Source organism: Chlamydia sp. 04-14, from assembly GCF_036632095.1.
Lineage (GTDB): Bacteria > Chlamydiota > Chlamydiia > Chlamydiales > Chlamydiaceae > Chlamydia.
The window spans coordinates 1-115,343 of record NZ_JAPYKW010000002.1 but is presented as its reverse complement, the minus strand read 5'-3'; the positions used below and the strand labels follow the sequence as shown (position 1 = coordinate 115,343).

Genomic DNA, 115,343 nt, shown 5'->3' with positions numbered 1-115,343 from the left:
CTTGTCTTTTGGGAAAAATATACTACTAATAATAGTCTTTTTACTCTCTCCTTGAACATAAACGACTATATGTTTTGCTTTGTGCACAACAGGTAGAGTAAGAGTCATTCTCTCAGTTTCTAATTGGGGAACTTTATTAAACACAACTAAAAGCTCTTGTTCTTTTAAAGCTTCTGTATTTGGAAACAATGACAGAGTGTGGCCATCTTCACCAAGCCCAAGCATAATCATATCAAAACTTGCTTCAGGAACTACAGATTCTATGAGGTCTTGGTATTTTCTAGCCCCGTTAGGATCTTCAGTTTCCATACGGAAAATCTGCTCCTCAGGAATATACAAATCCCGAAGAATGCTCATAGCCTGTCCGTAGTTGCTTTCATAAGATGTGTGTGGGGCATTTCTTTCATCTCCCCAAAATAGAAAGATCTTTGTAGGATCAGAGATTTTCTCTTTATTTTTTACGATCTCTTTAAAAATTTCTAGGGGAGTCCTTCCTCCGGAAAGAGCGACGTAAAAAGCTCCTCGCTGTTTGATTGATTTATTAGCACTTGCTATCCAATCTTTACTTGCCAGGTCAATAAATAGCTCTGGCTTCTTTGTGAGAAGGAGTTTATTTGTGTCGTTAAAGTTAACTAGTGTCGCCATAATCGTCTCAAAATAAAGTTAAGTTACAAGGGACGCCAACTTCTTCCGTCAGCTTGTAGTAATTCCTCCGCTTCCTTAGGGCCTGAAGATCCAGCAACATAATTAGGGAAATGCACATCAGAAGAATCTTGCTCCCACCGCTTTAAAATCGGTGTAAAGAGCTCCCAAGAGTCCATAACCTCATCGCTACAGGTAAATAGAATCCTATCACCTAGTATGCAATCACAAAGCAACCTCTCATAAGCTTCTGGTGCTGTTGTTTTAAAATAAGTATCGTAGCGAAAATCCATTTTCACAGGACGCACGATATTATTCATTCCAGGAACTTTACAGTTGAATTTCAGTGCAACGCCTTCGTCTGGTTGTATACGGATAATTAAAAGGTCGTTTTCCACAGGACATACAGGACAAGACTCTGACTCAAATAGAGTAGAATAGGACTTTTTAAAAATGATAGAAATATCTGTAGAACGTTTAGAAAGTCGTTTTCCTGCTCGAAGATAAAAAGGGACTCCTAGCCAACGTGGGTTATCAATAAACATCTTTAACGCTACATAGGTCTCCACCATAGAATCTGGAGCCACATTTTCTTCTTCACGATAGCCAAGAACAGACACGCCTTGTACTTCTCCAGGACCATACTGCCCACGGACAACATCTTCTTTAGAAAAAGGACGTATTTTCTTAAGAATATTAATCTTTTCTTTTTTGATTTCTTCAGAATTGAATATCGAAGGGGGTTCCATCGTTAATAGACACAGCAGCTGCATCATATGGTTTTGCACCATATCACGAAGCATCCCTGATTTTTCAAAGAAATTGCCTCGGGTACCTATACCTATGGATTCGCTAACACTAATTTGCACATGATCAATGTATTGGGAGTTCCAACAAGATTCAAATAGGGTATTAGCAAAACGTATCGTAAGGATATTTTGTACAGTTTCCTTCCCTAGATAATGATCTATACGATAGACAGAATCTTCATCTAGATTATCGTCTATGTATTTTTGTAGTTCTTTAGCGCTTTGTAGGTCAACACCAAAGGGTTTTTCTATAATTACTCGAGACCAAGGTTTCCCTTCTCCTTGATCATGATAGAAAAGGTTGTGCTTGTTAATGTTTTCGATAATTTCGGGGAAATAATCTGGGGGTGTTGATAAATAAAATAGACGGTTCCCTTGTGTTCCGTATTTCTTATCAATATCTTCGAGCCTCTCTTTCAATGAGGCATAGCCTTCTGAAGAAGAGAAGTTTGATTCGTGATAAAATATACGAGATTCAAATTCTTCCCAAATACGAATATCAAGCTCTTGAGCACGTGAAAAATTTTGTATTGCCTGCTTCATTTCTTCGCGAAATTGTTCATGGCTCTTCTTTCTTCTAGCAAAACCTACGCAAACAAAATTTTCAGATAGTCTGCCTTCTTTGATCAGATGATACAATGCTGGAAACAACTTCCGTGCTGTAAGATCTCCAGTAGCACCAAAGATTACCATCACACAGGGGGGGCATGGAGGCAATGTTCTCCCGCCATCTTTATTTTCATTACTTGTCATTTCCATCGTGCTTAGGGCCTCGTGACATAGCTAAAAATGCATAGAATAACAAAAAAAGAATAAAAATAACCATGAAGAAACTTACTTATTCCGTATGGAAATTCAAATTCGGATGAAATCGGGTATCTAGATTTAAACTACAGCGGGGTTTTCCTAAGAATAAGTTCCCTACTTGCATTAGGAAAATGACTAATATTGGAAACGTTTAGATTTTTGCCTATTTTAGGGGGATTAGGGTGCTTTAACGTAGCGGAAATCCACGACTCCTGTAGGAGAAAAATTGAAATTCGATAATTTTTTATTTAATGCAAAATGAAAAGCATCGTGATAAATCGGCTCGATAATATGGAAAGTTTCTAGATACAGAGACGCTTGTGAAATTAGTTCATTACGTTTATTTAGATCCCTTTCTTCTTGAATAGTTGTTAGAAGTGTCATGAAATCTTTTTGGTTCAACACATAGGGAGGCACTCCCGAAGGATGAGCAAAGATTGTTAAAAATGCCATAGGATCTGAAAAATCTGCGAACCATCCTCCTGTAGCTAATGAGAAATGCCCTGAGGCTAATTCCGCTTGTAAGAGAGAAAATTCTTTTCCCGCTATAGCAATAGAAAAGCCTAAGATATCTTTCCATTGCTCACGAATCATCTGAACAAGTAAAGCACTTGCTGAAGAACCTGCAGGGAAGACTAGGGAGTGGCTTTCTAAATCTTTTGCTGAGATCTTTAGCTCTTCTAAAGACTCTTGAAAGAGTTTTTTAGCTAGATACTTACGTTGTTCTTTAGAAGGAAGTTCTAGACTTGGGTAGGTATGTAAACTATTTGGCAGTAAATGTTGCGCAGGCTTAGCTCTATCTAAAAATATTGTAGAAACCAATGATTCCTTATCTAAAGCTAAGGAAAGAGCTTTTCTTAACTTAGTATGGTTAAGAGGAAACTTGTTTATATTAAAAGTTAACCAAGAGGTTCCTGCAACATCAAAAGAATGGAGACTTCCCTTGGATTGTAGACGCGATAAGGTTTCTGTCGGAATGCGCTCTCCCCAAGGAGGTCCTTGCCAATGCAGCTTACCTTGATTAAATAATAAGGCAGCAGTATTCGCATCGGGAATAAAGTGCACAGTGATTGTTTGAGTTTGAACTTGCTCTTGATTGTAGTAGTAAGTGTTTTTCTCAAGACGCAGCCACTGCTTTTGTTTGATTTTTTTAGGATAAAAGGCGCTGCTGGCAATCGGCAAGGCCAATTGTGACTGTCGTTGATCTTTATGAACCGGGAAAAAAATAGGTAAAGCTAAAAGTTTTAGAAAATGTGAAGTTGGGGATTCTAGTTCAATAACCAACGTTTTATCATCTTCAGCATGAAAACCTATAGCCTCCTGAGAGAGTGTTCCCTGCTGGATTTTCTTAATATTTTTAATAGGATCGAAAGCAAAGCTATAGACTCCTGAAACTTCTTGATTTACAACTTGTCTCCAAGAAGCAATAAAATCTTCAGAAGTCAGGGGATCACCATTACTCCAATATGCTTCCCTTAGATGAAACGTGTAGGTCTTTCCATCATCAGATAGAGAATAGCTTTCTGCGAGTGCTGGTTCTAGATTTCCAGTATAAGTATTTTCCTGAACCAACCCCTCATAAATATGCTTAATTAAATTAATATCAGAAAGCAGACGAACTTCGCGAGGATCTAAAGATCTCGGATCGTCTTTCATATTTATAGAGAGATGATCTTGCGGTTTGTGAAAGTTTTTACATCCATGAAGCATTAGAGAAGAGGCGATAAGGAAGCTGAGACAGATTCCCAATGATATCTTGCGCATGGAGTAATTCCTAAAGTGGTTTTTTCTGAGATAAATAGGTCTCGTCCTAATCCTGCTATCATTGCAGCATTATCCGTACATAACTTAGAAGAAGGAAAGTATAAAGGCAAATTTAGAGTGTCTTTCAATAAGTTTTGGAAATACTTATTGTTTGCTACTCCCCCTCCGACAAGTATCGATCTGCACGAAAATTTTTTTACAATATTAGGAAGTTTTTGTGCAATGGTCGTGAAAGCAGCTTTTTGAAAAGATGCTGAAATATTATTCTTTTCGCTTTGAGAAAGCTCTGGGAGAGGTGTACGATTATTACTATTATTGCCCTTAATTGCGTAAAGAACAGCAGTTTTTAATCCACTAAAAGACAAATCATACCCCGGAACTTTAGAAGGAGAAAAAGGGAAGGACTCCTCACACCCATGAGATGCAATTTCTTCTATTAAAGAGCCTCCGGGATAAGGGAGCCCAAGGAATCTCGCGACCTTATCAAAAGTTTCTCCTATAGCGTCGTCTCGAGTTTTCCCTATTAACTTATAAGTTAAAGGGTCTTCCATCAAAAACATAGCTGTGTGGGCTCCAGAAACCACTAAACCTAAAGCAGGGAATTCCACATTCTTTGCTTCCATATAGGCTGCGTAAAGATGTGCTTCGACATGATTAACGCCGATAACCGGTTTTTGGCATCCGATAGCTAGACCTTTCGCGAAGTTAACGCCTATAGCTAAAGAACCTATCAACCCTGGTGTATTTGTTACTGCAATAAGATCAATATCCTCTAAAGAAACTCCCGACTCTTTTAAAGCAGATTCCACAACAGAGGGGAATACCTTTAGATGAGCTCGAGAGGCTAATTCAGGAACAACTCCCCCATAGGATGCGTGATCTTCTTGTGAAGAAACTACATTAGCAATGATTTGTGCGTTAGCATCTACTAAAGCACATGCCGTCTCATCACAAGAGCTTTCCAACCCAAGGGTAAGCATAAAAACCAAAGAAAAATATAAACCAGTCCTCTATAGTAAAATGGTCTTCTGAATATCAGCAAGGAAAACTTCAAGAGGCGAAATGAAAAAAAATGTAGCAGTTGATGAAGCTTTAAAAGAAATTTTAAATAAAGAAGGGGCTTCAACTCAGGAAGAAATTTGCGAAAAACTCTCTTCTCTAGGGATTGCAATGACACAATCTTCCGTATCTCGTTGGTTAAGAAAGGTCCATGCAATAAAGATCCCCGGAGAAAAAGGAGCTCGCTATTCTCTGCCTCCTTCAATAGACGAGTCTAACATTAAGCATTTGGTTTTTTCTATTCGGCATAATTCTTCTCTAATTGTTATCCGAACAGCCCCGGGTTCTGCTTCATGGATAGCGGGCTTAATTGATAACAAGTTTTCAGAAAACATCTTAGGAACTTTAGCCGGAGATGATACAATTTTTATTACACCTATTGCAGAGTCAATGATTTCCTTGATAGTTAAAGATATAGAAAACTTCTTGCTAGTTTTTTCGGATTAAGCGCATGATTATGCTTTGAGAGTAAATAAATATGCATAGCTGATTTATGGAACATCTGGCTGCTACAGCAAGGGTGCTATTACGTGGTTGTGGATATACGTTATTCGTTAGCGGAATCTCCATACTTTGTGGCTCCTTATTAGGTTTAATTATCGGAACAATCACATCACGTTATTTCCCATGTCGTATTACGCGATGTTTGGGGAATCTCTACGTTACGGTAATTCGAGGTACGCCGCTATTCATTCAAATTCTCATATTTTATTTTGGTCTTCCTTCCATTATTAGATTGGATCCCACACCACTCATGGCGGGGCTAATTGCTTTAAGTATCAATTCCTCAGCCTATCTTGCAGAAAATATTCGTGGAGGAATTAATGCTCTATCTGTAGGGCAATGGGAATCTGCTAAAGTTTTAGGTTATAAAAAGTCGCAGATTTTCATGTACATTATCTATCCGCAGGTTTTTAAAAATATCTTACCCTCTTTAACAAATGAATTTGTTGCTTTGATTAAAGAAAGTAGCATTTTGATGGTTGTGGGGGTTCCTGAACTTACTAAAGTAAGTAAGGATATTGTTTCTAGAGAGCTAAATCCTATGGAAATGTATAGCATCTGTGCTGCTTTATATTTGCTTATGACATCATTGTTTTCTTATGTCGCTAGATTGCTAGAAAAAAGGAGGGGCTATGACTGTTAAGGTAAGAAATCTTGCTTATTCAATAAATGACAAGCACATTTTATCGAAAGTATCCTTCTCTTTAGAAGAGGGGCATATCACACTCTTTGTTGGCAAGAGCGGCTCTGGAAAAACAACCATATTACGTGCTCTTGTAGGCCTGGTAGAGCCTTCAAGTGGTGATATTTCTATAGAAGGGGAGACTCCAGCACTAGTCTTTCAACAACCTGAACTTTTCCCACATATGACAGTTTTAGATAACTGTATGCATCCTCAAATGATCGTAAAGCATAGAAGCAAAGAAGAGGCCAAGGAGAAGGCTTTTGATCTTTTAAAGCTTTTAGATATTGAAGACATTGCCGCAAGCTATCCTCACCATCTTTCTGGAGGACAAAAACAACGTGTGGCTATAGTTCGCTCTCTATGTATGGATAAACGCACCTTACTTTTTGACGAGCCAACATCTGCTCTAGACCCATTTTCAACTTCTGCCTTCAGACGTCTTCTAGAATCCTTAAGAGATCAAAACCTTACATTAGGCGTCTCGACTCACGATATGCACTTTGTTCAGGGATGTCTAGATCGTGTTTATCTTGTAGATCAAGGAGAAATTGTTAGCACGTACGATAAACGTTACGGAGCTTTAGATAACGATCATCCTCTCAATCTCTATTTAAACTCTGCACGATAAATATTTGTAATAAACAGCTGCATTTTTGCAGCTGTTCCCTAAATATTAGTAGCGTCTCCAGCTACAGGAGTAGGCAGCCTGCACAATATAAAGATCTTGAGGAGAAGCTCCCTCTTGATCATTTTCTAAATATACCGACACACCACCACAATTTTCAGGAATAGTAAATACCCGAGAATTTCCAGGAGCCAACTCTACTATATCATAGCTATGCCCTCCTATCATCATAGTTCCTGCATGATGTAGAGATATCTCCACATAGCTTGTATTGCTTTGAAGCTCTTCCTTATTATTCCAAGAAGCGTAACCATAATGGGTTCTCAATTTGATACTAAGATCTTTGCATTCTAAAATTGAGGGGATTAGGGCTTTAAGAGTCAAATCCCAAGTATAGATTCCGGGATATTTTCCATATAAAATATTATCATCTAATACAAAACACCCCTGCTCTTCATGAGATAGGAGATGTTTTAAAGAATTTAGAGGAAATTTCCCTGAGAATGAGGAGCTTCTTGCTCCCCAAGTAAATCCTAATATTCCTTGAGAAAGCAACTCTAGAGGAAGAGGATAGTCCACCTCACGACTCAATCCTGTTGAATAAAGAAGATTGGTTTCTACATGTGTAACTTGAGGTGGTGCTATAGTTTCTACAGTTTCTTCGGGAAGAGATCGTGTTTCTAAATAACGCTCAAGATAATCCAAGGATATGGCATCAGATCGTTCTTTAGGGTTTGCTAATCCTGTAATTCTGTAACCATCCATATCTACAATACCACGAAATTTTCCTCCGGATACTGGCATCATTTGAAAGTTAAAAGTTGTTATCGAATTGTCATGGCTTTTAGTTTTTTCATATGTTTCATTAAGCTTATCGACTATGGGACGCAACTGTCTCCCTACATACCCCACCGATGCCGCATGAGAATCTTTAGGATTGCCAGGAGTTTCTAGTCCTAAAATTGTATGATTATTCATATCAATATTGCCTGTAAGCATCCCTCCAGACAGAGGTAGGAATTTCTGATAGATCTCTATTAAAACTGCTTGGACAAGATAACTGTGGTCATTGAGCGAGTCATCTATTCCTTCTTCTATAAGAGTCTTTAACCCCTTTAATTCTTCTAAAAGACTATGAAGAGAGAGTTTCATAAGACTCATATCCGTTTCTAAATCCTGGACTTTCTCATCTGTTTTTTTTGTATATAAACAATCAATATCCTTAGTATGTTTTGTTAAAATTGTCTTGATCTCTTGAATGTCTGAGTGAATCTTATTGAGATCTACACTCACTGGATCCTGTGAATTTCCCTTTATCTTCTCTACCATGGTTATGGTTTTTTGAATCATAGAAGCTAGAGGTTCGTTCTTATGGTTAGCTGTAGGGTTAAAGAAAGAGTTTCGCTTTCTCATAGTTTTATCCTATGCAAATAATTAATTATAATCTGCACATTAATAAAACAATTTAATTAATAAAATATTATTTATTATTAATATTGATAATTAAAAATTATTTGTTTTTATTAGCGCTGTTATCTTCGGGTGTCTCTTGAGGTTTTTCCCAAGGTAATGGTGATACCGTTTGCGGCGGAGTTGAATCTCCTAAGGAGGAGAAGAGTTTATCCGCTAAGGTACTGAACGGGCTTGCGATTGTATAGCTCTTTAGTAGAGCAATACGCGCATAAGCTGAAGACCAATCGACTTCTGGAGAGGAGATGGATCCTCGAATTTTGATAAGGAAGAAGTTCTTTGTTTTTAGTGAGGTATTATGGAAGTATTTTTTAATGACTTCAGGATCAATTCCCAATGTCATAGAAATCCTATCTTTAATAATATCGGTTTTTCCCCAGAGAGCTAGGCGTATTCTATTATCAATTAGTGCATCGAAGCGCTTACAGATAATCGTGCCTTTTTGCACTGAGAAGAATATGGGTGTGAACCACGATTCCACGAACTGCTTACTCTCTTCAATATCCAAAAATTTAAATAGATCATACATGGTGCCTGTATTTGCTATAGAAATTTTACCAAAGTCTAAACTTGCAGATTGGATTCGAAATTCTTCAAATGAGTAGGGAGAAATCGGGAGATAGAAATTCTCTTTACTTACCTGTAGTAAAACCGGGTGTTGTGAATAGGCATTTCCTGAAATTAATGGGTTAAACTCTTGGAAAAAGGCCTTATTGATTTCTTCATTAATGTGTAGAGTAGCAACAAGGTCGTCTTCTAAAAGAATCGCTTTTTCTTTTAAGATGAGAGGAATATATGCTTGAAGATTCGCAGAATCTACTTTTACTGTTATAGGCCCTTCACCTCTGAGAAAATGGTGACTCATAGCCACATTAATTCTTTGCCCTGCTAACGAAGAAACTTTGATTTTTACATTCGGAGAAATAGGAAATATCCCTGTAATGAATGCAGAGGGAATATGTTTCCATTCTGCAGTTTGTTCAAATTCCCTTTCCGATGGATTTAGCAAATGCTCTACAGAACCTTGAATAAGAAATTCTGCAGAAGTCTTATTATCTTGATTCGGCACTAGACAACTTCCCTGAAGATCATACTGGACCTTAGTATCTAAGTTGCTCGAGTATAGAGACCCCGATAAGTTGCTAATAATGAAAGTTTCTTTAGATACATGATCATAGAAAATCAGAGGGTTTGTTGATAACGATCCTTCAAAGCCTCCTTCTGTAAGTAAAGAAAGACAAGAAAGTCCTGATTTTTGCTGCGCACAAGAGAGTTTATAAATATCTAATCTCGCTGTAGCTGTCCTATGCAATGTACATGACGGGGAGCACGAAGCTTTTTCAAAGAATCCCGCATAACGTTCGGGAGTGATTTCCCATTGTAAAGTCCCTTGTGTTTTTGAAGATAACGTTAGGGAATCATCCATAATTAGCTTCACATCACCTTTGAGGGCTTCTGTTTTAACAGAAGAGTGAAGAATAAGCCTGTCTTCCTCTTTTGGATTATAGAGAACAGAAAATGTCATATCCCCAGTAGGTCCAATATAGGTAGATAAATTAGCTTCTTTTTGTTGGATTCTAAGAATCCTATCGACAGGGAAATCAATAACTTCGCCAGCGCTTTGAATTTTTATATTATTGATATCCACAGGCTTTTGAGGATCTACAACAGAAACTAAAACATCAGGAATAAGAATCCTAGAAGGAGGAAGCATAGGATCTTCAGGATCTTCAATCATAAGTTGTACATTTCCCTTAGTCAAAGATCTTGCACCATCCGTATGAAAAGAAAAGCTCGCTTTGGTAAGCTGTAAGGGAATTAATCTTGAAGAAACCATACTCAAAGGAAGGCTGCAGAGTTTACCATGAACTAAAGTAGAACAGGTATCAGGTCGTATAGGCTCGTTAGGTCTTCCAAATTTTCCATGAATGAAAACTTCATTTTCTCCAGCAGTGATTTTTCCTGAAAACTTGGGGAAATAGATATGTTTTTGTGCTACCTGTACTTTCCCTGAAAATGTAGCTTCAGCATAGGAAAATTGCTGGGAGAATTTTTTCTTTAAATTATCTTCAAGATGGTAGGTAGCACTACCTTGAAATAACATAGCTTGTAAGGTTCCTGAAGAGGTGCAGTTCATCTTCAGTAGAGAGTTATCGAGATCTGCTTCGGCCTTTAATTGTGAATTTTTATATTCACCTCGAATTTCTAAAGAGTAGTAGGGAACTTCTAAAGGTATATTAATCGCAAAAGGTCGTGGAAAGAGCGCACGCAAATACGTATGGGGCAGCATCGATTGTTGTAGGAGAAACTCCGTACGTTGTTTTTTATTATCAATGGTCATAATCCCATTGATATAGGATTGTGCCGCACCTCCAAATACAGCTACTGAAGATCCACGAATATTTGTATAACGCGCGCTCTTCTTAATTCCTATATCAACATTTCTCATCTGGATAGAAAGATTCGGGTCTTTTGGAGATAGGGAAACTGAGGGGAGATGCGCTTGTAGTGTAGTCTCTATTGTTCTCCATTGAGTAAGATCTAAAGGAATCTTCGCATTAGAGATATGTGCACGAATATTCTGACTAGAAATTTTTGTGGGGAAGGAAAACAGCTCTGAGCAAAGTAGAGAAGCTATTTTTGGTTGTAGTTCTATAAATGAAGGACTACCTTCAACAATATAGAATATGGACTGGTGGATGTATCCTTGAAGTTTCGCTTGGATTTGACTTCCTTGAGCTGTAGCTGTCATAAGGATTTTCCCATTACTATGAGCAGCAGAAGCATGGATATCAATAATATCCTCCTCAGAAAGAATACGGTCCGTTACAGGAGATGCTATAAAGAGTTTAAAAAAGGATGCGGGTACGGAGTTTAATTCTGCAGTGATATTGACTTTCGGCGAGAATATACTCTCTATGAATACTCTTCCGGTAATATTATCTTCGGTAACAACACCTTTAACTATTAATTTTTCCGGAGTCTTTTCAACATAAAATCCCGATAGCACCAATGTGGAGCCCTTAACTGTCTTCATACTTATAGATCCGTGTTCGGAAAGTATGGAGCTATGCGCTAAATAAGAAGCAAACACTCCGGGATCGAGATTCCCGACTGAGGGTTTGTCTATAGTTAAAGACTCATCGATTTGCAATGACCATCCCGATAAGGCTATACCCTTAGGGCGTTTATAAAGAAGTAATCTTAATAAAGATCCATCGATTTCTATTTTCTCTGCAGAAAACAGTTCCCCGACTTTGTCTTTTCCAATAACTTTTACTTTTTTAGCGTATTGAGGTCCTAACCAAGACAACTTCAAATCTTCAACGTTACAGGAAAGCCCTGTTTCCTTATGAATCAAAGATAGAAAGAGATATTTCCCTGATCCTTGAGAAAGTAGCGGTGGTAGGAAATAGATAAACGTTAGGAAAATTCCCAAGCCTATACTTATCCCTAAAGTCTTATACCAGGATCTTCGTTTCATTTTATCTTTCCAGCGATATCTGATAGAGTTAGGTTGTAAGGACTTTTCGTTGCTTGATCAAACATATCTCTCAGACTACTTTGTATTAAACTTAACGCTGTATCTGGATGGATTTGATTAAAAGTTTTCAGGTGAAGGAGTTGCTCGACTACATCTTTAATAGTGAGTCCTGAAATATTATGCGTTGGTTTATACGCTTTCTTATAAGAAAGAATTAAACCCTCATTTTCTAAGACATCCAAACATTGGGAGATCTCTCCGATAGGAATCCTAGAATGCTTTGCTATAGTCTTCGCTGTAGGAGGCGTCGAAGCCTTATCAAAATCTCTCGATATCACAGAAAGAATATAGGTACATACCACAAGTTTTATATAGCAATTTGGCAAGTACTTTTCTGTAGGAAGAATGAAGTTACATCCCTGGTTTTGAATAAGAAAAGTAAACGATCCTCCGAAAAGATAGATCATCGCATAAAGATAAAGAAGAAGTAGAAATGAAGGTAGGGCGACTAAAGCTCCGTAGGTAAAACTGTAGTTAAATAAGTAAAATTGTAAGCAAAAGAAAACCTTCTGGAAGATGATCCACAAGGTCCCTGCTGTTAGGGCAGCAATTAATGCTGCTGTCTTTTGCACAGATACCCTAGGCAAGAAGGCATAACAGCAAAATAACACTAAATAAATGAATAAATAGGGAGTTAGCCGTGAAAAAACATATAAAACAGTAATAGAGTGGCTTAAAGAAAAGAGTCTCGCATATTCTACAGGCATGATTTGGGTAATATAAATCCATGACCCACAAACAATAATAAAAATCATTGGGCTAACAAGCGTAATGATTAAATATGCGATCAATCTCTGTACAGATATGGGAGTCCAACCCGTCCTAAAAATCTTATTCAAACCGTCTTCTAAAGATAAAAGCATAAGAATCCCTGCCCAACAAAAGACAAAGAAGCTTCCTACCAATACCAAACCGATATTGCTTGTTGTAGAGCGATATGCAGCCTCTACAATTGCTAGAATTGGTCCTTTATAATCAGGAAATTTAACAAGAAGCCATTCTTTCCAATCGAGATTCACAAAAAGATGCTGGGATAACCTTAAGAAAAAGACGAGTATCGGAATGCAGCTAAACAAACCATAATAACTTAACACACAGGCTTCTTTAGAAACCTCATTTCTTACTAAAACTTGAGGAGCAAGTAAGAACGATCTGATTATTCTGTTATTTCGAAATCCCGATTTCGGATTCTTTTTTTTTTTAGAAAATATCGAGAGCTTTCGAAACATAGTTAAATCAAAAATGCATTTTTTACTTATTTTAATAAAAAATGATTATTTAATACTAAGTTTTATAAATTTTATTTTATTAATTCTTATGAGTTTTAATACATGAGATCATTAAGAATAATGGAAACTCTTCGCGACAAAGGTTTTCCGCTTTTGCGCGTGTTCCTATAGATTTTTTTGGTGATACCCACTCTTCCATATTCTCAATAACAAACCCATATTTTGATAATGCTTGAGTCCAATAACTTAAAGGAAAGTGGAAAGAAATCGATGATTCTGACTGTTTTTTCCCAGGATGGGCAACGATTGGAACTGTTATTTTAGAAAGATAACGATCGATTTTTCTTGAAAGAAGCTTTTTATCTTCATCGTAATGCCACGAGGAGACCCTGGGAATACGAAAACAAGGATGATTTAATACCATAAAAAAGCGTCCTTCTTTGCAAAGAAGCTTCGAGGTATTTTTAATTGCCTGATCCGGAATTTCCATATTTTGTAGCGCTAAAATAGCTACAGCATGAGAAAAAGACTGAGGAGATTCTAATGTTAGTTTTTTTGTAAGATCTTGGATTTTAAATTCATGAGCTCGTGATTTTCTCAATTTTCTTGCTATGGAGATTAAACTTGGAGAGATATCCAATCCTAAATACCCGCATTCCTTAGGAATTGCTCTTTCTAAAATTCCCTGACCGCAGCCAATATCTACCAAAGAATCTTCAAATTTTAGATCAAGTAGGGGAAGCAACTTAGGAAGAATGACTTCTTTATGATAATAATGCCCCTCTCCCTGAACGATCTTATGATAATCTTCAGCTATGGGCTCCCAAGAGGTAGACTTTCTTTCTGTTTTCCTAGAAGAATAATGCTTTTTATTAGACGGGTAACGAGACATTAGAGAGGAAATTTATAGAGAGATAAAAAAAAAGGCAAGAGAAACTCTCTATGCCTTTTTATTAAAAAATTTACTGAAGATTAGAGGTTATTTAGTCTTGTATAGGGAATCCCTGTTCATCATAATTTGTTACATTAGAACTGCCTAACCCTCGCTGACTTGTTCTACCTTGACCGCCTTCTTGATTTCCACCGTCAGTTTGGTCTCCACCTTGGCCTTGTGAGCTGCTTTCTTGTGGGGATGCCGTTGTAGTGGTCGCAGTAGAAGTCTCTACACGTTCGCCATCTTGACCCATAGAGCTGGTAATGCGACTTTCAACTGCTTGTAAGCTAGTTGTAGAGGCACGTAAATCAGAAATTGAAGAAGTTATCGCTGAACACGCAGCCTCTAACTCCATTTTACGTTGCTCTAAGAACCGTATTTGTTCTTCTCTTCGCGCAGCATCAGTTTTTAGCTGTTCTAAAATAACTTTATTCTCTTCTATAAGGCTTTTGAAACTATCTAAACTTGTTCTCAATGCAGTTACAGTAGTAATCATTTGTTGAACAGCTTCTTGAGAGAAAGTGTCTTGTAAAGATTGAGCTAATTTTTCAAATGGAGAGAGCATATCTTCAACTCTACCACCTACAGACTTGAAATCTTCTAAGCTAGTTTTGAAATCCGCAATAAGATCTCTGAAATCACCGGTATGTGTTTCAAGTCTATCACCGAAATCTGACAATCTAGTGTGTAGCTGTCTAAGTTGCTCAATTTGCTCTGTGAGTTCAGCGTTAGTAGCTTGTAAAGTATCTACTTCGGTATGTAAGCGTGCGTTCTCTTGGCCAAATTGCTGGATTTGCTGTTTCATGCGACGGGCCACTTGAGATGGTGTGCTATCTTGGATTGCCATAATGACGATCACAAACGATACGAGCATAATCGCAATCATAAGAATAAGAGAAGGTGTCGACACTACGATACCAAATTGCAAGCAAATTAAAGCTGCAATACCAACAGCAAATAGCGCAACGGCGGAAATAATTTTAATGAAGTGGAAGATTTTTTGAAGTACGGAAACTCTTCCTTCAGGAATAACAAGTTTCCTAGCAGCGGCTACAGCAGCTGTTGAAGGAGTGGGTCCCTCTGTTGGGATAGGTATAATTGTTGTGTCACCTTGATCTTCAAAAGTAGAGGAAGTTCCTGATATTATAGGATTTGCGGTTTCTATTGGTGCTGCCATAAGTTTATTTCCATTTTTAATAATTTAAATTTGGAAAGACTAATTATATGAATGTATAAAATCAAGATATTTGCCAAAAGTTATGTCGTTGATAATCATAGACAAAGAGAAAACACAAACACTAAGTCACTAACGAAAAATTGGATTTTTTTAGATATTTTTTGGTAAGAATACTCCTTCAAATATTCGAGAGATTATTTCAGATAAAAGAAATCCTCTTATATTTTTCATCTAAATCCAACAAGATCTCTAGGAATTTTAATCAAAAGATGTAAGAATCTATGTCTCCGAAGTTTTTCTTGTGGTTATCCTGTTTTAAAGGATATGGTGAGATAAATGATTTGCTAATTACACCTTAAGAGGCTTCTTTAAATTTTGATGTGTTTGCAATAGGCAATAGGTGAATAAGAAACAACGTCAGAAGACATTAATTGCTCCCTCAATTATGGGAGGAGACCTTGCATGCATAGGTGCAGAGGCAAAAAGAATAGAAGAATCCGGAGCCGATCTCATTCATATTGATATTATGGATGGGCATTTCGTTCCCAATCTAACTTTTGGTCCAGGAGTCATTGCAGCAATCAATAGATCTACGGATATTTTCTTAGAAGTCCACGCTATGATCTACACGCCTTTTGAGTTTATAGAAGCCTTTGTAAAATCTGGAGCCGATCGTATTATCGTACACTTTGAAGCTTCCGAAGATCTTAAAGAATTATTATCCTATATTAAAAAATGTGGAATACAAGCAGGATTAGCTTTTTCTCCAGAAACTTCTATAGAATTTATTCCTCCATTCTTACCTTTCTGTGATGTTGTATTGTTAATGTCCGTACATCCTGGATTTTGTGGTCAAGGCTTTATTCCTGATGTTCCTGACAAGATCCGTTTTACAAGACAAGCAATTAAGGCAATGGGTCTGGAAGACTCTTGCTTGATTGAAGTTGATGGGGGAATAAACGAGACTTCTGCAAAAGAGTGTCGCGAAGCGGGTGCGGATATTTTAGTAGCAGCGTCCTATATGTTTGAAAAGGATACGCTGACTATGGAAGAAAAAGTTTTGCTACTTCGAGGAGAAAATCATGGTATTAAGTAGCCAACTCTCAGTGGGGATGTTTATTTCCACAAAAGATGGTCTTTATAAAGTCGTAGCGGTTTCTAAAGTAACAGGGAATAAAGGGGAGTCCTTTATCAAGGCCTCGTTAAAAGCTGCTGATTCCGAAGTCATTGTTGAAAGAAATTTTAAAATTGGCCAAGAAATAAAAGAAGCCCAGTTTGAATCTAGAAATCTTGAATATCTCTATATTGAGGACGAAAACTTTCTTTTCTTAGATTTGGGGAATTACGAAAAAATTTACATTTCTAAAGAGATCATGAAGGATAATTTTTTATTCTTGAAAGCAGGTGTAACTGTTTCAGCTATGGTTTATGATGATGTTGTTTTTTCTATAGAATTACCACACTTTTTAGAGTTGATGGTGTCTAAAACAGATTTCCCTGGGGACTCGCTTTTAATTACCGGCGGTACAAAAAAAGCTTTATTAGAAACAGGTGTCGAAATTACAGTACCTCCTTTCGTGGAGATTGGGGATATTATAAAAATTGACACGCGTACGTGTGAATATATTCAACGCGTCTAACTTCAGTCTGAGAAGATAAGAGAATACAGGTATGGATTTAAAGCAAATAGAAAAGCTCATGATTGCTATGGGACGAAATAGCATGAAGCGTTTTGTGATAAAACGTGAGGGGCTAGAGCTTGAACTGGAAAGAGACACAGGAGATAAACCCAATCAAGAACCTGTATTTTACGATAGTAGGTTGTTTGCCGGTTTCTCTCAAGAACGTCCTATTCCCACCGATCCTAATAAAATGGTTGCGAAGGATGTCGCTTCAGAAAAAGCAGAAGCAGAATCGCAACAGGCTCCAGGAGATTTTATTAGTTCTCCTCTAGTAGGAACATTTTATAGTTCTCCTTCTCCCGATTCTCCATCTTTCGTTAAACCTGGGGATATCGTTTCAGAAGATACAATTGTTTGTATCGTAGAAGCCATGAAAGTTATGAATGAAGTTAAGGCCGGGATGTCTGGTCGTGTTGTAGAAGTCTTAATCACCAACGGTGATGCAGTACAATTTGGGTCTAAGTTATTTCGTATAGTTAAAGCTGAATAATGAAAAAAGTCTTAATAGCTAATCGTGGAGAAATTGCAGTACGTATTATACGTGCTTGTCATGATCTTGGATTGGCCACAGTTGCAGTATATTCCTTAGCAGATCAAGAAGCTTTACATGTGCTATTAGCAGACGAAGCTGTTTGTATAGGGGAACCTCAAGCTAATAAATCCTATTTAAAGATATCCAATATTCTAGCGGCATGCGAGATCACGGGAGCGGATGCTGTCCATCCTGGCTACGGTTTTCTAAGCGAGAATCCGAATTTTGCTTCTATATGCGAAAGCTGTGGGTTAACCTTTATCGGTCCTAGTTCAGAATCCATAGCAACAATGGGAGATAAAATAGCGGCTAAACAACTCGCTAAAAAAATCAAATGTCCTGTGATTCCTGGTTCTGAGGGGATTATCAAAGATGAAGCCGAGGGATTAAAAATTGCTGAAAAGATCGGCTTTCCTATAGTGATTAAAGCTGTTGCCGGTGGCGGTGGCCGCGGTATCCGTATTGTTAGAGAAAAAGATGAGTTTTTCAGAGCTTTTTCAGCAGCAAGAGCGGAAGCAGAAGCAGGATTTAATAATCCCGACGTTTATATTGAAAAGTTCATTGAAAATCCAAGACATTTAGAAGTTCAGGTCCTTGGAGATAAACATGGTAATTATATCCATCTTGGAGAAAGAGATTGCACAGTCCAAAGACGTCGCCAAAAGCTTATTGAGGAAACCCCCAGTCCTATACTTACTCCCGAATTACGTGCAAAAGTAGGGAAAGTCGCTGTAGATTTAGCTAGAAGTGCCAACTATCACTCCGTGGGCACGGTAGAATTTCTATTAGATAAAGATAAAAAGTTCTACTTCATGGAGATGAATACACGTATTCAGGTAGAGCATACAATCACAGAAGAAGTGACAGGAATCGATCTCCTTAAAGAACAGATTTATGTAGCTATGGGCAATAAGCTCACTTGGAAACAAAAAAATATTGTCTTCTCAGGACACGTTATCCAGTGTCGTATTAACGCTGAGGATCCAAGTAATAACTTTTCGCCATCCCCAGGACGTTTAGATTATTATCTTCCTCCTGCGGGGCCTTCAATACGTGTTGATGGTGCTTGCTATAGCGGCTACGCTATTCCTCCTTATTATGATTCTATGATTGCTAAGGTGATTTCTAAAGGTAAGAACCGTGAAGAGGCTATAGCCATTATGAAACGTGCTCTAAAAGAGTTTCATATTGGAGGAGTACACTCTACAATACCTTTCCACCAATTTATGTTGGACAACCCAAAATTTATTAATTCAGACTACGATATCAACTACGTTGATCTTCTTCTCTCTCAGGGTAACTCCCTATTTTAAAGTTCTTTACAATCTTCACGTCTAGAGACTCTTTCTCTAGATGTGTTTTCTTCTAATTAAAAAATCTTAATAAAACTAAATTATATTAAAAATAATTCTAACAATTAGTGTTTTATGTTAGAATATTTTAAGTTTTTTAAACATTTTTTAATATTTATGAGAATATCAGAAAGTTTTTGCTTAAGTTCTTTTAATAAACAACCCAATTACTTTGAAAGGGTTTTATCTAAAGTAGATAGCTATTTCTATTTTGGCGGAAGACAGATAGAAATCGTTGCTAGAAACGAAAAAACCCAAGAACTCATCTGCCTTTCTAGCCCAGGAAGACCCGTACCTCTTGCTGAAAAGATTATAAAGATACTTTCATATCTCATATTCCCAGTTGTGTTGATTGCGCTCCTTGTGCGCTTCTTACTTCATAAAGTAGTACATAGAAATCAAAGTGTTGTCTTAATCGATAGACAAGATCCCTGCACGCCAGCTGCACTCTATTTAAAAGACGCTTTAGCTATTCGTGATAAATTCATGGATCTACGTTTTACACAACCTAATAACGACGCTCTTAGAGCTGCTCTACACCTACAGGGATTAAGGGTGGTGCATTTTTATCAAGATGAAACTACTAATCAGATGTTGTTAACAATGACATCGCAGCGTTTCCCAGATATAGCGTTTACATTTGTCGTTCCCACTAGATCGATCACATTGCCACCACCTGAAGAAATGCAATGGTCTATAATGGAACATCTATGGAGGTGTACGAAAGCAATAAACGTTGCTAAACGACAGAATTTAGATAATTTGATGATCAGTAAACCGGTAGGCATTAGCGTACAAGATGGTGTGCTTATCCATTATCTGCATAATATTTCTCTAACAGAAAAATCCTTAGATAAAGGGGATGTTTCAACAAGTATTGAAGAGCACAATAACTTACAAAACTGTCTAAATGATCTTGTGACTTTTACTGGATACACAGGATATCCAGGAAAGGTGTTTGCAAAATCACAAAGAAAATTTGTCTGTGTTGATAGTGTAGAAAATCTGCACATGGCCATGGTAGTTGACCCAGGACATACGTTTACAACATATCCGGATGAGAATACAGAAATAGAAAATCGTGTTTCTGCACTAATGCCTATATTCAAAAGTGTTCCTCCAGAGTATCTCAAAGGCATGCTAAATCAAATTCCTCATTCTATAAAATCCAAGATGCAGAATTTGAATTCTTTATTATCTAAAGAATTCTTAAACAATACTTTGAATATTCAAGCACCCCTATTTGCATCCGATCCTACACAAAGACAAATAGCCGACCAGGAAAAGAAACAATTAGTGGAGAACTTCCTGAAATTCATCTCACAAAGAGTCATCGGCCCAAATGATAATGGACGCAACATGATTGTCTTCTATAAACATGGACAAAGTTATCGTGGAGGGGGAGATGGGATATTGATTAACCAGCTCAACAACTACGGATCTATGTTCTTCAAACCCGATGATGCTCAGGGAAAATGCCTGGGCGAGAGTATCATGGATCAATTAGTGGATATAGGAATCTTCTCTGATTATGAGAATACTGAAACTATGGTCTGTGCCTACTTTGACTAAATTGATGGGATTAGAGAGTAAAAATTGCCATCTGCAATATGATATGAACTGCTTATTCTTAGTGGCATAAAAATGAGAAACCTTTGAACGGCCAAGAGGATTAAACCATCGGATAATCCGATGAATAAAAAATAAGTAAATTAACTAATAAAATACCTTCAAAAATACTTACAGACAGACTTTTGAGTAAAGTATGAAGATAACCCCAAGAACATTATGTTAAATTCTATAACATTTTCACCAATTTATTCTCCTAATCGGGCAGAGAAGCTTTCTGCTCTTCTAGATTCCTATTTTTATTTAGGAGGAAAGCAAACTAAAGTTATAGATAAATCAACAGAATTAGGACTTAGATTTGCCGTACAACATCAAGGACGGGCAATATCTACCGCTGAAAAAGTCTTAAAAATACTCTCCTGGATTTTTGTTCCTATTGTCATTTTAGCTTGGCTATTACGGCAGGCTTTGCATTTATACTTACATATTGCATATCCGTGTGTATATCTCGATACACCTTTATCTGAATCGCTTCAGAAAGACATTGTTACGACCTGCCAAAAAATATCTAGCTCCCTAAAATCCAAAACTATTTTAACGACAGAAAATGAAGCCTATCAGGAATTATGTGCTGAAGGTATCACCATAGTGAAACCTAAGGAGGAATTTGCAAATACTCTTCCTGAAAGGTTTTACTTAGATTCTCGGAAATCTCATACGTTTTATATTTTAGGAAATCAAGATCAAATTAGCGTTCATTATTCGGATCTTTATAACCTAATCCTTTCAGGAAGAAACCTTATTTCTGAAATCGAATTAACAAACGAGAGTGATAAGAAATCTATAGAAAAATGCTTAAAAGATAGATTGGGAATCACAGCAAAAATTTCGAGACTTCCTAAACAGAAACAGGGGATCTTTGGTGGATTAAAAGCAGAGTTTTCCTTCGATAATTACCCTGATTATGTCTGCTCCCTGAATGATGATTCCATTAGCATTCATGAAATAACAAACTCATCTCAAGTTGAGTTAAAAGAAATGACCGTTGCGAGATTCGTAAGAAATGTTCTTGAATCACGCCATACAGAGGGAAAAGCAAGTGGCTCCTATATATCTTGGCCTAAGTATATCGGCTCTGATATGAGCTCAGGAATTGTTGTTTTAGATGACGAAGAAGAACATAAACAAGTAATCGTTACCAATCCTCAAGGAGAGACCGAGGCTAATCTAAAACTTTTTTCATCTCAATCTTTTATAGAATGCTACCAAAGCATGAAAAATAGACACATGGTTCCCTATATCTTAGGTGAACAAGCCGCTTTTAAACATCATCAAAATAGACATCAACTTATCATGAATGAATCCGGAAGTCGTCTACCGATGGATTCTTATGAAAATAGAAAAAATGTCATATCTGCATTTTTACGACAGGTTCCTAGTGCCTTCTTAGGAGAGGTACTAAATAAAGCAACTTCTGAGGATGTTTCAGCAGCGTTAGAATCGTTGGATCGCACAAAAATTGCACGTTCTTTAAATCTAGGGGCGGTTACAATTCCAAGAGACTACATTCTTCAAAAGAGACCACAGCTAGGGGCTCTTTCTGATAAGCAGATCAAATTACAATTAGCGATCGAATTCATTACAGAAATTTTATCTCCTACAGATCCAAATACCGTAGAAATATTTATTCCCTATAAAGAACAAAACACTACTGAGTCCACGTCTTCGACAACTTTCTGGGGAAATCTTTCTGATTCAATAAGAACCGGTTTCACAAACTCCGTTCTCATACAGTTAGAAAAAATGCACATTATTGATGGGTATACAGAAGTGAATCGGGGAGTGTATGTTCGCTTGAACTCTGTACGAACAGATCCTTAGTTTACAAGTTGTGTTTCACAAACAGGCAGAGACAATCTATAGTCTAGGCTATGAATAAAAAACGCGTCCTAAACATTATAGGGACGCGTGCAATGTCATCTATGTAACAATAAAAGATTAATTTTAAGTTGGAGTAGTTCCCTGATATCCGAAGCTAGGGTCGAGGTCTGCTTTAGAATGTTTAATCAAACGACATTCTCTTTGATCTGCTTCCTCCTCATTACCAAGGTACCAACGTGCCTGCTCGCAGAAGCTATTATATAACGATCTCCACTCACTCTCTACAGTACCTTCTTGATAGAATCTTGATCTTCTAGCCTCAATATCCTCTTGAGAAACACGATGAGAACAATACATATGTAAGCTTCTTTGTAGAGAGTATGCGGTCGACATCATATAAAATGTCCTATAGTAAGCTGAATTCTGTCTTGCTAAAGCCTCTAGGTTGGACTCCACATCATACCTTTCTCTATAACTTTCTAAATCTCTTAGAGAATAAATACCAATCGCAAAAGATAGCTGTAAAAGTTCTGTGACAGCACTTGTGAATTCTGGGTTACTTGCAGCTTCTGGGGTCGGGAATATGATCTTGCTTGAATCACTAGCATCTGTTTGCAAGAAAGCTAAGACTTCTTGATACTTGTCAGATCTTAAATTCATTAAATAAGAAATATCCTCATTCATAGGTGGGCGCAGACCTACCCAGGGAGAGAGCTCTATTCCGTCCCTTTCTGCATCAAGTCGGTTGCTAGCATAAGCAAGAGCCGCTTCTGCTTTAGAATTCAAAACTGGTTGTCTAGGTATTTCTAATGTACTGGTGAATATAGTAGTTAGCTGTTGTTTTTTGACTAATTTCGCTAAAAGAACTCCAAAAACAAAAAAAGAAAGATAGACGGAACCGCAAATTAATAACGCCAAGCTAGCGCCACCTGCAAGATTTAAAGCGCCTAAGACTATAAAAATAATAGAAAGAGCCGCCAAACCGACCAAAACACTGATTTTTATAGTTTTAGAACATGAAATTCGTTGCGTTGATTCCGTAGTTTGTGTTAGATTTAGGAAATCACAGATTTTATTTAAATTGGGCATGTATTTTTACCGATTAAAAATTGACCCTAATATGATGCTCCACCGTCACAATTAAAGTCAATTTGAAAGTTTGCTGTTAAAATATTAATAAAAAACGTCGAATAAATCTCACTCAACCTTTGCGATATTAAGAACCTTAATATGAAGATGTGAGAATGAAGTGATTGCTAGATAGTATGTTCTTTACAAACTAGTTATATCTGAAACGCATAAGGAAAAAGCCCCAGTTTAATAGCCTGGGGAAAATTATCTCATACCTAACAGTATCAACACTTAACTTATCTAGTCTCTAGAACTTTCCCTAGTAAATACTGTAGATTTCCGACCTTAAGATTCGTTTGTTATAAGGCTGTCCTGATAATCTAGACAATATTTTAATATTTTAGAGACTGCCACATAAATTACGAGTGAAAGACACGACATTCCAACAAGAACACTGCCTGTGATCAATAAGGCGTAGCTAGCGCATCCAGCAAGGCCTAAAGCTCCTAAAATAATAAAAATTATAGGAACAACAAGTTCTACACCAACAACTAACCCTGTTAAAACCTTATATTGACAACAAAGCTTTTCAGACCCGCTGTCTTCTAAACCAATATAATTTTGAGGGATATCATTTATTGAATAAACCATTAAAATAACCAAATAAAGAATTGAACCGAAACATTTTAGATCAACCTATAATTAAAGTCAAAAATTTTCATTCAAATACACCCCCTGTAGAATAAATTTATAAAAAGAGGCTTTTAGATCAGCAGAACTAATTTAAAATATTTTTTATCTATCTTTATCTAAGATAAGCAACCAAATTATAATCTAAAAACCTTGGTTGTTACGTATGTTTGGGAACTATCATTTCATGCAGACGTTAGCTTTACATCTTAAATCAACATCCGCAAACATACCTCAATTATACTGAATGATGATGCGCAGTTGAGAAAATCTTAAGCGATTGCAAAACACGCTCTTAGAACATAAATTCCGTTGAAGTAATTATTTAATTTTTTATAATGCTCTTGCAATTTTTTAGGGGAAATAGACCTCGTCTACTTTTGAAATAGCACTATGTGATTAGGATACTGTTAAAAATAAATCTTATATTCTCGGACCATGACTCTTCCTGAAAAAACAACTCCCGCCGCCTCTTCGGCTCAGTCTGAGTCCAACTATACAGTTCCTTCGACTTCCAATTCTTCCTACACCAATCAAAGCGCGATTTCTTCTTCCTCGCTAGATGAGAGACTTTCTCTTTATGATGAAGCTGTAAATCAGAATAATTCCACAGAGGCTGTTGTTGAATTGGGGAAAACGCTACAGCAGGAGTTTTATAATTTAACAAATCCGAATACTACAGTACCCACAGCGTCACCATCTAATCATACGGGAAATTGGAAAACATCTTTCTTATATAATTTAGCCCAACTTGTTGCACATGTCGTCCCCACAAAAATATTACCAGCAAAAATCACCAAACCCACGATTCTTCCACCGCCAGCAAATCATACGGGGACTTCTTCGACAGACGTCTCTAGGCACTCCAACTCTTCTATTTATGAGAATTCCACCTCTTTAGTTCAGCCTTCCATTGGGGGGGGGGGTAGTTCACCCAAAAAGAAAAGTCCTATGGCTAAGCTTGTTAGGGATTTAACTTCTTCTCGAACTACAAAATCCACAAAAACACCTGAGAGATACTCTCCCACGCATATTCCTAATTCCACTTCCTTTGTTCAGGAAAGTTCTATCACTCTAAATCCATCTTCTATTGAAGAGACTAAAAAACAACTTATCGAAAAGAAAGAGGCAACGAATTCTATTCAGAAAGCGAAAAATCTACATTCTCTTTCTAGAAGGAAACGTGGTTTGGAAGATAAAGCTGAAGGTGGAGAATCGTCCTCGAGCAAATACGATCTGACTCCTGAGAATATTTTAGAGAAACTACAGTTAACTACTCAGCAAGCAACGTTATGTAGAATATCCATCAACAATATGAAGAAGGCTATAGGCTACTATAACAATCTAGACGAGAAAAACTCTAGGAAAGGACAAGACCTCCTAGTTAAGCAGTCTATTTTCTTAGATATGCTTCAAAAAAAGGCGGGCCTATCTACGTCACATCCAAGTTCTAAGGTGATGACGACTATTAAAACAGAGTTTTCATCACACAAAGTTAAAGTAGATAAATATCTACACGGTATCTGGATTGCTGGCGCTCCACCGGATGACGTAAGCCCCTATATTAAAGTATTTCTACAGACATATGATGATTACGAATTCTATTTCTGGGTGGATGAAAAAGCTTATGGAGCAGCTAAATTTTCATCTATTTTGAAGAAAATAGCTTTTGATGCATCCATGAATGAAATCAAGGAGAAAACCCCAGAAGGTGCGAAAGACTTTATTCAAAACTATGAAGAATTAAGTAAAAAATACGAAGCCACCAAAGATCGCGATCTAAAAGAACAATATTATGATGATCTAGTCAAACTCTATGAAAAATACGAAACATTAGATAAAGACATCAGGAACAATTTCAACGCCTTATTTTTAAGAAATATGGTTGTTTCTCAAGATGGGTTTTTTAATTTTTGCATGCTTAAAGGCTCCAGCGCAATTAATGATGAAACGCGCATAGAATATCTCGAAAAAACTATTAAACTTCCCCAAGAGGAAATTGAGCAATATAAGAAGACTATAGAAACCAACAAACAGAAAATTAAAGATATCGTTGCTAAAGTTAACCAGGATCTAAAATCTGACAGGGTTAAAATTAAAGATATCAAAGAACTGACCTCAATGAAAGACACAACCAATCTCTATAATTACGAGATGGAGATGTTTTTGCGATGGAATTACGCTGCAGCATCGGATCAGATCAGAATGTACATGCTCAAAGAGCATGGGGGCATTTATACCGATTTAGATATGATGCCCCAGTATTCTCAGGAAGCTACTAATGCTATTTTTGAGAAAGGTGGGAATAAATTTTTCGAAAGTTTGCAAATTAGACGGGCGATTTCTGACGCGGCATTAAAAATAGCAAATGGCCAAACTACAGTCACGCTGGAAGAAATCGGAAAGGAAATCAAACTATCAAAACTTACAGATGAGGACAAAACAAAAATCAAAGAGTTAATCACTGAATTTCAAAAGCTACATAACGGCGAAGGTGGAAGCCAAAGCAAACCTAAGACTAGTCTCTTTCAAAAAATGGCTGCTGAAACGATTCGAGATACAATGCCTGTTTTGCGAAGGTATCATAAGTGGGAGAGTGGTTGGAATGTTCGTATATTAAATGGTTTGATGATGGCGCATAAAGAGAGCGCCACTGTTGATGCTGTCATTCAAGGACAACAACGAGCTTATGCTGAATTAAAAGACTTAAGAGAAAATGTTCTTAGTGGATCTTTCTTTAATACTCTTGATGATCTCACACATTTAGATCAAAGAGATGTGGTGGGAGGCCATTTAGTCAGAGATTATCTTGGGAAGAGTCTATTTTACAATTTTAGACAAGATTCAACTATTCCTGGAGCGGTAAGTACATTAGGAATTACAGGTCCCGATTTAATTAAGAAAGAGATGATAAAACATTTCAGAAGTCTTGGCCCTTTAGGAAGCGACTTTCTTAGTGAGGATAAGAGGAATTTAGGAGATGCGGCCTATTTAGGTTCCTATAAAAAAATTAAAGATTCGAAAGGTGAAATTACATACGACTGGAAAAATCCTCTATCTATAGGCGCCAATGATGTAACTCCTGGTGATGAGAGTACCTGGTGTAATGTCAGACAAAAATGTGCAGCTGAATTACTTTTTTCTGATTCGTCAAAATTGCGTGTAGAAACTCCTAAAGGCATAGAGCGCACTAAAATCGATCAAGCTGAGTTCATTAAATCTTGGTCTCAGACATCGAAAGACAACCTACCTGGAGGTTTGTTAACAAGGTTTAATAATCTTATTGAAGATTCTAATGTGGATATCGTAAAACTAGCTGATTTAGATCACGAAATCTATGAATTCAAGACGAAAATAAAAGATGATGCCATAGCAACAACATCTATGTTTTCTCTACAACTGCAGCTTGCAAACCTAATCCGCGGTGTTCAACTTCCAGTTGCTAATCACGTTAACTTTTTCCCAGATTTATATAAAAACATCGAGGGTGATCTAGAAAAGGCTATTGGACTATATCTCAAGAGTAATTCACAGACAGGAATTACTGTATGGTATAGCTCGTCAAGCGGTCTATCCATGTTTTTAAAAGATATGCTATCCGTAGCTGAGAGGCAAGTAGCGATTGGAAATCTCATCGATTCTGTAGGGCAGTCTTCTCTTTCTATAACACAGATGGAACTCTTAACAAACTATGGAGAGCTGAAATCTAAAGAAAGTTTAGATGCTCTTACATCTGATGAGGATATTAATAAGTTTCTAGAGACTATAAATAAGCTAGCAGGGGATGAAAACCTTCAGGCCAAGGTTAAGGGAATCGAAGACAAAATCAGATCGGGACACTTTTTTAAAGATCTAGAAGAGTTCATAAATAAGTGCTTTGTTTTACGTGAAAATGAAAGAAAAAAGCTCATTCTCGAGAAAATGAAGGAGATAACCCGCTATAGTGGTCTGGATAAGCAGGAACAACAGAACTCACAAAAATGGTATGAAAAACTCTATGAGACTACGTATCAAAAACACGTCTTAGATCCCAGGAAGAAATTAGACGATATTATCAAAAAATTTGAGAATAGCGAACGTGTTGCTGTAGAGAATTTGGATAAATTCTTATTCGACAAACAATTATTTGCACGTATGTATCTTGATGGATACGCCTTTACTGATATAAAAGATATCTATCGATTTATGGTTGCTGAAGCAGGTGTTTCGGGGCTCTTTTCTTCGGATAGTGTATTGCCAGCTCCCTCAAAGCACCTAGTTGATATGATGAAAACAACACTAGGAGGAGATTATGAGGATATGCATGATGTCCTTAGTACTGTATATGATTACCTAGTTCTAGATCCTAGTAGTCCAGAAGCACAATCTGTTTTAGCAAATATACCTGAAAAATTAGGTGAAGAACTCAAAAAATGTCATGTTCCTGATTTACTCATACCTCCCGTTGATGGGCATGTCTCCGCTTTAGGAATGCAGTATGGAGTGGAAGACGGTGGTGAATCTGAGCGTGTAATGACAAGTGTTATGCCGGGGGTATTCAATCTAGCGAGCTATCTCATGGCAAACTATTTCGATACACTTTATCAGCTACATCTAAGTATTCATGATGGATCCTTAACTTTAGAGTCGGCTAAAAAATTATTAAACGATAAACACGTTTATAGTTTTCTCTATGACGATCGTCTTGAAGAGCTTGTAAAACTTGCTGGGGAGAAAAAATATCTCTCCTTAACTGAAGTTAGTAAAATTCTTTCCAAAAGAACGAATTTTGCACAGACAGGGTCATCCCTACTTTACAGCATTTTACCCGGGGTTAACGAAATCTTACAACGAGATGCAGATTTCGGTCGTCCCTTAGCGACTACAATGCTAGATCCGACGGCAATTAATCCATATGATTATCGCGGAGTAGGGTTGAGTAAAGATCTTTTCTCTATTCCTCCTGATGTGCCGACGATACCCAATGTTGTAGAACAGGCAAAATACACGTTATTTTCTTGGCCTGAATTTTCTAGAGACCAGATACCTCTATGGGGTGATTTAGCAAAAACATTTGGCTCTGATCTTGCTCACATACACCCACAAACGTTTTTATATGAATTAGAAGGACGTTGTATGGGTCTCACCATGCTCTACATGTCAGCCAAAGATTCAATAGAATATACCTTGATCACTAGAAATCTTATGACAGTAGGCGCTCTATTTCAAACAAAAGAGCGTGATCACATACCCCTAACAGATTCGGATAATACGTTTTTGGAGAAAAGTCGAACATTCATCGATTGGTTGCAATACCATGGAAACAAAGATCTGAAAACACAGGGAATATTAACTGAGCACAAATGGGATATTCAAGGTTTGTCTAAGATATTGGAACAACAGACAAACATAAAAAGTCTATTAGTTACGACATCTACTCACTCTTTAGTTGTTCAGGCAATGGATGAGGGTTATAGATTCACAGATCCTAACTTTGGGCATTGTGATTTTCCAACATTACAACAGGCTCTATTGTTCTTAGAATCTTCGGTACAGCTAACTGAAGAAATAAGAACTCGCTATGGGATTTCTTCTGCACAAAGTATAGAATCACAGCTAAAAGTTTATACCGTAGATTCAAAAAAAGCCGCGAATACCTGGTTCCCCTCTACCAACTTAGGATTCTCTTATGATCAATACATGACCACCTTATATAAGATGACTCTAAGAGGAGATGTCCGTATAGGCCGCAGAAGAATATCCTGGTCAGACCTATATAAAATAGGGGGGACTATTGATCATAAAAGGATCAATGAAAAGACCTCTGAAGCAGATCTCGATAGATTAAAATTAAACGGGGATATTTTAAGTGATTATCTTTCTAAGACTGTTTTAGATGCTCAACTTGCTTCTACAATCCTATATATCTTAGACAATTACGGCATAGAAGATGGAACAAAAGAGGTTAGCAGGAACCTAATTGTTGAAACACCTAGGGATCTCGCAGCGTTAATAAGTGGGCTCAAAACTAAATCCCAGCAAATAGGTTCCGCACTAAGGAACCTGATGAGTGATATAAAAAGTGCCATCAAAGATACATTTTCTGGTGATAAAGATAAGATATCTGTCACGAATGTAGATGTCACTGACAACGATAAAATTTCTTTCGAGTTTCAACAAGGAACATCACAAAAAAAGAAAATAGAAGTTCCAAGTCATGGATTAGTCAAAACATTCAAAGAGTTCGGAGCCATGGCTAGTGGTCTTGCTGGTACAGGCGTTATGGATATGGAGCTCGGCATGTCCATGGTCTCCATTGTACAATATGTACGTTTAGTACAAGCAGGAAAAGGTGGGGAAGCTCAGGCTCTTTTTGACCTATCTTTAGATGTTAAAGAAATGGCTGAAATGACCTTGGGAAGTGTTATACAAGGTCTAGGAAAGAAATTCATTACCAAAGAGGGAATTGATGGATTTCGATTAGAGTCAGCAGTGGCACAGCAAATGGTAAAAGCTTCTAAAAAAATAGGAGGAACTTTAGGAAAAGCTATTGGTAGGGCCGCGGGCGTTTTAGAGCTTCCTATTCTTGAAACTATTGCGGGAGTCTGGAGTCTCTATACTAGTATAGAGGATTTACAACACGCCTCTTCACATAGTGATACGATGGCAGCACGTGTTCAAATAGCTTTCGATACTATTACTTTAGCATTAACATTATCCGCCATTGTTGCTCCCCCCGCAATGTTAGCTGCAGGCCCTGTTGCTGCTATCGGTATGGGAGCTGCATCAATTGCTCGTAATGTTGCGAGAACAGAAGAGCGTCATCAAGAATGGGGTAAGTATAGGAAATTTCTAGAAGAAGGAGGAGAGCATGTTGTAAGCGCTTTTCCAGAAAGAGGATTGCTTGATTTATCTGGCAACCACGTTTTAGGAAATATACTGTTAGATCTAAGACAAAATCCTCCTATTTTTAAGGGAGATAGATCATACAATGCGAATAGATGGATTGGCCATCAACCACAATTGTCAGACTCACAGATTAGAGAAAAACTAGGCTATGCATTTAGTATTAGTCCACTTGGTGCTTTAGCAAGAGGACATGCCAATAGCTATTGGCCTCCTGAAGTTCCTAAAATCCCTGCGGGAATCTATAGAACTGTTATCCTTGGGTACGGAATGACATATGAGGGGATCACCGAAGTTGTTTATCTTTCAAATAAAATAATTTGGAGAGAAGCAGTTATGGAGACAGATTCTCGTTACTATAAACCTCCTTTAACAGCTAAAAATCATAAAAGTACGGTAATAACAGGAGATACACATACGACTATTATTCCTGTACGTCTTATCGATACTGATTCTCCAGAGAGAATAGCATACGCCTCACAGTATAAAAATTATGAGATTACGGTTCAAGGGGGCAAAGGAGGAATAACTGTTCAAATTGGTGGAGCGGGTTTTTATAACATTACTGGAGCCCCAAAAGTCGAAAATGTGATTTCATTCCGTGCTATTCCACCTCCATTTTCAGTGAAATTCAATCTCTCACAACTATTACAAGACGTTCCTATAATGAGACCTAACGGTACTCATATAGATATCTTAAAGATTCGACAAACAGGAATTACTACAATCATCGGTTCTTCTGGAGGCCAAGATACTTTAACAGGAAATCGTGACACCAAATTCTATGTAAGCCCTGGAGGAGGAGTTATATATTCTGGAGCAGGGAAAAACTGGTATTACATCCCTAAGTTAGATAGTAACCTTACTATTGTACTTACCCCAAACTCTACCGATCATGATCTTACACTCGGTATGAATTCCTTTGAATTACATTCAGAGGGGGGCAATTTAAATTTAGTAGGTCTCGACGGAGATAATAGCACAGGCATATATATCGAGAATGCAAACAAGAGTAGCTCGTATGACTGTTGGGTAGGCCACTTTAAAGTCAAATTCTCTGACGGTATTACAGCTGAAGCTATAGAAAAACCTATTCCAGGGAATAATACGAACACTACTACTTTAGGATTTACAAAATGTGATCAGTCTACCTGGGCATTAAAACATCCTGAAGAACCTGGATTCGTAGATAATATTGTACGGTGGATGAGAAAATATCTCTGGTGGTTTGCTCCTGAAGTATCCATTATTCAAAAACACAGCCGTGTATCTTATTATGACGATAGGAAGCTTTTTGTTTACAAACCCGACGAACATACCGAACTAGATATTCGAGCTCAAGATGAGTTTCAAACAGTAGTTGAAGGTGCCGTGGGTGTTTCTTATCTCTTATCTTCTGCACCAAATATCAAAACTGAATCTATTGAAATTATATTAGCAGAAGACGGGGATGCTCCTCAATTTCTTGACCTTAGTACAATTGTTCCCAGTTTAATTGAAGGGAAAATGACAAACGGCACGGAAGAGAGCTCAAGTATAAATCTTACGGTTTCTTCTCTACGATATACCATTCCTATGGTTTTAAGTTGGGATCCTGGAGATCCTCCGTGGGAAACGGTAATAGACATTAGCTCGAATGTTCGACCTACTTTGGGTAGCTGGTATGATCAATTAAGAGAAGATCCTGAAAAAGAGCATGTCCTCTATCACAATAGCGCCTTAGTCCCAGAAAGGTTAGAAGGGATAATGAGCCTAAATAACGCTGTTACTTTAATGTTGAGTGAGATGCAGAAAAGTAAAGAACATGTTCTTGGTGTAGAAAATAGGGGAGACGTAGATCTAACAATACAGGGAACACTCTATGCTGGGCATATCGAAGAGGTTATGACGGATCTAAAGTGGACGATGCTTGATTATCTCAAATCAATGAAGAAGTTCTCTGTTAAAGTACCCGCCCACACTATTGAATACATTGATTTCCGAGGTAGTGATCAAAGCGGGGGGAATGTCTTATTCTATAGTACGGTGGAATCTGGATTCCTTAAAGCAGATACCAAACCAAAAACGACATTCTCTCATAATACATGGAAGTTCTACGATGAAATTCAAATCTACTATACTTCACTAAATCTTGAAGATTTCAATCGCTATCGCATAGCCTCTGAAACATTTGCGTTAGCACGACAGATCATGTATGCCCAGGATTTAGTCAACATAAACAATAGGGATCTTATCTTAAAATTCTTCTATATCCGAGAAGGAAAGGGTATAGGATCTATGCGCTTAGTATACAAAAACTTCTTTAACACATACCTGGATGACATTTCCGAAAGAACATTAGAAAGAGAAGTTAAACCTTGGATGGCTTCGAATCCACATCAATTCATTGATCGAAGTTATTGGAATTACTTAGAGCTGACACTAGGGGAAGAGACATTTAACTTAATGACATTGATTAAAGAATTCTGTTCTCGTTCGCGCATTTTATCTCTAGAGCAAGATAAAACAGATCATCGTTTGATACTTCCTAAAAAATATCGATCTTTGGATCTAGTTGTTTTAACTTACACTATAGATCCTAAACAGATGAAAAATGCTCCAGAAAATAAACTGCTTTTCCTTGATCAAGCAATGAAAGAATACCGACTTCCTTCATCAACGATCTTAGAAAGCTCTTATTATTTGGATCCTGTAAGCGGTGATCTTTATATAACACGCATTCTCTCAGATCAATTACAAAACCAAGCATTTGTTCTGAAGTTAAAAGGATTTAAATGGGATTGGACAGCCTTTAAAAATATCATTGTATCCGCAGAGCATAAAGGGCTTATCTCATCTAGTGGAACTGCTGTCACATTTATTGGTCCCGAGCTACGTCATTTAGAAATTAATTTCCCTAAGACGATCGCAGAAGTAAAAATACAAGAAAGGATAGTTTCTCGAGCAGGTGTCATATTCCCAACTAATGATCAGATCGTACATTACGATCCTAGAGTTGACCAGCAGTTTTATCTACTGCGAGATTATATGCTATCGAATCTCAAAGATAGAACTAAAGGCCCTTCTAAGCGCACTAAAGCCTATGACAGCTATTTATTAGAGTCTGCTATGCACTTATATTCTCGAGATCCTAAATGGCAAATCCCCGAGAATATGCTGGAATATGCTTTTGGTTATTATAGAGTATATGTATCACACTGGGTACGTTCTCAAATGCGCGTAAATACAATGGTAAAAATGCCGAAGGGTAGTATTACAATTTCGTTAATCACGACACAAAATGATCTTTTTGATCGTCGACCTGGATCCGGTTACAATATCTACTTCACCATACTTGGCTTAAACAAACACGTGAAAACTCATACTAATAAACCTGGAGATATGCTTCTTGATCTAGATCAAGATGTAGTTCTTAAAGTGAAAAAAATCGACGAGAGCGAATATTCCAGAAGAAGGATCTATGTAGTTGCGGAAATAGCCACAGAAGAAGCTCTCAAACTCCAATCTGATACAGATGTCGTTATCCTCCCTCAAGGAGAAAAATTCAGATTTAAAAGAACTCTGAAAAACAAAAAATAAAGTAGTTCTAGTCTATAAGAATACGCAAATCTTCTAATTCCCTTCCTCAAAGGATTCTTATCCGAAGAATCAAAGAACAAAAATTCCTCCTAAAGAGCGTCTGAAAAATCTAAGAAAATAAACATCAATGTTTTACGATTTTTTATTTTTTAGAACTAGATTCAGAAGCGTGGGCAATTTTTTCTATCCTTAATAGGACAAGTATGGTTGCAGTAATCTTTTAATTTCATATAATAGACCTCCCAAATTTTTATGGGAAAAGACTCTATCTATTTTATAATAAAGCTTTTGAAGTGGGGGATTAAAAAATAAATCCTGCGCAGTTGGACTATGACGCTTCCTGAAAAAACAACTCCTTCCACATCCACGCCCGCATCGCAATCCAACTACACAGCACCCTCTACTTCCACATCGAATTCTTCCTATCTCAATGAAACAACTGCTGCTGCTGCTTCCTTAGACGAGAGACTTTCTCTTTATGATGAAGCTGTAAACCAGAATAATTCCACAGAGGCCGTTGTTGAATTAGGGAAAAAGTTACAAGAAGAGTTTTATAATTTAACGAATTCAAATACTACAGTACCCACAGCATCGCCAGCAAATCATACAGGAAATTGGAAAACATCTTTCTTATATAATTTGGCTCAACTTGTTGCGCATGTTTTCCCCACAAAAATATTACCAGCAAAAATCACAAAACCTACGGTTCTTCCACCGCCGGCGAATCATACGGAGACTTCTTCGACACATGTCTCTAAGCGCACTACTAACTCTTCTATTTCTGAGAACTCTACTTCTTTAGCTCAGCCTCATATCGGGGGGGGGGGGGGGTAGTTCCTCGAAAAAGAAAAAGATTCTGGCTAAGCTTGTTAGAGCTTCGTCTCAATCTACGAAACCTACAAAGACTCCTGAGAGATATTCTCCTACGCATATTCCTAATTCCACTTCCTTTGTTCAGGAAAGTTCTACATCTTTAGAGCAATCTATCGGAGAAGCTAGTAGCGCCCTCATAAAAAAAGAAACAACAACTCCCGTTCAGAAGATAAACAAGGATCAGCACTCTCTTTCCAGAAGGAAACGTGGTTTAGAAGATGGTGCGGAAGGATCGGCTACTCAGAAATACGATCTTACACCTGAGAATATCGCGGATCGATTACAGCTGACTCCTGACCAAATAAAAATATGCCAAACACCACTCAACAACCTAAAGAAAGCTATAGGCCGCTATAATGATTTACAAACGAAAAACTCAAGAAAAGGTCAGGACCTCTTAGTTAAACAATCTACTTTTCTAGAAACAATTCAAAAAAGAGCAAAAATATCTAAAAAACCGATTGCAGAACAGGTGATGAATACTATTAAAACGGAGTTTTTATCTCACCGTGTTTCTGTAGATAAGCATTTACATGGTATCTGGATTGCTGGTGCTCCACCGGATGATACCGGGACTTATATCAAGGTATTTCTACAGACCTATACCGACTTCGATTTCTATTTCTGGGTAGATGAAACTGCCTACGGTGCTGCGAAATTTTCATCTACTTTGAAGAAAATAGCTTTTGATGCGTCTATCAACGATTTAAGGACAGAAACAAGAGAGGATGTAAAAAATTTTGTTAAATATTTCGACGAGTTAAAAAAGAAGTACGATTCCACCCAGGATGATGATCTAAAACAAAAATATTATGATGACTTATCCAGAATCTATGAAGATTATAATAATTTAAATGATTACGTTAAGGATCATTTCAACGCGTTATTTTTAAGAAATATAATTGTTTCTCAAGACGGGTTCTTCAATTTTTGTATGCTTAAAGGCGTCGATAAAATTACTGACGATATACGCATAGAGTATCTTGAGAAAACCATTAAACTCCCTAAAGAGGAGATTGAACAGTATAAGAAGACTATAGGGACTAATAAAAAGAAAATCGAAGATATCGTTAAAAAAGTTAACGAAGATTTGGGATCGGAAAGAGTTAAAATTAAAGACGTAAAAGAACTAGTTAGAATGAAAGACAGAACCCATCTCTATAATTACGAGACGGAGATGTTATTACGGTGGAATTATGCTGCCGCATCAGATCAGATCAGAATGTTCATGCTTGAAGAACACGGAGGGATTTATACCGATCTAGACATAATGCCTACATATTCTCAGGAAGTTACTAATGCTATTTTTGAGAAGGGTGGGAATAGATTCTTTGAAAACTTACAAGTTAGGCGTGTTCTCTCCGATGCAGCATTAAAAATAGCAAACGGCGAAACTACAGTTACTTTAGAACAAATCACCAAGGAAATCGATACATCCGAACTTACAGATGACGATAAGAAAAAAGTCACTGAGTTAATCGGTCAATTTCAAGAGATACATAAAAGCGGGGATGGTGGTCAAGGCAAACCTAAGAAAAGTCTCTTTCAAAGAATGGCTCCTGATATAGTCCGAGACACGATGCCTATTTTACGAAGATACCATAAATGGGCCACAGGATGGCATGTTCGTGGACTGAATGGTTTGATGATGTCACATAAAGGCAGCGCCTTAGTTGATGGTGTTATTAGGGGCCAGTGGCAAGCCTATGCCGAATTAAGACATTTAAGAGAAAACGTTCTTAGCGGGGATTTTTTTAACACTCTAGAGGATTTGACACATTTAGACCGTGATGAAATGGTAGGAGGCCATTTAGTTAAAGATTATCTTGGGAAGAGTCTGTTCTACGACTTTAGACAAGATTCAATTATTCCTGGAGCCGTAAGTACATTAGGAATTACAGGTCCTGGTTTAATCAGAAATGAAATGATCAAGTACTTTAAAGGGCTTGGTCCTATGGGGAAAGCATTTCTGACTAAAGATGGAAACAAATTAGGGGATGATGCCTATTTAGGTTCTTATAAACAGATTACAACTCCAGAAGGAGAGACTACGTATGATTGGACAAACCCTCTATCCATAGGATCTAATGATGTAACCCCCGGCGATGAGAGTACCTGGTGTAATATTAAACGGCCATGTGCGGGTGAGTTACTTTTTTCTGATCCTTCAAAATTGCGTGTAGAAACTCCTAAAGGAGTGGAACGCACTAAAGTTGATCAAGCTGAATTCACTAAATTATGGTTGCAAAAATCAAAAGACAATCTACCTGGAGGGTTATTAGAAAGATTTAATCACCTCATTACTGAACGCAACATAGATATTGTAAGAATGTCTGAATTGGATCGTGAGATCTATGCCTTCAAGATGGAAATAAAAGATGATGTTATAGCACAAGCATCTATGTTTTCTTTACAGCTACAACTTGCGCAGCTGATTCGTGATGTTAAACTTCCAGTTTCCAATCAAGTTAACTATTTCCCAAATCCACATCAACATTTTGAAGAAGATCTAGAAAAAGCCATTAAATTATATCTAAATAGCAATTCGCAGACAGGAATTACTATATGGCATAGCTCATCAAGTGATCTATCGATGTTTTTAAAAGATATGCTGTCCGTAGCTGAAAGACAATTAGAGATAGGCAATCTCATTGATTCTATAAGCCCATCACCCTTTTCTATAACAGAGATGGAGCTTTTAACAAAATATTCCGAACTTAGTTCTAAGGAGAGCTTAGATTTTCTTACGCCTGAAGAAACTGATAAATTCCTAGAAATCACAAGTAAAATAGCAGAGGATCGCAATCTTCAAGCAAAGGTCAATGAAATTGAAGAGCATGTCTCATCAGGACAGTTATTTAAAAAGTTAGAAAATCTAATAGATCGTTGGTTGACACTATCAGATGACGATAGAAAAAAAGCAATCCTTGATAAAATGAAAGAAATGGCTCGAGGTAGTGGTCTGGATAAGCAAGAGCAAGAGAGTACAGAAAAATGGTATGAGAAACTCTATGATGAGACACTACAAAAACGTGTCACTGATCCAAAGAAAAAATTAGAAGATATTGTTAAGAAATTTGAGGCAAGTGAACGTGTAGTTTTACAGGATTTGGATCATTTTCTATCCGATGAACATTTATTTTCACGCATGCATAGAGACGGTTATTCTTTTAGTGATTTAATTGATCTTTATAGATTCATGGTTGCTAATTCAGGTGTTTCCGGAATCTTTTCTTCAGAAAGTGTTTTCCCTTCTCCTTCCAAGCACCTAGTACAGATGATGCAAACAACACTAGATGCTGATTATGAGAATATGCATGACAATCTCGACAAAGTATATGATTACCTAGCTCTCAATCCAGATAGCCAAGAAGCAAAAGCAGCTTTAGAACAGGTACCAGAAGCATTAAGGGAAAAATTAAAATCATCTCATATCCCTGATCTACTAACTCCTCCTGTAGATGCGTACGTCTCTGCTTTAGGAATGCAGTATGGTATGGACAATGGTGTGGAATCCAATCGTATTATGACGAGTACCATACCAGGTATATTCAATCCAACAGGCTATACCATGGCAAACTATTTCGATAGTCTTTATGAACTACATCTAAGCATTCATGATGGTTCCTTGAATTTAGAGTCAGCAAAAAAATTTCTTGAAGATAAAGGTGTCTATTGTTTTATTGACAACGATCGTATTCAAGAGCTCGTCAAGCTTGCAAAGGATAAGAAATATCTCTCCTTAACTGAAATTCATCAAACTCTTTCTAAGACAGAAAATTTTGCACAAGCATCAGGCCATCTACTATCCAGCATTTTACCTGGAGCTAGTGATATCTTTCAAAGAGAGGCAAATTTCGGTCGTCCCTTAGCAACTGCAATGCAAAATCCAACCGCGATTAATCCGTATGATTATCGCGGAGTAGGGGCTAGTAAAGATCTTTTCTCCACTCCTCCTGATGTACCGACGATACAAAATGCCGTAGAGCGAGCAAAATATTCTTTATTTTCTTGGCCAGATTTCTCTAGAGAGATGATCCCTAAATGGGAGGGTTTAGCACACGCATTCGGTTCTGAGATTGCTCACATACACCCACAAACGTTTCTATATCAATTAGAAGGGCGTTGTATGGGTCTCTCTATGCTCTATATGTCAGCTGAAAATTTCATTGACTATACTTTCATCACAAGAAATCTTCTGACAGTGGGTGCTCTATTTCAAATAAAAGAGCGTGATCATCTACGACTATCAGATGCAGATAATACGTTTTTAGAGAAGAGTCAAGCCTACATTGATTGGTTGCAATATCATGGAAATGCAGATCTGAAGACAGGAGGAATACTAACTGAACATACGTGGGACATTAATAAGTTAGTTCAGACATTTGGTAGACAAACAAGTATGCCAAGTCTATTAGTAACTACTCCCAGCCATTCCATGGTTGTTCAAGTAATAGGTAAAGCTTACAGAGTCACAGATCCCAACTTTGGACATTGTGATTTTCCAACATTACGACAGGCTCTATTGTTCTTAGAATCTTCAGTACAACTAACTACAGAAGTAAGAGATCGCTATGGGATATCTCCTGAAAAAAGTGTAGCATCTCAGCTGAAACTCTACACTACAGATTCAACAAAAGCAAAAAACACCTGGTTTTCTTCTACTGATCTAGGATTTTCAGCTCTTGAGCATATGACAACTCTTGATCTTATGATACTAAGGCTGGGAGATGTCCATATAGGCCGCAGAAGAATATCCTGGGCGGACCTATATAGAATAGGGGGGACTATTGATCATAAAAGGATCGATGAAAAGACCTCTGAAGCAGATCTCGATAAATTAAAATTAGATGGGGATATTTTACATGATTTTCTTTCTAGGCATGTCTTAGATCCCGATCTTGCTTCTACAATCCTATATATCTTAGATCATTACGGTATAGAAGATGGAACAAAAGAGGTCAGTAGGAAATTAATTGTTGCAACTCCTAGAGATCTCACAGCTTTAATAAGTGGGATTAAAAGCAAAGCACAGCAAGTGAGCTCCATGTTACGGAATATAATGGAGGACATAGGAAAAGCCATTAAAGGCACATCGGCTGGCGATAAAGATAAGATATCTGTCACCAATGTGGATGTCAATGGAGATGAGATCTCCTTTGATTTTAAGGATGGAGGATCTACAAAAAAAATCAAAATTCCGAGTCATGGATTAGTCAAATTATTTAAAGATCTAGGGAAAATGTTAAATGATCTTGCTGGTACAGGCGTTATGGATATGGAGCTCGGTATGTCCGCAGTCTCTATTATACAATACGCACGCATGGTACAAGCAGGAAAAGGTAGTGAGGCTCAAGCTCTTTTTGACTTATTTTTAGATGGGAAAGAAATGGCTGAAATGACCTTAGGAACTGTTATCCAAGGTGTAGGAAAGAAATTCATTACAGATCAAGGGATTGATGGATTCCGATTAGAATCACTCATATCTAAGAAACTCATAAAAGCCTCTACAAAAGTTGGAGGAACTTTAGGAAAAGCATTTTTTAGATTAGGACAAATGTTAGAGCTTCCTATTCTTGAAGCTGTTGCTGGGGTCTGGAGTCTCTATACTAGTATAGAAGATCTACAACACGCCTCTTCACATAGTGATACGATGGCAGCACGTGTTCAAATAGCTTTCGATACTATTACTTTAGCATTAACAATATCTGCTGTTGCTGCTCCTGCTGCAATGTTAGCTGCAGGACCTATTGCTGCTATTGGCATGGGAGCTGCATCAATTGCTCGCAACATTGCTTTGACAGAAGAACGTCATAACGCTTGGAATGAATATAAACACTTCCTAGAAGAAGGCAGTGAACACATTGTAAACGCTTTCCCAGAAAGAGGATTGCTTGACTTCTCTGGGAATCATGTCTTGGGAAATATAGTTTTAGACCTAAGAAAAAATCCCCCTACTCTTACAGGAGATAGATCATATAATGCAAATAGATGGATTGGACATAAACCAGGATGGTCTGATTCACAAGTCAGAGAAAAGTTAAGTTACGCATTTAGTATTACTCCATATTATGCCCTAGCAAGAGGACATGCCAATAGCTTTTGGCCTTCTGAAGTTCCTAAAATCCCCGCGGGCATCTACAACACCATTATTCTTGGATACGGAATTACATATCAAGGAACTACTGAGGTTGTTTATCTCTCAAATAGAATAGTTTGGAAAGAAGCTGTCTTAGACCCAACATCTCGTTATTATGTACCCCCCTTAACAGCTAAAAAAGAAGAAAGTACGGTAATAACAGGAGATACACAAACGACTGTTATTCCTGTACGTCTTTTAGATAGTGATTCTCCAGAGAGAATAGCATACGCCTCACAATATAAAGATTATAAAATCACGATTAAAGGGGGCAAAGGAGGGATAACTGTTCAAATTGGTGGAGCGGGTTATTACAATATTACAGGGGCTCCGGGAGTTGAAAATGTAATTTCATTCCGTGGCATTCCACCTCCACTGGGTGTCAAATTTAATCTAGCGCAATTAGAGCAACCAGTTCCTCTAACAAGACCTAATGGCACAAGTACGGATATTTTAAAAATTCGACAAAAAGGAATTTCTACAGTCATTGGTTCTTCTGGAGGCCAAGATACTTTAACAGGAAATCGTGATACCAAATTCTATGTAAGCCCTGGAGGAGGAATTATATATTCTGGAGCAGGGAAAAACTGGTATTACATCCCTAAATTAGATAACAATCTTACTATTGTACTTACTTCGAACTCTACCGATCACGATCTTACACTCGGCATGAGCTCATTTGAACTACATTCTGGAGGAAATAATCTAAACTTATTAGGCCTCAATGGGGATAACAGCACCGGCATATATATTGAGAATGCAAATAAGAGCAGTTCATATGAACATTGGATAGGTCATTTTAAAGTCAAATTCTCTGATGGCATTACAGTTGAAGCTATAGAAAAACCTCTCCCAGGGAATAGTACGAACACTACTACTTTAGGCTTTACAAAATGTGATCAGTCTACCTGGGCATTAAAACATCCTGAAGAACCTGGATTCGTAGATAATATTGTGCGGTGGATGAAAAAATACCTCTGGTGGTTTGCTCCTGAAGTATCCATCGTTCAGCAGCACAGTCGCGTATCATATTATGACAACAAAAAGCTTTTTGTTTACAAACCCGATAAACATACCGAGCTAGATATTCGAGCTCAAGATGAGTTTGGGGCGGTGGTTGAAGGTGCTGTGGGTGCTTCTTATCTCCTATCTTCTCCACCAAATATCAAAACCAAATCCACTGAAATTGTACTAGCAGAAGACGGGGATGCTCCTCAATTAATTGATCTTGGCTTACTTGTTCCAAGTTTAATTAAGGCTAAAATGACAAGTAAGACATCCATAGATCTGGAAGTTTCTTCTCCAAGATATACAGTTCCTATGGTTTTAAGTTGGGATCCTGGAGATCCTCCTTGGAAAACAGTAATAGAAGTTAACTCGTATGTCCGACCAACTCTAGGGGAGTGGCATCGTAAAATCCAACAACATCCTGAACAAACCCACGTTCTTTATCACAGTAGCGTCCTAGTCCCAGAAAGATTAGAAGGTATACTGAGTTTAAACAACACAGTTACCTTGATGTTAAGTGAAGTAAATAAGACTAAAGAACATATTCTTGGGATCGAAAATAAAGGCGGGATAAATCTGAAGATATGGGGAACTCTCCATGCCGGGCATATTGAAGGTGCTATGATGAATCAAATATGGACAAGGTTTAGAAACTTTGCGTCCTTAAAAGTCTTCGATATCACAGTACCAGCCTATTCTATTAAATATCTTGATTTCCAAGGCAGCGACAAAAGTAGTGGAAACATCCTATTTAACAGCATACTAGAATCTAAATATCTTAAAGCAGATATCAAACCAAAAACGAAATTCTCTCATAACACATGGAGGTGGTATGACGAGGTTCAGATCTTCTCTACTTCATTAGAGCTTGAAGACTTCTATCGTTATCGCATTCATTCTGAAACACAAGAATTATCGCGATACTTGATGTACTCTCAAAAATTAGTGAGCATACAAAATAGAGATTTCATCTTAAAATTCTTCTTTGTTCGCGAAGGAAAGGGTGTAGGAGCTATACGTTTTGTATTTAAAAACTTCTTTAATGGATATCTGGATGGTATTTCTGAGAGAACATTAGAAAAAGAAGCTAAACCTTTGATGGCTTCAAATCCATATCAATTCATTGATCCAGGTTACCGAGATCACTTAGAGCTGACTTTAGGGAAAGAGACGTTTAACCTAGCCACAATGGTTAGAGAATACTGTTCGTATTCCTATATTCTACCGCTAGGAGAAGATGAACAGCGTCGTTTGACTATTCCTCGCCAATATTGGTCTTTAAACTTGTCTGTATTAACTTATACTATAGATGCTAACAAGATCAAAAATGGTCCAGAAAAGACCCTGCTCTTTTTCTCTGATGCAATGAAGGAATATAGACTTCCTTTAGCAACAATCTTGAAAAGTTCGTATTATTTAGATCCCGTAAGTGGAGACCTTTACATAACGCGAATAATAAGTAGTTGGAAGAATGAAGCGTTTGTCTTAACACTAAAAGAATTCAAACAGAATTGGGACATTTTCAAAGACATTGTTATCTTAGCACCCCACACAGAACTTACCACATCTACAGCAACAGCTCTGACATTTGTTGGTCCCGAGTTGCGTCATTTAGAAATTAACTTCCCCATGATGTTTGGAGACAAGAGATTCGAAGAAAGGATAGTTTCTAGAGCAAGCACAATATTCCCAACTAATGACCAAATCATACACTATGATCCTAGAGTTGACAAACAGTTCTATGCGTTATCAGATTACATGTTATGGAATCTTCGCGATAGAACTAAAGGCTCTTCTAAGCGCGCTAAAGCTTATGATAACTATTTACTAGCTTCGGCTATGCATTTATCTTCTAAAGAACCTAAGTGGAAAATTCCAGATAGCATGCTGGAATACGCTATTGGTTATTACAGAGTGCAAGTTCCTCAATGGGTACGTTCTCATATGCGCACGTATACACTTGTAAAAATGCCAAAAGGCAGTATTAAGATCTCATTAATCACAACACAAAACGATCTTTTTGATCGCAAACCTGGAGGAGGTTTTAACATTTACTTCTCCTTGCTCGGTTTAAATAAACACGTGAAAGCTCAAAGTGACAAACCTGGAGATATGTTACTCGATCTAGATAAAGATGTTATTCTTAAAGTGCAGAAGATCGATGAAAGCGAATATTCCAGGAAAAGAATTTATGTAGTTGCAGAAATTGCTACAGAAGAAGAGCGCAGATTAAGACCTAATTCACAGGTAATCGTCTTTCCTGGAGGGGAGAGGTTTAGATATAAAAGAAATGTGAGCGATAATAAAGAAGAAGAGAATGATGAAGAACAAGAAGAGGAAGAAGATGACGATGAAGAAAACGAAGATCAAGAGGATGACTTTAATTAGAGCCGCCAGTTAACAACGACTTTACTCATCGAGTAGTGGTGTATTTCAGGATTCTTAAGAACCCCTAATTTCTCCAATTCTTTTAGTACTCGAGATCCTAACAATCCTTTCGTCAAAGGATTCTCATCTGAATAATCAAAGAACAAAAGTTTCGCCCATAGAGATTCTGGAGAATCTAAGGGGACTATAGTCTCTATTTTTCCATTATCATTTTTTTGGGATCTATAGACTAAGAAAGCTAGAAAGAGTCTAGAAAGCTTTTCGATACCTTTTTGACTAACTATATCTTCCGACTCTGTCTTTAAAATCTCTCTGCAAAGTAAGGGGAAGTTTATAGGGAAATCCGCAGGCTCTCCGTGAGGGCTTTTTTTAACCTTTTTTAGCTTATCTCTAGGAATTTGAATTCCTGAAAAATCCATTTTAGCGGACAGACTAGGGTAATCAATCCAAAAACTCATGTCATTCACTTCGGAAGACTCTATAGAATCAAAAGCTATGTAACAGTCTTCTAGTGGCAAAGAGGTATAAACAAGGGGAAGACGACGTATATTTTGTAATACTTGAGGATAGAGAACGAGAATTTTCCGTTCTTCTTTGCTAACTAAGTTATCAATACAGACAATCCGACCTTTATAAGAAAGATAAGCGTACAGAAGAAACCGTATTGCTAGAGCAATGATTGTAATAGGGATAAATACCAAACAGAGAATTCTTAAGACCTTTTCAAAGGTGGATAAGATATGTCCTGGAATAGTCACGGCCCAAGCCTTATTCTGAGGATCTCTGGCAACTATATAGGATTGCTGACCTCCAAGGTAAAGATAAGAATCTAGGAAAGAAACCGTCTTTTCTAGAAGAGAAGGTCTAGAATAGTCCGAAAAAATAAGATACGGCATTTCCCACCCAGATAATAAAATTATTAAAAGGTCATCCTATTATAAATGAAACTAGGAATAAGGGTTAAGGTATTAATAATTAACTATATGGCCCGTCTATAAACAACTAATTATGCAACATAATACATATTATCAGACCATACAAATGTTGTGAAAAAGACTAGGTTAAGCTTACCAGACTCCCCCTAGCCTTCTTCTTTCGGAAGGTCCTGAGCGATTACCCCAGCATGACCTACTAGTTCACCATTGTGATAGCAAGGCACTTCCTCTAAAGAGCATATAGGAAGTCTCTCTGGATAGAAACAACAATCCCTACGCAATTGTTCAAACTGATCTTTACTTAATTCCAATACACTGAGTTGTTCAATTTTCTCTTGGATTGTTTTTACACCACGCTGTCTCATGCTAATCAACTCTATATTTGCCATTGTCGTGTCTAAACACTTCTCAGCATAAAACTTGAATGTCGCATAATCAACACTACGAAAGACCCCTAACCAAATAGGCACCCCTATAGCTCCACCAGGAGGCACATACTGACCAGGGATATAGGTAAACAGTATATCTTTTAAATCACCCTTATTTATACGGAAAGAAAAGCGTCTGTGTATTCCGATATCGCCATAGGTAATAATCCCCATCTGATCAAGAATATTTGCTTCACAACCATATAAAAGCAAAGAGAGAACCTCTTGCATTAACTCCCTCTCACTCTCCTTGAGCTGCAATGTGAGATACTTCCTCTCAATTTCCACATCAAGCATAGGTCGAGGTTTAATTGGTGGTGTTGGTCGTGGTGTCTGAGGCTTTGCTGTGATTCTAGGAATACTTGGAGAAAGAGGAGTCGGGGTTTTTGGCTGTTGTGGGACCTTTATTTCAATACGTTCTACAGTTGTGAACCCATATTTACAAAATAGAGCAAAACGCAATACGAGTTTAATAAATAGAAGGATGATCATAGGAATGATCAAAATAATAGTCAGAGTCCTTATAATCAAATTTAAGTCGGATTCTTCAGGATCTATGACAAAACACTCACAGCTACTTTTAAAAACCAGACCGCGCTTTTCTGCCCCAATAATTTGTATGCGTTTGCTAAAGCAGCCAAGACTTGCGCAAAAATCATCAACACGTTCTACCATATTTTCTAAAACGGTAGATGCTCCCCTTTTGGACATATCCTGGATATATTCTGGAGAAAACCTAATGGAGGAAAAAAACGAAATTCCCATTCTAACCTAATTTACAAAAACAAATGCTGTAAGTTGCTCTAATCGAATTTCTTCTCGATTATAACTCCAACATTTTCTCCTATAGAATTTGCTGTCTGATTGACAGTGAATATCTCAATATTAAGAATGCCTAATTTAGGATCTCCCTTTGATCCATCCTTGATAAGGGTTTCAACTCCCTCTTTAGTTGAATCTGTTGTAACAGGAACTCCCTCTAAGAAATCAGCAGTTGCCCCTAATCTTTCTCTAAACCTGTCAGAAGCCCTAGCTGCTGAAGTAATAATATCCTGATTCCCAAACGCATCTGTTGCTAAATAACCAGGGTAGTAGGTAAATTTAAGACCAGGAATGCCCGATAACTCAAATGTAAGAGGGGTGGTAAAACCTGCCCACGGGACATATCCAGGGAAAATACCTTTTTCTTCATACCCCTCCCTGTTGGCAAAACTACTCAAATTCAGTAATGCAGTAGATTCTATTAAAAGATTCTGCTGTTCCTGAGATAATTTGGGGAGCATTATAAAGTTTTCTATAATCTCTTCTCGTGCAAGAGGAACGGCTGCAACCTCAACAACATCTTCTACCGTCTCTATTGACACCGCAGGTTTTGTAGTAGGCTCTAAAATAGGCTTTGGAGAAGAGATAGGAGCCGCTATCTCCTCAACTTTCCCCGGATACTTTAGATATAAGCACAGCCTTACAATAATCTTTAAAACTAGAGCGATGATTACCGGAACAATAAGAAGAACTAAAAGTACTTTTAAGCATAGAGACGCTAAAGAATCGGTCTTCGTGACTCTCTCACACAAAAGCCCCCTATTGGGCCCTAAAGCCTTGACTTCCACACCTTCAGAACGCTGAAGAAACAACTCATCCAGGCGCCCGGATAACTTCTCTAAAAGAATGGATTTTCCAGCCTCAGCAATCTCTCCCAAACAATGCTGAGAAAAGCTTAACGAAGTAAAAAAGTTTACGCTCACTAAAACACCTAGATAATTCAAAAAATATAGTTAAAAACATTCCCCCCCCCTATTTTAATTCTTTCTAAATAATTAATCTCTTATTACTTAAGTTAATCTTTAATATTAAGAATATTAACATTAGAAATTCCGGAAGGAACCCCGATTTTTGCTATTCAGAGCGCTGATAGTAAAGAATTTACAAGTAACTTCATATAAAAAACTTTTAAAGATATCTGATTTAATTAAACTGTCTATCAATAAAAATTCCTACCGTCTCTCCTAAAGACCCAACTCGTAAATCATCACCCACATTAAAGATGGCTACACCAGTTATGCCTACGTAGCGATTTGTTCTCTTCCCCTCTCTTATGAGAGCTTCGATCTCTTGTTGAGTGGATTCTCTAGTAACATGCTTACTCTCAAGAAATTTAGCAGTTTCATCCTGATAGCATTGCAATCTCGTGTTCATTCGTGTTGTTGACGTTACTATGTCTAATCCATTTAGACCTTGCTGCAATCTTCCGGGGGCGTAGGTAAATTCATATCCAGGGAGGGTCGTTAGTTGAAATGAATAAGGCATTTCATTTTCGAAAGGCAGGCTTGTAATCAAAATCCCATTCTCTCTGTACTCACCCACTGTTTTGTAAGATCTAGATATAAAAGTCGTTACTCCTTGAATTAATTTGTTCTCATCCTCTTCAGAAAGACAAAATGGTTGTAGAAATTGCTTTACAATCTCTTCTCGTGTAAGAGGAATGGCTTCGACCTCAACAACATCTTCTACCGTCTCTATTGACACCGCAGGTTTTGTAGTAGGCTCTAAAATAGGCTTTGGAGAAGAAATAATTTTCCCCGGGTACTTTAGATATAAGCACAGCCTTACAATAATCTTCAAAACTAGAGCGATGATTACCGGAACAATAAGAAGAACTAAAAGTACTTTTAAGCATAGAGACACTAAAGAATCGGTCTTCGTGACTCTCTCACACAAAAGCCCCCTATTGGGCCCTAGAGCCTTGACTTCCACACCTTCAGAACGCTGAAGAAACAACTCATCCAGGCGCCCGGATAACTTCTCTAAAAGAATGGATTTTCCAGCCTCGGCAATCTCTCCTAAACAATGCTGAGAAAAGCTTAAGGAAGTAAAAAAGTTTACGCTCACTAAAACACCTAGTTAATTCAAAAAATATAGTTAAAAATATTCTCCCCTATTTTAATTCTTTCTAAATAATTAATCTCTTATTACTTAAGTTAATCTTTAATATTAAGAATAATTAATATTAGAACTTCATCTAAAATCGGGACATTTTCACAGCAAACCCCTTATAATCAGGAGTTTGTTGTAAGTTTTACACAAAAAACCAAAAGATCATAGTTAATATCTGTAACAAAAATTAACATTCCCGAATGATCAATACGTAGTTCCCAGCGGGATCTGTGCGTATTCTTCGGATGCCAACAGTACGTGGGTTACTAAATCCACGTAGTTTAGAAAGCTCTTCTCTTTCAAAAGCTAAATAGTTCGCCACATGAATATCTGCCCATTCCTGAGCAGAATACCCAACTAGGTTATTGATTCTCATTGGCCCCATGGATTCGAATTCTAATCGAGGGAAATCTGGGTGCTGGAAAAAAATATCATCATCATCCCCTAAAATATCGCTATTATTAGCCTTAGATTTAATCCCTACACCCATCCTATTTAGAGCCGATTTGCTGCCTACACCTCTAAGACGTTGGTGCTCATCTAAAATACACTCCAAATTCTCCTGACCTAGAAACGGGAGGTGAAAATTTATAGCCTTGAGTTGATCTTTTGTGAATATATAGGGAGGATTTTCATCTGATCTTGATGAGCGATCGATTAAGATAGTAGTCCGTTCAGACCATTTCTCCCATCCTCCATATTTGCAATATAGAGCTATTCTCATTACTATCTTGATAATAAAGGCTATAATTACAGGAATAACAAGTAAGTATAGGAATAAAGCTCTTAATCTTTCTTCAAAGGATAGCGGGATCTGTATCTCAACATAAACAAGCTGTCCATTTGTATTCATTCTCTCAACATACCAAACAGGAGATGCGTCTCGAATTTGCAGTATTCTATCTATCCTTTCTACTAAAGATTCGAGATAACCGCTTCCCCTACCAAACTTAGGAAGATTTTTCAAGAAACTGTATGAAAAAATCGCAGATGAGAAAAAACACGAGACCATGAATTCAAGGGAAAATTAAGTTTGAAATTCAAAATGGAGAGATCTGGAACTACAAGGAGCCTCCAGAACAAAAGATTATTGCTTAATGCAATATTAAAATTACCGATCAAGAAGATCTTCATATTCATTATAAATCGCTAGAGACTTATGATCAAATCGAAATTCTGTATCTAAATTAAGTAAAATTATCAAAAACTTTTTTTAAGGACTATTCAATGACGTTCTTTCACAGATCATAGAATAATAGCATTTCACCAGCGATATACGAATAGTGTAAACTTGACTTTTAGCAAAATCATTCGCTTCCCTACCAAGCCTTATATCTATGCTTTTTTTGTTCTTTTTATAAAAAAATATCACCCACAAGTAGATAGTAGTCTTTTTTGATCTTCTGATAAGTACCCAAGGATCTTGTCTAAAAGAGTGATTTTTGTAGCAGTGTCTACAAAAGAAGAAGTTATGGCCTCTACATTAAGTTTTATGATTTCTTTAAGATTTAGAGGCGAAGATTTGACATGAGTTAATTGAGAATTCTGATCAATAGGAAATCCAGACAAAAGCAGCATGGTATTTTGCAAAGAAATTCCTCCCATTTGAGGATTATCAGAGCTTAACGCAATATTAAGTTTATGATTTCTGAACAATGCGAAGAAAGGATGCTCATCAAGACTACTTATGATTGTCTTACTTAATTTGTTGGTTCCTGAATATTGGTGTAGAGAAGCTCCGAGTATAAGATTAATAGCAGGAGCCATAACGAGTGTGATATTTTTCTCCTGGATTTCATGAATAGTCGACAAATGTTCAATTGCTTGGAATCCGTGTGCTATTCTTTGTACAGGTAATGCTTCCAACGTTCGGCTTAAATATAAAAATCCCGTCCCCTCTCCTGCATGAGCTTCGCAACCAAACCCTTTATCGTATGCACGACGATAACCTGAAGTTAATTTGATTGGGTCTGCTTCAGGACAAATTTCTGCTCCAGCAGATTGCAAACCAACAAAGAGATTAGGGAAGTAAGATTCTGCCTCATCAAGCCAAATCGCAGCCTCTTCTGATCGTTGTTGTGTAGATTGCTGAAGATTAGAAGAACCTGTTTTATTAAAACAATTGAGGAAACGAAGTACTATTCCTTGACTCTGGAACAGTTGAGAAGCTCTAAAAAATAAATCGTATAAACGTAAGCGAGCTTCCTGAGGTTCAAGTGAAGGATAAATTGCGTAAGCTATCCGGATATTCTGTTGAACTTCGGTGTAAATGATATTATCTTGCCGGCATTGTTTTAAATAATTTTGCAAAACAAGCCAAAGATCGTTTTCATTTTGGATTCCTCCTGGAGGATATCTATGCCCCTGTACGGTAGCCATAATCCGATCAAAACTAGAGAAATCACGAGAGATAACAGCGTATTTTAATAAAGAAGTGTTAGGATGCGGCTCATAGCGAATATTTTCAAAATTTTTGAATATTTCAGAATAACTCTTATGAGGGTTTCCGTTAGATAGAGGAGGAGATATCCATTGGTTGTTTTGCCATTTTATAAGACCATTCCTGACGCCTAATTCCCAAGCTGTTTGTGGTGAAATAGTGCCTGGAAGATGTGTGTGAATATCTGCTTTAGGAAGATCTTTGATAAACTGACTTGTACAAGGTACATCGTCATATAATTCAGAGGACAATTGTGATAATTGTTGAATAATAAAAAACAGCCTCTTATCGATCATATCTTTTTTACTTCATTAATATCGGATTTATTCCCATTCAATAGTTGCTGGAGGTTTATCAGAAATATCATAAACCACTCTGCTAACTTCAGGGACTTCGTTAATAATGCGTGATGAACAATGATTAAGAAATTCTCTAGATAAAGATGGCCAACATGCTGTCATGAAATCAGTAGAATCTACTGCACGTAAAGCTATCGTATAACCGTAGTGACGACAGTCTCCTTTGACGGCAACAGATTTAACCGGCAAGAAAACAGCAAAAGCTTGGCTAACCTTGTCGTATAAATTAGCTCTTTTTAGTTCTTCAATAAAAATGCTATCCGCGTTTTTTACTATTTCTACATATTCTTGACGAATTTCTCCGAGAACCCTAACTCCCAAACCAGGACCAGGGAAGGGATGTCGGAATATTAAGGAATCCGGCAAACCTAGAGATTTACCTAAAGCTCTAACTTCGTCTTTAAAGAGAAAACGTAGGGGTTCTAAAAGTTTCAGGTTTAATTTTTCTGGCAACCCACCCACATTATGATGGGACTTGATTACTTGAGTTGCATCACAAGATTTTGCTGATTCAATTACATCGGAATAAATAGTTCCTTGAGCCAACCATTCAACGTCAAGGTTTTTAGATACTTCATCAAAAACTTCAATAAAAGAAGACCCTATGACTTTACGCTTCTGTTCTGGATCCTGTATTCCCGATAAATCTTGGAAAAACTTTTGCGAAGCATCTTCCACAATTATATCTAGACCTAGAGAAGAGAACTGCTGTTTAACCTCCTCCACTTCATTTTTTCTTAATAGTCCCGTATCAACAAAGACACAAGACAAACGATCGCCCAGAGCATTATGAAGCAAAACAGCTAAAACAGAAGAGTCTACTCCTCCAGATAAACCGAGAAGCACGCGTTCTGTTTCTCCTACTTTTTCTCTAACACTTTTGATAAGTTGTTTTTCTATTGTTTCAATTTTCCAAGTTGCTGAAGCCTGACAGATATCCTTCACAAAATTTGATAAGATTTTATCCCCTATTGCTTGAGAATCTGAAACTTCAGGATGGAATTGAAGACCAAAAAGTTTCTTTTCAGGACACTCCATAGCAGCGACAGGGCAATGCTGAGAACTCGCTGTAACAAAGAAATCCTTAGGAGGACAAGAAACAGAGTCGCAATGACTCATACGGATTTCAGTATGAAAAGTATCCTTATCAACAAGACCTTTAAAAAGTTCGCTTGGATAAAAAACTATAGGAGTATAACCAAATTCGTTTCCTCCTGCTCTTACCTCACTTCCAAAGTCTCTAGCGATAAGCTGCATACCGTAACATACTCCAAGTATAGGAATATTACTGTTATAGATTGCTTTATCAACTTGGGGGCTATTCTCCTGATAAACCGAATGAGGGCCTCCGGAAAAAATTAAACCCGAAGGAGATGCTTTAAGAAGACTTTCCAAAGGTGTATTCCAAGGAAGCACCTCACAAAATACGGAAAGTAAACGTATCTTTTTGGCTAGAATATTGGTGTATTGGGAACCAAAATCGAGAATGAGAATCTTACTCAAGATAGATTACCTTTTGCTATTTAGAGATTAGATAATTTGGAGCATGTTGAATGTGTTGTAAGTTATGAGTATGACTTTCGGATCTTCCAGAATGAGTAATTCGGGCAAATACAGCATTCTGGCGTAATTCTTCTAAATTACGAGCTCCCAGATAACCCATACCTGATCGGATCCCTCCTAGAATTTGATAAAGCACATCATGAAGAGAGCCTTTATAAGGTACAAGCCCTTCAACACCCTCTGGAACAAATTTTTTAGCATTATTTTCTTGAAAATAGCGCTCCGCACTTCCTCTTTTCATCGCTCCGAGAGAACCCATACCTCGATACATCTTATAGGCTTGTTCATTCATCTGAACAATTTCTCCAGGAGCCTCATCGGTTCCCGCTAGCATACTACCAAGCATAACGCAATGAGCTCCAGCAGCGAGAGCTTTAACAATGTCACCAGAATAACGCATTCCCCCATCAGCAATAACTCGAACAGACGAATCACGTAATGCTTCTGAAACATCCATGATTGCTGTTAATTGAGGTAATCCCACTCCTGAGATGATCCGTGTTGTGCATATAGATCCGGGACCAATCCCCACCTTAACAGCGTCTACACCAATTTCTGCTAAACAGAGAGCAGCCTCTCTTGAGACAATATTCCCCACAATTAGCGTTATTGAAGGATAATTTTTTTTAATAGTTAAAGCTGTATCAAGTACCAATTTAGAATGTGCGTGAGCAGTATCTATAACTAATGCATCTATACCAGCTTCGACCAAAACATCTGCTCTTTGCAAACCTTGCCGACCAATACCTATGGCACCGCCAACTACTAAAGAGGAGTCGTCTGATTTTACTTGTTTTATGACATTAACTTGTTGATCTGCATCCATATTTTTATGAACAATCCCAAGTCCTCCAGCGACAGCCATAGCTTTAGCCATGGACAACTCTGTAACCGAATCCATTGCCGCAGATAAAACAGGAATAGTTAAAGCCAATGATTCCGAAAGCGAGGAGGCTAAACAAGTATCTTGTGGAAGGACTTCAGAATATTGAGGAACCAATAACACATCATCAAAAGTTAAAGCTTCGCGCATATACTTCTCGATTAGAAAAAATGATTAAGAACGACCGTAGAGCAGAAATTTGTTTTTCTCAAACAACAGATGTTGAGGAAAATCGCTTCAAAATATAGTCAACTGGATTTCGATTAAAATTATCGTAATACCTTCATACAATAATCTCAACGGATGTTTGAAAATTTTTAGAAAAAATCCGTAGTTAGAAAATTCAGAAAAAGTCACTTTAGATGCCGTGGAACTAATGATGGGAATCAAAGTTACTATATAAATTGAATTCAGAATTCAAAAAAGAAAGACCGGGAGTTATTTATAAACTCTCGGTCGAGATATCATTTAATTGAATATATAAGAGGAGTTTAGTAACGCAATGGGGAATCTTTATATTCTTCATGAACAGTCTTTATTGATTCGCCATTCGCTAAAAATGTTGTATCTAAATAATCCTGCGCGAAATTATCTCCAAAATCCTCTTTCACGTCATCAGATGCTACAGCAAACCAAATCATGGAATAATAACCTTTTACTGGCAATACATCACTAGAACATGCTTGCGGCCCAGCAATCCAAGCAAAAGCTACACTATGACTACACTTGTTTGAAGACCCATAATCAGAAACTAAAACAGGCACAAACTCATAAACTCCTTCACGACGACGACACGCCACAAAATCATCTTCTCCTATCGCCAAAACAATGCCGTTACAGGATTTTCCTGGTGCGTGCTTTAAATTTAAAAAACCACGATTTTGAGGCCCATCTGCTTCTGTTAATCTGGTAGAGCCTCCTAAAAGATCCACATCCAAATCGAATGTTCTTACATAATTGTGCAACCAAACAGCATGCGGGCGGTATTCCTCAAGAGTATTTTTCGCTGAAACTGGATTCATTAAACTTCCGTAAACGAACATAGGAATATAAGGAGTAGTTAAATGCATTTTTGCGTGTATCTCCCTCCAGATCTTACGAGATTCTTCATTCACCTTCTCAATAACCTTAGGATCAGTATTCTCCTTGGCTAAACATTGAGCGGGTGTATAAGCGACAGGATATGAAGAAAAATCAGAAATAGGCAAGTTAATGCAAAATACCTGATCGACATTACTATCCTTTGAAGGAACAGTTTCAAAACAACCACTAAGCAATAATAAACATCCGAATAGGCACAATATCGACTTATGCATTAAAAATTCTCCTATATACTTAAAAGAAGATAGTTAATCTTAATGTTAGTCTATTCTTTATTAATTGACTTCTATAGAAACTTAAAAATCTTAAGAATTTGAATATGTTCAACGTAATAATTCATTGAGATAAAATCAAAGACGTACGTCCTGAGAAAGATTCCACCATCAATATCAATAGCGCAACTAAGCCAACGCCGAACGAACAAATTAAAAAAAATCGATTAAGAAGTGAGGAAGGAAATTAAGTATCCTCATGAGATTAAATGTCTTTTCTCTGTTCTGAGATTGTTACGAGCCATCTATCCCTATTAAGAATTCAGATGATCCATTGCAGTTAAAAAAATTTTTATATATCTTATTCAACCAAAAATTAATAAACCAATTAGGGATTCGGCATGTCAAATCCAATACCTACACAACGTCCAAATATTTCTTCTCTTCACTCAATCACAAGTCAAACTGAGATAGACGCGAATTTTTCTCCGCGACGATCATCTCTAAGACTATTTCTAGATACAATGTTGATTGTTTTGGGCTTTTCTACTGTAGTTTCAATCTTTGTAGCAATGTTTTTTCTCAACGGACTCAGTATGCTAAACGCAACAACAATCGTGTTATCGGCATCTTTAATTCTCATGGGCATTGTATTTATTAGCATTGGGGTACTTTTCTTTGTGAATAACATAGAACAAGGACTCTCTGGCATTTTAAGAAAACGTTTAAAGGAAAGAGAAGCTGAGATAAAAGATCTTAGAGACCAATTACAAACTCACGAACTTAATCTTGCTTTTGCTCCATCAGAAGATCTCATAGAAGCTTCTGAAATTATAGAAACACCTGGATCTACAGAAACGATCACAGAGACTCTTATAGAGATGGAACAACTAAATCCGTAGCTCATTGAATAGAACTTTCAGACACAATCTTAGCTAAAATATTGCGAAAAATAAACAATCAAAAAATCAATCATTTAGAAAAAAAATCCCAAGATTTTTTTATCAAAAAACGCACTTTCAAGACTATCTGAAGACTATTTTTTTGTTTTTATTCAACATTTTTTATCGCAAACAAAGTTGTAAGTTGTTAGGGTCTTTTGCTTTTAAACTAAATATTGCAAATGAGGCAAGGATATGAGAACACAAAACTTCTTTCTATCGAAAATCAGATTATTGGGTGCTTTATGCCTAGCTTCCCTTTCTGTTTTAATTACTGGCTGTGATGTTGATGATGTATTTACTACCGATAGACACCTAGTTGAAGAAGCTAGAAGTTCAGCTCCTATTTTCACAGAGACTAACGATACCGATCATGTCTGGGATACAATAAAAACAGCCTGGGGATTATCTGCTCAGATGAATTGTGTTCCTGTAGTGGTTTATGATGACCTTATGAATCCTTTCAGATTCGAAACTCAAGGAAAAAGTCTTTGGAATACTGCTGTAGATGTTTCTAATAGCAAACGTATTTTCAATTACGATGCGCGTACTGACAAAAAAGATAATTCCACAAAAAATTATGCAGAAATTAATGCTCTTGCCCTAGATTTAGCAAATTCTAAAGAAGTTTCTCATTTCTCCGCTGTTTTACACGGTATTGAAAAAGAGACATTTGTTGCTTTATGCAAACATTATCCACAACACAGTTTAGTACCTGTAATTGTAACTAGAACATCTGGTCAGGATATTAGCTATAGTCTCGGATTTATGTTCTCAGTAACAAATCCTGCTTTACAAACACGTCAGGACGTTCTTCCTAATCACGAACATTTCTTAGAAATCTGGAATAGCATCAACTGCAAAGACGTTACTGATTTTTACAATGAGAACTTCCCTGCCGACTATATCAATACGACACTCCTTGCTAATGGAGATTCCATCAACTCTTTAATCCCTGCAAATAAATAATCTAAAGTAATCTTTAGAATACTTATTGTAAAACCTCGCAAACATCCTTGCGGGGTTTTTTCATTTAAAGCTAATACGAACAAATCCTCATCGCAAAAAAAGATCCTCTTATCCATATTCTGAGCCTATCAAAAACCTAAATAATTCTTAGACTGCACAAATCACAATATTTTTATTTTCTTCATATTTAATGTGTTAGGCATTAAAATCTCAGAGTTTACAATCTACAGTTAAGGCAGATTAATGTTATTAATGCACGAAACTAGTTTAGATTTTCTTAACCAAACACGAAATCACCCCCAATTTGTAAAAAATGCTTACGTACGTAATGCCCCAATTGGTTTCGCACCACGCTTACGTATGGGTGTAGAGGATATAACATTATTTTCTTCTTCTGCTCTAACATCTTCTTTATTAAGTTCTCTCCCTATTTTAGGCACTATTCGCGGCTTAGCACGCCTGTATAGCGTTTGGTCTGTCAAAGACAGAAGAAACGATCACTTCAAAGATCAAGTGACACATACCCTTTTGGGAATTTTCGAAGTTTTAGGATTAGGCGCAGCTCTTCTAGTTGTGAAAATTGCTATCACAGCTTTGATATACCTTTCCTTTTTCATCTTTATGTTATTTGGCATGCTCTACGGACTCGTAAGCACAAAAGTGGAACAATTGCCATGCTTTGCCAAACAAAATTCTGAGACTACTAAGATTTAAAGCAAATACCGAAGGCCCCTAAACTAGTCCTCAATGAGGGGATTTGTTGGAATAAATATTTCGATTTTTTAAATAGGTAAAAGCATATTCATGAAAATGTACAACACACACGCGGAATTTGCGAATCAAACTGGAAATCATCCTTATCTTATTAGAACTGCCTACTCTCGAACTCATAGTGAGATTGTTCAGGAAAAGGAAGTTTGGATGAACATGATATTAAGTTCTGTCCCCATTTTAGGCACTATTCGTGGCTTAGCACGCCTGTATAGCATTTGGTCTGTTAAAGATAAAAGTGAGGACACAACTTCAGCTTTAATAATACACACCCTAGTAGGTATTTTTGAAACTCTAGGTTTAGGTGTAGTCCTTATAATTGTTCCTATTTTCTTCATCTTCATGAATATAGTCTTAGGATTTATAAGACTTCTCTTTGCATTGATTGGAAGAAGCATCTGCAATCTAAAACGACTATGTTTGCCTAACAAAGTTAACACAGCTAATTAAAGCTTAAAAAACTTGTGAATCTCTAAGAATCCGGGAAGCGCTATTTTCTATAAATTAGCGCTTCCTTGTTTTTTAACCACCTACACTCTAAAATTTCTGTAAATTATTTTTTATATAAGACGATGTTTATTTCAAAATACGCAACACACCTTGAATTTAAGGAAAAAACCGCACACCATCCCAATTGGATCAAAAGTGGTTATATTCGCGACCTGGAATCTACAGAGTCTCATAGAAACTGTTGGATAATTATTGACTACGAGAATTTAAAAGCTTCCCTTCTCTCTTCTATCCCCATTTTAGGCACTATTCGTGGTCTAGCGCGTCTTTTTCATGTTTGGTCTATCAAAGGTAGCGTAGAGCAAATAAATAACACGATTATTCATACAATAACGGGCATTTTAGAAACTCTAGGTTTGGGAGTCGTTCTCCTAGTATTTAGAATCACCTTAACAGCCATATTTATTCCTATAATCATTCTATTTTGTCTATGTGCTATCTTAATTGCTTGCTTCAAAAATCAATTTGAAGACGCGCTTACTAAAAGTTTAACCAGCGAAGTCCGTATAGTGTAAATAGCGCAATTAAAATACCCCTTCCTCTTCCAAGAGGAAATACGTTTCTAGCTTTATTTTAACGGCCTATGTTAAAATTTTACCCTGTGAAAAATCTAACATGGGGAAAAACTATGTTTATCAATAGTTACGAAACACCTTCCGATTTTCTAGAGGGAACTTCTAATCATCCCGAATGTATTAAAAGTGCTTATATACGCAAAAGACCGAACGGGAACATCTCTAATCAGCAAGATATGAAAGCTTCATTCTTGGGAGCTCTTCCTATCTTAGGAACTCTTCGGGGCTTAGCACGCCTGTATAGCGTTTGGTCTGTTAAAGATAGAAGTGGGGATGCTCAAAAAGATGTAATCGCTCATACAATAGTTGGTGTCTTAGAGGTTCTTGGGTTTGGCCCTATCTTCCTAGCGTTGAATATTGCCGCAGTTATTATCGGGATTTTCGTTATCATTGCCGTCGGAGTTATAGGCCTGTTGTGCCAGGGAATTAAATGTGGTGTTAAGTTCTTAACAAAACCTTGTCTACCTAATAGATGCTAGCCGGTTCCCTTTATGTATTTTCTTCCCGCAAACTAGGAGGAGACGCTCTTATTTAGCTCTCCTTTCTATTTCTATTTTAACCACTTATGCGTTAAAATGTTTCCTATTCATAAAGATTTTTTAGGGAGAAAGTTATGCTCACCACAAATTATGCAACAAGTTTTGATTTTATCGAGGGAACAATTAACCATCCATCTCTGATTAAAAGTGCTTACGTACGTAATAATACGGGTATCGATTCTCATCTGGACTGTTGGTTGATAGATGGTAAAGAGAATCTGGAGAACACTATATTGAGTGCTCTACCTATTCTAGGAACTATTCGTGGTCTAGCGCGTCTTTACAGTATTTATTCTGTTAAAGACAGAAGTGAGGATACTAAAGCAAATACTATTATCCACACCATTACGGGTGTTCTAGAAGCCCTAGGTTTAGGAATCTTCATCCTTATTGCTAAAATTCTTATTTTACTCTCAGTAATGGTTATCTTCTACACCGGAACTAGCCTGGGCTTAATCAAAGATGACAACTAAAGTTATGAAAATAACATAGCCTTTCCTAAGGAGATCTTCTAGTTTTCTAAACTTAGATCTCCTTAATATTTTAACACCTCTTCTTTCGTTTTTGTATCAAACTAGCTCTCAAGCAAAATAGATGCAAATTAAGCCACTTTCTCTCTATAATTTTGAATCATTTGTCGATCTAAATTCTTAAGTAATTGATCTATTTGCTACGAATCTTAAATCTGTGGAGCCCTAAAGTAGGGAGGGACTATTTTGCATAATGAAATGATTTTTATAGGACAAACTGTGCTAATCGTACTTGCGGGAATATTTTTCGCTTCTAAAAGTACAGGATGGCTAACGGGTTGGTTATCTACCCTGTCGGTAATCATGAATGTATTTGTTTTAAAACAGATCGTTCTATGCGGTTTAGAAGTGACCTCTGCTGATGTCTATATGATCGGTATACTCTCCTGCTTAAACTTCTCTAGAGAGCTCTACGGACAAAATAAGGTAAACGAAGCTATGATCGGCTCTTGGGTTATTACAATAGCTTTTCTTCTCCTAACACAACTACATCTTGCTCTTATTCCTTCCTTGAATGATACAACCCAGCATCATTTCATAGCATTATTCTCACCCACACTACGACTAACATTAGCCTCTTTGATCACTGTGATTCTCGTTCAGATTATCGATCTTAAGCTCTTCTCCTATCTAAAAAACCTATTTCAAGATAAGGCTTTTGGAACCCGCTCAGCCATATCTTTAATCTCCTCGCAAATTTTAGATACCCTACTATTTTCTTTCCTAGGTCTCTACGGCATCGTATCTAACCTCACTCATGTCATCCTATTTTCTCTCATCACAAAGATATGTGTGATTGCTATGTCGGTGCCTGTCGTCGTCCTTGGTAAATATTTTAGAAAAAGAAAAGAAGCTTAAATCTCCCCTATAAATTCTATTTACAGTAAAACATAGGCTCGATACGCTTACTTTCCTCTCTTCAAGCGAGATATAAAATAACAATGTTCCCTGGGGATAATTCAGGTTCCTAATCGTGGCATTAAAATTTCACGTTCTTCATCAATCTAAAAAATCTCGAGCTCGTGTAGGCAAAATAGAAACTGCCCATGGAGTCATAGACACCCCTGCTTTTGTTCCTGTTGCGACTAATGGCGCCTTGAAAGGCGTTGTCGATCATAGCAATATCCCACTTATGTTTTGTAATACCTACCATCTCTTGGTACATCCAGGAACAGAGGCTATTGCCGCTATGGGAGGATTGCATAAATTTATTAATAGAAATGCTCCGATAATCACAGATTCTGGAGGATTCCAAATTTTCAGTCTTGCCTACGGCTCAGTGGCAGAAGAAATCAAAAGTTGCGGGAAAAAGAAAGGCTCTTCGTCCATCTTGGAGATTAACGACGAAGGCGTATGGTTTAAATCTTACAGAGACGGTCATAAGCTCTTTCTATCTCCAGAAGTTTCCGTACAAGCTCAAAAAGACCTAGGTGCTGATATCATCATTCCTCTTGATGAGCTCCTGCCCTTTCATTCTGATGAAAAGTATTTCCTATCATCGTGTTCCCGAACATATGTCTGGGAAAAACGCTCTTTGGATTATCATAAAAAAGACCCTAAATATCAGTCTATGTACGGAGTAATTCATGGAGGTATAGATCCTGAACAAAGGAAGATCGGGTGCCAGTTTGTGGAAGATCATGCTTTTGATGGATTTGCCATTGGAGGGAGCTTAGGAAGAAACCTAAAAGAAATGGTACCTGTTGTTGATGTCACAACTTCATATTTATCTAAAGATCGTCCAGTGCATCTTCTAGGAATAGGAGATCTCCCCTCGATACATGCGACAGTCGGCTTTGGGATAGATTCTTTCGATAGTTCCTATCCAACTAAAGCAGCGCGCCACGGTTTAATTCTATCATCTCAAGGGCCTATCAAAATTGCTAATCAGGCTTATGCCAATGATCTTTCTTCCCTAGATCCCGAATGTACATGCCTAACATGCACCTCAAACATCTCTAGAGCTTATCTAAGACATCTTTTCAAAGTCCATGAACCTAATGCAGGAATTTGGGCCTCTATCCATAATTTGCACTATATGCAAGAAGTTATGAAAAATATCCGAAAACAGATCTTAAATGACGAGATCTGATCCAGCTTATCTTTAAAGCTAACCCCCTATTATCAATTCTAATGTGATTTAACTTAAAACACTTAAATTACAATCAAATAAAAATATAAAATAGAAAATTGCTTTTTATTAATAATAGGCATAATTTTTCCGAGTTTTAGATAAGGAAACACTCTCAAAACTATATAAAAACCCATATTTATGAATATGTTAATTATAAAATAGAACAAATTACACTTAATAAAACTATTACATTCTAAGCATAAACATGGATTGTTTTATCTATAGATATAAAAATAATACGGAGTTTTTTTTTGATCATCAAAACGCCTGCTGGCTATTTAAAGAAGGCTTTATTAGATCAGAAACCCAGATGCTACCCTACACAATGGATTGGGAAATCAATATAACCAGTGCTGATGAAATCAAAGAACTCCTTGTCCGATGCATTCCTATAATAGGCAATATTCTTGGTTTTGGAAAACTCTATAGCGTATGGTCCACAAGAGATCCTGAGGATCGATATAAAGATATCCTATTCCATACGCTCTCGGGAGCATTAGAAGCCTCGGGGTTAGGTATAGTGGCTTTAAGTTTAAAAATAATCACAACAATAATTTTCTATATCTTTGAATTTCTTGAATGCCTGGTGTGTACAATGATCTCTACATTTCTCCCAAGCTCTCCATCATCAGAAAGATTCTCTCTCATATAAATAAAGGTAGTACTGATCTTCTAAATACCAAAGGAAACAACCCAATTTTTCTAAAAACTTTAGATAATTAAAATTATTATTTTAACGAAAAAACAAGATTTTAAAATTAAATAAGTTGCACATTTTATTTTAATTTATAATTGCAATTATTCATAAATATAAGCAAACTTCTCCGCGCTAAATTTCAATAAAATAAATATAAGATAATTTGAACTAACGAGAGCATGCTTTATGTGCATAAATACCTACGGAGATAATTCAGAATTTCATAACGCAACACAAAACTACCCCTTACTTTTTAGACTTGGGTTTGTTCGTGATCAATTCGGGCTCAAAGATTGGAAATTTGATTGGTTAATTTCTAATGATATTGAAGATTTAGACGCTGATGGAATTGTTATACAAGTTTTACGCGCCCTTCCTATCATCGGAACAAGTATGGGTGTAAGTAAAATCTATAGTGTATGGTCTACAGACACCTTAGAGGATAGTCTAAAAGATAAAATCATTCATACAATAGTCGGATTAATTGAAATCTGTGGCTTGGGCGTTATCACTTTGATCATGAAAATCTTTTATTTCGCCCTTACATACATTATTGTAGCCATTATACCTCCATGTGTTCGTCTTAGAAAAGGTCCCGAAGCAGAAGAAAATATGAGAGAATTCTTAATCGATACACTTTCTTTCGGGCTATGATTCTACTACCCCTCTCCGACTCTACCCTTGCGATAATAAACTATTAAAAAACAAAGATTTCCAAAAACTAAAAACTCTAAATTATTATCTGTTAATAACTTATAAATCAATTTTATATTTATAATTGAAACTATTTCAAACGATACATAAGCTACTCCGCACTCAGTATTTAAAAGTGAAAAATATAGTTATGTTTATTGATAGATATCCTAATAATTGGAATTTCTGGATTCACACGAAAAGTTCTTGTTCTCTATTTCGCTCTGGTTTTGTTCGCAATTCTCGTGGCGTTCAACATATTCATAGAGAATGGAATATCTCAACAAGTAACGGCGTTTTTTCCAAAGCAAATATGTTGGAAATCAAAAAAGCCACTCCTATCTTAGGAACAATCATGGGTCTAGGTAGGCTCTATAGCGTTTGGTCTACAAAAGATCGTATTACAAGTAAAACAGAGCTACTTCTACACACCCTAACCGGTATCATAGAAACCTTAGGCTTAGGCATTATCCTTTTAATCGCAAAGATCATTCACTTGGCAATTAAAACGTTATGCGAAAAGGTTTGTTCATACTGCTGCTGTAATCGCTACGGAAATCTGGAAACTAGCTCTACATCTTCTGAAGATTCAACAGAGATCGAAAATGTGAGATCTAATCCACCTTTCAACGAAATAGACTTCGACAACTTCAATCCTGAACAAATGGTTAATCTACTCTCTACTACTGTCCATGGGGATCCTTCTAAAGGAGAAAAAGTTACAGTATCTCTAACATTAGATCCTCAAGTGATGGAACAAATGATAAATGTAACATCCCAATTATTATCCAATATCGTGAACATTGATGAGGGTGATGAAGAAGGTGTATTTAGAGGTATTTCTCAATTTCAAAATATTCTCGGCACAGGTCCTATACAAAACCAAATGCATGGAATCGCCTCTTCTTTAAGAGAATTGTCTTCTTCAGAAGAGGAAAACTCTTAACAATCTTTTAGATAGCACCCTTAGGTGCACTATAGAAAAACCAAAACTCTTCTCCTGTATTATCCTCTTATACACTACAGAATATAAGAGAAGAGATCTATATCCACAGCAAATTTAAACCTTCTCTTTTTACTCCCCAATACAAATGAGTTATCAAAGTCATAATCTCTTGAATGAAGAGAATATAAGAGAGTCTCTAACAATCTTTCTTACAGGTTATAATTACTCCCAACCTGATCCTATCGACAACAAATCATTAAAAAACAAAGATTTCCATAACTAAAAATTCTAAATTATTATCCGTTAATAACTTGTAAATCCATTTTATATTTATAATTGAAACTATTTCAAACAATACATAAGCTACTCCGCACTCAGTATTTAAAAGTGAAAAATATAGTTATGTTTATTGATAGATATCCAGATAACGAGAGTTTCTTTAATGCAACACAACATTATTATTCTTTATTGCGCTCCGGTTTTGTTCGCAATCCTCATGGTGTTCGATCCATTTGCAAAGAGTGGAATATCTCAACAAGTAATGGCGTTTTTTCCAAAGCAAATATGTTGGAAATCAAAAAAGCCACTCCTATCTTAGGAACAATCATGGGTCTAGGTAGGCTCTATAGCATTTGGTCTACAAAAGATCATACTACAAGTAAAATACAACTACTTCTACACACCCTAACTGGTGTCGTGGAAACTGCAGGCTTGGGCATTATCCTTTTAATCGCAAAGATCATGCGCTTGGCAATTAAAACGTTATGCGAAAAAGTCAATTTATATTCCTTCTGCAATCGCTATCAAAATCTGGAAACTAGCTCTACATCTTCTGAAGATTCAACTTTTAGCACAGATCAAGAAGAACGAAATATAAGACACACACCTTTAACTCGCGAAAGAATAAATCATACAATAACAACAGCAACTGAATTGGTCTCAGACCTCACAACTATAAATGAAGAAAATAGAAATATAGTTGGAAATGTTACTCAATTACTCAACACATTAGAAACAAGCCTACAAAATCAAGAAAATGAAATACTTGATTTATCTGCTAGTGATAGCGAAGAAGTGTCAGAAATAACAATAGTATAGCAATCTCAAACAAACCTTCTGAAAAGAATCAGTTTAAATATGCTATAAAAAACTTAACCTCTTCTCCTGTATTACTCTCTTATAAACTTATAAAGTATAAGAGAAGAGACTTCTCTTCGCGTTAATACGAAGCTCATATCTATCTTTTTTTACTTCCTGATAAAACTAATAAACAAGAAATGGCACAAAATGCCAATGCCGATGCCATGGGAATCGTAATAAATCCAAAAATAAATAATTTTGTTGAGCAAGAAACTCTGCCACAAATATCTATCGTCATTCCAGAAATCTCCTGAAGACAAATCTGATAAACGGCAGTTATCATGCCTATAATAGATAAAGGTAAAGCGTAGATCTTTACCAAACTATCTTCACGATATGTAGCAATTCCTAAAATAATCGATAAAGGAAATAAGCAAATCCTTTGATAATAACATAAAACACAGGGCTCTATGTTTAACAGGTAGCTGTAATAAATACTCATTACTGTCCCTGTACAACAAATCAACCAAGCAAAATATAAAGCATAATTACGAATGAATCTAATCATCGTTTTCCTCTGTAGCTTGTAAATGGCGGATTTGTCGAATAACGCGTTCTAACTCATCAAATGTAGGATCTTCAATCAGATAGTCTCCAACTACAGCTGTTGGTGTTGCTAACTGTCCTCCAAGAACCTGAGAGCCATAAATATTATTCTTCTTAATTTGCTCTTCATATTGCTGAGAATCCACGCATTGCATTAATCCCTTAGGATTGATACTACGACCCGAATGCGTTTTCAAATTCTCAGCCAACTTAGTCAACACCTCAGGAGTTGCCCAACGTTTACCCTCTTCCTTAGGATAAGTAAGTAACCTATGGAAATACTCAATATAAGCCTCTATGTCGGTCTGACGTGGGTCATGATGATAGATACAAAGTAACGCTTGAGCAGCTGGCATCGACCCTCGAATAAAACATACAGGAATTAACGTAAACGATACCTCACCAGTATCAATGTAGTTCTTCTTTAAGAGAGGAAAAACCTCAGTACTAAACTCGGCACATGCGGAACATGAAGGCTCTTCAAACACTGTAATGTTAATCGGTGCATAGGGATTGCCAAGAGTTGGAAAATGCTTGGCATTGGTAGGAATATGAGCTTTAGGAGGTAATAGCGTCTGCTTTTTATAAATCATTAATCCAAAGCATAGTATGAAAAAAGCACTGGTAACTATGACTAATATCTTTTTATTCAATGATCGTTCTCTTATCTTATAAGGCTCACACAGAACTAAGAAATAGAATAAAAAAATAAAAATTTAAAACTATTTTTTACATAAGAAGGATAGCGCATCCCCTCTTTGTCTTTCATTTATATATTGAGATGAGTTGAATTTGATAAAAAACCTTTTAGTTTTATTATTCTCATTCTATTTAGAAAGAAAGATCCCACTATTTTTCTTTTTATGGATAAAGAAACCCTAGAAAATATTTATAAGCACTTCCGGTATCGCTTTTTTAAATTAAGTATTCTCCCCGCATTTTTAGGACTACTGCTTATATGCACACCAAATACTCTGAACTATCAAGCACCAAGCGTTATCCTTTCCGATAGAGCTTGTGGAAGCCTGTTAATTATTTTAGCTTTAATATCTTTTTATAGACGTTCTGTACTTTGGTTCGGTGTATTTATAGGTATTTGGGTAACTCTTTTCCCTTGTTTTCCAGAACGCTCCTCTATTGTTTTTGCAAATGATACGCTGATAGGATTTGCTATCTTCGCTGTTGTTTGTATTCCCCCTACACGACCAGAAGCTTTGGAGGTTGGTCCCACTCTTCCTGAAGGAATGACTTATAACCCGTCTTCAGGAGGACGAAGAGCTGCTGTCTTAATACTAAGTTTATTAGCCTGGTTGCAATCACGTTTTTTAACAGCGTCCGCATTAGGAATCTCTAGGACCGCTTTCGAATGTGATTTCCTTGTCTACGCAGCGATGATGACCGCTTATTCCCTACTTGTTGTTCTCTCTTTATCTGGTGGAGAACGTCGTTGGCATACACGACCAAAAATAGTATTAGCGACAGCAATCACTTTGCTTTCTGCTATTATCCTTACCTTCATTCCTATTGTATCAAAACAGATGACCTTAGATTGTTGGATATGCTTATCTCTAACAATACAGCCCGCCCTAGCCTTTGTTTTTGCTTATGATGAATTTAGAGCAACATTCACATATCTAGGACAATTTGTTGGGAAAAAACGCGAACTTATTCGCATATCATTATTCGGGTCAGAATACTATAGAGATTCATTATTTTGGGAAGAACGTACTGTCCTTCCTTTTATAAAAGCATGCAAACAAGCTTTCCAGGGTATTTCCTTTCCTATTAATCTTCTAATTGCTGTTTGTGTAGCAATAGGATTTATCAAAGTAAGCGATGAGCTTGCTGTTACAGATAAATTGAGAAATTATATCGATATTTGCTGTTGGTTTATCATTGTATTAGCCACTCTATCTTTTGCTAATAGTCTTCGTCATCTTAGATGGTTATGTGTGATTTTCTCAGCGGCAATTCTACTTTCTCCTGTTTTCTTCCACATTCCGCTACACTCTCCTATATTGATTCCAACGATCATCATAGGAATTGCTTTGATTGTTCTATCTGTAGGGAAAATAACACAGAAAAAGTAAATGGTTTTCACTAAGTCAACATCGAACTAATTCCCGCTGAGGTTTCTCCTTGCTGAACCTCAGCAGCTTGATCTTCCTCTTCCTCAGCTTCTAGACGATCTCGTTTTTCTTTGTCACACTCACTTGCGTAAATATCATCTCGAGCACGATCTATACCCTCGGCAATAACAGCATCATGCACAGAAGTATGTGGAGAATCCTTATCTGGAATAACCTTTATGGTCTGCAATAAGGTAACATAAGAAAATCTCTGAGGGTATTCGGGTAGTAGAACTTGAGATTCTATAAACTCCGCGACCTCTTTTTTCGTAAATCTTCCTCTTTGACTATTACAGTAGTTCAAAATCTGCAGATAATTACTCTCTGCTAGTTGTTTGTGTTTACTTAATGCTCCTTTATGATGCTGGAAGGCATACATAATTAAAGGCGCGGAAATCAATACTGAAGAAAGAATTCCAGGAAGAATGAAAGGAAGAAATACGTCTAAAGCAAAAGAAAATCCCTCCAAAGGGTACCCAGCTAAAAGAGATCCTATCAATAACAATACTATAGAACAGACAAAAACAATCGTAGCGATAACTACAAGAGGAGAACCCTTACAACGATGAGAATGAATACCATTATAAAGAGAAAGTTTTTCATCCGAAGGAAGTAGGGTGTAGCCTAACTGTGAAGATTGTACATTAGCAAGTGGTAACGTCATGTTAAAAGACACTCGCGGATATCCTCTATAAGCATATGGACATTACCGGAAGAACGCGTTGAATCATTAAAGAATACAGGAACAAGTCCCCGATTTTTAAGTACATAAAATGCGTCTCCAAGAAAGGCTACATCACGAAAGTCATGAGTAACAAGCACTACAGTTTTATAGTCTTTTCTTGCTAATCGTAGAATGTACTTATACAACAATTCCTTAGTCGTAATATCTAAAGAAGAAAATGGCTCATCTAGAAGTAATATTGGTTTAGGAGATAAACACTGACAAGCTAAAGATACTCTTTGTTTTTGTCCTTCGGATAATTCATCAGGATAACAATCCAATAGATTCCCTATATTAAAGCTCTCAATCACCTCAGCCAACTTCTCAGAAAATATAGAGAATCGCTTACTCTTTACTCCCAATTCAGAACCGAGATAAATATTTTTCAATACAGTTCTCCATGGGAGTAGAGTCTGTTTTTGTTGCATATAAGCAACATCTGTTTGCTGAATAGGTTGGCCAAGCCATAGGATTTCTCCTTCAGAAGGAGATAAGAAATTAGCAATTAAACGAAATAAGGTAGTCTTTCCTATTCCAGAAACGCCTAGAATAATAGAAATCTTTCCTGGATGCGCAGAAAAAGAAGTTTTTTTAAAAATTAACTTATCTGAGTAAGAATAACTAAGATCTTTGACTTCTAACATGTAGAAACCATGACTTTTGGAAGGAAGACGGCTTGCGGTTACCAAGACTTGAACTTGGGACCTCGACATTATCAGTGTCGCGCTCTAACCAACTGAGCTATAACCGCGAGTTTTGGAGACTAGGAGAGTCGAACTCCTGACCTTCTGAATGCAAATCAGACGCTCTACCAGCTAAGCTAAGTCCCCGTTTATTCTTCTCTTATTACTATAGAAAAACAAAAAGTTATCTTAATGACTAAGAGATTTAACCTCAACCAAAGAATTAGGAAAAAAAACGAATCAATGGGTTAAACAGATTTCTTTGAGGACACTTTTCAAAAGAGAATCCATGTAAAATTTACTTGTTTCACTTTGAAGTTGTAGCCAGCTTGTATTACTTGAGGACTCAAGAGGATGAGGAATAAGGATGTTGACGCCTAAACAAGGAACATCAAATTCATAGCACACTTGAGAAACAGCTCCTCCAGCACTATCAAAACCTTGAATATCGGAATGGACTTTTTGGAGAGAAAGAAAATAATTCTTAGACATTGTAAATGCTTCTCCAGTAGCTATGATCCCCTCAGTAAGATCATGTTCTGTAGATGTCATAGGTTTTAAGTAACCGTGCATCTTTAATAGATCTTCTATAGCTTTTTTATGAGTAGCAATAAACTGCCTACCTCCATTCTTTGCAGCCTCTCTATAGGCTTCGCTTGTAGCAAAAATGCATTGATTGATATCGGGTATTTCGAATCTTTTGAAAAATGGACGGACGTCAGAATCATAATTAACATAACCGTTAGAAATTAAGACATTCCCAAAACGGCCAGTCTCAGAACGTGAATAACAAGTACCAATAATTAAAATAAGCTCTACACGATGCTTTAGAATCATGTTACAGCTAATCACAGCTGCAGAAACTTTATTAGGCCAAAAAGAAGACATTACCAGATACTTTCCAAAATAATCTCCGGAATAATATGTCCTTCTTCCCTCTATAGTCTTCTTACTATTAGCAAACCAAGGTATAGGACATTCTGCATCAGAAGACTCAGAAATTTCGGGAAGAGCAAAAATGATTCCTATACGAGATAAAGGAGCGTTCTTTTCATTAAAAATATCAATAGGCTCTGCTTTTAAAGAGATAAAAGAACAACAAAGAATAGTGGCAAAAAAAATGCGAAGAACCATAAAAATTCCATCTTATAGAATTCTGGTTCCTTATAGAAAAACGAACTGTTAAAGAGAATGAAAAAGCTAGAAGTGAAGATAGCTCTTTCGACTCTAGAGGTAGCGAAAAACTAGACTCGAAAGAGCAAATCTTCTATGAATTTTTATTCATAACAAAGAGAAACCCGTTCTTCAAAGTCTGACTTTCTTTTTTAAATCTATAGTTCTTGCTTCGCGCACTTTGGTAATCTTAAATGATTTCGTGAATGTTTCGTATTCTTTATCCAAAGCCTTAGCATCTTTGTTTTTATAGACCATGAACACTTGATAGAGAGTATGGTTTACTGAAACCAACATTCCTCTAAAATAGATGTCTTCACAAGATATCCAAAATTCTAAAGCTTTGTGTCCTTGCACCTCTTTTGCCTGCATGAATAGGACTTGAGACTCTGGGAGAGCCTGCAGCATTCCTGAAAACCCTTCTTGAAGATTTAATTCTGGTCGACTCACGTCAACTTTCTCAGGATATTCCCACACAGACACAACATATACAGTATTATCTGATTGTGTTTCTGTAACGTATGTATCATAGCGTATAGTAAGTTCTGATTGCGGGATCTCTATGATCTGACCAGAATGTTCTGGATCCCCCGGAAACTCTGCGGAAAATCCGCAATTTTTCGTATAGTCATACCGTTTCCACTTGAGACTGTCTTTGATTTGAGAAATGGAGATATCGCTGTCTTTGATCTCTTTATTAGAGAACCAATTCTTCATCTTAGAGAGGAATCCAGCCTTCGATTCCCCTGCAACTAATGAAGTTGGGCATAGGGCTTGAAGAGATATTAATACGGTTAATATGAACTTACTTAATTTTGAAAGCATAATAAAAATAAAATACGTTTATTAATTTAATAATATAACTTCCGCGACTTTTTATTATAAATAAAACATAAAAAATCAAAATCATCAAAAAATCTTGTGTTTTATAAAATCCATAATGATAATCCTGCTTGTTAAAAAATCTTAGAAATTAAGAGTTATAGCGCATATGGAAGAGCAAGTATTTGCTAGTAAGAAGGTTGGAGTTTTGCCAGCACGATGGGGTAGTGTCAGATTTACTGGTAAGCCCTTAGCAAACATCCTCGGAAAGTCTTTAATACAAAGAACTTACGAGAATATTAATCAAAGCACAACACTAGATAAGGTTGTTGTAGCTACTGATGATCAACGCATTATGGATCATGTTCTAGATTTTGGTGGTGATTGCGTAATGACAAGTCCAGAATGTGCTAATGGAACGGAACGCACAGCAGAAACTATATCACGTTATTTCCCAGAAGCTGAGATCATAGTCAATATTCAGGGAGATGAGCCATGTTTACAGCATACCGTTGTTGACGCTCTTGTTAGAAAACTTGAGGAGTTTTCTGAGATTCAAATGGTTACTCCAGTTGCCAAAACTACAGATTCACACGAGATCTTAACAAATCAAAAAGTGAAATGTGTTTTCGATAAAAACGGAAAGGCTTTATATTTCAGCAGAAGCCCTATTCCACACATATTAAAGAAAGAGACACCGATTTATCTTCATATTGGCGTGTATGCATTTAGAAGGAATGCCTTATTCAATTATATTGAATCTTCCCCTACACCGCTAAGCCAAGCTGAAGATCTTGAACAACTACGTATACTAGAACACGGTGGGTCTATCCACGTATGTGTAGTGGAAGCTAAGAGCCCCTCAGTTGATTATCCAGAAGATATAAATAAGGTGGAAAAATACTTAACATGCCATTCAAGTGCATCTTTTTAACAGGAGGAGTTGTTTCTTCCTTAGGCAAGGGACTAACCGCTGCCTCTTTAGCTCTATTATTGGAGCGCCAAAACCTTAAAGTTGCCATGTTAAAACTGGATCCTTATCTTAACGTCGATCCGGGAACAATGAATCCTTACGAACACGGTGAGGTCTATGTTACCAACGACGGGATAGAAACGGATCTAGATCTTGGTCACTATCACCGATTTTCTTCAGTAAACTTATCTAAATATTCTACAGCGACCTCAGGGCAAATCTACGCTCGCGTAATTAAGAGAGAACGCGAAGGATTCTATTTAGGAAGTACTGTTCAAGTTATCCCCCATATTACTAATGAAATCATTGAAGTAATCCTAGAATGTGCTAAGGAAAATCAGCCCGACGTATTAATTGTGGAAATCGGTGGTACTGTTGGTGATATAGAATCTCTCCCCTTTCTTGAAGCTATTCGCCAATTCCGTTACGAGCATGCTGACAACTGTTTCAGCATTCACATGACCTACGTGCCTTATTTAAGAGCCGCAGGAGAGGTGAAAACAAAACCTACACAACATTCTGTTCAAAGTTTGCGGAGCATTGGGATCATTCCTGACGCTATTCTTTGTAGATCCGAAACCCCTTTAAGTAGTGAAGTAAAAAAGAAAATCAGCCTATTTTGTAATGTACCTAATAATGCGGTCTTTAACGTCATAGATGTTGAACATTCTATCTATGAAATGCCTTTGATGCTCTCTCAAGAAAAGATCTCTACATTTATTACAGAAAAATTAGGGTTATTCACAAAACAGGAAGATCTAAGTGATTGGAAAATCTTAATAGAGCGTCTACGTAATCCTCTTCCAAATAAAGTGCGCATAGGCCTCGTAGGTAAATACGTACAGCATAAAGACGCCTATAAATCTGTTTTCGAATCGATTACTCATGCTGCGCTAAGCTTAAATTACTCCGTAGAAATCCTTCCTTTAGATTCTGATGATCCTCATTTCCTTGAAACCTTAGAACAATGTGACGGATGTCTGGTTCCTGGAGGTTTTGGAGCGCGTGGATGGGAAGGAAAAATTAAAGCAGCCAAGCTCTGCCGAGAAAGAGGAATTCCTTATTTTGGTATTTGCCTAGGCATGCAAGTTCTTGTTGTCGAATACGCTCGCAATGTTATGCATTTAGAACAAGCAAACTCAACAGAAATGGATAAGGATACACCCGATCCTGTTATCTGTATGATGGATGGACAAGCTTCCCTAGTCGCTACAGGGGGGACAATGCGCCTTGGGGCCTATCCTTGCACATTATCTCCAGGGACTAAAGTATATGAGGCGTATGGAAAATCGGAAATTATGGAACGTCATCGCCATCGCTATGAGGTGAATTTCAACTACGTGCAACAATTAAAAAATCATGGTCTAAATATTGTAGGTACATGCCCACAACAAGGGCTTTGTGAAATCGTAGAAATCGAAGATCATCCATGGATGGTCGGTGTGCAATTCCATCCAGAATTTCTGTCGAAATTGATAGCTCCTCATCCATTATTTGTAGGTTTTATTCAAGCAGCAATTCTATATTCCAGGAATAAAAGCTATGTCTAATCCTCAAGCAGCAAAAACCTTTCTTGGTGTGGACTACGGACAGAAGCGTATAGGCCTTGCTTATGCAGCCTCCCCTTTATTGATCAGCTTACCTATAGGATTTATAGAAGCGGGAAAAACATTAGAGGCAACAGCTAAAATTCTGGCCAAAGTTATTCAAGAACGTAATGTCTCTTGCGTAATTTTAGGAAATCCTATTCCTATGCAAAAAGGTCAAAAATCCGTTCTACAAGAAGAAATCATTAAACTTTCTTCCTTAATTCAAGAGTCTTGTTCTGTTGAAGTTATTCTTTGGGATGAAAGACTCTCCTCAGCACAAGCAGAGCGCATGCTAAAAGGTGATTGCGGATTAAGTAGAAAAAAAAGAAAAGGAAAATCTGATAGCATTGCTGCGACTCTTATCCTCACAAGTTTCTTAGAGAGCTCTCCTCAAATATATCCCTAATCATTCCTCAACAAATTCCTCGTTAATCATATTTTTAATTCCTTAAGAATTAATAGTTAAAATCTATTAAAATAATTAATTACATATCTTATATGTATAAATTATTTCAAATCGATAACGAATAAAATTACTTTGAAGAAAAAACTAAAAAATTTTAACCTCCTAGCTTTGAAAATCTCAGCCACATCCATAATCTAAAAGATTTTCAAAGTTACCAATCTGACACGACCTGATAAATTACTGTGTCCCTTCTTTAAAAATACAATAAGGGTTTTTTCCTTCTATATGATGTACAAATGGTGGTTGTTTGCTGTTGTCTTAGCGTCTTCAATTTTAGGAGGCTGTTTTCCAACAGCTTTGAGATCGTCAAAAACTCTTACAATTGCCATTCATGATGATCCAGTATCTCTATCCCCCGAACAAGCCAAACGCGCCTTAGATCTTTCTATCTCAAAACTCATTTTTGAAGGACTTACAAGAGAAAACCCTTATAAAAGCGATCATGTGGAATTTGCCCTAGCAAGTCATTACACAGTATCTGCTGATGAAAAAACCTACACATTTTTCATAAAACACGATGCCTTGTGGAGTAATGGCACCCCAATTAGATCTCAGGATATTGCTAAAGCTTGGGAGCACGCAAAAACATTTTCTCCTCATCATCAAGCTTTTGAGGGCATTCATTTTAAAACCTGTTCGCCATCCAGTATCACTTTAACCCTGGACACCCCAAATCCCAAGTTATTGCAGTTATTGGCATTCCCAGCATTTTCTGTTTTCAATCCTGAAAATTTAAATGTATCCAGTGGACCTTTCCATTTAATAACTCATAATCCTGGCCATTGCCTGTTATTAGAAAAAAATCCTCACTATTATGATAGAGAAAAAGTCCACATTTCCTGCGTTAGTCTACTAGTTATTCCAGACTTATATACTGGAGCACTTCTACTGAATCGAGGGAAAATTCAGTGGCTAGGGCAACCTTGGCATCAAGGATTAACTAAAGAACTAAAAGAAACTACACCCTATCACTACACTAGTTATCCTGTAGAAGGAGCTTTCTGGCTTATACTCAATACAAAAGATCCTGTCCTATCTCAAATTCACAACCGCTATAGATTAGCAGCAGCTATTAATAGAGAAGAAATTATCGATTATGCTCTGCAAGGAAACCAAGAGCCTGCCTATACACTATCAAGAAACACCGCTCCCTACTATCAATACAAAAAACAAAAACTCATTACTCCCACAGAAAAGTTAACCTTGACATACCCTTCAAACATTTTAAGATGCCAACGCATTGCAGAAATTCTTAAAGAACAATGCAAATCTGTAGGCCTAGATCTATTTCTCGAGGGATTAGAATACCACGTTTTCCTAAGTAAAAGACAAATGTGTGATTTTACAATAGCGACAGCAACAGGAGTAGCTTACTATCCTAATGCTGCACTTCTTCCTCAAGCAGAGAGGCTTATGAAAAATTTGGAGATCATTCCCATCTACCACATGAGCTACGATTATATTACACCAGCCCCGATAGAAAAAATCCTCCACAACGCCTCCGGAGCCGTTGATCTTAAATATGCACGTTTGCCTTGAAACTCGTTTAGAGTATGAAAGGGAAATAAAAATCTTAGTTTTATAGATCCAAGATTGGAAATTATTTTTTTTAATCAGTAATCTAACCCCAACCTACTATTCAATTTCAGGATAACCTCATGACGAATAGATTCAGAAAATACTGTGCTATTTATCTCCTATCTCTTGCTAGTGTATTTCTAACTAGTTGTCATCAACAATCTCCCCAAGATATGGGGAAGTGCTTAAGAATCGGGATAGCATATGATCCCCTTTCATTAGATCCTAGATGTACTTATTTAAAAAAAGATATCTCATTAGCAAAAGCCCTTTACGAAGGTTTAGCGCGCGAACGTATTTCTGACGATCTCGTGATCTTAGGAATAGCTAAAGATTACAAAGTGTCTCATGAAGGCACTGTGTATACATTTGATCTAAAAAACACAGATTGGAGTAATGGAGATCCTGTAACAGCATACGATTTCGAAGAATCAATCAAACAAATTCACACAAAAAATCTTCCTATATCTTATCACAACCTTCTCTACATTATCAAAAACTCCAAAGCAATTATGGAAGAGCAGTTGCCTATAGAAGAACTAGGAATTAAAGCTCTAGATGCGCATACATTAGAAATCACTCTAGAGCATCCCTCATCGAATTTTATAGAGATTGTCTCCCATCCATTATTTTTTCCTGTCCATTCATCTCTGAGGGAATATTATAAAAATCCAAAAATCAAGCCTGTTTATATCTCTAATGGACCTTTTACATTGGACGATTTTCAACCACAAAAACATCTAACAATGCGAAAAAACACCCATTATTATGATGTCGATAAAGTGAAAATCGATACCCTGATCTTCAAAGTGATGTCTGATTCACATACAGCAGCTAAATTCTTCAAAAATAATCTCATTGATATTCTCGGTAATCCTTGGATATCTAAAATCCCTCAAGAAATATTAAATAATACTCCTACAGAAATAAAACACGTATATCCCGTATGTTCAACTTCTATACTTATCTATAACCTAGATATGCCTGTGCTACAAAATAAAGCCTTAAGAAAAGCTCTCGCCTACGCTATTGATAAAGAATCTCTTATTCCTCTACTCAATTCAGCAAGAATTGCTAATTCTTTTGTACCACCAGAATTATCTGAAATTCATGATCAAGACGTGCTTGGAAAAGAGCAACGAGAGAAAAAAGCCCAGGAATACTTTAAAGAGGCAAAAAGGACTCTGTCAGAAAAAGAACTCTCCGAACTCTCTCTTATTTATCCTCAAGAATCTGGGGTTTTTTCTCTTGTAGTCCAAGAACTTCAACAGCAATTCAAAAATGTTCTTGGCATTCATATACCCATTCAAGGGATCGAATACTTCTGCTTCTTAGAAAAAAGAAATAAAGGCGACTTCTATTTATCTGTAGGGGGATGGATCGCAGAATACCTCAATGCTAGAAATTTCCTGACAATACTTGGAAATCCAGAAAATAAAGAAACAAGTCATCAATTAGGGAAATGGAGTAATGAACAATTTGATGAAATCTTAGGAAAATATCATACCCAGGCATTCACAAAAGAAGATCAAATATTGGCTGAAGAACTTATTGAAGAAGATGTTCCTGTATTTCCCCTATACCATTTTAACTATATCTATATCACACAACCACAAGTGAACAATCTCTATGCTTCTCCTTTAGGACACGTAGATCTTAAAGAAGTGGATCTTCTCCCCACCATGTAATGCAGACTCTACCAAAACATTTCTTCAATATGAAAATCTGTACAAATCAAACACATAGCTTTAAAATGTCTAATGAACCTATTGATTCAGCGACTCTAATTATATAATTGAGTAAAATGAAACCGGGATGAAAAACCTCGAATAAGCACGCGAAATGCTTCTTAACCGTATGACAAGAAAACTGCATAAGCTTCTAATACCCATTCTATCAGCTCTCCTTTTTTTAGGAATTTTCCCGTTATGCACAAGCTGTCACACAAACATTTCTAAAAATCAAAACTCCTTAAAAATAGCAATTAGCCATGATCCCATGTCCCTAGATCCGAGAAGTGCTTGCTTGAGTAAAGATGTTTCAATAGCTCAAGCACTTTACGAAGGTCTCGTAAGAGAACGTCCGGGGAGCCCCGAACTTGCTTTAACAAAATGCTACACAATATCCGATGATCAGACCGTCTATACCTTTTATCTTAAAGACGCCCTATGGAGTAATGGAGATCCTGTAACGGCATACGATTTTGAAGAATCAATCAAACAAATTCATAAGCTTGAAGTCACTTTATCTTCTAATTTCCTTCCCCGGGTAATTAAAAATTCCCAAGCAGTGATAAGCAAGAAACTACCTATTGATACTTTAGGCATTCGGGCATTAGATAAATCAAAATTAGAAATCACCCTAGAACAGCCTGTTCCCCACTTTTTAGAACTTCTCGCCTACCCTATTTTCTTTCCAGTACATAAATCCTTAAGAAATTTCTATTCTTCTGGAGGAATGAATCTTCCTAATATCTCTAATGGGCCTTTTGTCATTCAAGATTACCAGCCACAAAACCAATTAATTATTAAAAAAAACCCCCTATATCATGATAAATCTTCGGTTCATCTTGATACCATTGTATTTCAAATCGTTCCTGATACGCATACAGCAATGCAGCTTCTACAAAAAAACCTTATTGATTGGGTAGGTTCTCCATGGAGCTCTCCTATTTCCAAAGAAGATCAGCACCATATCCCTAAGGACAGGCTGCGTAATTACCCAGTACTTGGAACAACAGCACTAATATGTAATTTAAAAAATAGCCCTATAAATAATGTGGCACTGAGAAAAGCTCTGGCTCATGCTATTGACAAAACGACCTTATTAAAGTTTATTAGCCATGGGAAGGTTGCTGAACATTTTTTACCCCCAGAGCTATCGAAAATCTCTAGGCAGTCTTATCTATCCCAAGAAGAACGCCAAGAATATGCTCGGGAATATTTTAAAGAAGCTCAAAAAGAACTATCTCAAAAATGTATCTCAGAATTATCTATTATCTATCCTCTAGAGTCCGCCTGTTTAAACGCCGTCGTTCAAGAAATACAACAACAAATCAAAAATGTCTTAGGAATCCATATTACAATCCAAGGCATGGAATATCATTGTTTTTTAGATAAAAGACGGCGTGGGGATTTTACTCTAGCTACAGGAAGATGGATAGCAGATTATCCAAGACCTACATCCTTTTTGGCAATTCTTGGAAACTTCAAAAGTGATGAACCCACAAAATCTCTAACAAAATGGGAAAACGAAAAATACAACCATATTCTCGATTCCCTTCTTTCTCCAGAAGAAAATTCTGGAAATCAAATTCTAGCTGAAGAACTTATTGAAGACGAGCTTCCCATTATTCCTCTATACCATTTCGAATACACCTACGCAGCTAATCCTAAAATTCAAAATTCCTACACCTCATTACTCGGGCATATTGATTTGAAAGAAACAGAACTTTCAAAATAATATTCTCTTTTTAAAGCTTCTAAAAACTTCTTCACCCCTCACCTAAGTCAAACAAAATATTGACTTAACTTGAAAAAAAATGTCTTAAAAGCGACTCTCCACACGAATCAATGAATTATTTTATATTGAAGCTACGATAAATCAGAGATATAATATTTTGATTTGGTCAAGATTCTAAATCCAGAGTCCTTACCAATTTATCAAAGACATTAAGGGTGTAGATAATGTTCCGTTATATAAAGAAGCGCCTAATATTTAACTTGCTTTCTTTATGGATCATCCTAACCTTAACTTTCCTCGTAATGAAAACCATTCCCGGCGATCCATTTAATGATGAAAGCAGTAACACTTTATCACAAGAAACTTTGCAGATTCTTAAGTCACGCTATGGATTAAATAAGCCCTTATACCAACAATATATTCATTACTTAAAATCTCTAGTAACTTTAGATTTTGGAAATTCCCTGGTTTATAAGGACCGCAGCGTAACGAGCATTATCTCTACAGCATTTCCCGCATCAGCGATACTTGGATTCGAAAGCCTTATTCTTTCTATCTCGGGAGGGATCTCGTTAGGAACCTTAGCAGCATTAAGAAAAAAGAAACAAGGGCGCTATATCCTGCTCTCTTCTATTTTACAAATTTCTATTCCTGCATTTGTCCTGGCAACTATGCTACAATATATTTTTGCAGTGAAAATACCTATTTTCCCCATAGCCTGCTGGGGGAATTTTTCTCATACGATTTTGCCATCTTTAGCTTTAGCAATCACACCCATGGCATTCATAACGCAATTAACTTTTTCTTCGGTATCCTCAGTCTTAAATAAAGACTACGTCTTACTTGCCTATGCTAAAGGTCTCTCACCAATAAAAGTTGTACTTAGACATATTCTCCCCTACGCCGTATTCCCCACTATTTCCTACGCCGCATTTCTTGTAACTACAGTCATGACAGGAACATTCGCTATAGAAAATATCTTCTGTATTCCAGGTTTAGGGAAATGGTTTGTCTGTAGTATTAAACAACGTGACTATCCAGTAACTCTAGGATTATCTGTATTTTATGGGGCTTTCTTTATGCTAGCCTCACTACTATCAGATCTTATACAGGCAATGATAGATCCTCAGCTTCGCTACTCTTATAAAGAAGTTGAACAAGAAACAAACTTCTCCCAAGAAAGCGAACATCTCTAACGAAATCCATAAAATCTAGGTGACGAATAAACAAAATTAAAAGAAACAAATAAGGCGATTAAAAAAACTTCATGGATATTTCTTTAAAATCTTCTCAACCCACTCTTTGGCAACGTATGAAAGGAAATACCATGTTTATGGTAGGAATCTCCATACTTGGGACTTTAATCTTAGGTGCCATTCTTCTTCCATGGATTTATCCTAATTATGAACTAACCTCTTTGGAACATACTTTAGCGCAACCAGGAAAAATGTTTCCTTTTGGAACAGATTCTCTCGGACGTTGTATGTTGGCTAGAACCATTCAGGGTATTCGCCTATCGTTACTGATTGCTGTAACAGCAACCCTTATAGATGTCTTGGTAGGACTCCTTTGGTCTACAGTAGCTCTATCCTCAGGAAAGAAAGTTGCCTTTCTGATGATGCGTATTACAGAAATCCTATTTTCAATTCCTAGAATTCCTGTAATCATTCTTCTTCTTGTTATCTTTGATCATGGGATTCTTCCCCTGATTCTTGCTATGACACTTACAGGATGGATACCTATAGCACGAATTATCTATGGACAATTCTTATTATTAGAAAATAAGGAATTTGTACTTTCTGCAAAGACTATGAATGCGTCTACATTTCATATTCTAAGGAAACACCTTTTACCCAATACACTTACACCAATTATCTCTACGCTCATTTTTACTATTCCTGGAGCGATATATACAGAAGCCTTTATCAGCTTTTTAGGCTTAGGAATTCAACCTCCACAAGCTAGCTTAGGGACGTTAGTAAAAGAAGGTATTAACGCTATTGATTACTACCCTTGGTTATTTTTCATTCCATCATTTTTCATGATTACACTCTCAATAAGCTTTAACCTGATTGGAGAAGGAGCAAAAGCTCTATTCATAGAGGAAAACTCTCATGCCTGATACGCTACTGAACATACAAAACCTTACGATAGCATCGAATAATCCACGCAGATTACTGATAGATAATCTTAGTCTTACTATCAAAAAAAAGCATAGCCTAGCTTTAGTAGGAGAGAATGGTTCAGGGAAAACAACAATTACCAAAGCGATTCTTGGTTTCCTTCCAGATAATTGCGAAATTGTAGAGGGCGATATCTTCTTTGAAGATCAGAATCTGAAAACAATGTCGTATAAAAATTTCCAAAAGATTCGAGGGAAGAAAATAGCTACGGTATTGCAAAATGCTATGGGATCCCTTACACCATCTATGCGCATAGGAGCGCAAATTGTAGAAACCTTACGACAACATAATCCCATAACTAAAAAAGAAGCTTATTCAAAAGCTATAGAATTATTAGCAAGTGTACGCATACCTAATCCAGAACGCTGTTTTCATCTCTATCCTTTTGAATTAAGTGGTGGTATGCGTCAACGTACAGTAATCGCTATATCTTTGGCTAGCTCTCCAGAACTTATTCTTGCTGATGAACCTACAACAGCTCTAGATTCTGTATCACAAGCTCAAGTATTGCGCATATTACGTAAAGTTCATAAAGAGAATAATACAGCAATGTTGCTAGTCACCCATAATCTGGCACTAGTAACAGAACTCTGTGATGATATTGCGATTATTAAAGATGGCCAACTTGTGGAAACTGGAAGCGTGAAAGAGATTTTCTCTTCTCCACAACATTCCTATACAAAACGTCTTCTCAAAGCCGTATCAAAAATTCCTCTGACAGCCTCCTCTTCGCCTATTTTAAAAGCGAAGCTTACAACTTTAAGAAATACAGATACCCTACAGACAATTCATGACTAATTTAGTAACTATAAATAATCTGTCCATTGCGATTAGGAAACAAGTTATTCTTAATAACATCAATCTCCAATTAAAAAAGGGAGAATGTCTGACAATTGTTGGCGCGAGCGGATCAGGGAAGTCTTCACTAGCTTTGGCTATTTTAGGATTAATGCAACCCAATCAAGGTACTATTACCTTTCATGTTGATCCCAAAACACCAAAAGCAAAAACAGTACAAATCGTCTGGCAAGATGTACACTCAAGTTTAAATCCTACAATGAGTATCGAAGATCTCATTTTAGAACCTCTACATATCATAGGAACCTACTCTAAAGAAAAACAGAAAGAAAAAATCCAACGTGTTTTACAACTCGTTAATCTACCGCTATCCGTACTACGGTTAAAACCTCATAAACTTAGCGGAGGTCAAAAACAACGTGTAGCCATTGCAAAAGCTTTAGTATGTGAACCTGATCTCCTTATTTGTGACGAACCGATATCTGCTTTAGACACCCTAAATCAATCATTGATATTAGAACTTTTCCAAACGATAAAACAGCAATGTGAAAGTACACTACTCTTCATCACACATGATATGTCAGCAGCTTACTATATCGCAGATACTATTGCTGTTATGGACAAAGGATCCCTTGTAGAATATGGTCCCAGAGATAAAATTTTCTTAGATCCTAAACATGAAAAAACCCAAGAGCTTCTTGACGCCATTCCGATATTTTCTCTAGAAGATACCGAATGTAGTTCCTATTATACATCTCAAGAGAAAGCACTTGTTTAAATCAAACAAAAAAAATTAGACCAAATCTGAATACCTAAAGTTCTTTGTAGTATGTGAGGAGTTATGTATACTGCGATGCATACTCATCTTATGATTTGTCTTAAATTACATGATTGTAAAACAACAATTATAAAGATAAAAATAGTCTTATACATTACCTAGAGAACTGCCTCTCAATAGCATGTGAAAATCGTTATTGAGTGCTTTAGACGTTATGTGTAAATCATTGACAGGAAGAAGTTGAGCATGCTACGAATCAAATTATCAGCCCTTGAAATGGAGCATCATTGACGATGGAAATTTCTCATATCTTGGAAGACCTCGCTTACGACGAAGGGATACTTCCCAGAGAAGCTATAGAAGCTGCTATCGTCAAACATGCGCAAATTACTCCCTATCTACTTCAGATTCTTGAAGACGCCACGGAACGCGTACCAGAATTAATCAACGACGGTAGTTATCAAGGACATCTCTATGCTATGTATTTACTAGCACAGTTTCGAGAAAGCCGAGCTCTTCCATTAATCATCAAGCTTTTCTCGTATACCGATGATACACCCCACGCAATTGCTGGTGATGTTCTTACGGAAGATCTTCCAAGAATTCTTGCTAGCGTATGTGACGATGAATCTTTGATTAAGGAGCTTATAGAAACTCCTGGGATCAATCCCTACGTAAAAGCTGCAGGAATTTCTAGTCTTGTACATCTTGTAGGGGTCAAAAAGATCTCCAGAGATGCAACGATTCGTTATTTTGGAGAATTGTTAAACTATAGGTTAGAAAAAAGTCCTTCTTTTGCTTGGGACAGTCTTATAGCCGCTATATGCGCATTATATCCCGGGGAATTATTCTATCCAATTAGCAAAGCTTTTAACGCTGATCTCGTAGATGTGACTTTCATCAGCATGGAAGATGTAACGAATATCATAAATGAAGAAACCATTGAGTCCTGTCTACAAGAACTCCTATCCTCACCAGAACTCATTAACGACACCCTAGAAGAAATGGAAAAATGGCTCGAAGATTTTCCTATAGAGCCTTAACCCCCAAGGGATTTTCCAACAGACCATAACGCAAAGAGGTCCCAAGTGAATAAACAAAAACGTTTCCTATCTCTTTTATTCCTCACTCTCGTGCTCTTAGGTATATGGTTTTGCCCTCACCCGGAAGCGATAAACCCTAATGCTTGGCATCTATTCGCTGTATTCACAACGACAATTTTAGGGATTATTCTACAGCCTGTGCCTATGGGGGCCATAGTCATTATCGGGATTTCTACACTTTTACTTACGCAAACCCTAACCTTAGAACAGGGGTTGTCAGGATTTCATAATCCGATAGCCTGGCTGGTCTTCTTATCATTTTCCATAGCGAAAGGTATTATTAAAACAGGGCTTGGAGAACGTGTTGCCTATTTTTTCGTCAGTATCTTAGGAAAAAATCCTTTAGGGTTAAGCTATGGTTTAGTAATCACAGATTTTCTATTAGCTCCTGCGATTCCCAGTGTAACGGCACGTTCTGGAGGTATTCTCTATCCTGTAGTTATGGGGTTATCAGAATCATTTGGAAGTTCTGCAGAAAAAGGTACAGAAAGCCTAATTGGATCTTTTTTAATTAAAGTCGCATATCAAAGTTCTGTAATTACTAGTGCCATGTTCCTTACAGCCATGGCAGGTAATCCTCTAGTAGCAGCTTTAGCGAGTAATGCTGGAGTTGCTTTAACTTGGGCAACATGGGCAAAAGCCGCAGTAATTCCTGGATTACTTAGCTTAATACTTATGCCTATAGTCCTCTATAAGCTCTATCCACCAACAATTAGTTCCTGTGAAGAAGCCATCCGGACAGCAAAATTACGTCTTAAAGAGATGGGACCTTTGAAAAAAGGTGAAAAGATTATCTTAATGATTTTCATTCTTCTTGTTGTCTTATGGACATTTGGAGACTTATTAAGAATCTCAGCAACAACAGCAGCTTTAATCGGTTTATCTCTACTGATTCTTACAAATATTTTAGATTGGCATAAAGATGTTATGGCCAATACCACTGCATGGGAAACTTTTATTTGGTTCGGTGCTCTTATTATGATGGCATCATTCCTAAATCAACTGGGCTTTATTCCTCTAATTGGGGATTCCGTAGCTGCAGGAGTTGCAGGATTATCTTGGAAAGTAGGCTTCCCAATTCTCTTCCTTATGTACTTTTACTCGCACTATCTATTCGCAAGTAATACAGCACATATTGGAGCGATGTTCCCAGTATTTCTAGCAGTCTCTATATCATTAGGAACAAACCCAATTTTTGCCTGCTTAGTACTCGCTTTTTCAAGTAACTTATTTGGTGGACTCACGCACTACGGTTCAGGACCTGCTCCCCTTTATTTTGGTTCTCAACTTGTTTCGGTCAAAGATTGGTGGCGGTCTGGTTTTGTCCTCAGTATTGTAAATATCGTCATTTGGGTCGGTATTGGCAGCTTATGGTGGAAGATTCTCGGTCTTATCTAAACTGAACATTCCCTAACAACGAGATAAATAAACCTTCTAAAGGAAGGTTTTCTCGTTGTCGATAAAGAAAAACACAACTAACTTACGAAAATAACCGTATCCATTAATTGTTATGCATCCAAACTTTAGCGATCTCAATGGTGTAGTTATTCCAGGCACACCTCCTTTGCCTAGAGAACTACAAAAATTCCCCTCTTTGCTTCCTACCAACGATCTGCGTTTTTCTCCTAAATTTGATGCTAATGTTGCTAAGCTTTTCCCCAATACCTATGACAGCCCCTATCTAAAATTCACCTCAGGAACCATACCAGACGTACATCCATTAAAAGTGGGTGTGATGCTATCCGGAGGACCCGCTCCTGGTGGTCATAATGTCATTTGGGGATTATTACACAGTTTAAAAAAAATCCATCCAGATAGCTCCCTAATAGGGTTTCTAAATAACGGTCAGGGAATTCTTAACAACAACACGGTAGAGATTACCGAAGAATTTATGGAATGTTTTAGAAATTCTGGAGGTTTTAACTGTATAGGAACAGGAAGAACAAATATCATTACGGAAGAAAATAAAGCTGCATGCTTAAAGACAGTAAAAGCTTTAGATCTTGATGGTTTAGTAATTATCGGCGGGGATGGCTCAAATACAGCAACTGCAATTCTTGCAGAATATTTTTCTCAACATCATCCCAAAACCTGTGTTGTAGGGGTGCCTAAAACTATTGATGGAGACCTCCAACATCTATTTTTAGATCTTACCTTTGGATTTGATTCGGCAACAAAGTTTTACTCTTCAATCATTAGTAATATCTCAAGAGATACACTATCTTGCAAAGCACACTATCATTTTATAAAGCTTATGGGCCGATCAGCATCTCATATTGCTTTAGAATGTACCCTACAAACCCATCCAAATATCACTCTTATAGGCGAAGAAATCGCAGAAAAGAATGTCCCCCTAAAAACGATCATTCATAAAGTATGTTCGATTATTGCTGATAGAGCCGCTATGGGAAAATACTACGGGATTATCCTCATTCCTGAAGGTATTATCGAGTTTATTCCTGAGATTAATAATCTTGTTAAAGAGATAGAGAGAATCCCTGAAGGTATTGATAAATTCTCATCGTTATCTCGAGAATCTCAGAAACTATTAAAAAGCTTCCCCGAGGCTATTGCCAACCAGCTTCTTAATGATAGGGATGCTCACGGAAATGTCTATGTATCTAAAATTAGTGTAGATAAGCTCCTCATCCACCTTGTAGATAATCACCTAAAGAAACATTTCAAAAATGTTCCCTTTAATGCGATTTCGCATTTCTTAGGTTATGAAGGGAGATCCTGTTTACCCACAAAATTCGATAACACCTATAGTTATGCTCTAGGTTATGGCGCGGGAGTTCTCACATTTAATCGTTGCAATGGTTATCTCACAGTTATTGAGTCTCTAATCAATATAGTGGATAAATGGCGGCTACGTGCCATGCCTATTGTGAAAATGTTTACAACCAAGAAAAAATCAGATGGGACTATAAAACCCCTAATAAAAAAGAGCTTAATAGATATAAGTAGTCCAGCTTTCCTTAAGTTTAAATTATATAGAAAAATCTGGGCTCTTGAAGACTCTTATCGCTTTTTAGGACCACTACAAATTGATACACCACCAAACGCACATTCCGATCATTTTCCTCCGCTAACCCTACTCCTTAATCATAATGAATGGCAAAAAAGATGCTCAATCTGTATGGAAATTCCTGACTGTGATTATTAATCTCATCATCTCTATATCCTTAAAATTAGGAAATAAGAGGCGGAATTTCTTCTCGACGAATTCTTTTTAAAAAATTAAATTAACATTGTGAAAGCCTCCATAAACTTAGGAGAAATATAACCAAATGAGCACTACATGCCGCAAACATGAACAACGCCATGTTATAAAATTTAATATTCTTAATAACATCACAACTTTTGGTGTTCTTCATACACCTTTGCAGGCTTGTGCTCCCTATCCTTTGGTGATTACTCTTCATGGATTAGCCTCAAGTAAAATTGGTTCCAAACGTACTCATGTGCAGCTTGCTGAAAAACTCACAGAACAGGGTATCGCTGTCTTGCGTGTTGATCTTCCTGGACATGGCGATTCCGAAGGTTCCCTATACGACTTCTCATTTAGTGATTATATCACTAGTGCAAATGAGATTGTTTCCCATGGTTATGGCTTAAATAATATCGATACGAAAAATATTGGTGTTTTTGGCTCTTCATTAGGAGCAACGTTAGCTCTATTAAATATGCCCACCTTACAATATGTAAAAAGCCTTGCTGTATGGGCACCAACAATTCAAGGTGCTGTATGGCTACAAGAAGCTATCAATATTCCTAATAATCTTATTGCCCATGCTCCATCCTCAGAAGATATTCTCTATGCAGGTATGCCAATCAACAAAACGTTTTGTTCTCAATTCATTGAAATGGACGTGACTAAAGAAGTTCCTAAATTTTCTGATTCTTTATCTATATTGCATATGCAAGGAGAAGACGATACCACTGTATCTTTACATCATCAGAAAATCTTTGCCGAGGCTATGAGCCATAAACCGAATCTTTGTGAGATACGCACATATCCAAATACAGGACATCATATTCCTCAGTCTTGCTCTATGTTACTAGAACTTGTACAATGGTTAAAACATCAACTTATTCCCTAGGAATTACCTATGGAGCTTCTCTCTGTAAATAAAAGTTATTTCGAATTGCAGCGTTTGCACTATCGTCCAGAAACGTTAAGTTTCTTAAACGGTATTACATCGCTACATATTGTAGATTCTACAGAGCCTCCATCTATCCCTGAAGATCTTCAAGAACATATTCCTAATTTATGTTCTATTCCTGAAGTCACCATTCAAAAAGGTGAAGCCTCTCCTTCACAACCTTTAAAAATTGGTGTTTTACTTTCTGGGGGTCAAGCGCCTGGAGGCCATAACGTAGTTATAGGACTCTTTGAAGGCCTACGCGCTTTCAATCCTAAAACAAAGCTCTATGGGTTTATCCAAGGTCCTTTGGGGTTAACGCGTGGATTGTACAAAGATCTCGATATTTCTGTAATTTATGATTATTACAATGTTGGTGGTTTTGACATGCTCTCTTCAAGTAAGGAGAAAATCAAAACCAAGGAACAAAAAAGCACAATTCTCACTAATGTAAAAAAGCTTAAGCTTGATGGTTTGCTCATTATAGGGGGAAACGATTCTAATACCGACACAGCGATGCTCGCTGAGTATTTCCTTAAGCATAACTGCAATATTCCTATTGTAGGGGTGCCTAAAACTATTGATGGGGATCTCAAAAATTTCTGGATTGAAACACCACTAGGTTTTCATACCTCCTGTCGCATCTATTCAGAAATGATCGGAAATTTAGAAAAAGACACTTTATCTATAAAGAAGTACCACCATTTTGTCCGCCTCATGGGACAAAAAGCTTCCTATACCACTTTAGAATGTGGTTTGCAGACCTTACCTAATGTTACCCTCATTAGCGAGCATATCGCCATGAGGAAGATTTCCCTACAAAAGCTCAGCGAACATATCGCTATGGGTTTGGTAAACCGTTATAGATCGGGGAAAAACTATAGTACGATACTTATTCCCGAAGGCTTGCTTGAACATGTGTTTGATACAAGAAACCTGATTAATGAATTGAATGTCTTATTGTTAGACAACAATCTGAATTTAGATAATGTAAATAAAAAGCTTTCTCCAGAATCTCTGAAGACATTTTCCTCTCTACCTATAGAAATTGCGCATCAATTACTCATTGCAAGAGACTCTTATGGCAATGTGCGTGTATCTAAAATTGCCACTGAAGAACTCTTAGCCGCATTAATAAAAAAGGAAATCCAAAAAATAGAACCAAATATGGAATTCCAACCTGTAAATCACTTTTTTGGTTATGAATCTCGAGCAGGGTTCCCCTCAAATTTTGATGCAAATTATGGACTAGCCCTGGGCATTGTTTCTGCTCTTTTTCTCGTGAGACAACGGACTGGCTATATGGTAACCATCAATAACCTTGCTCGTTCCTATAGCGAATGGACTGGTGGAGCTACACCTTTATATAAAATGATGCAATTGGAACATCGCTTAGGAGAAAATACGCCAGTAATTAAAACTGACTCTGTAAATCCTAATGCTCCAGAAGTACAGTATCTACTAAATCAAAGCGATACATGCTTAATGAAAGATCTCTACTGTTTCCCAGGACCGTTGCAATACTTCGGTGAAGAACGTTTAATAGATCAAAGGCCACTAACATTATTATGGGAAAATAGAAAGTAGAAGAGAAAAAATAAGCACCTTTTAAGGCAACATAGCTGGCTACTTCAAAAAACTACTCTCTAAAAAGATGCTTATAGAAGAAAAATAGCGGTAGTCGGACTTGAACCAACGACTCGCAGATTATGATTCTGCTGCTCTAACCATCTGAGCTATACCGCCACACTAGATGGTAAAATTAATAGCGGGAGAAGGATTCGAACCTCCGACCTTTGGGTTATGAGCCCAACGAGATGACCACTACTCTATCCCGCGATAAGTAAAAGACTTTAGCAAAGCCCTATATTTTTACACAAGGGATATATCTCTTAAAAGATTCCCAGGTACAATCAAAGGCTGCTCTTTCTTCATGTAAAAACGTATTTCCCTTCTGAACATAAGTAATTCTTTCTTCAGGATGATCAAGTAAAGAAGTTATCACTTCCAGCATATTTCTCTCGTCTAAACAACAACCTGCCCCTATGGATAATAGACGCGTCGCTAAGTCTGATTGAGATTTAATATAAGGACCAAAAACCAACGGGACACCACATTGCAGAGGTTCTAGAAGATTATGTCCCCCTATCCTATCATCAAATGTACCACCGACAAAAGCAAGATCGGCAGCAAAATATAGTTGTTTTAACCAACCTATAGCATCGACAATAATCGCATCATTTTTATCAAATGTGGATTCGCGACTCCATAATCCATAAGAAATATTTTCTTTTACTAAGAGATTCTCTAATTCTTTAGTTCTCTCGATATGACGAGGCACCCAAAGCACTTTGAGATTCCTATGACGAAGTTGACGAATTATAGGAATCCAAGCATCGACATCCTTAGGATGTGTGGAGCCCAAAACAAGCAATTCTGTATCCTGAGACAATTGGAGTTTCTCTCTCCAATAACTCCGTTTGTTATTTTCGGATAAAGTTTCTGTATAGGTTTTGATATTCCCTGTGACCATTATCTTCTTTTCATCAACACCAAGACGTAAAAAACGTGCTTTATGTTGATCATCTTGAAGTAAAAATCCATCTATAGGAGAGAAATAATTCCTGCCAAATCGCTTTAAAATTGTAAACCATTTACAGGAGTTCGTAGAGAGTTTGCCGTTAATTACGATTGCTGTTGCCCCTATCTTTTTTGCTTCTTCAAGAAAATTTAGCCAGCAATCTCCTTCTGAAAACACAAGTAAAGATGGTGAAATAGCTCTAACAACAGGTTTAATAATCAAACTTAAATCTAAAGGCAAAATGAAAGTTGTAACTCCCATAGGTCCGAATAACCTTTCTGCATTCTCGTGTCCAGATTCAGTACAAGCAGTGACAACACAACGCCAATGAGGATAGTCTTTCATGAACTTCTGTATAATAGGGACAAGCAGAGTTACCTCGCCTACAGAAGCTCCATGAAACCAAACTACAGGACCTTCTCCAGGTACTAGAGGTTTCTTTAAACCGAAACGAATTTTTAATGACTTCTTATACTTACCATGAACAAGTCTTTTATAAAGAATTCTGGGAAGCGCTACCGCAAACGCAAAAATCAAAAAACAATCATACAAGAAAGTGTGTAGCTTAGTAAGTCGACGTTTGATCATAGAACAAAATTCACCAATCTATTAGGAACAAAAACTTCCTTTTTAACTTCTTTATCTTCCAAATATTTAGCGACAGCTTTTTTTGCTAAAGATAGGACATCTTCCTTAGAAGTTGATTTATCAATATCTAAGCGTGCGCGTAGTTTCCCATTTACCTGTATTACAAATGTTACTGAAGCATCTTCTAAATATTTAGGATCTACTTTCGGCCATCCTGCAGCATCTATACCAGGAGCATAACCTAAGACTATCCACAACTCCTCACTAATGTGTGGGGCTATAGGAGCTAAAGCCTGCACAACCATAGCTAAAGCTGATTTAGGATAAATATCAAGCTTCACAAATTCATTTATAAACTCCATAAAAGAAGACGGGATAGTATTTAAAGACATTTTTTCAATATCCTCACTCACACGATGCACTAATCTATGTGCTAAAGCCATCCCCTTAGGATCCTCTATATCTTGAACAGAAGATGATGTCGCTATTTCATAGAAGCGATTGAGAAAACGTCTGCAGCCAGAAACACCTTGATTACACCAAAGCTTATTTTTATCCAAAGGTCCAGAAAACATCGCATACATACGTAGTGCGTCTGCGCCAAATTCATCGATAAGGATTTGAGGATCTACTCCATTTAGCTTAGACTTGGACATCTTTTCCTGACGCACTTCTAATTCTTCTCCAGAAGCACTCGTCCATATACCATTATCTTCACAAGCATCTTCAGGATAAACATAACCTTTACCAGGAATCCGATAAGAAGTCGCTAGAACTAAACCTTGATTTATCAGCTTTTTAAATGGTTCTGCGGTAGAAACCATACCAGCTTCATAAAACACCCGATGCCAAAAACGTGAATACAATAGGTGTAAAACAGCGTGTTCAGCACCTCCTATATATAGATCCACAGGCATCCAGTATTTTTCATTTTCATTAGACCAAGGAGCTTGAGAATTATGTGCATCACAAAAACGTAGATAATACCAACACGATCCTGCCCATTGTGGCATAGTATGTGTCTCCCGTCTGCCTAGGCGATTAGTTTTTATATCATGAACATCCACCCATTCTTTTACTTTTGCCAAAGGTCCCTGACCAAAACCTTCAGGACGATAATCCTGCACTTCGGGAGGCAATAAAGGAAGCTCATCGTCTTCTAAAGGACGGCATGTACCATCTTCAAAGTGAATAATAGGGATCGGCTCTCCCCAATATCTTTGTCGAGAAAATAACCAGTCGCGCAGCTTATAAGCAACTTTAACTTCTCCTAAATTTTTCTTCTGCAAATAACCAATTATGTAGTCTTTAGCTTCCTGACCTCTGAGACCATCTAAATGAAAATCTCCGTGGTTACTATGAACGCAATACCCATCTTGATCAAGAACCTCATAAATAGGTAAAGAGAAAGTTTCAGCAAATTCTCTATCTCTTTCGTCATGAGCAGGAACACCCATAACAACACCAGAACCGTAACCCAAAATTACATAATCTGAAATCCAAATAGGAATATCTGCTCCGGTTACAGGATGTTTAGCGTATGTTCCTGTAAACACGCCAGTTTTCACCTTAGTCTCGCTTATACGATCTCTTTCACTTTTACTTTGAGCAGCACGGATATAGCTCTCCACAGATTCACGCTGATTCTCAGAAATTAATTGTCTGACCTCAGGATGCTCTGGAGCAATTACTAAAAATGATACACCACATAGGGTGTCGGGGCGAGTTGTAAACACCTCTAAACAGCTTTGGCTATTTACCTCAAAACGGACAAGAGCTCCTTCAGACTTCCCTATCCAATTTCTCTGAAGCTGTTTAACATTTTCTGGCCAATCAAGATCTTCTAAACCCTCTAAAAGCTGATCTGAATAAGCCGTAATACGTAAAATCCATTGGCGCAGCATCCTGCGCTCTACAGGATACCCCCCTTCTACGGACAAACCATTTTCTACTTCTTCATTGGAGAGAACCGTTCCTAACTCAGGACAATAATTGACGGCCATATCTGCCATATAAGCAAGACCCTTTTCATAAAGAAAAAGAAATAGTTTTTGTGTCCAACGATAGTAATCTGGATCACTAGTGGCAAATTCTCTACTCTCATCATAAGAGAATCCCATAGCAGAAAGCTGCTTTCTAAAATTTTCTATATTCTTCTGTGTTGTTTCTCTAGGATGTGTACCTGTCCTAATAGCATACTGCTCTGCAGGCAACCCAAAACTATCCCAACCCATGGGATGTAAAACTGAATATCCCTTGGCTCTTTTATACCGAGCCACGATATCTGTAGCGGTATAACCTATCAAATGACCGACATGTAATCCTGCTCCAGAAGGATAAGGGAACATATCTAATACATAATATTTTGGTTTATCACTAGCCTCATCCGCCTTGAAGCTTCTGTGTTCCTTCCAAAATTCCTGCCACTTTTTTTCTATCAAACTAGGATCGTACCGCATAATATCCTGACAAAGAGATCTTTTTAAAACAAAATAGAGGCTAGTGTATCGTTCACTTGATGAAAAGACAAGAATCTTCTATTCAGGAGTCCTAAAAGATTAAAAATTTTTATAAAAAACAACTTATGTTATAGTTTTGACCCGCTTTTCCTTTCTCCTCGATTGACAAAAAAAATATAAAGCCCTATTTTAATTATCTTTTAGTTAGGTTGTCCTCCATGTTAGTTAAAATGCGTAAATTATCCGCATTTATTTCTTTGTTTTTCATAATAGCAAATGCATCACACGCCGAAGCCGTTAAAATCCCTGGATTCCCAGAAATTCCCGACACCCTACTTGTTATTAATAAAACAAAGACTCCGAAAAATGAAATTTGTCGAGCAGTCAACATACAAAGCGGTGAGCATAATCTTGTAGGGACCCTACATTTACCGACAACCCCAATGCCAAAAGACGGTTATCCTATAGTTATCCTATTTCATGGATTCCGAGGCAGCACAGTCGGCGGGTTAACAGGATCTTATAGAAAGATCGCACGCTCTTTAGCTCAAGCAGGAATTGCCAGCGTACGCTTTGACATGGCTGGATGCGGCAACAGCGAAGGTATTGCTACCGAAGTGCCTATTAGAACCTATTTACGAAATGGTGAAGATATTCTTTATACTGTAACACAGTATCCTGAAATCAATCCGCATAGATTGGGTATTGCGGGCTTCTCCTTAGGCTGTCATACAGCGTTTCATCTAGCAAGTTTTTACAGTCCTAAACAGTTTCAGATTCGCTCCATAAGTGTTTGGGCACCAGTTGCAGACGGAGCAATTCTATTTAAAGAAATGTATGAAGCTGTAAAAAACAACACTAATATCGTGGGAAATCTTGGAAAAGATTTCGGATTTGGCCCAGCTCCCCTAATAGTATGTGAAGAGGATGTGAAAGATTTTCTTTCTCTTCAAGATCATATTGTTTTAAATTCTCTACCCGTGAGAATACCTATTTTGCATTTGCAGGGTCTTGAGGATAATTTAGTTTCATTAACTCAACGGGATTTATTTAAAAATACTGCTCCAGGGAATACGGAATTTAAAACCTATGAAAATACCGATCATAATCTGGGATCATCTCCATATTTGACAGTTATTATTAGTGACATTGTCGAGTATTTTCAATCCACTTTATAAACGTATATTGATCTAGTGCGCGTATCTAAAAATACTTCTCGGGAAGAAACAGGTTGCGAAGCTTTTTCACATCATTACCTGCTTGATTCATCTGATCCTTTTCCCTATACTAGGTTTATTCGTGTCTTCTACTTATAGAGATCGATATGACAGATGTATTAGTCATAGGTGCAAACCCCACGGGTCTCATTTTAGCAAACATGCTAATTCAGCATGGTATTCTTGCAAAAGTTATAGACCATCGAGATTCTCCAGACGATCCCGGTTTTATAGACTTTAGGGAACTGCCTGTTGTTTTATCCTGTTCTTCTCTAGAGCTTCTAGATAACGCAGGTCTATTAGAGAATTTCGTAGAAAAGGGTCATAAGCTCTTTGGCGCTCGTTATCACTGGAAAAAACGCACCGTCTTGTTTAAATTTAACCAAGCATCGGAATCACGTTTCCCTTTTGCTTTATCGACCTCATATCAAGAGTTAACCAAACATCTTATCCATAAGTTTGAAGAACAAGGTGGGGCTATACATTGGGGCACGCGTCCCGTTACTTTGGTAGACAACAGCATCTTTATTGAAAGTACCAAGACATCACAAAATTTCGAAAATCGAGAAATTTATAATCCTACGTGGGTAATTGCTGCTGAAGCTGATGCTGATCCTGATATTCGAGATCTCTTTAAAACCCAGCTAAAACTACGCAAACAAACAAAAGAAGTTCTTTTTGTTCATTGTGATGAAGGTGAACCTTTTGAAGAAAGCCATATCCATCTTGTCCCTAGCTCGAAAAGTTTCCTGAATTTTGTCTTTTATAATCATGAGAAGGGATCCAAGCAACTTTACTTAACTAATACGCCCTATCCCTTATCAGTTAAACATAAGCAAAAGCTTCTCTATAATTATAATCTTGCTGTTGCAGACGAACATTATCATGTAAAATCTGTTTTTCATCAGTATCCTACAGACTACAGTAATTTCCTGTTTGTTGGGAATCTGGCTAATAATTTGAATTTCTCTTATCTTACGGGAATAAATTCAAACATACACGCTGCCTTTAACTTAACATGGAAGCTTATTCCTGTTGTAAAAAAGGCTGCCTCAAAATACTTGATAACAGCTAAAGAAAATGAAAGTGGGAACATTCTCCCGCATCTTAGTGAGAAAAGACAGAGACGCGCTAAAAATCTATTGTTCTCTAATCTTTATGCACCAGCTCTTATGTATTACTTCTTAAAGGGCTGTCGTCAGTTAGATGTTTCCGGAGGAGAGTATTATTATCCTCCGCATAAGGCATTGAAATATCAAAATAGCGATATTATTAAAATGTCTTCTCAAGATAAAGAAGTTCTTGGTCCCGGTCCTGGAATGCGTGCTATTAATGCTCAGCTTGAAAACGGGGGGTATTTATTAGATGGTTTGAAGAGCACCAAGCATCTTTTGATCTTCTTTAAAGAACGTAATGACCTAGAACAGGCTCTTAAAGAAGAGTACGGAGAATGGTTAGAGGTAATCGTTACCAAAGATCAGAAGATTTCCAATCTTTATCATGCAAACCCGGATTCCTTGTTTATTATCCGTCCCGATTGTTATATCGGTTATAGAACGCATAAGTTCAAATTACATGAACTTATTTCTTACCTACTGCGGATATTTGCCGCTGAGAAAATAGACTAAGAGAATACTGTATCTGAAAATTTCTGGCTTTCCAGATACAGTAAACTCGCTTTTCTTTACTTAACTGTCAATCTCGTCTGAGAACAATCTACCTCGAAGTGTAGCTTTCTCCTGAACTAGTTGTTGTTTTCTTGTCTGCAAGCCTTGAAGTATCTGCGATAAATTTTGTAGTTCACCCTCCCAATCTGCACGACTTTGAGCAAACATCTTTTCCTTCTCTTCAACTACACTAGAAACTTTGATAAGCTGTTTCTGTATTTCTTTAACGTCCTGTATCTTTTGCGTAGTCAGTAGAGCTTGAACTTTGAAATCCTTTATTATACGCATTAAAATATGCCTAGGAAGCTTTACTAGCTTGCCGTATAGATCGCGTAGCTTCTCTTGATTATCAGAAGAATTAGAGTTATCATAAGCTCGGATACTCTCTAACATGTTAGAAATCAGATTTTGATTTTCCGACTTCTTAACCTTCTTATCTATCCATCTATCGATGCGTTTCATTGCTAAAGAACATAGATCGTGACGACCCACAGTGATATTGATTCCGACGATCTCCTGAAGAGATTGCTTCTCTCTCATCATTTGTGCGCTTTTAATAAAGTTCTCATCTCCTAACAATGTTCCGTAAGCTAATGGAGATAATTGCTTTTCTAAATCTAAGTAAGAGGAAAGAAGTCTTTTTGCCTTCTTATACTCTTCAGAAGAAATCTCATCTCCAGAATCTATTTTTAGCTTGAGAAGCTGAAGTTCTCCTAGAGCATCTTGAGCCATAGAACTTCCTTTTCCATAGATAGTGGAGGAAGAAAACTCTAAGAATGGGGAGATATAACTCACGCCTAAGAAATCTAATGCTCTCTTACGCACCTCCAATTCTTGCTCACCAACTACAGATCTTTGAGACATGAAACGAGGTCGAGGCGAGCCTGCACCCTCACCAGGTAGCGAAGCTGCCCTACCAAGCTGAAAGCGAGAAAGCTGTTCTCTACGTGTTTGATCTAACCTTACATCGTTATTTCCTAAACACGAAGATACCTCTAACGCATCTTGGAGATCTTGAAGATTTCCCCTCTCAGCAGCTTCTTTAACCAAGTTATCAAAATGTTGTTTAGCTTCTCGCACATCATTAGGATTGGTATTTGAGTCATAGATTTTAAACATTAACTGATTAAGAACATCAATCTTACTGTTGATTTCCTGAGGATCCGTTTGTACAGCAGGCGCTTGTGATAGCGCTTGGCTAAGCATATCTACCATTGCCTGGCTCTCAACAAGATTTTTCTCTAAAACAGGGAATTGTGTTCTAGCCTCATCAAATTGCTTTTGCAACTGATTACGATAAGTAGATTGCTGCTCATAACGTGTCATCTCAACACCATAACGGAGACGATAATCTACTATCTTATTCTCCTCTTCCTCTATGCGAGAAATCTCCACGACGATCTCATCTAGACGATGCTGACGTGCAGCTATAGAAGCCTCTCTAGCAGGATCTGAAGGTTTCGTAACTACTCTATCTATTGCAGGGGCCTGTTCTTGTTGAGAGGAAGGGACCGACTGCGTCTCTTCAGCAGACTTCTTACGATCTATAACACTTTGAAGATCAGTAGTTCCAAAACGCTTCTTAATACTTTTATCTAAAGATTTTGATGAATTTTTAAGTTCTTTGATCGATTTTTTGAAATCATCTTTCTTATCAATCGGAGAACCGTCTAAATCTTTAATAATCCCTCTAGCCCAGGCACATTCATAACCTTCCAACTGCAAGATATCTTGAATCTGAGAAAGACGCTGAACATCTGGATTATCAAATTCTGAAGCCAGAATTTTCGTTGAGGGAAGCATATCTTTTGCCAGAGATGCTACACGCACGTCGAAAGTCTTTTTCTCAATTACATGATTAAAGAACATGGGAATGATCTGCAAAACAAGAGCAACAGCACTGATACCCACAGGCAACCACACCATCTGGAGCGACAGTAGGGACAAGCTGACAATAAGAAGAATCAAACCTGAAACGAACATGACAATAGACTGTCCCATGTTCCACTTACTGGCGACTTTTTGTACCTGCTTTAAGAAACTATCCAAATCTTTATTGCGTGTTTCCCAAAAACTCTTACCAACTCTCTGAGCGTCGCTAACCGTCTGTGTAGTACTTTCTGCAGCCTCTCCTTGCTCCGTAACTGATGTATTGGCAATACCTTCACTACGCGCTGATAATAATTTTTCTAAATCTCCTAATTTAGTGGAATTAGGACTATGCATCACTGAAAATAGACGGTTAGAAGCACGAACCACCTCTTCAACAGCAATGTTATCAGGATCATTTAAAGACTGCTCTAAATCCCCCATCCCTCCAAGAAGAGCTTGTATCTGAGTAATACTGTCATCAAGCAAGGTGGTGATACTTTCCTGAGGTCCAGAATGTTTTCCTTTAATTACAGCTGAGAGTTCCTCTGCTTTTTTCTTAGAAGCAGCTTTTAAAGACGACTCTTTACTAGTAATTGCCTGAAAGAGCATGGATTTCCCTGAGGTCCCCTCAGTTTGAATTCTTTGTGCTGCAGCTTGAACAATAGGAATTACGCCGTCTAGTTCGCTAATTAGAACTTTAAGCTCTTCGGACCATGCGGTGATCTCTTCTTTAGTAGGAAGGTTTTGAGAACCTCCAAGAGCACCGTAGGTAGTATCTAAAAATCTACGACACCCATCTATGAAACCTGCAACGTCAGAAGCTTGATGATGCGTTTTCGATAATTTATCAATTTCAGACTCTATCGTAGAATAACTTTCAGAAAAGTCATTCATTAAAACTCGAGTCATCTTCTGAGATTTAAAGTTACTGTACTTCTCGCTCCATTGTTCGACTTTTTGTCGTGCTTTTTCTAAATCTTGTTTAATCTCATGCTTTTCTTTGAGAATCTCTTCTACTGATTTCGCAGATACAGATCCCCAACTATCTCTATTTACCAGGTCTAATAACTGATCTATAGAACTTAAAATTCTAATACGTTGATTATCGGGATGTCTCTGGATCGCCTTCTCCATATCCATGCGGACAAACTTTCCAAGCTGGATACATTTATAGATCTTATCAAATAAAGGACTCAGATTCCCTAAGCCTGCAAGATAACCAATAAACTCTCTTTGCACCTTATTCAATAAATCCGAAGGATTCGCGCGCTTATCACCCAAGGATTTACGCATCTTCCCGAACTCTATTTTTATAGATTCTTCAAGATCCGTTTTTATTCTATTCACATTTGCCAAATTCCCAGATTGATGTTCTGTGACTACGGCTTCAAGCTGAGTAAGGATATTTCTCACCATAGCCTGGCGAGGTTTATCTATTCCCTCATGAATATTGAGCTTATTTGCACCTGCTATAATTTTTTTATGTAGATCAGGAACTGTGGGGTCCGCAGCTAAAGTACAGACATCGGTTTTCCAAGCTTCAAAATGCACCACCCAATCGGCAAACTGTACTTTATTGATGTGGGTTTGTAGCTTTGTGAACATATCTAAGGTAACATCGACGGTTTGTCTCTCCTGAGATAAATATAACCGTGTTGCTGGGGAGATATCATGTAGCCAAGAGGAAAACGTTTTACTATGTAAGTACGTACGCTCATATTGATCGATAGATTGGCGGATCTCTAAACCAACTCTATTCCCAAATCCACAAATGCTCATTAAAGACTTAGCAAGATCTATGAAATCCATTCCTGGAAGTAACGAGGGTAAATCTACCCCAGTTTCTTGTAGGGCAGAGTTAGAAAGGCCCCGTAAAGCTGCGTAGGCAGAGTTATTTTTTAATAATTCTACTTTAGCATTCAATACATCTGTAAGGCGTTTTTGCCACGCCGCATTATTAACATTATCCACACCTAGAAGTGCTTCACATTGATAACGTGAGTTTATTTCCCCGGATAAACCTAAACTCTGATCTAAAGAGGCTCCCCCATCAAAGGAATTTTGATGCATATCAGGACGTAGCTGAGCAAGGAGCTTTTCTTTTAACGAACCCCCTTTAGGAAGCTCAACATGATACTTAGATAGAGTAGAGCTTTTGAGATCTGGATGTTTGCTAAATAAATGTCTACGATAGACTTGTAGAGAACGATATTTTAATCTTATTTCCTCGCAACGAGATCTTAGCTTATTGGTGACAGCCGCACTAATTAAAGATACTCCTAAAGTAATCACGATAGGAATCCACATAGATACGTTGAAAACCATAGCTACAGGAATGACAAAGAGAATCGCCATCCCAATCACCGCCAAAATCACAAGAGCAATCTTATACAAACGCATCTTCTTCAGATCCGTCTGCTCCATAGAGGAGATCTCTCCCTCTACAGCATCTAAAAGAGCTTGTTGAGTGGTTAACGAAGCACGAAGCCCCGTAGCCTCCGGGCTCAATGGAGATGCTGGGGAAGTCGGAGAAAAAGACGGCCCCTGGGGGGTTTGATTAGTATCTCCGTTGGCTAGGAAAATAGACACAGACTACCTCGAGATATAACAATATTAAAATATGTTTAATTATTAGATAAACATTATAACCTTATAAGAATTTATATTAAATCATATAAGAGGGGAACAGAGAGGTTATTTACTTAATAATGAAAGTTAAGAACTTAACAAAAAGATAAAAAAGCGAGATTCTAGCTAGGATAAAGGATTTTTAACAAATCACTTTCGGTCAAAATAGAGATCTCAAGTTCCTGGGCTTTTTTAAATTTAGACCCGGGGTCCTCCCCGACAACAAGATAATCGGTGCTTTTAGAGACCGAGGAGCTTACCTTACCTCCACACTTGCGAATAGAGGCCTCGGCTTCGGATCTTGTCATTTTTTCAAGAGTGCCGGTAATAACAAAAGTTTTCCCTAAACATGATGAATTTTCTTTTTGATATGGTAAGACGTTTACCCCTAGAGAAAGCATCTTTTGAATCTCTTCAATATTGTCTTGTTGACTAAAGTAGGCAACTATAGACTCGGCAACCTTATCCCCGATTCCTTCAATAGCCTTTAGCTCATCTAAAGGGGCCCCCATCACTGCTTCTAAAGTAAAAAAATGCTGAGCGAGAGCCGTGGCCCCTCCTATACCCACATAAGGGATCCCTAAGGCCGTAATGAAGCGATCTAAAGGAGCCTCCTTTGCCTTCTCTATGCTCTTAAGAACATTCTTCACAGATTTATCTTTGAATCCGGGCACTTGAAGGAGATCTTCTTCAGTAATTTGGAAAATATCACAACATCTATGAATTATTCCGAGATCAAAGAGCTTTGTGATTACCTTTTCCCCGAGATGATCAATATCTAGAGCCCCTCTACCAACAAAAAAACGAATTTTCTCTATAGCTCCTGCAGAACATGAAGGATTAACACAACGGACAGAAACCTTATCAGATTCACGAGTCACCTTTCCATGACATACCGGGCAATATTCTGGCATTATCCAGGGTTGCGTACCCTCGGGGCGTTTTTCTAAGCATACACCAACAACTTTGGGAATGATTTCTCCACCTTTTTCTACATATACAGTATCGCCTATACGAATATCTTTCCGTTCGATTTCTTCTTCATTATACAAAGAAGCACGTGAAACTCTTGATCCCGATAAAAATACCGGTCGCAGCTTAGCTACGGGAGTTAAAACTCCCGTTCTACCCACTTGAATTAAGATATCTTCTAAAATTGTCTCAGCCCGCTCGGGAGCATATTTATAAGCCAATGCCCAGCGATAATGTTTCGCTGTCATTCCTAAGACTTTCTGAGATTCGATATTGTCTACTTTAATCACAACACCGTCAATTTCCATAGGAAGCTGATCACGAAGAACTTCTACTTCATCAAGAGCTTTCACTACTTCATCTATACTTTTACACTGTCGTGGCTGTCCAAATACAGGAAATCCCCACGCTTCACACAGTCTAAGGTTATCATAATGCGATTCCGTGCTCTCATCGGACAAGGATCCGTAAACAGAGATTTCTAGATTTCTTTGTGCCGCTTCTTTAGCAGATAAAAGCTTTAACGTGCCTCCAGCAGCATTTCTAGGATTAGCAAACTCTGGCTTTTCAGCATGTCTTTGCGCGGCGTTTATTTGCTCAAAAACTGCTCGTGTGAAGAATACCTCGCCACGAACTTCAAGAAATTCTGGAGCTTCTTTTGGTAGGCGAAGAGGAAGAGAACGTATTGTACGAATATTTGCCGTAATGTCTTCTCCCCTACGACCATTTCCACGACTTAAGGCTTGAACAAGAACTCCCTGCTCATAACGGATAGCTACGGCAATACCATCAATTTTCAGCTCAAGAGTGTATACGGGAGTATGCCCTAGGGTTTTCTCTACACGGGAAAAGAAATCATTAAGCTCCTCTAGAGTATAGGCATTAGCAATAGAGAGCATAGGATGAGAATGCGTAATGACAGGAAAACTCCCCGAAGCTCTATCTCCAAGACGCATAGATGGAGACCATAATACCTTCCATTCGGGATGCAAAGCTTCTATAGCAAGAAGCTTTTGCATTTTCATGTCATAATCATAATCTGAGATTGTGGAATTATGAAGAACATAATAGCGATAATCATCTTCTTCGATATCTTTACACAGAGATAAATACTGTTCCCTGGAATACGTACTTTGCATGCAGTGTTTACTTAACTCCTTTTGCGCAGCGGAAACCATAAGTACTATTTACCGCACCAGGATTATTACGATGACGATGAGCACAACGAAGATCGTCTTTTAAGCTTTTCCAGCATCCTCCTCTTAATACCCGATAAACACCTTGAGCAGGACCTTGAGGAACATGAGATTCTTGAGCAGAGATTTCATAGAAATCATAGCCATACCAATCTTCACACCACTCATATACATTTCCTGCCATATCATACAATCCATAAGGATTGGCAGGATAGCTCATCACCGCCGTTGTGTCCGAACTAAAAAAGTTTGCCTGACTTTTATCTATTTCTTCACCACAAGGATAACGCAACTGAGTCACCCCTCCACAAGCAGCGATTTCCCATTCAGCCTCTGTAGGAAGTCGTTTCCCTACCCAAGAGGCATAACCCGAAGCTCCGTACCATGTAACACCAACGACAGGATGTTTAGCATAACCAGGTTCTATAACAAGCTTACCGGAACGACGTTGTATTCGTGAATCCTTAAGACGAATAAGCTCGTTATAGTACTTATCTTGTTCGCTCCCCGAACATTCTAAGTAACGGACAAACTGCTCATTCGTGACAGGATGAATATCTAAGAAAAAGCTCTGTAAAAAAATCTCATGTACAGGATGTTCATCACGTTGTCCTTCGCGACTTCCCCGTGTAAATTCCCCGCCTTCAATAAACACCATTTCTGTAAATAAAGGTTGTGGCTTTACTTCTTCTTTTTCTTCTTCTACGTAACGGCTAACAACCGGTTCCCGTATCAATAATGACTGTAGAGCATTAGAATAACTTTCATCTTCCCTGATAATCTCTTCTGTAGAATCTACGGAAGTATTCATAGCTTCGTCTATGGATTTTGCTTCTACAAGAACAAATTCCAAATGATCAGAAACTTCTTCAATTATTTGATTCTCACCTTCCTGTAAAATATTCGCTACACTCGGAATTTGAGGTTCTTCTTGTATCTCCCTTAAATCTTCTTCTCTACATTGTGTCTTGGCAGTAAGGAACTGCTCTCCCAACGTCTTTTTCACAAGTAAAGGAGCCAACTTCTTAGGTCTTGTTTCTATCCTGTAACTTAAACAAGACTGAATTAATCGATCCCAATCATAAATATACTCGGGGAAAGCTTCGGAAGATAAAGGAAATACTCCCTGGGGAAGCTGTCGGAATAAAAGAAAATAAACAATCACTCCAAACGCATAGATATCTTCGGCAATGGTACCCGAAGTGTTTTCTGGAGCTTGAAACAAAAGTACCTGCTTCAACTTATCAAAAGAAGATTTCTCAGAAGAAACCGTCAAAAGGTGCTGAGTATATTGATCCTTAAGTAAAAACGAGAATCCTAACTCTGGAAGAAATACTTTTGGTGATTGTCCTGAAAGATCTATATGTACAGAATCTAAACTTAAACTACCATGAACTAACCCATTCGAGTGAGCGTAGTCTAAAATTTCAGAAAGCTGACTTGCAAGATCTTGAACCTCGAGTTCTGATAATCCTTGAGGACAACTAGAAAGATATTGCGCCAAAGAAAGCGTGGGAACTTCTTTTTCTTCGGTTACTAAAAAATACTTACCATCTGCTTGCGAAACATTTTCTATAGAGATTATCCCGGGATGCCTTATTGTTGCCAATTTAATAATAGCTTCATGAAAAGCATTCATAAATGCTTCGGATGAGGAAAGCTCAGAATGAAGCAATTTTAAGATATACCGTTTTTTTATAAAACGATGCTCGGCAAGAATATCTTGGCACCACAAACCCTTTCGCAAATAACAGAGAATCTTATAGTCACCTAAAAACTCAACTCCTATATCTTGCTCGCCTTCCATGGGGCAAACTCCTTGCCTTTTTGAGATTTTCTATCTTCAGCTTATATTGAGCTAACTATAGTAAGGGAAAGGGATGTTTGCAATATACAAGAATAACAAAAAAGGACTCAGGGAAGATTCTCCTAAAGTCCTTCTTTGTTTAAAGAATAAATGAAATGCTATCCGATTTCTTATTTACAATTCTCTCTTAACCACAGTTAGTTGCGTTATAATATCGTTATAACTAGAAAAAGACTATAGCCTAATCGTTGATAACGGATTGACTAGTATGTGCAGGTTCTTCTGTAATAAGATTTCTTGCCAGAGGTTCTTTAGTTATTTTCCCAACACCACATAAACGAAGAATCATTATCACAACCCAAGATAAAAAGAGGATACCCAAGACAATTGCACATCCACCTGCCAATGCTGAAGTTGGACAACATAAATTCAAAGTTGTAACTCCAAGAACTAAAATAGCGATAGCAAATATAGCTCCAACAAAAGTAACAATAGCTCTGCTAACATCCACACATTTACGCTCTGCTCGAAAAGCAGGGATTTTTTCTACAGATAGATCACAGCGTCCTAAACCACCAAAAACATCTTTTACATTCTCAATAAAAGGCATCAAAACCCCTCTATTTGCATAAGTATCTAGAGACAGCTTATAGATTATATAAACAGAATTCAAATATTCAATCAGAGATTCCTCTCTGCTTGAAAATTACCAAAAAGAAATAATCTTGCAGCAGATCATCCTACTGCAAGACTTTTATTATTTAGATGCTCTACATCAAAATAAATTTACGTTTCTTCTTTCATAAAAGATTGCCTATATCGAGAAACATCGAACATAAGTGCTACCAAATTTATGAAAGATAAGGATCTTCTTTATGATAATAAAAGATCCCCTAGAGCCTATTCGCAGGAAATAATTTTCATTAAGAATAAGCTACACACAGGAAATGATTAATGTTACAGCAGAAAAAACTCCAATCGATAAGATTAAAGTGATTTTGAAGGAACATAAATCTCACCTGCATCATAAAGAGACATGACTTTGTCGAAACAACGAACTTCGCCATTCATTAAGTCGATTTTGTGTTTACTTAGAAACACATAAAAATCTCTTATGATTTCTTATCAAACATACGTCTTAAGACAATAGCAGCCCAAGAAACACCAAGTAAAGACAAGGCAATAGTAAGCAAACCGCAGTATAGAGATGTTCCACCAGCAGCGCAGCAAATACAACCGACTATAATCGATGCAATTGCCATAATAGCTACTAAAGCACAAAGCACAACTCTAGTTATACTTGCACATAGATGCTCTTTTTTCTTAAACGCAGGAATAGCGTCTTTAGAAAAGTCTACTCTTCCTAATCCACCGCAAACTTCTTTTACATTTCCCATGCAGTTCATAATTATCTCCTATTTTTTTTAATTTCAGAAGAACGATATAGGATGTTGAGTTTTAAGTACATAAAAACAGAAATCTCCTAAATCCCTTACATAATTGAAAACAACCTGAGAGGGCATTTTTAAAAGATAATCACAAAGAAGAAATTGCTTATTAACTAGATATATTGAACCCACACGTATCTAAAAAGGGGTTTCTTATATTTATATATATCAAGAACAACCTACAAATGGGAATTTCCTCATAAAAAAAACCGCTCTTATAACCTTAAAGATTACAGAACGGTTATCAAAAAATTGAGTTGTTTATCTAAAGAACCTCAAATAAGAGATTCACTATCTAAGGATTTTATTAGACGTGTTGGATACTTCCGGCTGGAGGGGCTTTTCTAGCTTGAAAACTAGCAAACACACCATAACACCAGTAACATGCCAACATTAACATAACTAATCCTAGAGCTATAGCGGCGCCACCAGCTAATGACATGGCCATAAAGGACGCTGCCGTGCATGTGCCAATACCACAAATCAAAGCACCAAAGCCAAGAAGCAAGGTCACAAGCGTCATAATAACGCGAGTAATATTCACAGATAATTTCTGTTTAACAAGATGCTTTGAGCTAAAACCATTAAAACCCAAGCCATCGCGTATGTCCGACATAATTTGTTTACAAGACATAAAACACCTAAAACATTGATTAATAAAATTCTTGGGAAACATCTTAAGCTGGGCCGATAAATATGCACCAACAAAAAATTTAATTAGATATTTCAGAAGAATGAACACTTCCGGAAGGAGATGAGGAAGTCGGCCCTTGGTTTCTTTTACGCTTCGCGGCTTCAAGCATATGCTGCAAATCATTTGCGAAATCATTCCAACGCATTGCATGACTTCTCCAGCTTCTCTCAAGTTTTAGCTCGCCCTGTCTCAAAAGTGCTGATGTAACAGCAAAGGTTAACAAGGCTACACCTATAGCAAATGCCGTAGGCACTAGCCATACACTACAGCTGACAACTAAAAGTCCGGTAGCAAGAGAAACGGCTAAAGCAAAACACGCGGTTCCTAAAATAACGGCCACAAACTCAATAATGAGCCTAGATGTAGAGACAACCCGCACCTTATTCATCTCTAATGTAAGATTATCACACCTAGTGCGGATTTCCTGGGGAGACATTCGAACAAAAGTTACCGTCTTCTCTATATTAGCACTCATAGAACACGCGATTCGTAAATAAAAGATAACTAAGTATATAGAAAATTAATATTAATCTCAATAAATCAAAATATTAGTATTAAGGTGCTATTAAAAACATTTTTTTACGGATCTCATGGTATAGAGTGAAGGATTTTTCATCCTCATATCTCACTCCCTTATCCTCGAGACTTTTTTGCGCTATCAAAAAATATTTTTGAGCTTTTTCATAATCATGACGGTCACAAAGAACCTTAGATAATTTTAAATGGAGGGCGATATCATCGGTAGACTCTTTAGCACACTGCTCTAAAAGAGCGACTCCTTCCGCTGTTTTCCCGAGGTGAAGCAATACAGAAGCAAGTCTACGGCGAGATTCGCAACATTTCGGAGAGCGCTGTATAGCTTTCTTTAACGCCTCTTGATAGGAAACCACCTCATCATAGGTAGATCCTGGGTGAGTAAATAATAGTTTTAAGGTTGCCTTATCGATATTCCCCTGCAAATAATCATAAGCTACTGATCCGATGGATTGCGCTTGAGAAGAATTTTTAAGCAGAATTTCTCCCGCCTTCCTCTGTCCCTTTAGGATTTTCACAACACCCAAAAGTTCTTGAAGTTCATCGTCATCTATATATTCTTTGGCTTTTTCATATGCGAGATCAGCTTCATGATACTGTTGCTTTTGCAAAGCAAAAGACCCTTGGTTGATAAATGTTAACCCTATGAGCTCTTTCGCGGAGCGTACCTTTAATTCATCAATGTTCAAACAATCGCAATATTGCTCCGTAGGAAGATGCCTCCCTCCAGCCGTAGTTTCAATATTAATTTTCCCCCCATCATATCTCAAATAGATGTGGCCTGGAGGCGTAACAGATTCCAAAGGAAGGTCTAAGCGTTGAGACAGGGAAAAATACAAAGAAGATACGCCCAAGCAGACTCCAAATTTTCTATCTGCAACCGAAGACAGAAAAGAAAATTCATCGGAAAACATTTCATTTTTAGATGGATAGCGAATCCCTTCTTCATAAAAAAGAATCGTATTCAAAGCTTCTATTGTTGCTCTATGATAAGCCTCTGATCCTAAAGCACAATGTTCCTTATCCAAATACTTTTGACGTTCAATATAGGCACGTAATGCCAGAATATCTAGATAACGGGTATAATGCTCTGCCTTGCGTATACCCTCTTCTCCAGGAAATTCAGCAAGTACTAAAGCTCGTGCAAGATCTTTTTCAGGAAGACTATGACCATCAAAGTTACATAAAAAGACGACTCCCGGAAGAGAAAGTTTTTTCATAACTGAAATATCTTCAGGTGAGAAAACATAATCAGGATTTTTAGATAATAAAATGCAATTAGATAGAGTAGACAACTCATCAGTCGTTAACTGAGGGAAAAAATTTGCAAGCTTCTGTCTACTTTGATGATCGCCATGTGTTATAAAATATGCACATAAACTCTCCAAACAATAAGGATCAAGATTCCAAAAGTCCTCATGTTTATTTTTTGAAATAGCTATACTTTCACAAAATATCTTCTCTCCAAATCCTTCTATACCAACAACAAGTACAAGAAAAGCACAAAGCAACCTTGGCATCATAAATATTCTTTCCCAGGTATCTTTAATCCGATATTCAAACTGACATAATAACTATACCAGAGTCTTTCTGATATTTTGATTCTTTATTTGTTAAATGCCTAACTTAACAATAGATCGTGAAAAGAAATAATTAGATTATTCCTATCCCATAATCTTCTGAAAGAACGCCTATCTTTTCAATGGCAAATACAAATACCACAAGCTTTCCTTCTCAGGAAAGCAGACTCAATCCCCTTGACTTTTAATTATTTTTATGATCGGTTAACGCTATCTCAATTCACCCAGAGCATGAAAATATGAAACATCCAGTTTACTGGTTCTTAATATCTTCGGGGTTAATCGCCTCGACCTCCTTGAGCTTTGCAGCTCCAAAGGAAGAAACTCTGAATTCCTCTAATAGTTATAATGGGAATGATGGATCTAACACCACATTTAATCCTAAAGAAAGTTCAGAAACAAATGGAATGCAATATACTTGTAATGGGAACGTTTGTATTGCTTATGCTGACACAAACAGTAAAAGTTGCTTTTCTCAAACTAATGGAGATCTTTTTTTTCTAGGAAATGGTTACTCTCTTTGTTTTGATAATATTACCTCTACAAATAAACCAGGAGCTATTGAAGTAAGCACGGATGATAAACAATTATCCATATCTGGATTTTCTGTGTTTTCATGTTCTTATTGCCCTCCAGGAACAACTGGGCAAGGAGCTATTCAATCCAAAGGGCTAACTAATTTCAAAGATAATGCGAAAATTATTTTTGATAGAAATTGCTCAACAGAAGAAGGTGGAGCAGTTAAGTGCGGTACAGGAAGTAATGCTGAGCTGAAATTTGAAGGAAATCAGAATCTTATTTTCTCAGGAAATTCTTCTCAGAAAAAAGGTGGGGCTATCTTTGCAAAAAAGTTAACAATTTCTTCTGAGGGACCTACATTATTTTCTGCTAACTCTGTTTCTAAAGATAGTGATCCAAAAGGTGGAGCCATCTGTATAGATACAAGTGGTGAATGTAATCTTACCGCTAATCGTGGGGATATTGTATTCGATGGCAATAAAGTAATAACAACTAGTGGAACAAAAAAAACAATCAGAAATGCTATAGATATAAGTACTAGCGGTAAATTCACACAACTAAGAGCTAAAGACGGATTTGCTATCTTTTTCTATGATCCAGTTACAGGAACAGGAGCAACTGATGAATTAAAGCTTAATGATGCAGCAGGTTCTGAAGTATATAATGGAAAAATTATTTTTTCCGGAGAGAAGTTATCCCTAGAAGAAAAAGTTGAATCTGAAAACTTTAAATCCACATTTAAACAAGCTTTAAAATTAGAATCAGGCTCTCTTGTTCTTAAAAATGGAGTAATTCTAGAAGCAAAATCTTTCACACAGACAGCCGGCTCCGTGGTTATGGATTTAGGCACTACCCTAGAAACATCAAGCACTGGTGGAGAAAACATTTCACTATCTAATCTCTCCGTAAATATTGCCTCACTGGGGGGGGGGTAGTCGGACTTATGTCCTCAATTTCATGACTTATTATTCGCATAAAATATACACTTTAACTATTTGATTTCAGGGCATGATAAGGAAGGTTTCTTTATTAAGTCAAATAATATGACTGACTTATAAATGCGGGCAGCACAAAGACAAGGTCTCCACCATAGGAGGAAACCTTTTTTTGAAAAGATTATTTAGAAGTGATCTTTCCTTGTTTTAAAGAAAGATTTTATTTTTTGTTTCTCATTTTTTTAGATACTTTTTCAGGTTGTTCAATGAGGTGAGATTGGTAATTAGTTATAGTCTCGCTGATAGTGTAGAGTCGGTATTCATCGAGGAAAGCGTTGTATTCTTCAACAAAGGCATCATGTTCATTGATGAAGTTACTATAATGTTGGGATAACAGGTACAACTTAATATCCACATCTCTATGCAAATTAACGGCAGCATTACGTGTGAGTAGAATTAATATACACAAACAAAGGACGTTGATCAGTGCTGTAGATATTCCACCGATAATAATAAATTTAGGCGGTGTAGAAAAAATAGTGGTTCCTGCTACACACGCTGCCAATGCTAAACATGTTGACAGTACGATTAAAGCAAGGATTATTCTTGATTTTAGAGTCTTATAAATTCCCGTTGGGGGGGGGGGGTTCCTCTTCAACAGCCACTATCGAATCTAAAACCTCTGCAAAAACCGCTTCTATCACCAACCTCAATCTAGTTGATTCTGATGGCAACGGCTACGAATATCCTATCTTTTCTACAACTAAATCTTTCGCCTCTTCTGTAACTCTTAAAGCTCCTTCTGGTGCCAAGGCTACACCTCCATCAGCATCCAATTCTCCCATAATTCCAGGAACACATTACGGATATCAAGGTGATTGGACTATTGATTGGAAACAAGGAACGGCAGGCGCACACGAACAATTAGCTACTCTAAATTGGAAACAAACCGGTTATCTCCCCAATCCGGAGCGTCAAGGACCCTTAGTTCCTAATACTCTTTGGGGATCTTTCTCGGATGTACGCGCTATCCAAAATCTTATGGATGTTAGTGTCAATGGTGCTGATTACCAACGCGGTTTCTGGGTTTCAGGATTGGCTAACTTCTTACACAAAAGTGGAACGGAAACGAAACATAAGTTCCGTCACAACAGTGTGGGGTATCTCTTAGGAGCCTTTGCTCAAACGCCTTCAGAAGATATCTTCAGCGCTGCTTTCTGTCAGTTGTTTGGAAAAGATAAAGACTATCTTGTATCTAAAAACAGCTCCAACATCTACGCAGGTTCTATCTATTATCAACACACTTCCTTCTGGAGTGCTTGGGATAGACTGCTACAAAACACTATCGGTGCGCAAGCTCCTTTAGTCCTTAATGCACAACTCACCTACAGTCATACTTCAAATGATATGAAGACCAATATGACTAAAAAATACGCTCCACAAAATGTCGTCTACCCAGAGATCAAGGGTGATTGGGGGAACGATTGCTTCGGAGTGGAACTCGGTGCTGTTGTGCCTATCGAGTCTCAATACTCTTCCTTATTTGATATGTACTCACCTTTCTTGAAGTTCCAGCTTGTTCATGCTCACCAAGAGGACTTTAAAGAAAATAGCAGTTCTGAAGGAAGATACTTTGAGAGCAGTAACCTCACAAACATTGCTATGCCTATCGGTGTAAAGTTTGAGAGGTTCTCTGCAAATGATAGTGCTTCTTACAACCTAACTCTGGCCTACTCACCAGACATTGCAAGAAGCAATCCTGATTGTGCAACGTCTCTGCTAGTTAGCCCAACTACAGCCGTTTGGTTAACTAAAGCAACAAACTTAGCTAGACAAGCTTTCATTGTAAGAGCTGGAAATTACTTATCTTTCAGCCCCAACTTTGAAGTCTTCAGTCAGTTCGGTTTCGAGCTCAGAGGCTCTTCCAGAACCTACAACATAGACCTCGGATCTAAAATCCAGTTCTAACTCACCTCCACCTCCCCTGCCCCTCACCGGGGCAGGGCCTATCGCCTTACCTCTTCAACCACCTTGACTTTTAATTATTTTTGTGATCGTTTTAGCCTATCTCAAATCACCCAGAGAACATAATATGAAACACCCAGTCTACTGGTTCTTAATATCTTCGGGGTTGATGGCCTCGACCTCATTGAGCTTTGCTCAAGGAGAAAGTCAAACTTTGACCCCTGCAGATAGTTATAATGGAAATGGAACTTTCACGCCGAAAACCTCAAGTAATTCAACAAGCACAACCTACACCTGTGAAGGCAATGTATGTATTGCTAATGCGGGAAATTCCTCAGCTCTAACAAGCAGCTGCTTTACACAGAGCGCTGGCGATCTTCTATTCATAGGAAACGGCTACTCCCTATGTTTCGAAAGCATCAACACCACGACTAAGCCAGCTGCTATTGACGCAAGTGGATCAAACAAAAAATTATCTATTAATAATTTTTCATTATTTTCATGTTCCTTCTGCCCTCCCGGATCTAGCGGAAAAGGGGCTATTAAAGTTGTAGGAAATTCAACCTTTAGTAGTAATTCTGACATACTATTCAATCAAAACTGTTCAACGGATAGTGGCGGGGCAATTAACTGTGGAGAAGAATTGATATTCGAAGGAAATAGAAAACTGATTTTCTCTGATAACTCATCTTCAACTAGTGGCGGGGCTATTTACACAAAAAAGCTCAAACTAACTTCTGGAGGTCTTACTCTATTTTCTAATAACTCCGTTTCTAAAGATAGTGATCCAAAGGGTGGAGCCATTTGTTTTAATGACTCAGGTAGCGAATGTAGCTTAACTGCTGATCTCGGCAATATTATTTTTAATGGAAATAAAATAATCACTACAAATAATAGTAATGCTTCAATAAAAAGAAATTCCATTAACTTAGGGACCGGAGGCAAATTTACGAAGTTAAATGCCAAAGATGGATTTGGTATTTTCTTCTATGACCCTATTGCTGATACCGGTGATACAACAACAGAAATAGAAATCAACAAAGCTGATGGAACCACGACCTACTCGGGTAAGATTGTTTTCTCCGGAGAAAAGCTATCTATAGAAGAAAAAGCTGTAGCTGAAAATCTTCAATCTTCATTTAAACAACCTTTAAAAATAGGATCTGGTTCGTTAGTTCTTAAAGATGGTGTTACAGTCACAGCCAATAAGATTTCTCAAACAACAGGTTCCACTATTGTCATGGATAAAGGGACATCCCTAAAAGCATCTACTGAAACTATAGACATAACCAATCTCGTCATCAATACCGCCTCATTGGGGGGGGGGGGGG

80 protein-coding genes, 4 tRNA genes and 3 pseudogenes (1 of these 87 running past the window's edge) are annotated in these 115,343 nt (G+C 37.4%); 46 read left to right on the top strand and 41 right to left on the bottom strand.

All coding sequences use genetic code 11. The features are described from left to right. The 4 genes from pgl to tsaD form a co-directional block, all read right to left on the bottom strand. A protein-coding gene (gene pgl / locus O6937_RS03065; RefSeq protein WP_332390202.1) for a 6-phosphogluconolactonase crosses the window boundary here: on the bottom strand, nucleotides 1-645 show its 5' portion. 132 nt of this gene lie to the left of the window's left edge; the window shows 645 of its 777 coding nt (coding positions 1-645); it begins with the start codon at nucleotides 643-645; its stop codon lies beyond the left edge, outside the window. 23 nt (nucleotides 646-668) lie between these two features. Further along, nucleotides 669-2,210 carry a glucose-6-phosphate dehydrogenase gene (gene zwf / locus O6937_RS03060; RefSeq protein WP_332390201.1) on the bottom strand — a complete coding sequence of 514 codons (1,542 nt, stop codon included), beginning with the start codon at nucleotides 2,208-2,210 and terminating at the stop codon, nucleotides 669-671. Nucleotides 2,211-2,435: 225 nt separating this feature from the next. Then, nucleotides 2,436-4,022 carry a peptide ABC transporter substrate-binding protein gene (locus O6937_RS03055; protein WP_332390200.1) on the bottom strand — a complete coding sequence of 529 codons (1,587 nt, stop codon included), beginning with the start codon at nucleotides 4,020-4,022 and terminating at the stop codon, nucleotides 2,436-2,438. After that, a complete protein-coding gene (gene tsaD / locus O6937_RS03050) occupies nucleotides 3,968-5,002 on the bottom strand; it encodes a tRNA (adenosine(37)-N6)-threonylcarbamoyltransferase complex transferase subunit TsaD (RefSeq protein WP_332390199.1) in 1,035 nt (344 codons plus the stop codon). The genes O6937_RS03055 and tsaD overlap by 55 nt, the downstream gene beginning before the upstream one ends. Nucleotides 5,003-5,084: 82 nt before the next feature. Here tsaD and argR point away from each other — a divergent pair, with 82 nt between their 5' ends. Genes argR through O6937_RS03035 form a run of 3 tightly spaced genes read left to right on the top strand, consistent with a single transcriptional unit; the run spans nucleotide 5,085 to nucleotide 6,898 of the window. Next, a complete protein-coding gene (gene argR / locus O6937_RS03045; RefSeq protein ID WP_332390198.1) occupies nucleotides 5,085-5,528 on the top strand; it encodes an arginine repressor in 444 nt (147 codons plus the stop codon). 46 nt (nucleotides 5,529-5,574) lie between these two features. Continuing rightward, the gene (locus O6937_RS03040) at nucleotides 5,575-6,228 is read left to right on the top strand and encodes an amino acid ABC transporter permease (protein WP_332390197.1); all 654 of its coding nucleotides are present in this window, start codon (nucleotides 5,575-5,577) and stop codon (nucleotides 6,226-6,228) included. Then, on the top strand, nucleotides 6,218-6,898 hold the full coding sequence (locus tag O6937_RS03035) for an amino acid ABC transporter ATP-binding protein (RefSeq protein WP_332390196.1): 681 nt from the start codon (nucleotides 6,218-6,220) through the stop codon (nucleotides 6,896-6,898). The genes O6937_RS03040 and O6937_RS03035 overlap by 11 nt, the downstream gene beginning before the upstream one ends. A gap of 45 nt (nucleotides 6,899-6,943) precedes the next feature. Here the strand turns inward: O6937_RS03035 and O6937_RS03030 are convergent, their stop codons facing one another. From O6937_RS03030 to O6937_RS03010, 5 genes are all read right to left on the bottom strand, one after another. Continuing rightward, entirely contained in the window at nucleotides 6,944-8,308 is a 1,365-nt protein-coding gene (locus O6937_RS03030) for a hypothetical protein (protein WP_332390195.1), read from the bottom strand. A 97-nt stretch (nucleotides 8,309-8,405) separates the two neighbouring features. Next, nucleotides 8,406-11,849, bottom strand: a complete 3,444-nt coding sequence (locus tag O6937_RS03025) for a hypothetical protein (RefSeq protein ID WP_332390194.1) — start codon at nucleotides 11,847-11,849, stop codon at nucleotides 8,406-8,408. After that, nucleotides 11,846-13,138: a YihY/virulence factor BrkB family protein gene (locus O6937_RS03020; RefSeq protein ID WP_332390193.1), complete on the bottom strand. Its 1,293-nt coding sequence runs from the start codon at nucleotides 13,136-13,138 to the stop codon at nucleotides 11,846-11,848. Before O6937_RS03020 ends, O6937_RS03025 begins: the two co-directional genes overlap by 4 nt. A gap of 79 nt (nucleotides 13,139-13,217) precedes the next feature. Continuing rightward, a complete protein-coding gene (locus O6937_RS03015; RefSeq protein WP_332390192.1) occupies nucleotides 13,218-14,030 on the bottom strand; it encodes a class I SAM-dependent methyltransferase in 813 nt (270 codons plus the stop codon). 91 nt (nucleotides 14,031-14,121) lie between these two features. Continuing rightward, nucleotides 14,122-15,249 (bottom strand): hypothetical protein, encoded by a 1,128-nt coding sequence (locus O6937_RS03010; RefSeq protein ID WP_332390191.1) that lies wholly within the window; start codon nucleotides 15,247-15,249, stop codon nucleotides 14,122-14,124. Between the two features lie 400 nt (nucleotides 15,250-15,649). Between O6937_RS03010 and rpe the strand changes: the two genes are divergently transcribed. The 6 genes from rpe (at nucleotide 15,650) to O6937_RS02980 (ending at nucleotide 22,265) form a co-directional block, all read left to right on the top strand. After that, nucleotides 15,650-16,345 (top strand): ribulose-phosphate 3-epimerase, encoded by a 696-nt coding sequence (gene rpe, locus O6937_RS03005; RefSeq protein ID WP_332390190.1) that lies wholly within the window; start codon nucleotides 15,650-15,652, stop codon nucleotides 16,343-16,345. After that, on the top strand, nucleotides 16,332-16,889 hold the full coding sequence (locus O6937_RS03000) for an elongation factor P (RefSeq protein WP_332390189.1): 558 nt from the start codon (nucleotides 16,332-16,334) through the stop codon (nucleotides 16,887-16,889). Before rpe ends, O6937_RS03000 begins: the two co-directional genes overlap by 14 nt. A gap of 31 nt (nucleotides 16,890-16,920) precedes the next feature. Beyond that, nucleotides 16,921-17,421, top strand: coding sequence for an acetyl-CoA carboxylase biotin carboxyl carrier protein (gene accB / locus O6937_RS02995; RefSeq protein ID WP_332390188.1), 501 nt, complete (start codon nucleotides 16,921-16,923; stop codon nucleotides 17,419-17,421). Beyond that, a complete protein-coding gene (gene accC, locus O6937_RS02990) occupies nucleotides 17,421-18,776 on the top strand; it encodes an acetyl-CoA carboxylase biotin carboxylase subunit (RefSeq protein WP_332390187.1) in 1,356 nt (451 codons plus the stop codon). The genes accB and accC overlap by 1 nt, the downstream gene beginning before the upstream one ends. 156 nt (nucleotides 18,777-18,932) lie before the next feature. After that, entirely contained in the window at nucleotides 18,933-20,387 is a 1,455-nt protein-coding gene (locus O6937_RS02985) for a DUF648 domain-containing protein (RefSeq protein WP_332390186.1), read from the top strand. A 216-nt stretch (nucleotides 20,388-20,603) separates the two neighbouring features. After that, entirely contained in the window at nucleotides 20,604-22,265 is a 1,662-nt protein-coding gene (locus tag O6937_RS02980; RefSeq protein ID WP_332390185.1) for a DUF648 domain-containing protein, read from the top strand. Between the two features lie 123 nt (nucleotides 22,266-22,388). On the opposite strand, the gene O6937_RS02975 is transcribed toward O6937_RS02980, so the two are convergent. Together O6937_RS02975 and O6937_RS02970 are read right to left on the bottom strand one after the other, a co-directional pair. Further along, nucleotides 22,389-23,354, bottom strand: a complete 966-nt coding sequence (locus tag O6937_RS02975; protein WP_332390184.1) for a hypothetical protein — start codon at nucleotides 23,352-23,354, stop codon at nucleotides 22,389-22,391. Nucleotides 23,355-23,681: 327 nt separating this feature from the next. Next, nucleotides 23,682-23,987: a hypothetical protein gene (locus tag O6937_RS02970; RefSeq protein WP_332390183.1), complete on the bottom strand. Its 306-nt coding sequence runs from the start codon at nucleotides 23,985-23,987 to the stop codon at nucleotides 23,682-23,684. A gap of 477 nt (nucleotides 23,988-24,464) precedes the next feature. Between O6937_RS02970 and O6937_RS02965 the strand changes: the two genes are divergently transcribed. The 3 genes from O6937_RS02965 to O6937_RS02955 all read left to right on the top strand — a co-directional run bounded on the left by O6937_RS02965 (nucleotide 24,465) and on the right by O6937_RS02955 (nucleotide 44,898). Further along, the gene (locus tag O6937_RS02965; RefSeq protein ID WP_332390182.1) at nucleotides 24,465-34,490 is read left to right on the top strand and encodes a LifA/Efa1-related large cytotoxin; all 10,026 of its coding nucleotides are present in this window, start codon (nucleotides 24,465-24,467) and stop codon (nucleotides 34,488-34,490) included. Between the two features lie 330 nt (nucleotides 34,491-34,820). Next, nucleotides 34,821-35,324 carry a hypothetical protein gene (locus tag O6937_RS02960; RefSeq protein ID WP_332390181.1) on the top strand — a complete coding sequence of 168 codons (504 nt, stop codon included), beginning with the start codon at nucleotides 34,821-34,823 and terminating at the stop codon, nucleotides 35,322-35,324. Continuing rightward, the gene (locus O6937_RS02955) at nucleotides 35,302-44,898 is read left to right on the top strand and encodes a LifA/Efa1-related large cytotoxin (protein ID WP_332390435.1); all 9,597 of its coding nucleotides are present in this window, start codon (nucleotides 35,302-35,304) and stop codon (nucleotides 44,896-44,898) included. Before O6937_RS02960 ends, O6937_RS02955 begins: the two co-directional genes overlap by 23 nt. Here O6937_RS02955 and O6937_RS02950 read toward each other — a convergent pair. From O6937_RS02950 to O6937_RS02910, 9 genes are all read right to left on the bottom strand, one after another. After that, nucleotides 44,895-45,794: a DUF648 domain-containing protein gene (locus tag O6937_RS02950; RefSeq protein WP_213241012.1), complete on the bottom strand. Its 900-nt coding sequence runs from the start codon at nucleotides 45,792-45,794 to the stop codon at nucleotides 44,895-44,897. The genes O6937_RS02955 and O6937_RS02950 overlap by 4 nt on opposite strands. A gap of 185 nt (nucleotides 45,795-45,979) precedes the next feature. Then, on the bottom strand, nucleotides 45,980-46,972 hold the full coding sequence (locus O6937_RS02945; RefSeq protein ID WP_332390180.1) for a hypothetical protein: 993 nt from the start codon (nucleotides 46,970-46,972) through the stop codon (nucleotides 45,980-45,982). A gap of 92 nt (nucleotides 46,973-47,064) precedes the next feature. After that, a complete protein-coding gene (locus tag O6937_RS02940; protein ID WP_332390179.1) occupies nucleotides 47,065-48,006 on the bottom strand; it encodes an adherence factor in 942 nt (313 codons plus the stop codon). A 220-nt stretch (nucleotides 48,007-48,226) separates the two neighbouring features. Continuing rightward, on the bottom strand, nucleotides 48,227-49,150 hold the full coding sequence (locus O6937_RS02935) for an adherence factor (RefSeq protein WP_332390178.1): 924 nt from the start codon (nucleotides 49,148-49,150) through the stop codon (nucleotides 48,227-48,229). A 232-nt stretch (nucleotides 49,151-49,382) separates the two neighbouring features. After that, nucleotides 49,383-50,207 carry a hypothetical protein gene (locus O6937_RS02930; RefSeq protein ID WP_332390177.1) on the bottom strand — a complete coding sequence of 275 codons (825 nt, stop codon included), beginning with the start codon at nucleotides 50,205-50,207 and terminating at the stop codon, nucleotides 49,383-49,385. 356 nt (nucleotides 50,208-50,563) lie between these two features. Further along, complete coding sequence (locus O6937_RS02925; protein ID WP_332390176.1) at nucleotides 50,564-51,931, bottom strand: adenosine deaminase; 1,368 nt, start codon at nucleotides 51,929-51,931, stop codon at nucleotides 50,564-50,566. A 27-nt stretch (nucleotides 51,932-51,958) separates the two neighbouring features. Next, nucleotides 51,959-53,497, bottom strand: coding sequence for a glutamine-hydrolyzing GMP synthase (guaA, locus tag O6937_RS02920; RefSeq protein ID WP_332390175.1), 1,539 nt, complete (start codon nucleotides 53,495-53,497; stop codon nucleotides 51,959-51,961). 16 nt (nucleotides 53,498-53,513) lie between these two features. Further along, entirely contained in the window at nucleotides 53,514-54,590 is a 1,077-nt protein-coding gene (gene guaB, locus O6937_RS02915; RefSeq protein WP_332390174.1) for an IMP dehydrogenase, read from the bottom strand. Between the two features lie 341 nt (nucleotides 54,591-54,931). Beyond that, nucleotides 54,932-55,756 (bottom strand): gamma-glutamylcyclotransferase family protein, encoded by an 825-nt coding sequence (locus tag O6937_RS02910; protein WP_332390173.1) that lies wholly within the window; start codon nucleotides 55,754-55,756, stop codon nucleotides 54,932-54,934. Between the two features lie 398 nt (nucleotides 55,757-56,154). Between O6937_RS02910 and O6937_RS02905 the strand changes: the two genes are divergently transcribed. The 13 genes from O6937_RS02905 (at nucleotide 56,155) to O6937_RS02845 (ending at nucleotide 66,156) form a co-directional block, all read left to right on the top strand. Next, a complete protein-coding gene (locus O6937_RS02905) occupies nucleotides 56,155-56,655 on the top strand; it encodes a hypothetical protein (RefSeq protein WP_332390172.1) in 501 nt (166 codons plus the stop codon). A 234-nt stretch (nucleotides 56,656-56,889) separates the two neighbouring features. Beyond that, entirely contained in the window at nucleotides 56,890-57,663 is a 774-nt protein-coding gene (locus tag O6937_RS02900) for a hypothetical protein (protein ID WP_332390171.1), read from the top strand. A gap of 243 nt (nucleotides 57,664-57,906) precedes the next feature. Beyond that, complete coding sequence (locus tag O6937_RS02895; RefSeq protein ID WP_332390170.1) at nucleotides 57,907-58,377, top strand: hypothetical protein; 471 nt, start codon at nucleotides 57,907-57,909, stop codon at nucleotides 58,375-58,377. A gap of 90 nt (nucleotides 58,378-58,467) precedes the next feature. Next, on the top strand, nucleotides 58,468-58,884 hold the full coding sequence (locus O6937_RS02890; protein ID WP_332390169.1) for a hypothetical protein: 417 nt from the start codon (nucleotides 58,468-58,470) through the stop codon (nucleotides 58,882-58,884). Between the two features lie 122 nt (nucleotides 58,885-59,006). Further along, a complete protein-coding gene (locus O6937_RS02885; protein ID WP_332390168.1) occupies nucleotides 59,007-59,459 on the top strand; it encodes a hypothetical protein in 453 nt (150 codons plus the stop codon). Nucleotides 59,460-59,572: 113 nt separating this feature from the next. Then, nucleotides 59,573-59,998: a hypothetical protein gene (locus O6937_RS02880; protein WP_332390167.1), complete on the top strand. Its 426-nt coding sequence runs from the start codon at nucleotides 59,573-59,575 to the stop codon at nucleotides 59,996-59,998. A gap of 134 nt (nucleotides 59,999-60,132) precedes the next feature. Next, nucleotides 60,133-60,531 carry a hypothetical protein gene (locus O6937_RS02875; protein WP_332390166.1) on the top strand — a complete coding sequence of 133 codons (399 nt, stop codon included), beginning with the start codon at nucleotides 60,133-60,135 and terminating at the stop codon, nucleotides 60,529-60,531. 243 nt (nucleotides 60,532-60,774) lie between these two features. Beyond that, nucleotides 60,775-61,446 (top strand): queuosine precursor transporter, encoded by a 672-nt coding sequence (locus O6937_RS02870; RefSeq protein WP_332390165.1) that lies wholly within the window; start codon nucleotides 60,775-60,777, stop codon nucleotides 61,444-61,446. Between the two features lie 115 nt (nucleotides 61,447-61,561). Next, nucleotides 61,562-62,680, top strand: a complete 1,119-nt coding sequence (gene tgt, locus O6937_RS02865) for a tRNA guanosine(34) transglycosylase Tgt (protein ID WP_332390164.1) — start codon at nucleotides 61,562-61,564, stop codon at nucleotides 62,678-62,680. Nucleotides 62,681-62,927: 247 nt separating this feature from the next. After that, nucleotides 62,928-63,374 (top strand): hypothetical protein, encoded by a 447-nt coding sequence (locus O6937_RS02860; protein ID WP_332390163.1) that lies wholly within the window; start codon nucleotides 62,928-62,930, stop codon nucleotides 63,372-63,374. Nucleotides 63,375-63,605: 231 nt separating this feature from the next. Then, a complete protein-coding gene (locus tag O6937_RS02855) occupies nucleotides 63,606-64,073 on the top strand; it encodes a hypothetical protein (RefSeq protein WP_332390162.1) in 468 nt (155 codons plus the stop codon). 175 nt (nucleotides 64,074-64,248) lie between these two features. Further along, nucleotides 64,249-65,058, top strand: a complete 810-nt coding sequence (locus O6937_RS02850; RefSeq protein WP_332390161.1) for a hypothetical protein — start codon at nucleotides 64,249-64,251, stop codon at nucleotides 65,056-65,058. A gap of 387 nt (nucleotides 65,059-65,445) precedes the next feature. Beyond that, a complete protein-coding gene (locus tag O6937_RS02845; protein ID WP_332390160.1) occupies nucleotides 65,446-66,156 on the top strand; it encodes a hypothetical protein in 711 nt (236 codons plus the stop codon). A gap of 139 nt (nucleotides 66,157-66,295) precedes the next feature. On the opposite strand, the gene O6937_RS02840 is transcribed toward O6937_RS02845, so the two are convergent. Further along, complete coding sequence (locus tag O6937_RS02840; protein WP_332390159.1) at nucleotides 66,296-66,706, bottom strand: disulfide formation protein; 411 nt, start codon at nucleotides 66,704-66,706, stop codon at nucleotides 66,296-66,298. Further along, entirely contained in the window at nucleotides 66,699-67,337 is a 639-nt protein-coding gene (locus tag O6937_RS02835; RefSeq protein WP_332390434.1) for a DsbA family protein, read from the bottom strand. The genes O6937_RS02840 and O6937_RS02835 overlap by 8 nt, the downstream gene beginning before the upstream one ends. A gap of 270 nt (nucleotides 67,338-67,607) precedes the next feature. On the opposite strand from O6937_RS02835, the gene O6937_RS02830 reads away from it, so the two are divergent. Beyond that, complete coding sequence (locus tag O6937_RS02830; RefSeq protein WP_332390158.1) at nucleotides 67,608-68,834, top strand: SPW repeat domain-containing protein; 1,227 nt, start codon at nucleotides 67,608-67,610, stop codon at nucleotides 68,832-68,834. A 10-nt stretch (nucleotides 68,835-68,844) separates the two neighbouring features. Here the strand turns inward: O6937_RS02830 and O6937_RS02825 are convergent, their stop codons facing one another. From O6937_RS02825 to O6937_RS02800, 6 genes are all read right to left on the bottom strand, one after another. After that, on the bottom strand, nucleotides 68,845-69,537 hold the full coding sequence (locus O6937_RS02825; protein WP_332390157.1) for a hypothetical protein: 693 nt from the start codon (nucleotides 69,535-69,537) through the stop codon (nucleotides 68,845-68,847). Further along, a complete protein-coding gene (locus O6937_RS02820) occupies nucleotides 69,534-70,241 on the bottom strand; it encodes an ABC transporter ATP-binding protein (protein ID WP_332390433.1) in 708 nt (235 codons plus the stop codon). The genes O6937_RS02825 and O6937_RS02820 overlap by 4 nt, the downstream gene beginning before the upstream one ends. A 33-nt stretch (nucleotides 70,242-70,274) precedes the next feature. Beyond that, nucleotides 70,275-70,348 (bottom strand) — tRNA-Ile (locus O6937_RS02815). A 6-nt stretch (nucleotides 70,349-70,354) separates the two neighbouring features. Then, a tRNA-Ala gene (locus O6937_RS02810) sits at nucleotides 70,355-70,427 on the bottom strand. 93 nt (nucleotides 70,428-70,520) lie between these two features. Then, nucleotides 70,521-71,414, bottom strand: a complete 894-nt coding sequence (locus tag O6937_RS02805) for a 5'-methylthioadenosine/S-adenosylhomocysteine nucleosidase family protein (protein WP_332390156.1) — start codon at nucleotides 71,412-71,414, stop codon at nucleotides 70,521-70,523. Between the two features lie 171 nt (nucleotides 71,415-71,585). Further along, entirely contained in the window at nucleotides 71,586-72,278 is a 693-nt protein-coding gene (locus O6937_RS02800; protein ID WP_332390155.1) for a hypothetical protein, read from the bottom strand. A gap of 166 nt (nucleotides 72,279-72,444) precedes the next feature. On the opposite strand from O6937_RS02800, the gene kdsB reads away from it, so the two are divergent. From kdsB to O6937_RS02725, 15 genes are all read left to right on the top strand, one after another. Then, nucleotides 72,445-73,209: a 3-deoxy-manno-octulosonate cytidylyltransferase gene (gene kdsB, locus O6937_RS02795; protein WP_332390154.1), complete on the top strand. Its 765-nt coding sequence runs from the start codon at nucleotides 72,445-72,447 to the stop codon at nucleotides 73,207-73,209. Continuing rightward, nucleotides 73,185-74,798, top strand: a complete 1,614-nt coding sequence (locus O6937_RS02790) for a CTP synthase (RefSeq protein WP_332390153.1) — start codon at nucleotides 73,185-73,187, stop codon at nucleotides 74,796-74,798. Before kdsB ends, O6937_RS02790 begins: the two co-directional genes overlap by 25 nt. After that, a complete protein-coding gene (gene ruvX, locus O6937_RS02785; protein ID WP_332390152.1) occupies nucleotides 74,791-75,243 on the top strand; it encodes a Holliday junction resolvase RuvX in 453 nt (150 codons plus the stop codon). The genes O6937_RS02790 and ruvX overlap by 8 nt, the downstream gene beginning before the upstream one ends. 285 nt (nucleotides 75,244-75,528) lie before the next feature. Continuing rightward, nucleotides 75,529-76,842, top strand: coding sequence for an ABC transporter substrate-binding protein (locus O6937_RS02780; protein ID WP_332390151.1), 1,314 nt, complete (start codon nucleotides 75,529-75,531; stop codon nucleotides 76,840-76,842). A 119-nt stretch (nucleotides 76,843-76,961) separates the two neighbouring features. Next, a complete protein-coding gene (locus O6937_RS02775; protein ID WP_332390150.1) occupies nucleotides 76,962-78,569 on the top strand; it encodes a peptide ABC transporter substrate-binding protein in 1,608 nt (535 codons plus the stop codon). A gap of 181 nt (nucleotides 78,570-78,750) precedes the next feature. Then, entirely contained in the window at nucleotides 78,751-80,343 is a 1,593-nt protein-coding gene (locus tag O6937_RS02770) for a peptide ABC transporter substrate-binding protein (RefSeq protein WP_332390432.1), read from the top strand. Nucleotides 80,344-80,567: 224 nt separating this feature from the next. After that, nucleotides 80,568-81,539: an ABC transporter permease gene (locus O6937_RS02765; protein WP_332390149.1), complete on the top strand. Its 972-nt coding sequence runs from the start codon at nucleotides 80,568-80,570 to the stop codon at nucleotides 81,537-81,539. Between the two features lie 71 nt (nucleotides 81,540-81,610). Then, nucleotides 81,611-82,465, top strand: coding sequence for an ABC transporter permease (locus O6937_RS02760; RefSeq protein ID WP_332390148.1), 855 nt, complete (start codon nucleotides 81,611-81,613; stop codon nucleotides 82,463-82,465). Continuing rightward, nucleotides 82,458-83,324 carry an ABC transporter ATP-binding protein gene (locus tag O6937_RS02755; RefSeq protein WP_332390147.1) on the top strand — a complete coding sequence of 289 codons (867 nt, stop codon included), beginning with the start codon at nucleotides 82,458-82,460 and terminating at the stop codon, nucleotides 83,322-83,324. The genes O6937_RS02760 and O6937_RS02755 overlap by 8 nt, the downstream gene beginning before the upstream one ends. Continuing rightward, the gene (locus O6937_RS02750) at nucleotides 83,317-84,102 is read left to right on the top strand and encodes an ABC transporter ATP-binding protein (RefSeq protein ID WP_332390146.1); all 786 of its coding nucleotides are present in this window, start codon (nucleotides 83,317-83,319) and stop codon (nucleotides 84,100-84,102) included. Before O6937_RS02755 ends, O6937_RS02750 begins: the two co-directional genes overlap by 8 nt. A gap of 287 nt (nucleotides 84,103-84,389) precedes the next feature. After that, a complete protein-coding gene (locus tag O6937_RS02745; protein ID WP_332390145.1) occupies nucleotides 84,390-85,145 on the top strand; it encodes a DUF1186 domain-containing protein in 756 nt (251 codons plus the stop codon). A 45-nt stretch (nucleotides 85,146-85,190) separates the two neighbouring features. Continuing rightward, nucleotides 85,191-86,603, top strand: coding sequence for an anion permease (locus O6937_RS02740; RefSeq protein ID WP_332390144.1), 1,413 nt, complete (start codon nucleotides 85,191-85,193; stop codon nucleotides 86,601-86,603). A 112-nt stretch (nucleotides 86,604-86,715) separates the two neighbouring features. After that, nucleotides 86,716-88,371 (top strand): diphosphate--fructose-6-phosphate 1-phosphotransferase, encoded by a 1,656-nt coding sequence (locus O6937_RS02735; protein ID WP_332390143.1) that lies wholly within the window; start codon nucleotides 86,716-86,718, stop codon nucleotides 88,369-88,371. A gap of 124 nt (nucleotides 88,372-88,495) precedes the next feature. Continuing rightward, nucleotides 88,496-89,308: an alpha/beta hydrolase gene (locus O6937_RS02730; RefSeq protein WP_332390142.1), complete on the top strand. Its 813-nt coding sequence runs from the start codon at nucleotides 88,496-88,498 to the stop codon at nucleotides 89,306-89,308. 9 nt (nucleotides 89,309-89,317) lie between these two features. Further along, nucleotides 89,318-90,937 carry a diphosphate--fructose-6-phosphate 1-phosphotransferase gene (locus O6937_RS02725; protein WP_332390141.1) on the top strand — a complete coding sequence of 540 codons (1,620 nt, stop codon included), beginning with the start codon at nucleotides 89,318-89,320 and terminating at the stop codon, nucleotides 90,935-90,937. An 85-nt stretch (nucleotides 90,938-91,022) separates the two neighbouring features. Here the strand turns inward: O6937_RS02725 and O6937_RS02720 are convergent. The 4 genes from O6937_RS02720 to leuS all read right to left on the bottom strand — a co-directional run bounded on the left by O6937_RS02720 (nucleotide 91,023) and on the right by leuS (nucleotide 94,978). Beyond that, nucleotides 91,023-91,096 (bottom strand) — tRNA-Met (locus tag O6937_RS02720). Between the two features lie 20 nt (nucleotides 91,097-91,116). Next, nucleotides 91,117-91,189 (bottom strand) — tRNA-Met (locus O6937_RS02715). A gap of 25 nt (nucleotides 91,190-91,214) precedes the next feature. Then, nucleotides 91,215-92,519, bottom strand: coding sequence for a lipid IV(A) 3-deoxy-D-manno-octulosonic acid transferase (gene waaA, locus O6937_RS02710; RefSeq protein ID WP_332390140.1), 1,305 nt, complete (start codon nucleotides 92,517-92,519; stop codon nucleotides 91,215-91,217). Next, the gene (gene leuS, locus O6937_RS02705; protein WP_332390139.1) at nucleotides 92,516-94,978 is read right to left on the bottom strand and encodes a leucine--tRNA ligase; all 2,463 of its coding nucleotides are present in this window, start codon (nucleotides 94,976-94,978) and stop codon (nucleotides 92,516-92,518) included. Before leuS ends, waaA begins: the two co-directional genes overlap by 4 nt. Nucleotides 94,979-95,208: 230 nt before the next feature. On the opposite strand from leuS, the gene O6937_RS02700 reads away from it, so the two are divergent. Together O6937_RS02700 and O6937_RS02695 are read left to right on the top strand one after the other, a co-directional pair. After that, complete coding sequence (locus O6937_RS02700) at nucleotides 95,209-96,156, top strand: alpha/beta hydrolase (protein WP_332390431.1); 948 nt, start codon at nucleotides 95,209-95,211, stop codon at nucleotides 96,154-96,156. 146 nt (nucleotides 96,157-96,302) lie between these two features. Next, nucleotides 96,303-97,823 (top strand): FAD-dependent oxidoreductase, encoded by a 1,521-nt coding sequence (locus tag O6937_RS02695; protein WP_332390138.1) that lies wholly within the window; start codon nucleotides 96,303-96,305, stop codon nucleotides 97,821-97,823. Between the two features lie 60 nt (nucleotides 97,824-97,883). Here O6937_RS02695 and O6937_RS02690 read toward each other — a convergent pair whose 3' ends face one another. From O6937_RS02690 to O6937_RS02655, 8 genes are all read right to left on the bottom strand, one after another. Continuing rightward, nucleotides 97,884-102,323 carry a hypothetical protein gene (locus O6937_RS02690; RefSeq protein ID WP_332390137.1) on the bottom strand — a complete coding sequence of 1,480 codons (4,440 nt, stop codon included), beginning with the start codon at nucleotides 102,321-102,323 and terminating at the stop codon, nucleotides 97,884-97,886. Between the two features lie 161 nt (nucleotides 102,324-102,484). After that, complete coding sequence (gene ligA, locus O6937_RS02685) at nucleotides 102,485-104,473, bottom strand: NAD-dependent DNA ligase LigA (protein WP_332390136.1); 1,989 nt, start codon at nucleotides 104,471-104,473, stop codon at nucleotides 102,485-102,487. 7 nt (nucleotides 104,474-104,480) lie between these two features. Next, nucleotides 104,481-106,337, bottom strand: a complete 1,857-nt coding sequence (locus tag O6937_RS02680) for an SUMF1/EgtB/PvdO family nonheme iron enzyme (protein ID WP_332390135.1) — start codon at nucleotides 106,335-106,337, stop codon at nucleotides 104,481-104,483. A gap of 241 nt (nucleotides 106,338-106,578) precedes the next feature. Then, on the bottom strand, nucleotides 106,579-106,947 hold the full coding sequence (locus O6937_RS02675; protein WP_332390134.1) for a hypothetical protein: 369 nt from the start codon (nucleotides 106,945-106,947) through the stop codon (nucleotides 106,579-106,581). A 502-nt stretch (nucleotides 106,948-107,449) separates the two neighbouring features. Beyond that, nucleotides 107,450-107,743, bottom strand: coding sequence for a hypothetical protein (locus O6937_RS02670; RefSeq protein WP_332390133.1), 294 nt, complete (start codon nucleotides 107,741-107,743; stop codon nucleotides 107,450-107,452). Nucleotides 107,744-108,092: 349 nt separating this feature from the next. Next, nucleotides 108,093-108,419 (bottom strand): hypothetical protein, encoded by a 327-nt coding sequence (locus tag O6937_RS02665; protein WP_332390132.1) that lies wholly within the window; start codon nucleotides 108,417-108,419, stop codon nucleotides 108,093-108,095. Between the two features lie 79 nt (nucleotides 108,420-108,498). Continuing rightward, nucleotides 108,499-108,954 (bottom strand): hypothetical protein, encoded by a 456-nt coding sequence (locus O6937_RS02660; protein WP_332390131.1) that lies wholly within the window; start codon nucleotides 108,952-108,954, stop codon nucleotides 108,499-108,501. Nucleotides 108,955-109,033: 79 nt separating this feature from the next. Continuing rightward, entirely contained in the window at nucleotides 109,034-110,536 is a 1,503-nt protein-coding gene (locus tag O6937_RS02655) for a transglutaminase family protein (RefSeq protein ID WP_332390130.1), read from the bottom strand. Between the two features lie 296 nt (nucleotides 110,537-110,832). On the opposite strand from O6937_RS02655, the pseudogene O6937_RS02650 reads away from it, so the two are divergent. After that, nucleotides 110,833-112,044 (top strand): annotated as a pseudogene (locus O6937_RS02650) (Pmp family polymorphic membrane protein autotransporter adhesin); the annotation flags it as partial. Between the two features lie 223 nt (nucleotides 112,045-112,267). Here O6937_RS02650 and O6937_RS02645 read toward each other — a convergent pair. After that, a complete protein-coding gene (locus O6937_RS02645) occupies nucleotides 112,268-112,612 on the bottom strand; it encodes a hypothetical protein (RefSeq protein WP_332390129.1) in 345 nt (114 codons plus the stop codon). A gap of 77 nt (nucleotides 112,613-112,689) precedes the next feature. Here O6937_RS02645 and O6937_RS02640 point away from each other — a divergent pair. Together O6937_RS02640 and O6937_RS02635 are read left to right on the top strand one after the other, a co-directional pair. Then, nucleotides 112,690-114,015: pseudogene (locus tag O6937_RS02640) on the top strand (autotransporter domain-containing protein); the annotation flags it as partial. A gap of 124 nt (nucleotides 114,016-114,139) precedes the next feature. Next, nucleotides 114,140-115,343, top strand: a pseudogene (locus O6937_RS02635) (hypothetical protein); the annotation flags it as partial.

What these genes read in the sequence shown, in the direction of transcription:
- O6937_RS02680 (WP_332390135.1), bottom strand. Translation starts at nt 106,337, where the DNA reads ATGGAAGGCGAGCAAGATATAGGAGTTGAGTTTTTAGGTGACTATAAG.
- O6937_RS02830 (WP_332390158.1), top strand. Translation starts at nt 67,608, where the DNA reads ATGGATAAAGAAACCCTAGAAAATATTTATAAGCACTTCCGGTATCGC.
- O6937_RS02980 (WP_332390185.1), top strand. Translation starts at nt 20,604, where the DNA reads ATGTTAAATTCTATAACATTTTCACCAATTTATTCTCCTAATCGGGCA.
- O6937_RS02660 (WP_332390131.1), bottom strand. Translation starts at nt 108,954, where the DNA reads ATGAGTGCTAATATAGAGAAGACGGTAACTTTTGTTCGAATGTCTCCC.
- O6937_RS02950 (WP_213241012.1), bottom strand. Translation starts at nt 45,794, where the DNA reads ATGCCGTATCTTATTTTTTCGGACTATTCTAGACCTTCTCTTCTAGAA.
- O6937_RS02860 (WP_332390163.1), top strand. Translation starts at nt 62,928, where the DNA reads ATGGATTGTTTTATCTATAGATATAAAAATAATACGGAGTTTTTTTTT.
- accC (WP_332390187.1), top strand. Translation starts at nt 17,421, where the DNA reads ATGAAAAAAGTCTTAATAGCTAATCGTGGAGAAATTGCAGTACGTATT.
- O6937_RS02655 (WP_332390130.1), bottom strand. Translation starts at nt 110,536, where the DNA reads ATGATGCCAAGGTTGCTTTGTGCTTTTCTTGTACTTGTTGTTGGTATA.
- O6937_RS02750 (WP_332390146.1), top strand. Translation starts at nt 83,317, where the DNA reads ATGACTAATTTAGTAACTATAAATAATCTGTCCATTGCGATTAGGAAA.
- O6937_RS02735 (WP_332390143.1), top strand. Translation starts at nt 86,716, where the DNA reads ATGCATCCAAACTTTAGCGATCTCAATGGTGTAGTTATTCCAGGCACA.
- O6937_RS02670 (WP_332390133.1), bottom strand. Translation starts at nt 107,743, where the DNA reads ATGAACTGCATGGGAAATGTAAAAGAAGTTTGCGGTGGATTAGGAAGA.
- O6937_RS03040 (WP_332390197.1), top strand. Translation starts at nt 5,575, where the DNA reads ATGGAACATCTGGCTGCTACAGCAAGGGTGCTATTACGTGGTTGTGGA.
- O6937_RS02695 (WP_332390138.1), top strand. Translation starts at nt 96,303, where the DNA reads ATGACAGATGTATTAGTCATAGGTGCAAACCCCACGGGTCTCATTTTA.
- O6937_RS03035 (WP_332390196.1), top strand. Translation starts at nt 6,218, where the DNA reads ATGACTGTTAAGGTAAGAAATCTTGCTTATTCAATAAATGACAAGCAC.
- O6937_RS02700 (WP_332390431.1), top strand. Translation starts at nt 95,209, where the DNA reads ATGCGTAAATTATCCGCATTTATTTCTTTGTTTTTCATAATAGCAAAT.
- O6937_RS02975 (WP_332390184.1), bottom strand. Translation starts at nt 23,354, where the DNA reads ATGCCCAATTTAAATAAAATCTGTGATTTCCTAAATCTAACACAAACT.
- O6937_RS02825 (WP_332390157.1), bottom strand. Translation starts at nt 69,537, where the DNA reads ATGACGTTACCACTTGCTAATGTACAATCTTCACAGTTAGGCTACACC.
- O6937_RS02855 (WP_332390162.1), top strand. Translation starts at nt 63,606, where the DNA reads ATGTGCATAAATACCTACGGAGATAATTCAGAATTTCATAACGCAACA.
- O6937_RS03010 (WP_332390191.1), bottom strand. Translation starts at nt 15,249, where the DNA reads ATGGCAGCACCAATAGAAACCGCAAATCCTATAATATCAGGAACTTCC.
- O6937_RS02900 (WP_332390171.1), top strand. Translation starts at nt 56,890, where the DNA reads ATGAGAACACAAAACTTCTTTCTATCGAAAATCAGATTATTGGGTGCT.
- guaB (WP_332390174.1), bottom strand. Translation starts at nt 54,590, where the DNA reads ATGCGCGAAGCTTTAACTTTTGATGATGTGTTATTGGTTCCTCAATAT.
- O6937_RS02805 (WP_332390156.1), bottom strand. Translation starts at nt 71,414, where the DNA reads ATGGTTCTTCGCATTTTTTTTGCCACTATTCTTTGTTGTTCTTTTATC.
- accB (WP_332390188.1), top strand. Translation starts at nt 16,921, where the DNA reads ATGGATTTAAAGCAAATAGAAAAGCTCATGATTGCTATGGGACGAAAT.
- kdsB (WP_332390154.1), top strand. Translation starts at nt 72,445, where the DNA reads ATGGAAGAGCAAGTATTTGCTAGTAAGAAGGTTGGAGTTTTGCCAGCA.
- O6937_RS02985 (WP_332390186.1), top strand. Translation starts at nt 18,933, where the DNA reads ATGAGAATATCAGAAAGTTTTTGCTTAAGTTCTTTTAATAAACAACCC.
- O6937_RS02945 (WP_332390180.1), bottom strand. Translation starts at nt 46,972, where the DNA reads ATGTCCAAAAGGGGAGCATCTACCGTTTTAGAAAATATGGTAGAACGT.
- O6937_RS02960 (WP_332390181.1), top strand. Translation starts at nt 34,821, where the DNA reads ATGACGCTTCCTGAAAAAACAACTCCTTCCACATCCACGCCCGCATCG.
- O6937_RS02765 (WP_332390149.1), top strand. Translation starts at nt 80,568, where the DNA reads ATGTTCCGTTATATAAAGAAGCGCCTAATATTTAACTTGCTTTCTTTA.
- O6937_RS02965 (WP_332390182.1), top strand. Translation starts at nt 24,465, where the DNA reads ATGACTCTTCCTGAAAAAACAACTCCCGCCGCCTCTTCGGCTCAGTCT.
- O6937_RS02885 (WP_332390168.1), top strand. Translation starts at nt 59,007, where the DNA reads ATGTTTATTTCAAAATACGCAACACACCTTGAATTTAAGGAAAAAACC.
- O6937_RS03025 (WP_332390194.1), bottom strand. Translation starts at nt 11,849, where the DNA reads ATGAAACGAAGATCCTGGTATAAGACTTTAGGGATAAGTATAGGCTTG.
- O6937_RS02880 (WP_332390167.1), top strand. Translation starts at nt 59,573, where the DNA reads ATGTTTATCAATAGTTACGAAACACCTTCCGATTTTCTAGAGGGAACT.
- O6937_RS03015 (WP_332390192.1), bottom strand. Translation starts at nt 14,030, where the DNA reads ATGTCTCGTTACCCGTCTAATAAAAAGCATTATTCTTCTAGGAAAACA.
- O6937_RS02800 (WP_332390155.1), bottom strand. Translation starts at nt 72,278, where the DNA reads ATGCTTTCAAAATTAAGTAAGTTCATATTAACCGTATTAATATCTCTT.
- O6937_RS02835 (WP_332390434.1), bottom strand. Translation starts at nt 67,337, where the DNA reads ATGATTTATAAAAAGCAGACGCTATTACCTCCTAAAGCTCATATTCCT.
- tsaD (WP_332390199.1), bottom strand. Translation starts at nt 5,002, where the DNA reads ATGCTTACCCTTGGGTTGGAAAGCTCTTGTGATGAGACGGCATGTGCT.
- waaA (WP_332390140.1), bottom strand. Translation starts at nt 92,519, where the DNA reads ATGATCAAACGTCGACTTACTAAGCTACACACTTTCTTGTATGATTGT.
- ligA (WP_332390136.1), bottom strand. Translation starts at nt 104,473, where the DNA reads ATGCAAAGTACGTATTCCAGGGAACAGTATTTATCTCTGTGTAAAGAT.
- O6937_RS02925 (WP_332390176.1), bottom strand. Translation starts at nt 51,931, where the DNA reads ATGATCGATAAGAGGCTGTTTTTTATTATTCAACAATTATCACAATTG.
- O6937_RS02775 (WP_332390150.1), top strand. Translation starts at nt 76,962, where the DNA reads ATGACGAATAGATTCAGAAAATACTGTGCTATTTATCTCCTATCTCTT.
- ruvX (WP_332390152.1), top strand. Translation starts at nt 74,791, where the DNA reads ATGTCTAATCCTCAAGCAGCAAAAACCTTTCTTGGTGTGGACTACGGA.
- O6937_RS02780 (WP_332390151.1), top strand. Translation starts at nt 75,529, where the DNA reads ATGATGTACAAATGGTGGTTGTTTGCTGTTGTCTTAGCGTCTTCAATT.
- leuS (WP_332390139.1), bottom strand. Translation starts at nt 94,978, where the DNA reads ATGCGGTACGATCCTAGTTTGATAGAAAAAAAGTGGCAGGAATTTTGG.
- O6937_RS02905 (WP_332390172.1), top strand. Translation starts at nt 56,155, where the DNA reads ATGTCAAATCCAATACCTACACAACGTCCAAATATTTCTTCTCTTCAC.
- O6937_RS03020 (WP_332390193.1), bottom strand. Translation starts at nt 13,138, where the DNA reads ATGTTTCGAAAGCTCTCGATATTTTCTAAAAAAAAAAAGAATCCGAAA.
- O6937_RS02675 (WP_332390134.1), bottom strand. Translation starts at nt 106,947, where the DNA reads ATGCCTTTTATTGAGAATGTAAAAGATGTTTTTGGTGGTTTAGGACGC.
- O6937_RS02890 (WP_332390169.1), top strand. Translation starts at nt 58,468, where the DNA reads ATGAAAATGTACAACACACACGCGGAATTTGCGAATCAAACTGGAAAT.
- O6937_RS02970 (WP_332390183.1), bottom strand. Translation starts at nt 23,987, where the DNA reads ATGGTTTATTCAATAAATGATATCCCTCAAAATTATATTGGTTTAGAA.
- O6937_RS02725 (WP_332390141.1), top strand. Translation starts at nt 89,318, where the DNA reads ATGGAGCTTCTCTCTGTAAATAAAAGTTATTTCGAATTGCAGCGTTTG.
- O6937_RS02910 (WP_332390173.1), bottom strand. Translation starts at nt 55,756, where the DNA reads ATGCATAAGTCGATATTGTGCCTATTCGGATGTTTATTATTGCTTAGT.
- O6937_RS02730 (WP_332390142.1), top strand. Translation starts at nt 88,496, where the DNA reads ATGAGCACTACATGCCGCAAACATGAACAACGCCATGTTATAAAATTT.
- O6937_RS02760 (WP_332390148.1), top strand. Translation starts at nt 81,611, where the DNA reads ATGGATATTTCTTTAAAATCTTCTCAACCCACTCTTTGGCAACGTATG.
- O6937_RS02895 (WP_332390170.1), top strand. Translation starts at nt 57,907, where the DNA reads ATGTTATTAATGCACGAAACTAGTTTAGATTTTCTTAACCAAACACGA.
- O6937_RS03055 (WP_332390200.1), bottom strand. Translation starts at nt 4,022, where the DNA reads ATGCGCAAGATATCATTGGGAATCTGTCTCAGCTTCCTTATCGCCTCT.
- O6937_RS03000 (WP_332390189.1), top strand. Translation starts at nt 16,332, where the DNA reads ATGGTATTAAGTAGCCAACTCTCAGTGGGGATGTTTATTTCCACAAAA.
- argR (WP_332390198.1), top strand. Translation starts at nt 5,085, where the DNA reads ATGAAAAAAAATGTAGCAGTTGATGAAGCTTTAAAAGAAATTTTAAAT.
- O6937_RS02840 (WP_332390159.1), bottom strand. Translation starts at nt 66,706, where the DNA reads ATGATTAGATTCATTCGTAATTATGCTTTATATTTTGCTTGGTTGATT.
- O6937_RS03030 (WP_332390195.1), bottom strand. Translation starts at nt 8,308, where the DNA reads ATGAGAAAGCGAAACTCTTTCTTTAACCCTACAGCTAACCATAAGAAC.
- zwf (WP_332390201.1), bottom strand. Translation starts at nt 2,210, where the DNA reads ATGGAAATGACAAGTAATGAAAATAAAGATGGCGGGAGAACATTGCCT.
- O6937_RS02755 (WP_332390147.1), top strand. Translation starts at nt 82,458, where the DNA reads ATGCCTGATACGCTACTGAACATACAAAACCTTACGATAGCATCGAAT.
- O6937_RS02790 (WP_332390153.1), top strand. Translation starts at nt 73,185, where the DNA reads ATGCCATTCAAGTGCATCTTTTTAACAGGAGGAGTTGTTTCTTCCTTA.
- O6937_RS02820 (WP_332390433.1), bottom strand. Translation starts at nt 70,241, where the DNA reads ATGTTAGAAGTCAAAGATCTTAGTTATTCTTACTCAGATAAGTTAATT.
- O6937_RS02930 (WP_332390177.1), bottom strand. Translation starts at nt 50,207, where the DNA reads ATGGTCTCGTGTTTTTTCTCATCTGCGATTTTTTCATACAGTTTCTTG.
- O6937_RS02875 (WP_332390166.1), top strand. Translation starts at nt 60,133, where the DNA reads ATGCTCACCACAAATTATGCAACAAGTTTTGATTTTATCGAGGGAACA.
- O6937_RS02665 (WP_332390132.1), bottom strand. Translation starts at nt 108,419, where the DNA reads ATGTCTTGTAAACAAATTATGTCGGACATACGCGATGGCTTGGGTTTT.